The following is a 109,106-nucleotide window of genomic DNA, read 5'->3' as shown; positions in this document are numbered from 1 at the left end:
GGTGGGGGGGGTGCGCCGGGGGGGGGGGGGCCCGCCCGGGGGGGGGGGGGGCGTCCTGGGGGTGCCCGGGGGGGGGCGCCTTGGTGCCTGGGGGGGGGGGGGGGGGGGGGGGGGGGGGCCCCCCCCCCCCCCCCGCCGATGGTCAGTGCTCGCGGGTCAGGGTGAGCAGGCCGCCGGTCGGCACGGTCACCGGGTTCACCCCGGCGACGAGGTCGAGCACGGTCTCGGACAGGATCTCACCACGGCAGTCCTGTACGAGGGCGAGGGCCCGTTCCGGCCGGGTGGCCGTCAGGAGCACCAGGGGGTCGTCGTCCGCGTTGGCGACGAGCAGGGTCCCCGGGCCGTCCGTGCCGTCCCGGTCCGGGAGGGCGACGGGGAGCGGCGCGTATCGGGCGACCACCGTGGTGCGGTCGTCGCCGGCGCGGACCTGGGGGTAGCCGAGGTCCGGGCGGGAGGGTTCCAGGGAGCCGAGCTGGAGGACGCCGGCGTGGCGGCGGAAGACGTCGAGCCAGAAGCGCAGGGTGGCGAGCTGGTCGGGCGTCTGCGTGGTGAGGTCGACGGAGATCTGCGGCACCGAGAACAGGGCGTTGAGGAGGTGGACGGCCACGGCCTCGGGTGTCTCGGCGGAGTTCCACATGATCATGTCGGCGTGGACGGCGAGCGGTCCCGCGGTGAGCCGGCAGTCGATGACGCGCTGGCGGTTCTCGGCGGGGCTGAGCGGGCAGTCGACGGTGCGGACCATGGTGGCGTACGGCCAGAGGCCGGGGCTGACGTACGGCTGGCGGTGCTCGACGATCACGTCGGGCCGGGTGCGGCGCAGCCGGGCGTCGAGGTCGGCGAGCAGTCGGCGTACGCCTTCGTGGACGGTGTCGTGGTCCGCTCCGGCGGGCGGGGGCGGCGGGTCGGCGAAGGCGAAGAGGTCGATGAAGTCGAGCTTCACGCCGTCCATGTCCCACTCCTCGACGGCGCGGGAGATCTTCTCGATCAGGTAGGCGCGGACCTCGGGGTGGCGGGGGTCGAGCACGGCGGCGTCGAGCTGCGGCACCTCGCGCAGGATGACTCCCTTGAAGCGGTCCCAGGCGTCGTTGTGCCGGCCGATGAACGGCACCGCGTACCAGAGGAGGTAGGCGAGGCCGAGCCGGTGGACCTCGGCGACGTGGGCGGCGAGGTCCGGGAAGGCCGTCGTGTTGGGCTCCCAGTCGCCGCAGTGGCCGTAGCCGCGGGCGCGGTCGGCGGTCTGCCAGCCGTCGTCGACGATGATGCTCTCGATGCCGAGGTCGGCGGAGAGGGCGGCCTGGCGTTCGACGACGGCGGCGTCGACGTTCTGGTGGAGGCTGTACCAGGTGGAGTACGCGGGCATCCGGGCGGCGGGAGGGACGCCGGGGTGGTCCACGCCCTCGGCCCACCAGTCGGCGACCGCTTGCAGGGTGGCCGCGAAGTGCCGGCCGCCGATGTCGATGCGCAGCCTCAACGGCGGACCGTCCGGGGTGAGTTCCTGCTCGACGGTGAAGGCGAACTCGCCGCTCTCCTCGACCACACCGGCGCCGACGCGCACGGGCGCGGCGGTCTCTGCGGCGGCGGCGGTGCACAGGGCGCGGTCGCCGGTGCCGACCAGGCTCGCGACGGGGGCGCCGAGGGCGAGCGAGACGGTCCGGGGGGCGATCCAGGACTGCGGCAGCCAGCGGGAGGCGTGGGAGTCCGGGGTCCAGTAGGCGGTGGCCCCGACGCAGGGGACGCGCCATTCGGCGCGGAGGGTGACGGCCTCCGTCGCCGTGACCTCGATCAGGGCCACGCCGTGGTCGACCAGGGTGACGGCGGACTCCCACGCGTCGCCGCCGAGGCCGGTGAGGTGGACGGTGAGCGGGGCACCGGTGGAGTGGCGCAGCCCGGTGGCGAGCTGCCGGTGGACGACGGTGCCGGGGACGTCGTCGGCCGCCGCGTCGGGGCGCCAGGCGGGGACGGGCGGCCGCGGAGCGGCGTCGCCCTCGGCGTCCTCGGGAGCGGCGTTCGGTGGTGCGGTGGTCACGGCGGTCACTCCTTGGTGGCACCGGCCAGCAGGCCGGAGATGAACTGGCGTTGCAGGACGAGGAAGAGGGCCATCACGGGGATGGCGGCTATGGCGCCGGCGAGCAGGACCTGCGCGTAGTTGGTCGTGGACAGCCCCTGGAGGGTGGCCATGGCCACGGGCAGCGTGTACATCTCGGGGCTGCGGAGCGCGATCAGCGGCCAGACGAACTGGTTCCAGCCGCCGAGGAAGACGAACAGCGCGAGCGCCGCGATGATCGGCCGGTTGACGGGGATGACGATGCGCCACAGCACCCGCAGTTCGCCGGCGCCGTCGACGCGGGCGGCGTCGAGGAGTTCGTCGGGCATGGACCGCAGCGCCTGCCGCATCAGGAAGATGCCGAACGGCGTGACCAGGCCGGGCAGGATGACGGACTCGTAGGAGTCGATCAGGCCCAGGTCCATCATCATCTGGAAGATCGGGATGAGCATCACCGTGTCGGGGATGACGAGGGTGCTGAGCAGCAGGACGAAGAAGACGTTGCGTCCGCGGAAGTCGAACTTGGCGAAGGCGTAGCCGGCGAGGACGGAGACGACGACCGCGCCGACGGTCTGGAGGCCTGCCACCAGGACGGTGTTGAAGAGGACGCGGGTCAGACCGATGGACTCCTGGAGGCCCTGGAGGTTCTCCATGAGGTGGCCGCCTGGCAGCAGCTTCGGCGGCCAGGAGAAGACGTCCCTGTCGTCCTGGGTGGCGGCCATGGCGAGCCAGTAGAAGGGGCCGACGCAGAGCCCGAAGGCACCGGCGAGCAGCAGGGTGAGCAGGGGGCCGCGGGACTTCATCGGCGCTCTCCCATCAGGCGGACCTGGAGGATGCCGAGGACGGACACGATCAGCGCGAGCGCGTAGGCGAGGGCCGAGGCGTAGCCGAAGTCGAAGTACTTGAAGCCGTTGTTGTAGAGGTACATGGTGACCGTCAGGGTGGCGTTGTCGGGGCCGCCGCCGGTGAGGACGTACGGCTCGTCGAAGAGTTGCAGCGTGCCGATGGTGGAGAGCACCACCGTGAGGAGCAGGATCGGCCGCAGCTGGGGCAGGGTGATGGAGAAGAAGCGGCGGACCGGTCCGGCGCCGTCGACCATCGCGGCTTCGTACAGTTCCTTGGGGATGCCCTGGAGACCGGCGAGGTACATCACCGCGTTGTAGCCGGTGTAGTGCCAGGTGATGACGAGGACGACACCGACGCGGGCCCAGAAGGGGCTGCCGAGCCAGTTCACCGGGTCGACGCCGAAGAAGGAGAGGACCCAGTTCAGGAGTCCGGCGTCGCGGTTGAGGATCACGGAGAACATGACGCCGGCGGCGACCAGGCCCGTCAGCGACGGGACGAAGACGCCGAGCCGCCAGAGCGGGCGCAGCCAGACCTTGGTGGAGTTGAGGCCGAGGGCGACGAGCAGGGCGAGGCCGAGCATCAGCGGCACCTGGACGACCAGGATCAGGGCGGTGTTCCTGAGCGCGGTCCAGAACAGCGGATCGTCGATGAGGCGCCGGTAGTTGGCGAGTCCGGTGAACTGCCGGGCGTCGCCGTTTCCGGTGGTGAGGCTGATCCAGAACGAGGCGGCGATCGGGTACGCCTTGAAGATCGCGAAGCCCAGCACGGCGGGCATGATCAGCAGGTACGGGACGGAGTCGCGTGTCAGCAGCCGGCGTCGGCCTGGGCGGGCCCGGCCGGGGCGCGGGGTGGCGCGGCGGCCGGGAGGGGCGCCGGCGCCACCACGGGTGGTGGCGTCGACGGTCCCGGTGGCGCGAGCGGGTTCGGGAGGTGCGAGGGACATGGTCAGGCTGCCTGCTGCCGGCCGGTCTGCTGGGCGAGCTGCGCGGCGGCCGCCTTGAGGGCGCCGGCCGGGTCGGCGCCCTTGAGCAGCACCTGGCTCTGGGCGTCGCTGGCGAGCTTGAGGGCCCGGCTGTAGTCGCTGGTGAAGTTGGTCGCCTCGGAGCCGGAGGAGAGCGAGTCGACGAGGGACTTCAGCACGCGCTGGCCGCCGTAGAAGGGGTGGGGCGCGCTGAACATCGGGTCCGCGTAGGCCGCCTTGAGGGCGGGGAAGACACTGCCGGAGGAGTACATGCGGTTGATCTCGGCGGGCTTGGTCAGCGCGTGCTCGATGAAGCGCCAGGCGGCCTTGCGGCGCTTGCTGGTGGCGGAGACCGCCAGGTAGGTGGAGTTGACGATGACGCTGCGTCCTCCGCCGGGGACGGCGGCCGGCGGCTGCATGACGCGCCACTTGCCGCTCTGGGCGGGGAACTTCTCCGCCATGTATCCCACGGCCCAGGCGGCCTCGGGCGCGGTGGCGAGCTTCCCCTGGCTGATCAGCCGCTTCCAGGTGCCCTGGCCCGCGGTGTCGGCGAGCAGGCCGCCGTCGTTGAGCCGCTTGATGACGGTGAGGGCCTTGACCGCGGCCGGGGAGGCGAGGGTGACCTTGCCTTCCTGGTCGAAGTAGAAGGCGCCCTGGAGCTGCATCAGGTTCTGGAAGAAGTCCATGTCCTGGGTGGTGCCGGGCTTGTCGAGCCCGATCAGCTGGGCGCCGGTGGCGGCGCGGATCTTCGGTCCGGCGGCGATCAGGTCGTCCCAGCTGGTGAGGGAGGCGGGGTCGACGTCGGCCTTCTCGAAGAAGTCGTGGCGGTAGAACAGCCCGAGGGGGTTGACCTCCCAGGGCAGGGCGTGGACGGCTCTGTCCTTGCCTATGACGGTCGGCCACAGGCCTTCGACGAAGGCGTCCTTGTGCTTGTCGGCGCCGAGCCGGGACAGGTCGGCGATGCCCTCCGGGAACTTCGCCAGGTAGCCGGGCAGGTAGTCGACGCCGATGTGGAGGACGTCGGCGAGGCCCTTGCCGCCCGAGGCGAGGCCGACGGTGATCTTGTCCCAGATGGCCGGTTCGCCGACGTCCTGGATCTCCACCGTGATGCCCGGGTTGTCCCGCTCGAAGGAGGGGACGACTCCGCGCAGGGCTTCCGCCGCGGAGGTCCAGCTCCAGACGGTGATCTTCCCGCTGTCGCCGTCGGCGCCTGCGGTGTCGGTGCCCGATCCGCCGCCGCAGGCGGTCAGGCCCAGTCCGGCGGCGGAGGCGGTGGCGAGGTGAAGCATCTGGCGGCGGCTCAGCTGGTGGGACATGTCGACTCCTGGGTGAGGGTTTCGGTGTGCGTGCGGGGCGTGGTGTGCGCGCCGGGGGCGGGGTCGGTCCGGGGCGTGGTGTCGGTGTGCGTGCCGGGCCGTCCGGTCAGCGCGTGCAGCGCGTCGGCGAACTGGTCCACCGCGACGGCCGGGGTGGAGACATGGGGAGAGAGGCGGATCCACTCGTCGCGGCGCGTGGTGATCACACCGGCCGCTTCGAGAGTGCGGTGGACGGTCACGGGGTCGTGACCCGGGAGACGGAACGTGCCGATTCCGGCGCGTTCCCGGTGGCCGAGCCCGTCCAGCAGGACCTCGGCGCCTGCCTGCCGGGCCCGGTCGAGGAGCTCGGCGAGGGTGGCCCGGATCCGGGCGCCCGTGGCGGCCGGGCCGCCCTCCGCGAGCAGCTCGTCGACGGCCGCGCCGATGGCGGCGGCGGCCGGGAAGTCCGGGTTGGTGGCGAGGTGGGCCGCGGCCCCGGGCAGCGGGGGCGCGGGGTGCCGCGCCGCGAAGGGTTCCGAGACACCGGCCCAGCCGCCGAGCCCGGGGCCGACGCGCTCGGCGCACCGGTCGCGGATCAGCAGCAGCGCGGCACCCCAGCCTGCCCTTAGCCACTTCTGGCCGCCGCTGACGAGGACGTCGGCGGCGTCCGCTTCGAGCGGGACGGCGCCGAGTCCCTGGATGGCGTCGACGATCAGGAGACGGTCCGGGCCGAGGACTTCCTTGAGGGCGGCGAGCGGTGCGACGTGCCCGGTGAGGGAGTCGACGGCGCTCACCGTGAGTGCGGTGACGTCGGGGGTGAGGTTCCGCCGCAGCAGGTCGGGGGTGATGTGGCGCTGCCCGTCCGGGTCGACGAGGCGGACGTCCGGGCCGCCTCGGCCGGCGAACCGGAGCCACGGGTAGACGTTGGCGGGGAACTCGCCGCGGGGCACCAGGACGGTGCCGTGCCCCTGGAGGCCGGCGGCCACGGTGAACAGGCCGTTGCTGGTGGACGGGGAGAGGGCGATCTCATGGGGGTGGGCGTCGAGGAGCCGGGCCGCCGAGGTCCGAGCGGCGTCGCTGAGGGCGAACAGCCGGTCGAGGTCGGCGGGGTCCGAGCGGGTGGCCAGGTCGGTCGCGGCGACGAGTGCCGCGGCCGCCCGGCGGGAGAGCGGGCCGACCCTGGCGTGATCGAGGTAGCCCGCCATCGGACCACGGGTGGGGGCCGGTCCGGAAGCCGCGGGTGTGGCGGCCTCGGGTGCCCGCAGACGAATTTGATCGTTCAAAATCTGTTCCTCAAGACGCCGTATGCATGATCTTCCTGGAATTTGAAGGTTCACATTAGAGAGCCGAGGGCGCCTCGGCAAGAGGTGGGACGAGGTCGACCGCCGCCCTTCGGGGGAACCCGCCGCGGGGCGTCGCGCGGCGCCGAGGGATGCCCCGGGGTTCGGGCTATCCATGGCCACAGGCGACGGTCGCCCGTGACCGTCACTGTCCGGGAAACCGGAAAGGTGGAGAACCAGTGGCTGTCCAGCCCATCCCCGAGGGATACCCGCGCGTCACGCCGTACCTCTGCGTCGACGGAGCCGCGGCCGCGATCGACTTCTACGTGTCCGTGCTCGGCGCCGTCGAGCGCATGCGCATGCCGGCGCCCGGAGGCTCGATCGGCCACGCCGAGCTGTCCCTCGGCAACTCGGTCATCATGCTCGCGGACGAGTTCCCCGACATGGGGTTCCGCTCGCCCAAGGCGGTCGGCGGCACACCCGTCACCCTGCACGTCTACGTGGAGGACGTCGACGCGGTCTTCGCCAAGGCCCTCGCCCAGGGCGCCAAGGAACTCTCGCCGGTCAAGGACGAGTTCTACGGTGACCGCACGGGGCAGCTCGAAGACCCCTTCGGTCACCGCTGGAACCTCGCCACGCACGTGGAGGACGTTCCCGCGGAGGAGATGGAGCAGCGGGCGAAGAAGGCCATGCAGTCCATGCAGCCCCCGTCCGACGCCGCCTGAACGACCGCCCGAGGCGGGGGCGGCTCAGCGCCCCCGCCCCACCGGGAACACCCCTCGCCCGACATGTCCCCGGCCGACGCAGGGTCCCCTGCCGGGCCGGTCCGGGGCTCTGCCATCCTGTCCGGCGTGACGCTCGTGCCGCCCGACCCGGAACCCATCACCCCGGACCCGCCCCACGCCCCGCCGAGTCCCCTCCTGACCCAGTCCTGGCTCGACCTGGCCTTCCTCCACTGGGCCGTCGACCCCGACGTGGTCGCCCCGCTGCTTCCGGCCGGAACCGTTCCGGACACCCTGAACGGCGTGACGTACGTCGGGCTCGTCGCCTTCCGGATGCACCGGGTCGGATGGTTCCGCCTGCCCGGCGTCCCCTACCTGGGCAGCTTTCCCGAGACCAACGTCCGTCTCTACTCGGTGGACGCGCGGGGCCGCCGCGCTGTGGTGTTCCGTTCGCTCGACGCCTCGCGACTCGTTCCCGTCGCCTTCGGGAGGGCCCTGTTCCGGCTGCCGTACGTCTGGTCGAGGATGGCCGTCCGCCATGACGGCGCCACCGTCACGTACACCAGCAGTCGGCGTCTGCCCGGGCCGCGCGGCGCGCGCAGCCGGATCGTGCTGCGGGTCGGGGAGCGCGTCGAGGCCCCCACGGAGCTCGAACACTTCCTGACGGCCCGCTGGGGCATGCACACCGCCTTCTACGGACGGTCGCTCTACCTCCCGAACGCGCACCCGCGCTGGCCGCTCCACCGGGCGGAACTCCTCGTGTGCGAGGAGGACTTGGTGGCAGCGGCCGGTCTGCCCCGGCCGGTCGGCGCGCCCGTGAGCGTGCTGTACTCGCCCGGCGTCCCCGTGGAGTTCGGCCGCCCGGCCCGACGCCCCGGCGGCATCCCCACGCCCTGAGCGGAGCCGGACGGGTGGCCACGGGACCTCCCCGGCCGGCCGGCGAAGCGGCGGCGGGCGGATGCGGACCTACCCGCCCGGTGTGCCCGCCCCTGCCGGCTCGCCGGCAGAAAAGCTCCTGAGGATCAGGCCGGACGGCGTCCTGCCACAGCCAGGAGACTCGGGAGCACGAATCCTGGTGCGTCGTCCTGTGTGACGGGTCGACCCGTGCGGCTCGGTCGACGGGGCGCCGGCACCGTGCCTGTCGTGCTGCACGGTGCCGGTTCGGAGGCGGCGCGTCGCGTCGCGGGGGGGGTGGGTCAGGAGATTTCGGGGAGCAGGCCCGTGACCGGGGCCGCCTGGTCGGTGAGCTGGTGGATCTGGCCCAGCTCGTTCAGGCCGTTGAGGCCGCCCAGCTGGCCGGCGATGCCGGGGAACCGGCCGCGGGACTCCTCGGGGATGCCGGTCGTCGCGACGGCGTCGAGCTCGCTGATCGGATTGATGGGCGGGCCGAGCGGGCTGGTGGGGGCGACGGCCTGCGCCGCCGAGGCGCCGAGGCACGAGAAGGCGGCGGCGACGGCCAGGACCGAGGAAATGCGTCGTGTTGAGGTCATACCCCTCACAACGGATCGCCGTGCCGACGGACACGGCCGCGCCCCGCTCCCACCGTCCGAACGGGGGGCACCTCCTCGGCTCCGTCGGCGTCGGACGGTCAGGCGCCGGCCAGCTCGGCGTTGGCGCGCTCCGTGACCAGTGTCAGCACGCGGCCCGCGACCGCGAGGTCCTCGGCCGGAATGCCGGCGTAGAGCCGGGCGGCGATCTCGGCGGACTCGGCGGAGGTGGTCTCGTCCAGGTCGCGTCCGGCCGCCGTGAGCCTCAGCCGGGACGCGTCCGCCGGGTCCTCTTCCAGCAGCTCGCCAGCCGTCAGCTCGTCGACGGTCCCGCGTACGACCCGCTCGTCGGTCTTCAGCGAGCCGTTGACGTCGGCGACGAGCGCGTCACGGGCGATGGACCCGCCCGCGGCCGCGACGGCCCGGAGCGTCACGCTCTGGTGGTACGTGATGCCGTGGCGGGTCAGCGCGACCTCCAGGACGGCTCGTGCGGCGAAGAAGGCCAGGGCGACGGTCCGGCCGTTGGCCGTGGGTGTGGGGGCGGTGGGTGTGGTGGTCATGACTGCTCCTCGTCGTTCTCGGTGTGCGGTTCAAGAGGTACGTCGAGCAGGGTCGCCAGCTCGCGGGTGAACTGCCGTGCGCGCGGGCCGTCCTGTCCCCCGAGCGGCTCCAGCAACTGGTCGAGGAGGCCCTGGACCACCTTGACGGCGCGGCGCGTGACGTCGCGCCCCTCCTCGGTGAGCGACAGCTGCACGGCGCGCGGGTCGTCCGGGTCCCGGGTGCGGGCGACGAGTCCTGCGGCCTCCAGGGCGCGGGCGAGCTTGGACACGTACAGGGCCTCGAGGCCCGTGTGGTCGGCGAGGCGGCGCTGGCTGGGCCGGAGCCCGGAGCGCGCCATGCCGTACAGCGAGGCCATCAGCGCGTACTGCGCATGGGTCAGGCCCAGCGGCGCGACCGCCCGGTCGACGGCGACCCGCCACTTCATCGACAGGCGCCAGACCAGGAATCCCGCTGTGGCGCCCTCAGTTGCTCTGCTCACGCGACATACAATACATAGCTACTATGTACATGGCTACTATTTTCGGCGGACATCCGCAGCGGTACGGAAGAGGGGGTGGAGGCGGCAGGAGGGAGTACGCACTCCTTGCCACTTACAACTTATAGCGCACAGGGGGGCTTGCGGCAAGGCCCCGGTGATACCGCAGAATCCTCGACATGACCCCCCTGATCACCAGCGCGTTCGACCTTCCCGACCGACTCTCCCCCAAGGCCGACCCGGCGCTGATCGCCGGTGACGAGAAGCACTTCGCGGACATCGCGGAAAGCCTCGACCAGGTGATCGCCGAACTGTCCGACCGGCTCGACGCCGAGCTCAAGGCCCCCGGCGGCGTCGGCCGTGAGGCGATGGAGCGGGACATGGAGGTCCACCGACTGACCGCCCGCCTGCGCGCGCTGCGCCGCTTCGGCCTGGACCTGTGCCTCGGGCACATGGTCGCCGCGGACGGTTCCGAGCCCCTGTACGTCGGGCGGCTCGGTCTCACCGACAGTTCGGGGCGCCGCCTCCTCATCGACTGGCGCTCCCCCGCGGCCGAGCCGTTCTTCGGCGCGACCCACGGCAACCCGATGGGTCTCGCGAGCCGCCGCAGGTACCGCTGGACCGGCGGCCGGATCGGCGACTACTGGGACGAGGTGTTCACCCAGGACGCGTTCGTCGGGCACGCCGCCCTCGACGACCAGTCGGCCTTCATCGCGAGCCTCGGCAACAACCGCTCGGCCCGGATGCGTGACGTCCTCGGCACCATCCAGTCCGACCAGGACGCCATCATCCGCGCGGGATCCCGCGGCGCTCTCGTCGTCGACGGCGGTCCCGGTACGGGCAAGACCGTCGTCGCGCTCCACCGCTCCGCCTATCTCCTCTACTCCGACCCCCGTCTCGGTCACCGTCGGGGCGGTGTGCTCTTCGTCGGCCCCCACGACCCGTATCTGGCGTACGTCGCCGATGTCCTCCCCAGCCTCGGCGAGGAGGGCGTGCGGACGTGCACCCTGCGGGACCTCGTCCCCGAGGGGGCGTCGGCGCCGGGCGAGGCCGACGCGGAGGTCGCCCGCCTGAAGTCGTCCGCGGACATGGTGAAGGCGATCGAGAAGGCCGTCCGGTTCTACGAAGATCCGCCGAGCGAGGGGATCCCGGTCGCCACGCCGTGGGCGGAGATGTGGCTGAGCGCGGACGAATGGGTCGAGGCGTTCCGGGCGCCGGGGCCCAGCACTCCGCACAACGAGGCACGGGACCTGATCTGGGAGGAGCTGGCCACGATCCTGTGGGACAAGTTCGACGCGGACGGGCACGCGGGCGGCGACGGGGACGGTGACGTCGTGTCGCCCGAGCAGTTCCGCAGGGCGCTGCTGCACGACAAGGAGCTGGTCGGCACGCTGCATCGCGCGTGGCCGCTCCTCGAACCCGCCGACGTCGTCGGCGACCTGTGGACGGTCCCCGCCTACCTGCGGATGTGTGCTCCCTGGCTCGACCGCGACGAGGTCCGGACGTTGCGGCGCGCGGACCCGCACGCCTGGACGGTGTCGGACCTGCCGCTCCTGGACGCGGCGCGGCAGCGGCTCGGCGACCCGAAGGCGTCCGTGCGCAAGCGCCGGCACGACGCCACCGTCGCCGCCGAGCGCGAGCGCATGGCCGGCGTCATCAGCGACATCGTCGACGCCGATGCCGACGGCGAGGGTGCGGTGACCATGCTGCGCGGCCGTGACCTCCAGGACAGCCTGATCGACGAGACCGCGCTGCCCGGTACCGACGTGGACCCGCTGGCCGGGCCGTTCGCGCACGTCGTCGTGGACGAGGCGCAGGAGCTGACCGACGCGGAGTGGCAGATGCTGCTGCTCCGCTGCCCGTCGCGGAGCTTCACCATCGTCGGTGACCGCGCGCAGGCCAGGCACGGGTTCACCGAGTCGTGGCGGGAGCGGCTGGAGCGGGTCGGGATCGACCGCATCGACGTGGCCTCGCTCAGCGTCAACTACCGGACGCCGGAGGAGGTCATGACGGAGGCCGAGCCGGTGATCCGGGCCGCGCTTCCCGATGCCAACGTGCCGAGCTCGATCCGCAGCAGCGGCATCCCGGTCGTCCACGGGTCCGTCGAGGAGCTCGACTCGGTGCTCGACACCTGGCTCGCCGAGAACGCCGACGGGATCGCCTGCGTCATCGGTGACCCCACGTTCCCGGCGACGGCCCGCGTCCGGTCGCTGACCCCGCAGTTGTCGAAGGGCCTGGAGTTCGACCTGGTCGTCCTCGTCGATCCGGAGACGTACGGCGCGGGCGTCGAGGGAGCCGTCGACCGCTATGTCGCCATGACACGGGCGACGCGGCAGCTCGTGATCCTCACGAGCTCCTGAGGTCGGCGGTCGGCAGGCGGAGGGTGAAGCGCGCGCCGCCGCCGGGGGCCTGACCGGCGGTCAGGTCCCCGCCGTGGCGGCGGGCCACGTCGCGGGCGATGGCGAGGCCGAGGCCCGCCCCGCCGTCGTCCCGGCTCCTGGCGTCGTCGAGGCGGACGAAACGCTCGAAGACACGGTCGCGTTCGGCCCCGGGGACGCCGGGGCCGTCGTCGTCCACGCGCAGCAGGACGCCGCCGCCCGTCACACCGACCGTGGCGGTGATCCGGGTGGCCGCGTGCCGCTGGGCGTTGTCGAGGAGGTTGCCGATCACCCGGGCGAGCTGCTGCCGGGAGCCGGAGACCCGGCCGCGAAGGGCTTCGTGACCTCGGTCGAGCTGACCGACGAGGACGACGCTCCCGCCACGAGCTGGGACGTGAGTGTCCACCCGACCGGTGGGGCGGAAGACGACTGGAACGTCGACGTGAAGACCGGCGCACTCGTGGCGGAGCACGACGACAGCGACGACGACTGATCACTTCGCCGGGGCACAGCGACCGCCCCGCCTCCACGGGCGCCGGTGCGACAGGGGCCTCGTCGAGCTCCGAAGCCCGCTCGTCGACTGGCCGCTCACCCACACGGCGGACGGCGGATCAGGGCGTTGACCTGGGGACTCCGTCATATAGCAAGACGAGTGGTTTAGCTCCCCGTCCGTGTGAACGCGCTGGCCCATGGGACGCCCGTACGTCGAGTGTGTGCGCGATGAACACTCACGACACGCACACTCCAGACATCGACGCTCCCTCACGACGCTCCGTCGTCACGGCCACGGGTGCCTCCGCGCTCGCCGCCGGGCTCGCCGCCGCGTCCGCCGGGACCGCGACCGCCCTGAGTCCGGCCACCCTTCCGTCGACGGTGCCTTCCGTCGTACCGCCCGGCACCGACCCCGGGGCATACGCCACGGTCGCCCGTGCCATCGCCGTCTACGACGAGCACGACGAGTCGCTCGTCCCGGCCTACCTGCGGATCGTCGAGAACGGCCTGCCCGCCCGCCGGGCGAAGGCCACGAAGCGGGTCCTGGTCGTCGGCGCCGGGCCGGCCGGACTCCTCGCCGCCGACCTGCTCAACCGGGCCGGCCACGACGTCCTCGTGATCGAGGCCAACGGCAACCGCGTCGGCGGCCGCATCAAGACGTTCCGCAAGGGCGGCCACGAGAACGGGGAGCAGCCCTTCGCCGACCCCCTGCAGTACGCCGAGGCCGGGGCGATGCGGCTGCCCGAGAGCCACCCGCTCCTCATGGCGCTGATCGAGAAGTTCGACCTCCCCCGCCAGGAGTTCTACCTGGTGGACGTGGAGGTAGGGAATCCGGCGAAGCAGGCCAACCGCACCTGGATCCACGTCAACGGCGTCCACATGCGCCGGGCCGACTACGAGAAGGACCCGGCGAGGATCAACGACACCTTCGGCGTCACGGGCGCCCACCGGACGAAGACCGCCGCCGCCATCCTCGCGGACGCCCTCGAACCCGCGCGGCGGCTCGTCCGGGACAAGGAGGGGACGGCCCTCGTCGAGGGCTGGGTCGAGATCCTCCGGGCGTACGGCCACTGGTCCATGTACCGGTACCTCACCGAGGTCGCCGGACTCGACACCCGCACCATCGACCTCATCGGCACCATCCAGAACCTGACCTCGCGGCTGCACCTCTCCTTCATGCACAGCTTCCTGTCCGCCGCGCTGATCGACCCGAGGACGAAGTTCTGGGAGATCAAGGGCGGCACCGCGCTGTTCGCCGACGCGCTGTACGCGCCGGTGAAGGGAAAGGTGCGGCTCGACAGGCGCGCCGTAAGGATCGAGCGGCGCGGCGGCAAGGTCCGGGTGCACACCGTCTCCGAGGACCAGCAGACCGGCGGGGAGGGCGTCACGGAGGTCTTCGAGGCCGACGAGGCGATCGTCACCGTCCCCTTCTCCGGCCTGCGGCACGTGACCTTCGATCCTCCGCTGGCGTACGGCAAGCGCCGGGCGATCACGGAGCTGCACTACGACGCGGCGACCAAGGTGCTGCTCGAGTTCTCCCGGCGGTGGTGGGAGTTCACCGAGGCGCAGTGGAAAGACGCGCTCGACTCCATCGAGGACGGGCTGTACGAGCGGTACCGGGCGGGCGGGGTCGCGCACGGGGACTTCCTCGGCGCGCACCGGTCCGTGAAGGACCTGGGGGTGACGGTCCCCGACGCCCTCAAGGAGTACTTCTCCGTCTTCCGGCCGGTCGCGGGCGGCGAACCGGAGGCGTCCCATGTGCGGGGCGGCGGCTCGGTCAGCGACAACGCCAACCGCTTCATGTACTTCGAGCACGCGGCGCCCATGGAGGGCAGCGACGGAGGCATCATGCTCGCCTCCTACAGCTGGGCCGACGACGCCCTGAAGTGGGACGCGTTCGCCGACGAGGAGCGGTACCTGCGGGCCCTCGCCGGCGTGCAGGCCGTCTTCGGCCGCCGCTGCGAGGTCTTCTTCACCAACAAGTGCAGGACCCAGTCGTGGATGCGTGACCACTACGCGTACGGGGAGGCCTCGGTGCTCTTCCCCGGGCAGCACACCGAGCTGTTCCCGGACGTCCCCACGTCCGAAGGGCCGCTCCACTTCGCGGGGTGCCACACGTCGATCAAGCCCGCGTGGATCGAGGGCGCCCTGGAGTCCGCCGTCCGTACGGCCTTGAAGGTGCACACGGGCTGACGAGCCGGTCCCGGGGTGAGGGTCACCGGTCCGGTGGCCCTCACCCCGGGGTGAGTTCGCCGCTGAGCTTTTCGTGGAGGGCGGCGCTGGGCGCGTTGAGGCCGATGATCTCCACGGTCTTGCCGCGCTGGGCGTACCGGGTCTCGATGGCGTCGAGGGCGGCGACGGAGGAGGCGTCCCAGATGTGGGTGGCGGACAGGTCGATGACGACCTTGTCGGGGTCGGTGGCGTACGCGAAGCGGCCGACGAGGTCGTTGGAGGAGGCGAAGAACAGTTCGCCGGTGACGCGGTAGACGACCGTGGTGTCGTCGGGGTCGGTGACGGCCGTGACGTCGGCGAGGTGGGCGACGCGTCGGGCGAAGATCACCATGGCGGTGATCGAGCCGCCGACGACGCCCACGGCGAGGTTGTGCGTGGCCACCACGCAGACGACGGTGATCACCATGACGGCGATCTCCCCGGCGGGCATCCGCCGCAGCGTCTTCGGCGCGACGGAGTGCCAGTCGAAGGTGGCGAAGCAGACCATGACCATGACGGCGACGAGGGCGGCCATGGGGATGTCGGAGACGACCGGGCCGAAGACGATGCACAGCACCATCAGGAACGCGCCGGACAGGAACGTCGAGAGGCGGGTGCGGGCGCCGGAGACCTTGACGTTGATCATCGTCTGGCCGATCATCGCGCAGCCGCCCATGCCGCCGAAGAAGCCGGTCACGATGTTGGCGATCCCCTGGCCGATCGATTCGCGGGTCTTGCTGGAGCGGGTGTCGGTGATCTCGTCGACCAGCTTGGCCGTCATCAGCGATTCCATCAGGCCGACCAGCGCCATCGCGAGCGCGTACGGGGCGATCAGCGTGAGCGTGTCGAGCGTGTACGGCACGTCGGGCAGGCCGGGGGCGGGCAGCGCGGACGGCAGGGCGCCCTTGTCCCCGACCGTCGGGACCGCGATTCCGGCGGCGACGGTGATGACGGTCAGGATGACGATCGAGACGAGCGGGGCCGGGACGACCGTGGTGACCCGGGGGAAGAACACCATGAGCGCGAGCCCGGCGACGACCAGCGGATAGACGGCCCAGGGCACGTCCCTCAGTTCCTTGATCTGGGCCATGAAGACCAGGATCGCGAGGGAGTTGACGAAACCGACCATCACCGAGCGCGGGACGAACCGCAGGAGCTTCGCCACCCCGAGCGCCCCGAGGGCGATCTGGAAGACACCGGCGAGGATGACGGCGGCGATCAGGTAGCCGAGCCCGTGCTCGCGGTTCAGGGGCGCGATGACGAGGGCGACGGCCCCGGTCGCGGCGGAGATCATGGCCCGCCGGCCGCCGACGACGGAGATCACCACGGCCATCGTGAAGGAGGCGAACAGTCCGATCGCCGGGTCCACGCCCGCGATGATCGAGAACGAGATCGCCTCGGGGATCAGCGCGAGCGCGACGACCAGGCCACCGAGCACCTCGGTGCGCCAGACCCTCGGATCGCGCAGCCAGTCCGGCTTCAGGCCGCGCAGGCGGGCGACCGGGGACACGAGGGAAACGGAGGAGGACAAGGGAAGCGGAACCTGTCGTGCTCGGGCGCACCCGCCGGCGGCGGGCGGGGCGGGTGGGAGAGAGGACGGAACGGGCAACTCTACCGTGAGGGCAGGACGGGCCTCGTTGGTGAGTCCGCCTCCCCCGTGCCCTCTTGTCCACCGACCGGTGGACAAGAGGTTCAACCGGCCGAGCCTGTCGGCGAGGCGGCGCCGGCGGCGAGGCTGGGACGCATGACGAACCCCACCGTACGCATGGCCCGGTACAGCGCCCGGCACCCCTGGCGCGCGCTGATCGGCTGGATCCTCTTCGTGGCCCTCTGCCTCGGCGCGGGCCTGGCCCTCGGGGCCAACCCCGCAACCACCGAGGACTTCCGCATCGGCGAGGCCGGCCGCGCCGAGGCCCTCGCCGCCGAGGGCGGTCTTCAGCAGAAGCCGTTGGAGCGGGTCATCGTCCAGGCCGCGCCGGGCACCGGCCCCCTCGACCGGGCGGAGGCCGACGCCGCCGCGCGCGAGGTCGTCGCCCGGATGCGGCAGCTGCCCGAGGTGCTGTCCGTCGCCGACCCGGTCGCGGACGCCCGGCACACCGCGCTGCGCGTCGACGTCACCATGAACGGCGCCGAGTTCGAGGGGAAGCAGCATGTCGACGCGCTGCTCGCGCAGACGGCCGAGGTCCAGGCCGCGCACCCGCGGCTGATCGTCGAGGAGGTCGGCAGCCCCTCGATCGGCAAGGGGGTCGACAAGCTCCGCGGCGACGACCTCGCCCGTACCGAGGTCATCGCGCTGCCCGTCACCCTGATCACCCTGCTGATCGTCTTCGGCTCGATCGTCATGGCCGTCGTACCGCTGCTGCTCGCGCTGTCCTCGATCGTGGCCGCCGTCGGCCTGTCGATGGTCGCCTCGCACGTCTTCCCCGACGCCGGGGTCGGCACCAACGTCATCCTGCTGATCGGCCTGGCCGTCGGCGTCGACTACACGCTCTTCTACCTGAAGCGGGAGCGCGAGGAGCGGGCCCGGGCCGTCGGCGGGCGTCTCACCACCCAGGCCGTCGTGGAGGTCGCCGCGGCGACCTCGGGCCGGGCCGTGGTCGTCTCCGGACTGGCGGTCGCGGTCTCCAGCGCCACTCTCTACCTCGCGGACGACGTCATCTTCTCGTCCATCGCCACCGGGGCCGTCGTCGTCACCCTGGTCGCCGTCCTGAGTTCGCTGACCGTGCTGCCCGCGCTCCTCGCCCTGCTCGGCGAGCGCGCCGAGCGCCGCGGGGCCCGTAAGGCGGCGAAGGCCGCGGCCCGCGTCGCCGCCGGCAGGCCCGTACGGCGCCGTGCCCTCCGCACCCCCGGTTCCGCCCGCACCGGCGGCGGCCGGATCACCGCCGCGGTCCTCCGCCCCGTCGCCCGGCACCCCGCCGCGACACTCGCCGTCTCCTCCCTCGCCCTCGTCGCGCTCGCCCTGCCCGTCCTGAACATCACCATCACGGAGATGTCCCGCGAGACGCACTCTCGCGCCATCCCCGCCATGCGGACCTACGACCGGCTGCTGACCGCCTATCCCGAGCTCAGGTCGATGCACCAGGTCGTCGTACGGGCGGACGCGGAACGGGCCGGGGACGTCGCCGGCGCCCTGCGGGAACTCGCCGGCCGCGCCGCAGCCGAGGACCCCGCGATCGGCGGCACGCCCGTGGTGCGTACCTCCGCCGACCGCCGCGTCACCCTCCTGGAGATGCCGGTCCACCGCTCCGTGAACAGTCCGGAGGCACACGCGTCGCTCGACCGGCTCCGCGGCGGCCTCGTGCCGGAGACCGTCGGCGCGCTGCCCGGCGCCGAGGTGGCCGTCACCGGCGAGGTCGCGCGCTACGCCGACTATCCCGCCCATCAGAAGCGCAAGCTGCCGCTCATCGTGGGGGCGCTGCTGCTCGTCACCTTCGCGATGACCGTGTGGGCGTTCCGGTCGGTGGTCCTCGGCCTCGTCGGCGTCGTCCTCAACCTGCTCTCCGCGTTCGCCTCGCTGGGTGTGCTCGTGCTGGTCTTCCAGAACGAATGGGCCGAGGGGCTCCTCGACTTCACGTCCACGGGCTCGATCGGCTCCCGGGTCCCGCTCTTCCTCTTCGTGATCCTCTTCGGTCTCTCCATGGACTACCAGGTGTTCGTGATCAGCCGGATCCGCGAGGCCCGCCTCAAGGGCGTCCCCACCCGGCAGGCCGTCCTCGACGGCGTGTCCTCTTCCGCCGGGGTGGTCACCAGCGCGGCCGTGGTGATGGTGACGGTCTTCGCCAGCTTCGCCGCGCTGCACCTCATCGAGATGAAGCAGATCGGGTTCAGTCTGGCGGTCGCCGTCCTCCTCGACGCCTTCGTGATCCGCATCCTGGTCCTGCCCTCCCTGATGCTGCTGCTCGGCGAGGCCAACTGGTGGCCCGCGCGCGGAACGCGGCCTACGGGGAGCCCCGGACGGACGGAGCGTCAGACGGTGTCCGTAGGCTGATCGGATGACCGAACGGATGGCCGACCCGACGACTCGACGGACGGCCGAGCGGCCCGCGCTCACCGCCCTCCGGCGCTGGTACACCGCCGCCTGGCTGCTCCTGGGTCTGATCCCCTCGGTCATCGCCGTCGGCAACGACTCGGGGCCCGGCAAGTGGGCCTCCCTGGCCCTGGTCGGCCTGGCCCTCGCCTACACGGCCGTGCACCGCGCCCGGGACCACGCGCCGGTCTCTCTCGGAGTCCTGGCCGCCGGTCTGGGTGTGATGGCGGCCCTCCCGGGCGGCGGCGCGGCGCTGCTGATCGTCGCACTCCCCCAGTTCTGGTTCCAGACCCTGGGGCGGCGGGCCGCCGTCCTGTTCAGCGGCGGCGCGGCTTCGGCCACCGCCGCGGGGAGCCTGCTGCGCGACTCGCCGGGGAACGCGGTCGCGGCCCTGACCGGCTACGGGATCTCGGTCCTGGCGGGCATCCTGCTCCACCGTCTGATCGCGGACAGCGAAGCCCGCGCCACCGCACTGGCCGCCGAACTGTCCCTGACCCAGGAACAGTTGGCGGACGCCCATCGCCGCCAGGGGGCGGCCGACGAGAGGGAGCGCATGGCCCGCGAGATCCACGACACCCTCGCCCAGGGGTTCGCCTCCGTCATCGTGCTCGCCGAGGCGGCCCGGGCCGGCCTCGGCGGTGATCCGGAGCGCACCGCGCAGCAGCTCCGCTCGATCGAGCGGACCGCCCGCGAGAACTTCGCCGAGGCCCGGGTCCTGGTGGGCGCGGCCCCGCACAGCGGGCTGACCCCCGGCTCGGTGGTGCCGACGCTGCGCCGCACCCTGGAGCGCTTCGCCCAGGACACCGGGGTCACGGTGGAGGCGGAGCTCCCCGAGGACGTCGACTGCGACCAGCAGACGCGGATCGCGCTGCTGCGCTGCACCCAGGAGTCCCTGGCGAACGTGCGTAAGCACGCCGACGCGAGCACCGTCGGTGTGGTCCTCGCCCAGTACCCGCACGCCATCGAGCTGGAGATCACGGACGACGGGCGGGGCTTCGTGGTCGAGGAGTCGCGCGGCTTCGGTCTGGACGGCATGCGCAAGCGGCTCGCCGAACTCGACGGCGAACTGACGGTGACGAGCTCGGTCGGGGACGGCACCCGCGTCCTCGCGACCTTCCACACGAACGGACAGTCCTGACATGCCCGCAGTACCCGAACCGCTGACGCCCCCGAACCCGAACCCGGCCCCGGCCCCGGCCCCGATCCGGGTCGTGGTCGTCGACGACCACACCGTGATGCGCGCGGGAGTGGTCTCGCTCCTGGCGCCCGCCCCGGACATCGCCGTCGTCGGCGAGGCGGGCGACGGCCGCGCGGGCGTCGAGCTCGTCGAGCGGCTGACCCCCGACGTGGCCCTGGTCGACCTGCGCATGCCGGTGCTAGACGGCGTCGCGGCGACCGCCGCCATCACCGCCGGCCCGGCCCCGACCCGGGTGCTCATCCTGACCACGTACGACACCGACGTCGAGATCGAGCGGGCGGTGGAGGCCGGTGCCATCGGCTATCTGCTGAAGGACACCACCGGCGAGCAGCTGGCCGAGGCCGTCCGCGGCGCGGCCCGCGGGGAGACCGTCCTCGCCCCGCGCGTCGCGGAACGGCTGGTCGCCCGGATGCGCCGCCCCGCCCCGGTCGTCCTGACCGCGCGGGAGCGGGACGTGCTGGGGGCGGTGGCCGACGGTCTGTCCAACATCGAGATCGGCAAGCGCCTGGTCATCGCCGAGGCGACGGTCAAGACCCATCTCCTCCGCGTCTTCGCGAAGCTGGACGTCAGCGACCGTACGCGCGCGGTGGTCGTGGCCCTGGACCAGGGCCTCCTCCCGGACCGCGAGCCGCCCCGCTAGCCGGGCCCCGGGAGGGGACACGCGCTTCCTCCGCCTCGCGTCCCCGTCGACGGGCGGCTCAGGGCTGCCGTCGGACGAGCAGCAGGGCGACGTCGTCGGTGCGGTGCGCGGCGTCCGTGACATGGCGGATCAGCTCGTCGGCGAGGGCCTCCAGGTCCCGGTTCCGGCACCGGGAGAGACGGTCGGCGAGCTCCCTCGTGGCGGTGCCGATGTCGGCGCCGGGTGTCTCGACCAGCCCGTCGGTGAAGAGGGCGAGGACGGAGCCGGCTCCCAGGGCGCCTCCGCCGTGGTGTACCCGACGTCCGCCGCGATCCCGAGGAGGAGTCCCGGCGGGACCCCGACCGGGCCCGTACGACCGTCGGGGCGGCGCAGGAGGGGCGGGGGGTGGCCCGCGGTCGCCAGCCGCAGCCGGTGGCGGGCGAGGTCGAGCTCGACGATCAGGCAGCTGGTGAAGCGGTCCGGGTCGAGGTCGATCAGGAGCCGGTTGGTACGGGCGAGGATGTCGCCCGGGGACACGCCCTCGGTGGCGTGGGCGTGGACGGCGATGCGCACCTGTCCCATGAGGGCCGCCGCGTTCGTGTCGTGCCCCTGCACGTCGCCGATGACGGCGATGACCCTGTCGGGAGCGGCGTGGATGAGGTCGTAGAAGTCCCCGCCGACGTCCATGCCGTGGCCCGCGGGCAGATAGCGGGCGGCGACGGCCACCCCCGGGAGCGGGGTCAGGCCGTGCGGGAGCAGGCTCGTCTGGAGGCTGCGCGCGAGGGAGTGCTGAGCGTCGTAGAGGCGGGCCCTGGCAAAGGCCTGGGCGATCAGTCCCGCCAGCGAGGTGAGCAGCGCGCGCTCGGCCGCGGGGAAGGGGCGCGGCTGGTCGTACGAGAGGATCAGCGAGCCGACGGGCCGGCCGGAGGCGATCAGGGGCAGGAACGCCCAGGCGTGGCGGCCCTCGTAGCGCGGGGCGTGCGGGTGGGCGCGGTGGAGGTCGTCGGACGTGGGGAAGAAGACGGGCACGCCGGTGGTGAGTACCTGGGCGTCGGCGACCTCGGCCGTCAGGGGCGTGCCGTCGAAGCGGTCGATGAATTCCTGGTCGTAGCCGCGGTGGCCGATGATGCGCAGTCGCCCCTCGTCCGCGCTCATCAGCACGAGGCCGTGCGGGCCGAAGGCGGGCACGATCTGGTCGGCGACGAGTTCGACGACTTCGTGGACGCCGGCCGCTTCGGCGAGGGTCGCCGCGAGATGCATGAGGTGGTAGACCGCGGAGGCGCCCACGGATTCGACGTACGGCGCGCCGTATGTCGGTGCGGGGCCCGGCGCGACGGCGCCGGCGGCCGCCTCCCCGTCCGTGGCGTCGGGTCCGGGCGACGGGGTGATGTGGACGCTGATCCCGGTGGCGTCCGGGTAGAGCTCGAAGAGGAGCCATACCCCCGGTCGTCGCCGGACGGTGAACGACACCGGCCGGCGGGTGACCACCGCCGCGCGGTAGCGGTCCTCGAAGACGGGGTCGTTCAGCCAGAGGAGAACCTCCCACGGCCTCCTGCCGAGCAGCGCGACCGCTCCGGCGTCGACCAGCTCGACGGCGGCGGTGTTCATGAAGGTGATGCGTCCGTCGAAGTCCAGGGCGCAGCAGCCCACGGGCAGGCGCTCGGTGAAGTCGACGGCGGCCGCGGCCAGGGCGGGGTCGGCCTCGGAGGGGCGCGTCGGGTGCACGACGCGCGGCTCCTCGGGGTAGGACCGCGGTTCCTGTCCGGCCGCTCGCCGCAGGAGCCGTGCCGCCCGGCGGCAGGAGAGGTCGAGCGTCTCGCGCTCGCGCTCGTCGAGCTGAGGCGGATGCCAGACCGGCCACAGGAGGACGACGCCGCCGTGCACGGTCGTGGCGTCGGCGATGGGGGCGGCCGCCAGCAGGAAGTCGTACGGCAGCACGATCCCCAGGCGCGGATAGCGGCGGGCGATCTCCTCCCGGCCGCCCAGCCACACGAGCGTGCGGTGGCGCATGGCGTCGGCCACCGGGATCGGGGCGTCGGCCGGGATGCGGACCCACGGGGCGGCGATCTCCCGGGACACCCCCGACACCAGGGCGAGGCGCAGGTTCCGGTCCCCCGGCACCCGCACGTACACGAGCCCTATCGACGCCTCGGTGTCGCGCATGACATCGGCGAGGACGGCGTCCAGCAGTCCCTCGGCGAAGACGTCCTGGGCGTCCGCTTCCGTGGGCTCTCCCACGTCACCCATGTTCGGACCATACGTCCGCCGGGTCCCGCCCGCGCGGCAAGCCCTTCCGGCGGGTCAGCTGTCGAAGCCGAGGCCGAAGCGGTCCAGGGTGCGCAGCCAGAGGTTGCGACGGCCACCGTCGAGGTCCGCGCGGGCCAGGGACCATTTGGTGATGCCGATGCCCACCGAGCGGACCGGCTCGGGCGGGAACGGCAGCGGCTTGCGGCGCACCAGTTCCAGTGACGTGCGTGCGGTGCGGGCGTCGTCGAGCAGGTCGAGCATGACCTCCGCGCCGAAGCGGGTCGCGCCGACGCCGAGTCCGGTGAAGCCGGCGGCGTAGGCGACCTTGCCCCGGTGGCTGGTGTCGAAGAAGACGCAGAAGCGGGTGCTCATGTCGATGGCTCCGCCCCAGGCGTGGCTGAAGCGCACCCCGGCCAGCTGGGGGAAGGCCGTGGAGAAGTGGCGGGCGAGGGTCGCGAAGGTCTCGGGTCGCTGGTCGTACTCGGGGCGTACGCGTCCGTTGTAGTGGTAGACGGCGTCGTAGCCGCCCCACAGGATCCGGTTGTCGGCGGAGAGCCGGACGTAGTGGAACTGGTTGTTCATGTCCGCGAAGCCCTGCCGGTTCCGCCAGCCCACGGAGGCGAGCTGTGCCTCGCTGAGCGGCTCCGTCATGAGCGCGTAGTCGTAGACGGGGACGGTGTACGGGCGGTGGCGGCGCAGCAGGGAGGGGTACGCGTTCGTGGCGAGGGCCACCTTGTGGGCGGTGATCCGCCCGTAGGGCGTGCGGACGGCCATCGTGTGCCCCTGCTCGTCGAGCGACAGGGCGGGGGTGTGCTCGTGGACGCGGACGCCGAGCGTGAGGCAGGCCTGCCGGAGGCCCCAGGCGAGGCGGGCCGGGTTGACCATGGCCACGTCGTCCTTGTTCCACAGGCCGGCGAGGAAGGTCGGGGAGTCGATCTCGGCGCGTACGGATTCGGCGTCGAGGAAGTCGGCCTTGCCGCCGTGGCGGGCCACGGTCTCGACCTCCTCCTGGAGCTCCGCGACCTGGTGGGCCTCCGTGGCGACGGTGAGGATGCCCGTGCGCTCCCAGTCGCAGTCGATGCCGTGGCGTACGAGGGTGTCCTCCATGGCCTGGAGGTTCTCGCGGCCGAGGCGCTCCAGGAGCCCGATCTCGTCGGGCCAGCGGGAGAGGCCGTTGTGCAGGCCGTGGGTGAGGCTGGCCTCGACGAATCCGCCGTTGCGGCCGGAGGCGGCGCCGCCGGCCTCGTCGGCCTCGACGAGGACCACGTCGAGCGAGGGGTCGCGCTCCTTGGCGACGAGGGCGGTCCAGAGGCCGGTGTAACCGCCGCCGACCACGAGGAGGTCACAGGTGGTGGCGCCGACGAGGGCGGGCGCGGGCTGCGGCTTCTCGGGGCTGTCGAGCCAGAACGGGGTCGGGTCGACGTCCCGGAGCGAGGCGAGGGGGTCCATGACGGCGGGGCTCCTTGAGATCGCGGAGGTGAGGTGCGGGCCTCCGAAGTGCCGCCATGAGACCTCTCCGGACAGATCAAGGTCAATGGTGTTGACATAAGCCGTCCGCACCTCGGCGCGCTCTTCGATTCCGCTGGTCCGGCCGGGCAGCACGGTGAGGGCGGCCGCGTGACGCGGCCGCACTCGGCGGGTCGGGCGACGGGCCGTCAGTTGTCGCCGAAGCCGACGTAGTTCTCCGCGAGCGAGGCCGACGCCGCCCCCGAGTTCGCGAGGTAGCGCAGATGGGAGAGGCGCAGCCCGCGGTCGAAGGCGGTGTCGTCCGGGCTGCTGTGGAGGAGGGTCGTCATCGTGTACGAGAAGTGCTCGGCGCGCCAGACGCGGCGCAGCGCGGTCTCCGAGTAGGCGTCGAGCAGCGACTCGTCCCGCTCGGCGTGGTGGCGGGTGAGGGCCTGGGCGAGCAGGGTGACGTCGGCGACGGCGAGGTTGAGGCCCTTGGCGCCGGTGGGCGGCACGATGTGGGCCGCGTCCCCGGCGAGGAAGAGGCGTCCGTGGCGGAGGGGCTCGGCGACGAAGCTGCGCATCGGGGTGATGCTCTTCTCGGTGATGGGCCCGCGCTTCAGTTCCCAGTCGCCGTCGACGGCGAAGCGGGCCTCCAGCTCGTCCCAGATCCGCTCGTCGGACCAGTTGTCCGTGGAGTCGTCCGGGTCGACCTGGAGGTAGAGCCGGCTGACCTCGGGCGAGCGCATGCTGTGCAGGGCGAAGCCGCGCTCGTGGTGGGCGTAGATCAGCTCGTCGCAGGAGGGCGCGACGTCGGCGAGGATGCCGAGCCACGAGAAGGGGTAGGTGCGCTCGGTGACGGTGAGGACGTCCTCGGGCAGGGAGCGCCGACCGATGCCGTGGAAACCGTCGCAGGCGACGACGAACTCGCAGTCGAGGGTGTGCTCGGCGCCCTCGTGGCGGTAGCGGACGGTGGGATGGTCGGTCTCGATGCCGTCGACGGACAGGGCCTCGGCCTCGAAGAGGATCGTGCCCCCGGCCTCCCGGCGCAGGGCGATGAGGTCCTTGACCACCTCGGTCTGGGCGTAGACCATGACCGACCGTCCGCCGGTGAGGGACGGGAAGTCGATGCGGTGGGAGCGCCGGTCGAAGCGGAGTTCGATGCCGTGGTGCTCCAGGCCCTGCCGGTCCATGCGGGCGCCTGCGCCGGAGAGGCGCAGCACGTCGACCGTGTCCTGTTCGAGGATGCCGGCGCGCTGGCGCCGCTCGACGTACGCCTGGTCGCGGAGTTCGAGGACGACGTTGTCGATGCCCTGCCGGTGGAGCAGGTGCGAGAGGAGGAGACCGGCCGGTCCGGCTCCGATGATGCCGACGGTGGTGCGGGGCATGGGTGGTCTCCGTGAGGGTGATGAGGGAGCGGGAAGAGGGGGCGCCGTGCCGGTCAGGTCAGAGGGAGAGCGGGGTGCCGTCCTCGGTGAGGACGCGCTGTGCGGTGGCGAAGGCGGAGTTGGCCGCGGGCACCCCGCAGTAGACGGCGGAGTGCAGCAGCACTTCCTTGATGTCCTCGGGGGTGAGTCCGTTGCGGATCGCGGCGCGGACGTGCATCGCCAGCTCCTCCTGGTGCCCGTGGGCGATCAGGGCGGTGAGGGTGAGGCAGCTGCGGGTGCGCCGGTCGAGGCCGGGACGGGTCCAGATCTCGCCCCAGGCGCAGCGGGTGATGTAGTCCTGGAAGTCGGCGGTGAAGTCGGTGGTGCGGGCGGCGGCCCGGTCCACATGGGCGTCGCCCAGTACGGCCCGGCGGACCGCCATGCCCTCGGCGTATCGGCTGTCCTCGGAGTCGGGGGTGCCGAAGTGGCCGAGGAGCGCGGAGAGGACCGCTTCGGGTCGTTCGGCGGGCGCGAGGTGGGCGGCGCCGGCGAGTTCGAGCAGGCTCGCGTCGGGGATGCCGTCGGCGAGTTCGCGGGCGTGCGCGGGGGGTGTGGCCGGGTCGGCGCGCCCGGCGAGAACGAGGGTGGGTGCGGTGACGCGGGGCAGCTCGGCGCGGAGGTCGTACGTGGCGAGGGCGTCGCAGCAGGCCGCGTAGCCCTCGGCGTCGGCGGCGCACAGGTCGTCCACGAGGCGGTCGGCGATGTGCGTGCCCGCGAAGTCGGGGGTGAACCAGCGGCCGGGGGTGCCCGGCGCCACGGCGTCGGTCCCCTTCTCGCGTACGAGGGCGGCCCGTTCGTGCCAGCCGGCGGGCTCGCCGAAGCGGGCCGAGGAGCAGACGAGGGCGAGGCGGGTGATCCGCTCCGGGTGGTGGGCGGCGAGGTGGGCGCCGATGGCGCCGCCGAGGGAGATGCCGGCGTAGGCGAACCGCTCCGCGCCGAGGTGGTCGGCGAGGGACAGGACGAGGGCCGCAAGGTCGGCCATGCCGGTGGCGCCGGGGGCGGTGTCGCCCAGCGTCCCCGTGGGGGTGTCGCCGTGGCCGGGCAGGTCGAAGCGGATCACCCGGTGGCGGCGGGCCAGGGCGGGGACCTGGGCGTCCCAGACGGCGAGCGAGGTGCCGAGGGACGGGCCGAGGATCAGGACGGGCGCGTGGGCGGGACCGTCGATCCGGTGGTGGAGAACGCTGGTCACGGGTGGCCTTCCGGGTCGGCGGAGGGCTGCCTCCGCAGGGCGTGGTCGACGAGCAGGGGCGCGGCGCCGGTGGCGCCGGCCGGGTCCGCGAGGGCGCGGAGCTGCTCGGAGGTGATCCGGCCGTTCAGCTCGGGCGCGTCGACGAGCAGCTCCGCGAGCTCCCGGTCCTCCTCCGCCGCCCGCCGGGAGAGCCGGTCGAGGAGGGTCCGGGCGTCGGCCCGGCCGAGGACGTCCGCCAGGGTGGCAGCGAGGCGTTCGCTCGTCACGAGACCGCGGGTGCGGTGCAGGTTCGCCAGCATCCGGTCGGGACGGACGTGGAGTCCTTCGGCGAGTTCGGCGGTGTGGTGGGCGGCGGAGCCCGCAAGCCGGAGCAGTTCCCGCAGCGGCTGCCACTCGGCGTGCCAGGCGCCGGCGGGCCGCTCGTCCTCCGCGGTCAGCGAGCCGAGGAGGACGGCGGCGAGGGCGGGGGCCTGGCGGGCGGCCGAAGCGACGAGGGTGGCGCGGACGGGGTTGCTCTTGTGCGGCATGGCGGAGGATCCGCCGCCGCCGCCCTCGGCGAGTTCGGCGGTCTCGGTGCGGGCGAGCAGGAGGACGTCCGCGGCGGGCTTGCCGAGGGCGGCGCCGGTGAACGCGAGCGCCGTCGCGAGGTCGGCGATCGGGGTGCGCAGGGTGTGCCAGGGCAGGACGGGTGCGGCAAGCCCGAGTTCGGCCGCGTACCGCTCGGTGAGCTCCGGGCCGCTGCCGGGCGCGCCCGCCAGGTACTCGAAGGCGGCGAGGGTGCCTGCCGCGCCGCCCAGTTGGGCGGGGAGCCGCAGGGCGGCGAGCCGGTCCGCCGCGTCGAGGGCGAGGTGGCGCCAGCCGGCCGCCTTGAGTCCGAAGGTGGTGGGTACGGCGTGCTGGCCGAGGGTGCGGCCGGCCATGGGGGTGTCCCGGTGGGTGGCGGCGAGCCGCCCGAACGCCGCGGCGGCGCGGTGCAGTTCGGCGGTGATCAGGGGGACGGTACGGGCCGCGACGAGCATCGCGGCGGTGTCGAGGACGTCCTGGCTGGTCGCGCCCCGGTGGACGTACGGCGCGGCGTCCGCGGGCACGGCGGCCGTGAGCGCGGCGACGAGCGGGATGACCGGGTTGCCGCCGGCGCGGGCGCGCAGGGCGAGGTCGCGCGCGTCGAAGCGGTCGGCACGGGCCGCCGCCGTCACCGCCTCGGCCGCCGGGCCGGGGGTGTGGCCGAGGGCGGCCTGGGCCCGGGTCAGGGCGGCCTCGGCGTCGAGCATCGCTTGGAGGAAGGCGCGGTCGCCGGTGGCGCGCTCGGCCGCGGTGCCCGCGCTGACGGGGGTGAGGAGCCCGACGTCGTACGCCGTGCTCTCCGTGGTCTCGTCAGGGTCAGCGGAAGTCAAGGAACACCGTCTCCTCGGGCCCCTGGAGGCGGATGTCGAAGCGGTGGACGCCCGGCCTCTCCTCGGCGGTGAGGAGGGTCGCGCGCCGCTCGGGCGCGAGGCCCGCGAGCAGTGGGTCGGCGTCGGTGGCCGGGCCCGGCAGGTAGATCCGGGTGTACAGGTGGTGGAGCAGGCCGCGGGCGAAGACGCAGACGGAGAGGTACGGGACGCCGCCCGGCGGGAGGGTCCTGACGGCCCAGTGGCCGTCGGCGTCCGTGGCGATCCGGCCGAAGCCGGTGAACGTGACGCCGTCCCGGCCCGCGTACCCGCCGGTGACGGGGTCGCGCCGCAGGGAGCCGGGGGCGCCGGAGCGGTCGCCGTCGGGACCGGGCTGCCAGATCTCCACGATCGCGTCGGGGACCGGGGCGCCGCGGCCGTCGTACACGTACCCGTGGACGGCGAGGCTGTCGGGATGTCCGGCGGGCGCGATGTCGGGTCCGCCGGGGAAGGGCAGGGCGTAGCCGTAGAAGGGCCCCACGGTCTGCGAGGGCGTGGGGAGGTAGGTCAGGGGGTCGCGGCTCATCGGCCTTCCTCGATCCAGGTCGCGGTGGGGCCGTCGAGAACGATGTCCCAGCGGTAGCCGAGCGACCGCTCGGGGGTGGACAGGTCGTGGTCGTAGGCGGCGACCAGCCGCTCGCGGGCCGCGTCGTCGGTGACGGACTGGAGGATCGGGTCGTACGGGAAGAGCGGGTCGCCGGGGAAGTACATCTGGGTGACGAGCCGTTGGGTGAACGCGGTGCCGAAGAGCGAGAAGTGGAGGTGCGCGGGGCGCCAGGCGTTGTCGTGGTTGCGCCAGGGGTAGGCCCCCGGCTTGACGGTCGTGAACGCGTACGCGCCCTGGTCGTCCGTCAGGCATCGCCCGAAGCCGGTGAAGTTCGGGTCGAGCGGCGCCGGGTGCTGGTCGCGGAGGTGGGCGTACCGGCCGGCGGCGTTGGCCTGCCACAGCTCGACGAGCTGGCCGCGTACGGGCCGTCCGGCGCGGTCGAGGACGCGGCCGGTGACGGTGATCCGCTCGCCGAGCGGCTCCCCCGCGTGGGCCAGGGTCAGGTCGGCGTCGGTCTCGGTGACGTCGGTGACGCCGAAGACCGGTCCGGAGAGTTCGACCGCCTCGGGGTCGTGGACCGTGACGGGCGGGTGGAGGGGGTGGCGCAGCGCGCTGCTGCGGTAGGGGGCGTAGTCCCGGGCGGGATGGTGGCGCACCTCGCCGGCGGCGAGGTAGTCCTTCCGCTCGCCCTCGATCTCGCGCGAGATGTCCTGCTGCGTCAGTGCCATGACGTCCTGTCACCTTTCCAGTACGAGGGCGAGTCCCTGGCCGACGCCGATGCAGAGCGTGGCGAGGCCGGTGCCGGAGCCGAGGGCGGCGAGCTGGTGGGCCACGGTTCCGGCGAGCCGGGAGCCGGAGGAGCCGAGGGGGTGTCCGAGCGCGATGGCTCCGCCGTGGGGGTTGACGACGGCGGGGTCGAGGTCGGGCCATTCGGCGAGGCAGCCGAGGGCCTGGGCGGCGAAGGCCTCGTTGAGCTCCAGGGTGGCGAGGTCGGCGAAGGTGCGGCCGGCGCGGGCGAGCGCGCGCTGGGCGGCTTCGACGGGGCCGAGGCCGAAGTACTGCGGTTCGATGCCGGTGACGGCCGAGGCGGTGATCCGGGCGAGGGGTTCGCGGCCGGTGGCGCGCAGCCCCGCCTCGTCGGTGATCAGGAGGGCGGAGGCGCCGTCGTTGAGCGGGGAGGCGTTGCCGGCGGTGACGGTGCCGTCCTCGCGGAAGACGGGCTTGAGGCGGGCGAGGGCGGCGAGGGAGGTGTCCGCGCGGACGGACTCGTCGCGGTCGAGGAGGACCTCGCCGATGCCGGTGCCTTCGACGGGGACGACCTCGGCGTCGAAGGCGCCGGTCGACCAGGCCTCGGCGGCCTTGGCGTGGCTGGCGAGGGCGTAGGCGTCCTGCTCCTGGCGGCCGATGGCGTGCTTCTCCGCGACGAGTTCGGCGCCCTCGCCGAGGGACACGGTCCATTCGGCGGGCATGCGCGGGTTGACCATGCGCCAGCCGAGGGTGGTGGAGTGGAGCTCCTGGTGGCCGGCGGGGTAGGCGCGGTCGGGCTTGGGCAGCACCCAGGGTGCGCGGCTCATCGACTCGACGCCGCCGGCGAGGACGACCGAGGCGTCGCCGACGGCGACGGCGCGGTAGGCCTGGATCACGGCCTCCATGCCGGAGCCGCAGAGGCGGTTCACGGTGACGCCGGGGACGGTGACGGGCATTCCGGCGAGCAGCGCGGCCATGCGGGCGACGTCCCGGTTCTCCTCGCCGGCGCCGTTGGCGTTGCCGAGGATGACGTCGTCGATCCGGGCGGGGTCGAGCGCGGGCGTACGGTCGAGCAGGGCGCGCAGGACGTGGGCGGCGAGGTCGTCGGGGCGGACGCCCGCGAGCGCGCCGCCGTAGCGACCGACCGGGGTCCGTACGGCGTCGACGATGTAGACGTCCTTGGTCACGGGGTCTCCTCCGTGTGTGCGGCGACGGACAGGGGTACGGACACGGGCGCCGCGGTGCGGCGCGTGATCTCGTCCACGCTCACGCCGGGCGCGGTCTCCACGAGGACGAGTCCGTCCGCGGTGACGTCGAGGACGCCGAGGTCGGTGATGATCCGGTGGACGCAGGCGCGGCCGGTGAGGGGCAGCGTGCAGGTGTCGACGATCTTCGGTGAGCCGTCCTTGGCGGTGTGCTCGGTGAGGACGACGACCCGCCGGACGCCGTGGACGAGGTCCATCGCGCCGCCCATGCCCTTGACCATCCGGCCGGGGACGGCCCAGTTCGCGAGGTCGCCGCCGGCCGAGACCTGCATGGCGCCGAGGATCGCGGTGTCGATGTGGCCGCCGCGGATCATGCCGAAGGAGAGCGAGGAGTCGAAGAAGGAGGAGCCCGGCAGGACGGTGACGGTCTCCTTGCCCGCGTTGATCAGGTCGGGGTCGACCTCGTCGACCCCGTCGTCGTAGGGATACGGTCCGACGCCGAGGAGGCCGTTCTCCGACTGGAGGACGACGTCGACGCCCTCGGGGAGGAAGCCCGGGACCCGGGTCGGCAGTCCGATCCCGAGATTGACGTACGAGCCGTCGGTCAGTTCGCGGGCGGCGCGGGCCGCCATCTCGTCCCTGGTCCAGCTCATCGCGTGCGTACCGTCCTTCGCTCGATGCCCTTGGCGGCGGCCTCTTCGGGGGTCAGTGCGACGACCCGCTGCACGAACACGCCGGGCAGGTGGATCGCGTCGGGGTCCAGCTCGCCCGGCTCCACGAGCTCTTCGACCTCGGCGACGGTGATCCGGCCGGCCATGGCGGCGAGCGGGTTGAAGTTGCGGGCGGAGCGGCGGAAGACGAGGTTGCCGTGGCGGTCGCCGCGGGCGGCGCGGACCAGGGCGAAGTCGGTGGTGATGCCGTGTTCGAGGACGTGGGGGCGGCCGTCGTAGTCGCGGACCTCCTTGGGAGGGGAGGCGACCGCGACGCTGCCGTCGGGCGCGTACCGCCAGGGCAGTCCGCCGTCGGCGGCCTGGGTGCCGACGCCGGCGGGCGTGAAGAAGGCGGGGATGCCGCAGCCGCCGGCCCGGAGGCGCTCGGCGAGGGTGCCCTGCGGGGTGAGCTCCAGCTCCAGTTCGCCGCCGAGGTAGCGGCGGGCGAACTCCTTGTTGTCGCCGATGTAGGAGCCCGTCACGCGGACGATGCGGCCGTCGGCGAGCAGGATGCCGAGGCCGCCGCCGTCGACGCCGCAGTTGTTCGACACGACGCTGAGCCGACCGGAACCCCGCGCGTGCAGGGCCCGGATCAGTACGTCCGGCACCCCGCTCAGCCCGAAGCCGCCGACGGCGAGCGAGGCGCCGTCTCCGATGTCCGCCACCGCGTCGGCGGCGGATGTCACCACTTTGTCCATGTAACGACCCGTTTCACTGAGGATTGACGGCGCACGCGTTCGCCTGGTGAACTTATGTTCATCAACGAACGCGGGGTGAGTGTCCGCCCACGCTTCGGGCCGTGTCAACGGCGACGGGTACGGTTTTCGCATCGTGACCGGCCCGCGACCACGGCCAGCGGACCGGCCGTGACCGGCCCGCGACACGGCCCGCGACACGGCCCGCGACCAGCAGGAGGAGACCAGACGATGGCGCAGCGCACGGAGCCGGACGAGCCCCCGGAGGAGCTCGTCGGGCCGCTGGAGCGTGGACTCGCCGTGCTGCGCGCGGTGGCCGCCGGACCGGGGACCCGCCATCGCCCCGGCGATCTCGCCCGCACCACGGGGCTCGCCCGGTCGACCGTCGACCGGGTCGCCACGACACTCCTGCGCCTCGGCTACGTACGCGCCGAGGAACGCGACCTGCTGCTCGCGCCGCGCGCGGCGGACCTGGGCAACGCCTATCTGTCCTCGACCGGGCTGCCCGAGGCCGTCGGGCCGCACGCCGTCGCCCTCGCCGACGAGCTCGACGAGTCCGTGTCCGTGGCGGTCCCCGACGGGGACGGGGTGCGCTTCGTGGCGCAGGCCGCGCGTCGGCGCGCCATGGCGATCTCGTTCCGCGCGGGGGACGTCCTGCCGGCCGAACGCTGCGCGCCCGGAGCGCTGTTCGCCGCCGACTGGGCGGACGCGGAGTGGGAGGCGTGGCGCGCGCGGCACCTGAAGGACCCGCTGGACGCCGCCTTCCCGGCGGTGCCACCCCGCACTCCCTCGGCGCCGTCGCCGGACTCCGTGGAGGCCGGCTTCCGCGCCCGGGCCGACCGGAGCCGTACGGACGGCTGGGCGGCCGACGACCAGCTCATCGAGACCGGGCTGATCGCCGTCGCCCTGCCCGTGCGCGACGCGACCGGCGCCGTCGTCTGCGCGGTCAGCGTCGTCAGCCACACGAGCCGGCACGACGTCGACTCCCTCGCCGGCATCGCCCTGCCGCCGCTGCGCACGGCCGTCGCGGCCATGGAGGCGGGCCTCGCGGCGGCCCCCGCGGCGGAGCGCGACGCGCCGCCCGCCGGTCCGGGTGCGGCGGCGCTCAAGGAGGAGCTGGGGGCGGGGTTCCTGCAGTCGCTCGCGCGCGGTCTGGACGTCCTGTGCGCGTTCGGCGCGGTCCGTGGCCCGGCCAGGCTGTCCGAGCTGGCCCGTCTGACAGGCCTCCCCCGCGCCACCGCCCGGCGGTCGCTGATCACCCTGCGCCATCTGGGATACGTACGGGAGGACGAGGACGGCTTCCGGCTGCTCCCCCGTGTCCTGGAGCTCGGCCACGCCCGCGTCTCGGGCCTCACGCTCGTCGAGATCGCCACGCCGCACCTCGCCGAACTGGTGGTCCGGGTCCACGAGTCGGCGTCCGTCGCCGTGCTCGACGGGACGGACATCCGCTACGTCGCCCGCGTCGCGAGCTCCCGGATCATGCACATCGACATCAGGGTGGGCACCCGCCTGCCCGCCTACGCCACCTCGATGGGCCGGGTCCTGCTCGGCGCCCTGCCCCAGGAGGAACGCGCGACGCTCCTCGCGGGTGTCACGCCCGAGGCGCTCACGCCCCACACGGTGACGACGCCCGAGGCGCTCGCCGAGGCGGTGGCCGAGACCGCGCGGCGCGGCTACGGATGGGTGGAGCAGGAGCTGGAGGAGGGGCTGCGCTCGCTCGCGGCGCCGGTGACGGACGGCAGGGGCCGGGTGGTCGCCGCCGTCAACGTGGCTCTGCACGCGGGCCGCCGCTCCGCGGAGGAGAGCCTCGCCGCGCTTCTCCCCCACCTTCGCGGCACGGCCGCCGCGATCAGCGCCGACCTCGCCGCGGTGAGCCGGTGGTCCCCCGTACGTGTCTCCTGAAGGGCCGTGGTCGGTCGCCGGCCGCCAGGCGGACGGCGAAGGCGCCGATGACCGTGCCGGTGATGGGCGGAGGCAACCACGGGCGCGGGCCACGCGTCCTCTCGTACGGAGGGCGTCGGCCCGTACGACGTCCGCCGCCCACCGCCACAGGGATCAGGGAACAGGACACGCGATGAGCGACAAGGCCCGCATACTCTTCGACGCGCTCGATCTCGACCACGACGGCTCTCTCACCCTGGCCGAGGTCGTCGGCGCCCTCCGGTCCAAGGGACCGACGCTCGTCGCGCAGGGGGTCGTCCCCGTCTGGGGTGTGGGGGGCGACGCGGAGTCGGCGGCCCTGTTCGACGCCGCCGACCAGAACGGCGACAAGGTCCTGACCTTCGAGGAGTTCGCCGCCGTGGTCGACCGGCGTTTCGGCTGGTGACGCCCCGGCCCGGGGGGAGGCGGGTGGCCGCCGCGTAGAGTGTGCCCGGGCGCGCTGTGATCACGAGGAGAACGATGACCGCGGTGAGCCTTGAGCACACGCATGTCCCCGCCGACTCCGGCGAGGTGACCCTGCTGATAGCCCGCAGGGTCGAGCCCGGTCACGAGGCCGCTTTCGAGCGCTGGGCGAAGGGCATTCTGGAGAGCGCCGCGCGCTTCCCCGGCCACCTCGGATACGGGTTCTTCCGCTCCTCGGGCGGGGACGCCCCCTGGTTCCTGGTCCACCGCTTCCGTGACGCGGCCGCGTGTCAGGCCTGGCAGGAGTCCCCGGAGCGGGCCGCGTGGTTCGCCGACTGCCGGGGCCACCACCACACCGAGGTCGCGCGACGCCAGCTCACGGGCATGGAGACGTGGTTCGCCAAGCCGGGCTCGACGCGACCGGCGCCGCCCCGGTGGAAGATGGCGATCAGCGCGACGCTGGCCATCTACCCCATCTCCCTCCTGGGCGGCTACTTCCTGACGCCCCGCCTGACCTCGCTGCCCGTCGTGCTCAGCAGCGCGGTCATCGCGTGCGTCTTCAACGTCCTGATGACCTATGTGGCGATGCCCACGGTCAGCCGGCTGCTCCGGGGCTGGCTCAGTCCTCGATCGTGATCTCCCGCTTGAGGATCTTGCCGGTGGGGCCCTTGGGCAGACCCGGCACCAGCTGGACGATCCGCGGGTACTTGTACGGGGCCACGCGGGCCTTCACGAACTCGCGCAGTTCGTCCGCCGAGGCCTCGGCACCCGGCCTCAGGGTGACGACGGCCGCGATCTCCTCGCCGTGCACCGCGTGCGGGACGCCCACCACGGCGGCCTCGGCCACGGCCGGGTGCTCGTAGAGGACCTCCTCGATCTCGCGCGGGTAGACGTTGTACCCGCCGCGGATCACCAGGTCCTTCTTGCGGTCCACGATGAAGTAGAAGCCGTCCTCGTCACGGCGCGCGAGGTCGCCGGTGCGGAACCAGCCGTCGGTGAAGGCGGCCGCGTCGGCCTCGGGCCGGTTCCAGTACCCGGCCATGACGTTCGGGCCCTGCACGGCGATCTCGCCGACGTCGCCGTCCGGGACGTCCTTGCCCTCGTCGTCGACGAGCCGGACGTGCACGCCGTCGATGGGGGTGCCGATCGATCCGGGCTTGCGGGGGCCGTCGAGGGCCCCGAAGGTGACCACCGGGGAGGTCTCGGACAGGCCGTAGCCCTCGACGACCGGGCAGCCGAAGACGGCCTCGAAGCGGTGCAGCACCTCCACGGGCATGGCCGCGCCGCCGGTCACGCACAGCCGCAGATCGCCGCCGCCGTCCGTGAGGCCGGTCGAGCCGGCCGCGTCGGCGGCGGCGAGCAGGCCCAGGAACATGGTGGGCACGCCCTCCATCACCGTGACCCGGTCCCGGGAGAGGATGTCCAGCGCCTTCGCGGCGTCGAAGCGCGGCAGCAGGGTGATGCGGGCGCCGGTGAGGACCGCCGCGTTCAGCCCGCAGGTCTGGCCGAACACATGGAAGAACGGCAGGCCGCCGAAGACCGTGTCCGAGGCCGAGATGCCCAGGACGCGGGCCACGGCCGAGGCGTTGGACCCGAGGTTCCCGTGGGTGAGCCGGGCCCCCTTGGGGCGGCCGGTGGTGCCCGAGGTGTAGAGCAGTACGGCGAGGTCGTCGACGTCCCGGTCCACGACCCCTTCGCGCGGCTCGACGGCGGCCAGCGCGGGGCCGAAGCCCGGGTCCGTCACGTCGGCGCACTCGATGCCGAGCTCCGCCGCCGCGGTTCCGGCCTCGCCCATCGCCGCGCCCCAGGCGAGGATCAGCCGGGCTCCACAGTCACCGGCGGCGTAGGCGATCTCGCCGGACTTGAGCAGCGGGTTCATCGGCACGGCGACCGCGCCGGCGCGCAGTACGCCGTAGTAGGCGACGGCGAAGTGCGGGATGTTGGGCAGCAGGATCGCGACCCGGTCGCCCGGTCCGACTCCCTTGGCCTCCAGCCAGCCGGCGACACGGGCGCTGCGGTCGTCCAGCGACCGGTAGTCGAGCGCCTGGTCGTCCAGCTGGATCGCGACGCCGTCCGGCTGCGCCGCTGCGGTACGGGCCAGGTTGAGAGCCAGATTGGTCATCTTCGACCTCTTTCTGATCATTCGCGCTTAGTTCGTGCTTCGTTTCGTACTTCACACGGGAGCCGGACGCTCAGCGGCCAGGTTACCGGCCGGTTTTTTCACCCGCTTGCCGGTCCTCAGCTTGCCGCTAATGTCGATATATAGGCCATAAGTGCATCCTCTGTTCCCGCGCTCACGAGGTGAGGGGAAGGAGGCGTACGAGAGGAGCCTTCGATGACCCGAACATTGCGGAGTGCGATAGCCCTGGCGAGCGCCGCGGCGCTCGCCCTGGGAGCGGCGTCCGTGAGCGGAGCGGCCCAGCCGGGTGCGGGGTCCGCAGCGCAGGGCGAGGTGCGGATCGGCCTCCTGCTGCCGGAGAGCAAGACCACGCGGTACGAGAAGTTCGACCGGCCCTACATCGAGGCCAAGATCAAGGAGCTGGCACCGAACGCGCAGATCGACTACTACAACGCCGCGGAGAGCGCCACGACCCAGCAACAGCAGGTCAACACGGCACTCGCCAAGGGCGACAAGGTCCTCATCCTGGACGCCGTGGACGCCAAGTCGATCCAGTCCTCCGTGCAGAAGGCCCGGGACGCGGGCGTCAAGGTCGTCGCGTACGACCGCCTGGCACAGGGGCCCGTCGACGCCTACGTCTCGTACGACAACCGCAAGGTGGGCGAGCTCCAGGGCCAGGCGCTCCTCGACGCGCTCGGCGACAAGGCCGAAGGCGGCCAGATCGTGATGCACAACGGGTCGCCGACCGACCCGAACGCGGCCGAGTTCAAGGCCGGCGCGCACTCCGTCCTGGACGGCAAGGTGAAGATCGGCAAGGAGTACGACACACCGAACTGGGACCCGAACAACGCCAACCAGCAGATGTCCGGTGCCATCAGCTCCCTCGGCAAGGACAACATCGTCGGCGTGTACTCGGCCAACGACGGACTGGCCGCGGGCATCGCCACCGCCCTCAAGGCGGCGGGCATGAACGTGCCGCTGACCGGCCAGGACGCCCAGCTCGACGCGATCCAGCGGATCCTCCTCGGCACCCAGACGATCACGGTCGAGAAGCCGTACAAGCCGGAGGCCGACATCGCCGCCACGATGGCCGTCAACCTCGCCGAGGGCAAGGAGCTCCCGGCCGACCTGACGCCCACCACCGTCACCAGCGGCAGTGGCGAGAAGGTCCCGGCGAACCTGCTGACACCGGTCGTCGTCGACAAGAGCAACATCAAGGACACCGTCGTCAAGGACGGGCTGTACACGGTCGCGGAGATCTGCACCCCGGCCTATGCCGCGGCCTGCGAGGAAGCCGGTCTCCAGTAGCGCCTCCGCAGCCGCGAGGCGTTTCATCCCGGTGGGGCGGAGCGGCCCGTGCGAGCGGGCGAGCGGAGGAGGCGGTTCCATTGCCGGAGTCAGCCGTGCTCACACTGCGGGGCATCTCCAAACGGTTCGGCGCGGTCCAGGCCCTGAAGGGGTTCGATCTGGAGGTCCACCCCGGCGAGGTCGTCGCCCTCGTCGGCGACAACGGCGCCGGCAAGTCCACCGCCGTCAAGGCGATCGCCGGGGTGAACCCGCCCGACGAGGGCGTCATCGAGTGGGAGGGCCGCCCGGTCTCCATCAGCCGGCCCCATGACGCCCAGAACCTCGGCATCGCCACCGTCTACCAGGACCTGGCGCTGTGCGACAACCTCGACGTGGTCGCCAACCTCTTCCTCGGCCGCGAGCTGCGCCACTTCGGCGTGCTCGACGAGGTCCGCATGGACCAGCGCGCGCGGGAGCTGCTCGACACCCTGTCGATCCGCATCCCGAGCGTCCGGATCCCCGTGGCCTCCCTCTCCGGCGGTCAGCGCCAGACGGTGGCGATCGCCCGCTCGCTGATCGGCGAACCGAAGGTCGTCATCCTGGACGAGCCCACGGCCGCCCTGGGCGTGGAGCAGACCGCCGAGGTGCTCGACCTGGTCGAGCGGCTCCGCGAGCGCGGCCTCGGCACCATCCTGATCAGCCACAACATGGTCGACGTGATGGCGGTCGCCGACCGGATCGCCGTAATGCGGCTCGGCCGGAACAACGGCTTCTTCGACAAGCGCTCCACGACCACCGAGGAGATCATCTCCGCGATCACCGGGGCCAGCGACAGCGCCGTCACCCGCCGCCAGGCGCGCAAGCGGGAGGAGGAGCGATGAGCCGCGACAGAGACCGCGACCGCGCCGACAGCTCCGGGGGGCCGGGCTCCAGGGGACCCGACGACGCCGCCTCCCAGGAGCCGGCGCAGGGTGCCGTACCGGCCGTGGACACGCGTCTTCTCGTCCGTGAGGAGGGCGTCAAGGGGTACCTCGGGGAGTTCCGCCGCAAGCTCCGCAGCGGTGAGCTGGGGTCCCTGCCCGTCATTCTGGCCGTGATCATCATCTGGACGGTCTTCGGAACTCTCGACAGCACGTTCCTGTCGGCCCAGAACCTCTCCGACCTCAGCCAGCAGATCGTCGGCACCGGCATGATCGCCGTCGGCATCGTCTTCGTGCTGCTGCTCGGCGAGATCGACCTCTCCGTCGGCTCGGTCAGCGGCCTGTGCGCCGCGATCTTCGCCGTGCTCAACGTCCTGAACGGGATGAACGAGTGGCTCGCGCTGCTGATCGCCATCGTGGGCGGCGCGGCCGTCGGGCTCATCCAGGGGTTCTTCTTCGCCGAGGTCGGCGTCCCGGCCTTCGTCGTCACCCTGGCCGGCAACCTCGCCTGGAACGGGCTGATGCTCCAGGTGCTCGGCACCAGCGGCACGGTCAACATCCCCAGCGAGAGCGTCGTCTCCAAGCTCTACTCGACGATCTACCACAGCCCGGCCGCCGCCTACGTGACCGCGGCGGTGGGCGTCGGGTTGTTCCTGGCGGCCCAGCTCCTGGACGCGCGGCGCCGGCGGACGGCGCGGGTGCCGTCCCGACCGATCGCCGAGATCGTCCTGCGTACGGTCGTGCTCGCCGCGATCGCCTTCGTCACCGCGTACATCCTCAACCAGTACCAGGGGCTCCCGCTGGCGCTCCTGATCTTCCTGATCCTGCTCGTGGTCCTGGACTTCGTGCTGCGCCGCACCACCTACGGCCGCCGGATCTTCGCGGTGGGCGGCAACATCGAGGGCGCGCGCCGGGCGGGCATCAGTGTGCCGTTCGTCCGGATGAGCGTCTTCTCGATCGCCGGGACGATGGCGGCGGTGGGCGGCATCTTCCTCGCGGGGCAGATCCAGTCCGCGAGCCAGACCTCCGGCGGCGGCAACCTGCTGATGAACGTCATCGCCGCGGCGGTCATCGGCGGCACGAGCCTGTTCGGCGGGCGCGGCACGGTCTGGTCCGCGCTGCTCGGCGCGCTGGTGATCGGGTCCATCCAGTCGGGGATGAACATCATGGGTGTCAGCAACGCGGTCCAGTTCATGATCACGGGTTCGGTGCTGCTGGCCGCCGTGGTCGTCGACTCCCTGTCCCGCAGGAGCCAGAAGGCCGCGGGCCGGGCCTGATCCCGATCCCCCGGAGGACCAGCCCATGGGCACCGATACGAGCAAGGGCCGGGACGACGGCCGGAGCGAGACCGAGATGGAGCGCGCCGACCGGCGCTGGCAGGAGGTCATCCAGGAGATCCGTGTCGTGCAGACCGGTGTGCAGATCCTGCTCGGCTTCCTCCTTACCGTGGTCTTCACCTCGCACTTCCAGGGTCTCGAACAGACCGACAAGACGATCTACATCGTCACGGTCGTCCTCGGGTCCCTGGCGACCGGCGCGCTCATCGGGCCCGTGGCCCTGCACCGGATCGTGGCCGGGCGGCAGATCAAACCCCGGGCCGTCGTCTGGGCCGCCCGCCTCACCTTCACGGGCATCGTGCTCCTGCTCGCGACCCTGACGTCGGCTCTCCTCCTGGTCCTGCGCGTGGCCACCGGGAACGACTCGTACGTGCCGTGGATCGTCGCCGGGGTCCTCGCCTGGTACCTGCTCTGCTGGTTCGCCCTGCCCTTGTGGGTGCGCTTCCGCTACACCAGCGGGGAGTGAGAGCCCCTGTCCCGCCGTCAGGGCCCGCCCGACTCCGACGTGCCGGGGCCGATCCGCAGCTCGAAGTCGCCGTCGTACCGCGCGTGGCCCGCGATGACGGCGACCTCGATGACCTCCTGTCCCACCTCGCCCCGGACGATCAGCGGGTCCTTGCGCAGGTCCCGCATGAGCGCCACGCACATGCCGATCATGACGAGCACGAAGGGCGCCGCCACCAGGATGGTGAGGTTCTGGAGCCCCGCGAGCGCGTCGCCCTGGCCGTCGCCGATGAGGAGCATGATGGCCGCGACCGCTCCGGTCAGCACGCCCCAGAACACCACCACGGGACGGGTGGGTTCGAAGGAGCCGCGCTGGGAGAGCGTGCCCATGACGAGGGAGGCGGCGTCCGCGCCCGACACGAAGAAGATGCCGACCAGGATCATCACGAGCAGGCTCATGACGCCCGTGAGGGGGAACTCCTGGAGCACGCCGAAGAGTTGCCCCTCGGGGGTGGTCTCCCCCGTCAGTTCGCCCTGTTCGCTGAGCTTCATCGCCGTACCGCCGAAGACGGCGAACCAGACGAGGCTGACGGTGCTGGGCACCAGGATGACGCCGCCGACGAACTGGCGGATGGTCCGGCCCCGGCTGATGCGGGCGATGAACATGCCGACGAAGGGCGTCCAGGAGATCCACCACGCCCAGTAGAAGACGGTCCAGCCGCCGAGCCAGTCGTGGATGTTCGCGCCGCTGGTCGCCTCGGTGCGGCCGGCGAGCTGCGGCAGCTGGTCGATGTAGGCGGCGAGCGAGGTGGGCAGCAGGTCGAGCACGATGATCGTGGGGCCCGCCACGAAGACGAAGACGGCGAGCACCACCGCGAGCACCATGTTGGTGTTGGACAGCCACTGGATGCCCTTCTCCACCCCGGAGACGGCGGAGAAGACGAAGGCCACGGTGAGGACGGCGATGATGCCGACGAGCAGCCCGGTGCCGGTCTTCTCCATCCAGCCCAGTTCCTCGATGCCGCTGCCGATCTGGAGCGCGCCGAGGCCGAGCGAGGCGGCGGAGCCGAAGAGGGTGGCGAAGATGGCCAGGATGTCGATGACGCGGCCGGGACCGCCGTACGCCCGCCGTTCGCCCATGAGCGGGACGAAGACGGCGCTGATGGTCTGGCGGCGCCTGCGGCGGAAGGTGGAGTAGGCGATGGCGAGTCCGACGACGGCGTAGATCGCCCACGGGTGGAGCGTCCAGTGGAAGAGCGTGGTGGCCATGGCCGTCTGCATCCGCTCGGCCGAGTCGACGGGGTGGGTGCCGGGCGGCGGGGTGCCGTAGTGGGCGAGGGGTTCGCTCACGCCGTAGAACATCAGGCCGATGCCCATGCCCGCGCTGAACATCATGGCGATCCACGACACGGTCCGGAACTCGGGCCCCTCGCTCTCCTGGCCGAGGGTGATCCGGCCGTAGCGGCTGATGGCGAGCCACAGCGCGAAGACGACGAAGCCCGAAGCGGCCAGCATGAACGCCCAGCCGCCGTCGCGGATCAGTCCGTCGAGGAGCTTGCTGGAGACGCTCTCCAGACTGTCCGTGGCCGTCGCTCCCCAGACGACGAACGCCAGGGTGAGCACCGCGGTGACACCGAACACGATCCGGTCGGTACGGGCTTTGTGGTGGTGGTCGGAACGGCCGGGGAGGTCCGCCGTCACCGCCAGCCCTTCCCGGCCGCCCCGTTCGGCGCCTGTCCGACGGCCGTCCGGCCTCTCGTCTTCCTGTGGCACAGAGGTCACCTTTCACTGCATTACGGAAAAACGTGACGATGTATCCGTAAGGCAGTACCACAGGCGAGGCCGGACTCGGCGGACCAACAGGCGTTCACGGCCCGCGCGATGGCCGGGTGACACGGTCGCCGGGTCGCGTGGAGGCCGCCTCGTCAGGTGACGGCGTCGCTCTCCAGGATGCCCTTGAGGGTGAGCTCGTCCCTCGGCATCTCCTTGCGCACGTGCGGGCGGACGACGAGCGGGACGATGGCCTTGCCGATGCCGTGGCCCTCGAAGTCGAGGGAGAGCGTCAGGCGTGACCGTTCGCCGTCGTCCAGCGGTTCGATGGTGCCCTGGACGTCACCGCGTACGGGACCGTCGATGCCGTGCACGTGCCAGTGCCTCGGCGGGTCCAACTCGATGACCTGCATGGTCGTGGTGAACTCCCGACGCCCGATCCGCCGCGTGACGGCGACCTTCGAGCCGACCGCGAGCGGGGCGTCGCCCAGCCTCCGGACCGAGACCGCGCTCTCCTGCCATTCGGGCAGATGGGTCGGGTCGGTCACGTAGGAGAAGACGTCCGCGGGACTGCGGGAGATGTCAATGGTTTCCGTGATGGCAGGCATGGTGCCCTCTTCGTCCGGCGGGAGACCGCGCCCGGACCCGAGCCCCGGCGTGGGCTCATTGTCGCTTCCTACGAAAATGGTCCCACGGGCGGCGGCGCCCCGCCAGCGACGCACGCGGGGGGGCGAGCCGAGGCCCTCCTCACAGCGTGCCCCCCGCCGCTGTGTGACCGGCGTTACGGACCATGATCGGCGCGGTTGACACAGGCGTAACGGGCATTCCGTACGGTCAGGGCTCGAACGGTTCCACAGAGAGGCGCCCCGGTGACCCCACACGACACGCAGGACCCACGGGACGACGCCGCCGCCGCTCAGGTGCGGACCGTCTGCTCGTACTGCGGTGTGGGCTGCGGCATGCTCCTCGACATCGGTCCGGGGCCCGACGGCCGCCGTACGGTCCTCAAGGCGACGGGCGACAAGGACCACCCCGCCAACCGCGGGCGCCTCTGCACCAAGGGCGCCACCACCGCCGACATGCTCGCCGCGCCCGGACGCCTGACCACCGCCCTCGTCCGGGACGACCGCGCCGCCGCGCCCGTCCCCACGGACACCGGCCGGGCCATCGCCGAGACCGCCCGCCGGCTGCGGGCCGTCGTCGACGAGCACGGCCCCGACGCCTTCGCGCTCTACGTCTCGGGCCAGCTGAGCCTGGAGGCGCAGTACCTCGCCAACAAGCTCGCCAAGGGCTTCATCGGCACGAACCGGATCGAGTCGAACTCCCGGCTGTGCATGGCGAGCGCCGGCACCGGCTACAAGCTCTCCCTCGGCGCCGACGGCCCGCCCGGCTCCTACGACGACTTCGAGAAGGCCGACGTCTTCCTCGTCATCGGCTCCAACATGGCCGACTGCCACCCCATCCTCTTCCTCCGCATGATGGACCGGGTCAAGGCCGGCGCGAAGCTGATCGTCGTCGACCCCCGGCGGACGGCCACCGCCGACAAGGCCGACCTCTTCCTCCAGATCAGGCCGGGCACGGACCTCGCGCTCCTCAACGGCCTGCTGCACCTGCTGCACGAGCACGGCCACACCGACCCCGAGTTCATCGCCGCGCACACCGAGGGCTGGGAGGCGATGCCGCCGTTCCTCGCCGACTACCCGCCCGCGACCGTCGCCGCGCTCACCGGCATACCCGAGCAGGACATCCGCACCGCCGCCGAGTGGATCGGCCTGGCGCGGGAATGGACCAGCTGCTGGACCATGGGCCTCAACCAGTCCACCCACGGCACCTGGAACACCAACGCCCTGATCAACCTGCACCTGGCCACCGGCGCGATCTGCCGCCCCGGCTCCGGCCCCTTCTCCCTCACCGGCCAGCCCAACGCCATGGGCGGCCGCGAGATGGGCTACATGGGCCCCGGCCTCCCCGGGCAGCGCTCGGTGCTCGTCCCCGAGGACCGGGCCTTCACCGAGGAGCTCTGGGAGCTCCCGCCGGGCACGCTCCGCGAGGACGGCTCCGGCACCGGCACGATCGACCTCTTCCGGCGCATGGCCGAGGGCGAGATCAAGGCGTGCTGGATCATCTGCACCAACCCGGTCGCCTCCGTCGCCAACCGCGCCACCGTCGTCGCGGGGCTGCGGGCCGCCGAACTCGTCATCACCCAGGACGCGTTCGCCGCGACCGAGACCAACGCCTACGCCGACGTGGTCCTGCCCGCCGCGCTGTGGACCGAGTCCGAGGGCGTACTGATCAACAGCGAGCGGACGCTCACCCTCGCCCGACCGGCGGCCGACCCGCCCGGCGAGGCCCTCGCCGACTGGCGGATCATCGCCCGTGTCGCCCAGGCCATGGGGTACGAGAAGGCGTTCGCGTACGAGAGCGCCGAGGAGATCTTCGAGGAGATCAGGCGCGCCACGAACCCGAAGACCGGCTACGACGTGAGCGGGGCGACGTACGAACGACTGCGCGCGACCCCCGTCCAGTGGCCGGCCTCGCCCGGAGGTCCGGAGCGCAACCCGATCCGCTACGTGGACGGCGACGGCGCGGGTCCCGTCTTCCCGACGGCGAGCGGCCGGGCGGTCTTCCACGCCCGCCCGCACATCGACGCCGCCGAGATGCCCGACGACGAGCATCCGTTCGTCCTCAACACCGGCCGTCTCCAGCACCAGTGGCACACCCTCACCAAGACCGGAAAGGTCGCCAAGCTCAACAAGCTCAACCCGGCGCCCTTCGTCGAGGTGCACCCCGAGGACGCCCGGCGGCTCGGCATCGCGGAGGGCGACGCCGTTCGGATCGCCTCGCGGCGCGGGAAGGTCGTGCTCCCCGCGGTGATCACCGACCGGGTCAGGCCGGGCTGCTGCTTCGCGCCGTTCCACTGGAACGACCTGTTCGGTGAGGACCTGTGCGTCAACGCCGTCACCAGCGACGCCGTCGATCCCCTCTCCTTCCAGCCCGAGCTGAAGGTCTGCGCGGTGGCGCTGACGAAGACGTCTGCGGCGACGGTGACGGCTCCGGGGCAGCCGTCGACCGCCGTGGCCCCGCGCGTGGTGATCCCGAGCGGGGTCGTTCCGTCCGGGCCGGCCGCCGCCTTCGGCCTCGCGCCGGCCCCGCCGCCCGTCCTCAGCGCCGAGGAACGGCAGTACCTCGTCGGCTTCCTCGCGGGCCTGGAATCGGGCGCGCCCGGCATGCCGGTCCTGCCGCCCGGGGCGCCCTTCCGCGACGAGCACGCCCGCTGGGTGAACGGCGTGCTCGCCGGCCTGTACTCCCGTACGCCGGAAGGCTCGGGGCCGCCGCGGGAGTCCCGGGCGGGCGAGGGCGCGGCCGGCCGCGAGGTCGTCGTGCTGTGGGCCTCGCAGACCGGCAACGCCGAGGAGTTCGCGGCCGCCACCGCCGAACGGCTCCTCGCGGCGGGGCACCGGCCCGCCCTCACCGGCATGGACACGACCGACCTCAAGGCCCTCCCGCCCACCGCCGATCTGCTGCTGATCACCAGCACGTTCGGGGACGGGGACGCGCCCGACAACGGCTCCGGCTTCTGGGACGAGCTCACCGCGCCCGACACCCCGCGGCTCGACGGGCGGCGCTATGCCGTCCTGGCACTCGGGGATTCCTCGTACGGCGACTTCTGCGGGCACGGGCGGCGCCTGGACCACCGGCTGGACGAGCTCGGGGCCGTACGTCTGGCACCCCGTACCGACTGCGAGCCCGACTTCCAGACCTCCGCCCACGCCTGGCTCGACCAGGTCCTCGCCGGCCTGTCCGACGGCCGGCAGGCACCCCTGACGGCCGATGCCGCACCACCCGCACCGCCCGCACCGGCTCCTGCGCCCGCGCGCCGGCCCGGCCCCGCCACCACGCCCGCGCGGCTCGTCGGCAACCGGCTCCTCTCCCTGCCCGGGGCGGGGAAGGAGGTGCGGCGGTTCACCTTCGACACGCGCGACGGCGGGGCTCCGCTCGGCTACGAGACCGGCGACGCGCTGGGCGTCCAGCCCGTCAACTGCCCCGGCCTCGTGGCCGAATGGCTGGCCGCCACCGGCCTCGACGGGGACGCCCCCGTGGAACTCCCCGGGGCCGGTCACGTCCCCTTCGGCGAGGCCCTGCACCGCCACCTCGACATCACCCGTACCCCGTCCGCGTTCCTCGGCTTCGTCACGGAACGGACCGGTGACCGGGAGCTGAAGAGGCTCCTCCGCCCCGACAACAAGGACGGGCTCGCCCGGTGGTCCTGGGGCCGTCAGGCCGTCGACGTCATCGCCGAGCACCCCGTCCGCGCCACCGCGCAGGAGTGGGCCGACGTACTGGGCCGGCTCAGGCCCCGGCTGTACTCGATCTCCTCCAGCCCGCTCACCGACCCCCACCAGGTCTCCCTGACGGTCTCCGTCGTCCGCTACGAGAGCCTGCGCGGCCGCCCCCGCAAGGGCGTCTGCTCGCCGTTCCTCGCCGACGCCGAACCCGGCGCCCCCGTCCCGGTCTTCGTCCAGCGCGCGCCGCACTTCCGGCCCCCCGCCGACCCCACGACCCCGATGGTGATGGTCGGCCCCGGCACGGGAGTGGCGCCTTTCGTCGGCTTCCTCGACGAGCGCCGCGCGCTCGGGCACCGCGCACCGAACTGGCTCTTCTTCGGCGAGCAGCACCGCGCCACCGACTTCTACTACGAGGACGAGCTCACCGCCCTCCTCGCCGACGGCACCCTGGACCGGCTCGACACGGCCTTCTCCCGCGACCAGCGCGCAAAGGTCTACGTCCAGGACCGGATGCGGGAGCACGGCCCGCAGCTGTGGTCCTGGCTCCAGTCCGGCGCGCACTTCTACGTCTGCGGCGACGCCGCCAGGATGGCGAAGGACGTCGACCGGGCGCTGCGGGACATCGCCGTCGCGCACGGCGGCCACGACGAGGAGTCGGCGGCCGTGTACGTGAAGCAGCTCGCCGCCGACAAGCGCTACGTCCGGGACGTGTACTGAGCGCTACGTCCCGGACGTGTGCTGAGCGCTACCTCCGGGGCGTGTGCTGACGGTGCGGGTGAGCTGTCGGTGCGGGTGAGCTGACGGTGCGGGTGAGCTGACGGTGCGGGGCGGGTAGGGACGGCGGCGGCCGACCGGGAGGGCCGTCAGGGCCGATCGGCCTCCGCCACCTCCGCGCGGGTGCGCGCCCCGTTGGCCGTGAGCCAGGCGACGACCTCCGCGCCGTGCTCGGCCTCTCCGGCACGGGCGATGTCGAGCGGGGTGAGGCCGCCCCAGCCGATCCGGTCGAGGGGCGCTCCGGCGGCGCGGAGCAGGACGGCGGTGGAGAGCCGTCCGCCCTGGCAGGCGCCCCAGAACGCCTCGGCGATCTCTTCCGGGGACAGCGGCGGTGCGACGCGGAGACGGGCCTCGACCAGCTCGTCGAGCCCGAGCGTCGCGGCGTCCTGGAAGGTGGGCCGGGCGCCCAGTTCGAGCAGGCGGCGGGCCGCGCGCCACTGCCCGAAGGCGCGGGCGTCGGCCAGCGGCGTCCCGCCCGCGATGACGGCTCCGTCGGCCTCGATGTCGGCACCCGCGGCGACGAGGGCGTCGATCATCGGGACGTCGTCGTTGCTCGCCGCCCAGTGGAGGGGCGTCTCGCGGTGCGCCCCGGTGAAGCGGGCGTCCGGGTCGGCACCGGCCGCGACCAGGACGGCGACGGTCTCGGGTCCGCGGGGCACGTGGCCGGGCCAGTCGGTGGCCAGGTGCAGCAGGCTCCGCCCGCCGGGGCCGTGTCCTTCCCGGTCCTCGACGACCCGGGCGACGGCGAGGCCGGGATCGCCGGCGAGCAGGCGGCGCAGCGCGTCGAGGTCGCCCGAGCGGATCGCGTCGGTGACGGCGACGGCCACGGGGTCCCGGGAGCGCAGCGAGCGCGGAGTCGGCATACGGACATGGTGCCGCACGGATCCGGGCGATTCCCGCCGTGCGCGGAGCCTTGTCAGCCCCGCGGCCCGACCCTATCCTCGCCGACAGAAAGCGCTTTCCACGTTTCCGCGGGAGCCCGGCATGCGGGGCCGGCTCCCGTACCCCGACGACGAACAAGGAAGGCGACGATCATGAGACGACCAGTCGCACGACGACTCCAGGCGGCGCTGGCCGCGTTGGCCCTCGCGGCCGCGACAGGGGCCGTCCTCTCGGCACCCGCGGCATCGGCGGCGACCGGTGGCGCCACCGGCTACGCGACGCAGAACGGCGGGACCACCGGCGGCGCCGGCGGGCAGACCGTGCGGGCCACCACGGGGACCGCGATCCACGCGGCCCTCTGCGGCCGGGCCACCAGCAGCACACCGATCACCATCGAGGTCGAGGGAACCATCAACCACGCCAACACCAGCCAGGTGTCGGACGGCAGTTGCAGCACCGCCGCCGGGGTGATCGAGCTCAAGCAGATCAGCAACGTCACCCTCGTCGGCGTCGGCTCCGGAGCCGTCTTCGACCAGCTGGGCATCCACATCCGCGCGGCGAGCAACATCGTCATCCAGAACGTGACCGTACGGAACGTCAAGAAGTCCGGCTCGCCCACGTCCAACGGCGGTGACGCCATCGGCATGGAGAGCGACGTCCGCAACGTCTGGGTGGACCACGTCACCCTGGAGGCCTCGGGCGGCGAGTCGGAGGGCTTCGACGGCCTCTTCGACATGAAGGACAACACCCAGTACGTGACGCTGTCCTACAGCGTCCTGCGCAACTCCGGCCGGGGTGGCCTCGTCGGGTCCAGCGAGAGCGACCTCTCGAACAGCTTCATCACCTACCACCACAACCTGTACGAGAACATCGACTCCCGCGCGCCCCTCCTGCGCGGCGGTACGGCCCACATCTACAACAACCACTACGTGAGCCTCAACGAGTCCGGCATCAACTCCCGGGCCGGGGCCCGCGCCAAGGTCGACCACAACTACTTCGAGGACTCCAAGGACGTCCTCGGCACCTTCTACACCGACGCGGCCGGGTACTGGCAGGTCAGCGGCAACATCTTCGACAACGTGACCTGGTCGAGCCCCGGAGCCGAGAACAACCCGGCGGGACCGGACCCGCAGTCCAACACCACGGTGGCCATCCCGTACGCCTACACGCTCGACGCGGCGAACTGCGTACCGAGCGTCGTGAGCCGGACGGCGGGCGCCGGCAAGGGCCTCCAGGTGTCGGACGGCGCATGCTCGCCCCAGACGCCGACACCGACCACTCCGGCGCCGACGACTCCCACCCCCACGACCCCCACCCCCACTCCGACTCCCACTCCGACGTCGTCCCAGCCGAGCGGGACGAACCTCAGCATCGGGGCCGGGTCCGACGGGACGAGCAAGGCCGACGGGACGAGCTACGGGAACGTGCGGGACGGTGACCTGAACACCTACTGGTCGCCGGCCGGTGCGACCGGTTCCGTGTCGATCAAGTGGGGTTCCCCCACCGCCGTGTCCAAGGCCGTCATCAAGGAGGCGGCCGGCTCCACGGGCCGGATCGGATCCTGGCGGGTCCTCAACGCCGACACCGGGGCCGTCCTGACCTCCGGCAGCGGCGCGGGGGTCATCACCTTCGCCCGGACCACCCTGAGCAAGGTGACCTTCGAGATCACCGGCTCGTCGGCGACACCTCGGGTCGCCGAGTTCGAGACGTACGCCGGATAGCGGCGCCGCCTCACCTCCACACCGCCTTACCGCCCGCCGGGCCCGGATTCCCCGGGCCCGGCGGGTCGCGTGTCGTCCCGGCTCAGCTCACGAACTCCCGGTCGCCGTAGCGCACCTGGGCCTCGTTCCAGTCGGCGCCGAGCGCGGCCGTGAACTTCCGGGCCAGTGGCAGGTCGGCGACCGGGGCGATGAGGATCAGCCGGCCGTCGAGGGTGACCGAGCCGCCGCCGAGCTTCTCGCGGGCCTCGGCGTCCGCGAGCAGCGCCGCGCGCAGATCGCCCGGGGTGACCCCCGGGACCTCGATCTCGACGGCGTCGGTCTCCGGCGACGTCCGTGGCAGGCAGCGGAAGGTGAGCACGGCCTCCTGGTCGTACTGCTTGGCGATGACGCCCGCGATGTGGTGCAGCCCGTCGCGCCCGACCCTGTTCACGTCGAACTCGCGCGACCGCTCGTACGTGGCCTGCTTCAGGTCGGTGGACCAGAAGACGCCGTCCAGGAGCTCCGAGGCGCCGGGCCGGGCACCATGGGCCCTGATGACGGCCCGTACCTCGTGGCCGAACCGCGTCAGCCGGGTATCGAGCCGGGGGTCCTCGGGATCCGTGATGATCGCGGTGTTGTCGGTGGCGAAGAGCTCCGCGGTGGTGCGGCAGCGTTCCTCGCCGGGGCTCGCGTACGTGCTCGGTGTGCCCGCGATCCCCAGCATCAGGGCGGCGACGGCGGTGGTCAGGACGCGGTGCTTCCGCGGGGCGGTGGTGTGGTTCATGGCGTGATCAACGAGGCGGGGAGGCGGGCGTTGCGTGATCCGCGCCCGGGGCCCATCGGGCCGGGTGGAGCTGCGCGGGCCCTGGACGAGGAGTCCGCGAGGCGTCGAATTCCTCGTCGGCGGAGACGGAGGCGAGGCTCTCGGCGGCCTGGAGGATCGCGGGGTGCACGTCGGGCCGTTCAACGGATGGGCCGTATCCGCTCGACCCGGAGCGTCGGCCGGGGATCGGATCGTGACGCATTGTCGCCAAAAGGGCACGTTCCGCTGCCGGACGGTGCATGGTGGACGGGTCGCCCGAGGGCCGAGTGGGTGCCCGTACGAAAGGAGCGTGCCGTGCTGTCCGACTTCTTCGACCGCCTGCTGCGCCGGGAAGTGCGTTCCGGCTCCGGAGGCGGTACGCACGCGCCGCCGCGCGCCGCCGGGACCCTCGTGCTCGACGCGGACTTCTCCTCCGCCGAGCAGTGGACGGCGGGCCGTTCCTGGGCCTATCCCGACGGCGGCCCGACCAATCCGGGGGACGACAAGCTCGACCACCTGACGGCGGACCCCGCCTACAGCCGTACGGGACTGTTCCGGGCGACCCGCCGCGCGGACGGCGACTGGGACACCGGACTCCTCACGACCGAGGGCAGCCCGGAGGGCTTTCTGGTGCGGGCGGAAGACGTCCTGGAGGCCCGGGTGCGGCTGCCCGAGGAGACGGGCGCCTGGCCGGCGATCTGGACCTGGCTCGACGGCGGGCAGGAGGTCGACGTCTTCGAGTACCACCCTGACAACCCGGACCTGCTGGAGCTGTCGAACCGCGTCCGGGGGCGCCACCACTACTTCCGGGACCCCGCCGTCCGGCCGGGGGCGTGGGTCGACCTCAGGGTCGAGTTCGGCGCCCGTTCCGTGGTGTGGTGGGTCAACGGCGCGCGGGTCTTCAGTGACGGGCGCGGGGTGGGACGCTCCTGGCGGGCCCACCTCATCGTGAACCTCTCGGTCTGCGCCGGGCGCTACCACCCGGCGCCGGACGCCGCCGCCTCGGCGATGTCCTACGAGGTGGCGGCGCTGCGCGTGTACCGGGGGTGAGGGAGCACGAGGGGTGCGCGGCGACACGAGGGGGCCAAGCTCCTCCGTCGAGCTCCTCCGGCCAAGCCCCTCCGGTCGAGGGCTGACCGGTTTGGGAAGACAATGGGGGACATGGCACAGAACGCACCTCCACGACACGGCCCCTCGAAGCTGACCGTCAAGGGCCGGGACATGCGGCTCCGCACCATCGGATTCCTCGTGCTCGCGGGTCTCGCGATCTGGTTCATCGCGGCCAACACCGGGTCGGTCAGCATCCGGCTGTGGATCCCCACCGTCACCCTGCCCCTCTGGGTGGTGCTCACGGTCACGCTTCTCGTGGGCATGGTCCTCGGACTCTTCATCGCCCGACGGCGAGCCAGGCGCTGACCGCCTCGCCCGGCTCGCCGTACCGCCACGGTTCCTTGAGCCGCTCCCCTCAGCCGCGAGCCAGCAGGTCGCGCAGGCCGACGGCGAGGCGTTCGTACTCCTCGGGCCGGTTGTAGATCTGCCCCGAGATGCGGATTCCGCCGCCACCGGGCCAGTTCCAGACGAGGACGCGGCAGCCGAGCCGGGCGGCGATCTCCTCGCGCAGCGCGACCGCCTCCGGCGGCGTGCGGGCGAGGCCGCCGGGCAGGCGCAGCGACCGCATCGCCAGACCCTCGCCGTACGGAAGCGGTGTCATGCCCGGGATCTCGTCGAGCAACTCCGCTCCGTAGCCCACCAGTTCCGCGTTGTGGGCACGCACCCGGTCGCCGCCGAGCCCGGCGACGAGGTCGAGTCCCTCGGGCGCGGCGAGCCAGCCGGTGTAGTCGACGGTGGCGCGGAACTCCACCGCGCGGGGGAAACCGCGGTCGTCCTCCCACGAGGGGACGGGCGCGGCGACCCGGGCCCGATGGGCGGGGGCCACCGCGAGGACGCCGCTGCCCGCCGGCGCGTACGCCCACTTGTGCAGGTTCCCGAACCAGAAGTCGGGTTCGCCCGCGAGCGGTTCGGCGAGCATGCCCGGGGCGTGGGCGCCGTCGACCACGGTGGTGATCCCGCGCTCGCGGAGTCCGGCGAGCAGTCGGGGGGTGGCGAGCGGCCGGGCGGTGGGCGAGCTGATCTGGTCGATCAGGACCGCCCGCGTACGAGGAGTGAGCGCGGCGAGCACCGCCTCGCGCACCGCGTCCTCGTCCGGGAGGCCGGGGTCGAGGGCGACGGTGACCGTCCGGGCGCGGCGGGCGGCCGCCGCGACGACCGTGCCGTAGCCGTGGTCGGTGACCAGGATCTCGTCGTCGGCGTCCAGGCGCAGGGCGTCGAGGGCGAGGTTGGCGGCCTCGGTGGCGTTGGCGACGAACGCGATCCCCTCGGGGTCGGCGCCCAGGTGGGCCGCGACGCGCCCCCGGGCCACGGCGAGACGGTCGGGGACGCCGAGGAAGAAGGCGTCGGGGTCGGCCATGGCCTCCTCGGACAGGCGCCGTTGGGCCTCGGCGACCGGGACGGGTACCGCGCCGAAGGAGCCGTGGTTGAGGTGGGCGACCGCCGGGTCGAGCCGGAACAGCCCCGCCCCGCCCGGGAATTCCCCTCCCGGGCCACCCCGAACGCCCCGGACGCCCTGTCCCGCCCCTCCCGGCGGTACGGCGGACGCGGTCATCGGACCTCGACGGTGACGGTCCGGCCGGGGGCCACGCGCGTGCGGACGACGGTGTAGGTCGCCCCGTCCACGACCTCGGTGCGGGCCGCCGTGACCACCCCGTCGACGGCGACGGCGGCGTGGGCGCCGGGGAAGCGGGCCACCCAGGTGTACGGGGCGCTGCCCGAGGCGTGGGTGAGGGTCGAGCGGCGGTCCGTGTCGTGGCGCAGGGTGAAGGCGGAGTCGCCGACGCGCAGGTCCTCGATGCTCAGCCACTCCATGCCGGCGGGCAGCCGCGACTGGGTGGCGAGGGTGCGGGCGGGGGCGTTCGGGGTGACGCCCATCAGGCCCTGGACGGTCTGGCCGACGAGGGTGAAGGAGACCTCGGGATAGTCACCGTTGGTGCCCTGACGGGAGTTGACGTGCTGGACGTCCTTCTGGGCGTAGATGTGGCGCATCCACTTCCAGGCGGTGTCGGCACGGTTGTTGGTGAGGAAGGTGTCGGGGAGGTAGGTCAGGGCCTCGATGTTGTGGGGGCGTCCGTCGCCTTCGGCCTGCTCGTCGATGTAGTCGAGGTAGGCCTCGCGCCGGTCCCCGGGGGCGACGATCTGCTTCATCGGCATGAACCAGCTGTTCTCCTTGCCCCAGCCGGTCAGGGCGCGCCCGTCGGTGGTGTAGCCGCGCACCATGTCGGCGCCCGAACCAGTGCCGCTCCAGGTGGAGTTGAAGTACGCCTTGAGTTCGCGGGCCCGGCGCTCGAAGAGGGCCGCGAGCTGGTGCTCGCCCTTGGCGCGGGCGAGGGAGGCCATCGCGCGGTAGGCCTGGTACTGCGAGCCGATGGCGTCGCCGGCCTCGGCGAGCGGTTCGTCGCTCTGCTCGTTGTAGCTCGCGACGCCTTGGAAGATGCCCTTGCCGGTGCCCTCGGCCACGCTCACCCGGCCGTTGTCCTTCTTCCCGTCGTGAAGGGTGACGAACTCCTCGGTGGCGTGGCGGTAGAACTCCCACAGGGCGGGGTCGTCGAGGTAGGCGGGGTCGCCGCTCCAGCGGTACGCCTCCTCGGCCTTCTGGACCAGTTCGAAGGGGGCGGGCACCTCCCGGACGAAGAGGCTCGGGCCGCGGTAGTCGATGGAGAGGTAGGAGCGGTTGTCGAAGTTGAGGGCCCACACCGGGTAGTAGGCGTGCTCGGCGGTCGCGGAGGCGGCGAAGGCGCGCAGCATCTCCTTGTTCTCGGTGTGCAGGCCGAGCACTCCGGCGCCGGAGAGCTGGTGGGCCATGTCGCGGGAGTAGTAACCGCTGCGGTTGGCGTAACCCGCCCAGTAGGAGGGGGCGTAGACGCCGGTGCCGGTGCCGCCGGTCTGGCGCTCGTCCGCGTCGAGGGGGCCCTGGGTGCCGGGCAGGTGCACCCAGCTGTTGGCCTTGCCCTTGGCCCAGTCGAACATCTCGACGATCTCGGGGTCGCTGGAGGAGACGCGGGGGTCGGCGGGGGCGGCCGGGGAGACCATCACGTCGTCGACGTTGACCCAGCCCTCCCCCGACTCGAAGGCGATCTCCAGCCGATCCCCGGGGGTGAGGGCGATCCTGCCGAGGGTGTGGCGGCGGTAGTTGGCGGCGGCGGGCAGGGTCCGCTCGGCGACGGTGGCGCCGTTGGTCCGGAGGACGTACCGGCCGCCGGGGCCTCCGGTGGCGATCCACGCGGAGACGAGGTAGCCGCCGTGGCCGGTGGCCGTCACGGTCTGGGAGACCTTCATGCCGGTGCCGGCGTCGAGGTAGGCCAGCCGCTTCCCGGCGTGCGGGTAGTTGCTCGCGACGCCGGTTCCGGAGGTGAACTCCCAGCCGCCACCGCCTTGTTCGAAGCCGGGATCGGCCACGGTCAGCACGGCGGGGGCGGGGGCGGGGCCGGACGGGGAGGCCACCGCCGGGGATCCGCCCGCGGCGAGCGAGGCGAGCAGGGCGACGGCGGACAGCAACGACAAGCGGGAACGCGTCATGAGGGGTCTCTCCCGGATCGGGGCGGGTCAGGTCGGGGCTGGGCGCGCGGCACGCTAGCAACAGCAGCTGAAGGATTGCAATGGTTCTGTCAAAGCCCGAACGTCGACCAAACTGAAAGTTTTCACTGAAGTATTGCAAGTCGAGAGATCACCCTTGTAATGTCCGGCCCCGTCAAGTTCCGCGACGGTGCGAGCGAGGGGATCCGGCATGACGGACCAGCAGAGTGGAAGACAGCCGGGGCGCCGGCAGGTACTGCGCGGCGGCAGCGCCCTGGCGGCGGCCGGGCTCGGCGGACTCGGCCTCACCGGCCTGACGACGCTCACCGGCTGCTCGGGCAGCGGCGACACCGGCGCGGGCGGTTCGGGCGCCGCCGGGGACCCCCGCAAGGGAAAGATCACGGTCTGGTCCTGGCAGGGCCCGGCGGCACAGCTCAAGGCGCTGATACCGGAGTTCAACAAGACGTACCCGGACATCCAGGTGACCGTCGAGGACATCGGCAACCCCGCGATCTGGGACAAGATCACGGCCGGTCTCGCCGCCGGCGGCCAGGGCCTCGCCGACGTCCTGCACATCGGCGTCGACTACCTGCCGGGCTACGTCGAGCGCTTCCCCGGCGGCCTCGCCGACCTCGCCCCGCTGGGCGCCACCGCCCACAAGGACGCCTTCGCCTCCGGTCTTTGGCAGACCGTCTCCCCCGACGGCAAGCACGTCAACGCCCTTCCCTGGGAGGCCAATTCGGCGGGGTTCTACTACCGGGCCGACCTTTTCGAGAAGGCCGGGGTCGACGTCGGCGCGCTCCAGACCTGGGACGAGACGATCGAGGCCGGCAAGCAGCTCAAGGCGCGCACGGGCGTCCATCTCCTCGGCATCGACAAGCCGGCCTCGCAGCCCGACGCCGCCAACTTCTTCCAGATGCTGCTCCAGCTCCAGGGCGCCTTCTACTTCGACCTGGAAGGCCGCATCACCCTGGACTCCCCGGAGGCCGTCCGGGCGATGACGCTCATCAAGACCATGAACGACGCCGGGCTCGTCAGCAATCTGGCCGGCGGCTGGAACGCCCTGATGAGCTCCCTGAAGCGGGGCACCGCCGCCGTACTGCCCTGGCCCACCTGGTTCGGCGGGATCATCGAGGAGCAGGTGCCCGGCGAGGCGGGCAAGTGGAAGGTCCGGCTTCCCCCGGCCGTCCGCCGCGGCGGCCCCACCGCGGCCACCGTGAACTCCACCCACCTCGCGGTCGCCGGCAGCAGCGAGCACCAGGCGGCGGCCTGGTCCTTCGTCGAGTTCGCGCTGACCCGCCCCGCCTCCCAGGTGCGGATCTACCGGGGCAAGGGCATCGCGCCCGCGCTCCTCAAGGCCTACGACGACTCCGTCTTCCACGAGCCTTCCGCCTTCTTCAGCGGGCAGCGCAAGGGCGAGATCTTCCTCGGCGCCCTCAAGGCGCCCGGCTCCGCCGTGAACTACACGGCCGACTACGCCCGCGCCCTGAAGCTCGTCACCGACGCCCAGTCGAAGGTGCTGCTCAAGGGCGCCGACCCGGCGAAGGTGCTCGGCGAGGCGGCGAGCGAGCTGGCCCGCCAGACCGGCAGGAAGAACGTGCGATGACACCGAGCACGCCCGCGGCCGTCGCGCCCCGCCCCGCCGCGCGTCGGCGCGGGCGGTGGGGCACGGCCGCCCCGTACCTCTTCGTCCTGCCCGCGGTGCTGCTCTTCGCCGCGTTCAAGCTCTACCCCATCGGCTGGTCGTTCCTCCTCAGCCTGCACCGCACGGTGGGCGGCACCGAGACGTTCGTCGGTGCCGACAACTACGCACGTCTCGCCGACGACCCGCTGTTCTGGACCGCGCTGCGCAACACCGGGGTGATCCTCGTCGTCCAGGTACCGCTGATGCTGGCGCTCGCCACCGGGCTCGCGGTCGCCCTCGACTCCACCCTGCTGCGCGGCCGGCCCGTCTTCCGGCTCGGCTTCTTCCTGCCGATGGTCACGGGCCTCGTCGCGTACGGCATCGTCTTCTCCGTCCTCCTCAACGAGGAGTACGGGCTCGTCAACTGGCTGTTCGGCCTCGTCGGCATCGACCCCGTGCCCTGGCTGACCGAAGGGCTGTGGGCCCGTATCTCCCTGGGCCTCGCGCTGACCTGGCACTACACCGGCTACAACGCCGTGATCCTGCTCGCCAGGCTCCAGACCATCCCGGCCGAGCTCTACGACGCGGCCGCCGTCGACGGCGCCGGGGCGCTGAGCGCCTTCCGCCACGTCACGCTGCCCGGGCTGCGGCCCGCGCTGCTCCTCACGACGGTCCTGTCCACCATCGGCACGCTCCAGCTCTTCGACGAGCCGTACGTCCTCACCGGCGGCGGGCCCGACAACGCGACCCTGACCATCGGCGTGTACCTCTACCAGAACGCCTTCAAGTACTTCGACTTCGGTTACGCCTCCGCCGTCGCGTACGCCCTCACCGTCCTCGTCGGAGTCCTCGGCCTGATCCAGTTCCGCCTCCTCGGGGAGAAGTCGTGACCGCCCGCACCCGCCATCCCGGCCGGAGCATCCTGCTCACCTCCGGGCTCGCCATCGTCCTGGCCGCCGTCGCGGTTCCCTTCTACTGGCTGGCCGTCGGCGCCACCCACAGCTCGCAGGAGATCTTCGACAGCCCGCCGCCCCTGCTGCCCGGCGGGCACCTCGGGGAGAACCTCGCCACCCTCCAGGAGACCGCGGACTTCGGCCGGGTCGTGCTCAACTCCCTCGGCATATCGGTCGTCTACACCCTCCTCGCGGGAGTGGTGTGCACCCTCGCCGGATACGGCTTCGCCACGTACCGCTTCCGCGGCCGCGAGGCTCTGTTCGGGCTCCTCATGCTCGGTCTCGTCGTGCCCGCGCAGATCACGCTCGTCCCGCTGTTCAAGATGATGGCCGAGCTGCACTGGCTCAACACCTACCAGGCCGTCATCGCCCCCAATCTGGCCCTGCCCTTCGGCATCTTCCTGATGCGCCAGTCGATGGCCGCGCTGCCGAAGGAGCTGCTCGACTCGGGCCGGATGGACGGCTGCGGGGAGTTCCGGCTGTTCTGCCGCGTCGCCCTTCCCCCGATGCGCCCGGCGCTCGCGGCCCTCGCCCTGTTCCTCTTCCTGTACCAGTGGAACGACTTCATCTGGCCGCTGATCGTCCTGCGCGACGACAGCACGTTCACCATCCCGGTGGCGCTCGCCTCGCTCCAGGGCCTGGACGAGACCGACTACGGCGCCATCCTGACCGGCACCGCCATCGCCGCCGTACCGATGGCCATCGTCTTCCTCGCCCTCCAGCGCCACTTCGTGTCCGGGCTCCTCGCGGGCGCGGTGAAGGAATGAGCACCCCGATGACTCAACAGCAGCAGACCGCACAGACACAGCAGCCTGATCACGCCCCCGCCGTCGTGACCACCGCGCACGCGGCCCCCGCCCCCGTCGAGCCGCTGCTCGACGACGTGTCGATCGCCGTCCTCGCCCCCGGCCACCCCGGCGTCCGCCCCCAATGGGAGCTGGCCTCCCTCCCCGACGGGCTGCGGATGCTGTCCGTCCGGGCCGACGGGGTGCCCGTGGAGATCCGTCTCTCGGTGCCTCTCGGCGACGCCACGGGCTACTGGCATCCCCAGGGCGACTGGCGGCGCACGGTGGTGGCCGACTGGGAGGGACTCAGCCGCGTCTGCCTGGTCGACGGACCCGCCGTCGGCTGTCTGTACGAGCACTCCGGCGCCACCCTCCTCGCCTTCGCCGCCGCCGACCCGGTCCCCGAGGCCACGGTCCGTTTCGGCGTCTCGGAGGAGAACGACACCCACGTCGTCCATCTGACCCTGCCGGCCGCCGCGGAGCCGCACCGTCTGCTGCTCGTCCCGCGCGCGCCCTCCGTCGCCGCCGCCATGCGGCCGTTGCGCACGTGGTTCGCCGCCGCCCACCCGCCGATGCCGGTGCCGGACGCGGCCCGCCTCCCCGTGTACTCCACCTGGTACGCCTTCAACCAGGACGTCACGGCCGAGGCGATCGAGGCGCAGGCGGGTCCGGCCGCCGAGCTGGGCTGCGGGGTGCTCATCCTGGACGACGGCTGGCAGCGGTTCGGCAACGGCCGGGGCTACGCCGGCTGCGGCGACTGGGAGCCGGACCCCGCCAAGTTCCCCGACCTCGGTGGCCATGTGGCCCGGGTGCGCGACCGGGGGCTGCGCTATCTGCTCTGGGTGGCGCCGCTGCTGATCGGCCCCGAGGCCGACTGCCACGACCGCTGGGCGTCCTCGGCGCCCGCCCGGGCCACCGTGCCGGGCGCCTTCGTGCTCGACCCGCGCCTCCCCGACGTCCGGCGGCATGTCGTCGACCTGTGCGTCTCGCTCGTGCGCGACCACGGCATCGACGGTCTCAAGCTGGACTTCCTCGACCAGGCGGCGGTCTACGCGGGCGACGGCGGCGCGGACGTCGGCCGGGCGATGACGGAGCTGCTCACGGAGGTGCGCCGGGCCCTGGAGTCCGTGCGGCCCGAGCTGCTGCTCGAACTGCGCCAGCCGTACGTCGGCCCCGGAATGGCGCCGTTCGGGAACATGCTGCGCTCCAACGACTGCCCGGCGGACGCGACCGCCAACCGGGTGCGGACGCTCGACACCGGGCTGCTCGCGGTGGGCGGGGCCGTCCACTCCGACATGGTGATGTGGTCCCGCTCCGCGCCGGTCGAGGCGGTGGCCCGCCAGCTGATCGGGGCGCTGCACGCGGTCCCGCAGATCTCCGTACGCCTGGACGAGGTGCCGCCGGAACACCTGGCGACCGTCCGGTTCTGGCTCGGGCGCTGGCACCTGCACCGGGAGCTGCTGCTCGACGGGGAGGTGGAGCCCGGACGGCCGGACGAGCTGTACCCGCTGGTGGTGGCGGCGCGTGGCGACGAGTGCCTGGTGAGCGTGCACGGCGACCGGGTGGTGGACCTCGACTTCGCCGCGTACCGCCGCTTCCACCTGGTCAACGGCTCGGACCGGGACCGCCTGATGGTGGAGGTCACCGGGGGCGGCGGCCGGGTGGTTGCCCGGGTCCACGGGCCGGACGGCCGTATGATGAATGATCCGCTGTCGCTCCTGTCGGACGGGCCCCGCTCCCTGGCCGTCCCGCGGGGCGGTCTGGTTTCGCTCGTACTCACGGAAGGACCGCGATGAAGGTCGGCATCACCGACGTCGCAGCCCACGCACAGGTCAGCGAGGCCACCGTCAGCCGGGTGATCAACCGACGGCAGGGCGTGTCGAAGAAGACCCGCGAGGCGGTCGAGCAGGCGATGGCCGAGCTCGGCTACGAGCGGGCCACGCAGGGACAACTGGTCGCGGTGGTGACGGAGTTCGTCTCCAACCCGTTCTTCGCCGACGTCGCCGAGCGGATCGAGTCGGCGCTCGCCCCGCACGGTCTCAAGACGGTGCTGTGCCCCGTCTTCCCCGGCGGGGTCCAGGAGTTGGACTTCCTCACCTCCCTCGTCGACAAGGGCGTCGCGGCCGTCGTCTTCCTCTCCGCGTCCAACACGGTGGAGGGCGCGGACACCGACGGGTACGAGCTGCTGCGGCAGCGCCGCGTCCCGTACGTCGGGATCAACGGCGAGTTCGCGGACGGCGTGCCGGCCCCGGTCTTCTCCACCGACGACGCGCTCGCCGCCGAACTGGCCGTGGACCACCTCCACCGCCTCGGCCACCGGCGCATCGGCATGGCATCGGGCCCGGCGGGGAACCGGCCCGCCGACCGGCGGGTGCGGGGCTTCGTCGAGGCCATGGGCCGGCGCGGCATCGACGGCGCGGAGGGCTGGGTCGTCCGCCAGTCCTACAGCGTGGAGGGCGGGCAGGCCGCGGCCTCGGCCCTCGTCGGCCTGGGCGCCACCGGGATCGTCGCGGCCAGCGACTTCATGGCCCTGGGCGCCGTGCGCGGGATCCGCCGCCAGGGTCTGTCCGTGCCGGGGGACGTCTCGGTGGTGGGTTACGACGGGTCGACGGTCACCGAGTTCACCGACCCGGCCCTGACCACGGTCCGCCAGCCCGCCGACCGTCTCGCCCTGGAGGTGGGCCGCAGCGTCCTGGCCCTGGTCAGCAACCGGGAGGTGCCGACGGGCGAGCTCCTCTTCGACCCGGAGCTCGTCATCCGCGCCTCGACGGGCCCCGCGGCCCCGTAGGGGCGGCGGGCGCCGAACGGAAAGGGACTCGGCCAGTGACGGAGACCGGCAAGGCCGGAGCGGCCTCGCTCAGCGCGCGGGCGCGTGAGGCCGTGTTGCAGCGCATCGTCGACCGGCGGTACGCGCAGGGCGCGCGGCTCGTCGAGCGGGAGGTCGCCGAGGAGCTCGGCATGTCCCGCGTCCCCGTGCGCGAGGCGCTGCGCGCGCTCGTCGCCGAGGGCCTCCTCGAACTGCTCCCGCACAGCGGGGTGCGGGTGCGGCGCCTCGAACGCGTCGACGTGGACCACCTGTACGAGGTCTGGGAGCCGCTCGCGGTCCAGGCGTCGCGGCTCGCGGCGCGCGCCCTGGCCGCGGGCCCCACCGAGGGCCGCACCGCGGGGCTCGCCGCGCTGGAGGCGACGCTCCGGCAGGCCGAGTCGGCGGCGGCGGCCGGCGAGGGGACGCGCGAGGTGGCCGCCCACACGGCGTTCCACGAGGGCATCGTGGAACTGGCGGGCAATCCGCTGCTCGCCCGCACCATGGAGCAGCTGAGCTGGCAGTTGAGGCTGTTGTTCGGACTGCGCGAGGAGCCCGCGCACATGCGGGCCCAGCACGCCGAGATGTTCCGGCACATCGCCGCCGGGGACGCGGAGGCCGCGGCGGCGAGCACGCTGCTGCACGTACGGGACAGCAGGGCCGTCGCGGCGCGCTCCCTCTTCGGCGACGCCTGAGAGTATTTGTATACCAGAACGGATTCGACGCCACCCCTCCGACGTGCGCGAACATCGCGACGTGCGGATTTCGTCGACTGTCGATCACGCCCTTGTCCGGCGCCATTCGCTTGGTATACAAAAACGAGGAGCCCACCGGCCCACTCCCCAAGGAGCTCCCATGCCCGTCGAAGGCACCCCGTCACCCTCCTCGTCCGCCCCCGGCGCCCTCTCCCGCCGCACGATGCTCGCCGGTGCCGCCGCCCTGGCCGGTACGACGGCCGCGATGGCCACCACCACGACCTCCGCCCACGCCGCGGCCCCGTCGCACTCCGAGGCCGCCGTGTCAGGCGCCGCGGGCCGCCGCGCCAAGGCGGTGGTCTTCCGCGACGTCCGCCCGTTCGGTGCGGCGAAGGCCACTGACCTCGTGGTCGTCGACGGCCGCGTCACGAACGGCCCGGCGCCGCGCGGCGCGAAGGTCGTCGAGGGCGGCGGCCGGATCGCGCTGCCCTCGCTCGTGGACGCGCACATCCACCCCGACAAGACGACCTGGGGCGGCTCCTGGGTGTCGCGGCGCCCCGCGAGCGGCATCGCCGACTACGTCGCCCAGGACGTCGAACTGTTCCGCGCCCAGCGCCGCCCCGTCGCGGAACGCGCGTACGGGCTGATGTCCCACGCCGTCACCCGGGGCACACGGGCGATGCGCGCCCACGCCGATGTCGCCCCGGCCTACGGCCTGGCCGGAGTGGAGGGCGTGGCGGAGGCCCGCGAGCGGCTCCGGCACGCGCTCGACGTCCAGATCGTGGCCTTCCCGCAGCACGGCGTCATCCGTACGCCCGGCACGGCGGCGCTGCTTGAGCGGGCGGCGCGCGAGGGCACGATCGACATGATCGGCGGCATCGACCCGATCGGGTTCGACCAGGCCCTCGACGCACAGCTCGACGTCGTCTTCGGCATCGCGGACCGCCATGGCGTCGGCGTGGACATCCACCTCCACGACCAGGGCGAGAAGGGCGTCAAGGCGATGCGCGGCATCATCGACCGCACGCGGGCCCTGTCGCTCGCCGGCAAGGTCACCGTCAGCCACGTCTTCTGCCTGCCGGGCCTGTCGGACCGCGAACTCGGCTCCCTCGCCACCGACCTGGGCGACCAGGACATCGCCCTCACCACGGTGGCGCCCTCCGACTCGCTGGTGCTGCCGATCACCCGGCTGCGCGAGCACGGGGTACGGGTCGGGCTCGGCTCCGACGGCGTGCGCGACTCGTGGAGCCCGTTCGGCAACGCGGACATGCTGCACCGCGCGCAGCTCCTGGGGTGGGTGCGGGACGTACGCCTCGACGAGGAGCTGGAAGACTGCTACCGCGTCGCGGCCCACGGCGGCGCGGACGTCATGGGCCTCGCGCACGCCGACCTCACGCCCGGCGCCCCGGCCGACTTCGTCCTCGTACGGGGCGAATGCCTGCCGCAGGTCGTCGTGGACATGCCCCAGCGGGACATGGTCGTGCACGGCGGCGCCGTGGTGGCCCGCAACGGCGAGTTCCTCGACTGACCCCGGGTGGCGGTCCGCCCTCTCCCGTTCCGCCCCTCCGGTCCGCCCCTCCGGTCCGCCCTCCCCGTGCCGCTCCTCCGGTCCGCTTCGGATCAGCCGTTGGGCCAGGTCGCGGCGACCAGCTTCGCCCGGATCACCTGCCACTGCGCGGCCATGTCGTGCACCAGGTACAGGTCCCTGCCGCGGGTCCACGGCTGCCCGGACTCGGCGTCGTAGACGTGCGGCATGGCGAAGCCCCGGGGGGCGTACGCGGTCATGCCGCGGTCCCGGGTGGTCTGGACGCACCGCTTGTGGTGGTCGCGGAAGCCGACGACGCAGGCGGTGCCGATGCCACCGGGCAGCTCGCGGCGTGCTGCGGCGACCTGGGCGGCCACGCCGTCCGTGCTCAGATAGGTGATCGTGCCGTCCGGCGCGATCACCGGCTCGATCGCCACGACGTCGGTCATGCCGTGGTCGGCCTCCAGGAAGCGGGCGATCTCCCACTGGGCGTAGACGGGGACGTCGCGCGCGGCGCGGATCCGGGCGACCGTCGAGGCCAGCTCCTCGTTCACGGGCCCCGGCTCGGGCAGCGTCTTCGCGGGGTCCCCGCCTCCGGCGGCCGGCCGGTTGCCGAACCCGTACGCGACGACGAAGTCCACGGCGGCCAGCGGCGCCGTCTCCGGCTCCCAGTCGAAGCCCACGTCGAGGAGGTGCGGCACGAGCTCCTTCGCCACCGCCCTGTCCCCCAGCTCACGGGAGAGCACGGGAAGCATGTGGCGCGCGAGCCCCGCCGCCCCCGTCGGCACGGCCCCGGCGGCCGGAGCCGCCTGGGCCGGGGTGGCGGCCAGTACGGGCGGTGCGGCGAGAGCGGCGGTCAGCGCGGCGGCGAATCGGCGGCGGTGCACGTCAGGTACAGCCCTTCGGGAACGGCCGACCGGGCGCCGGCACGCCTCGCATGCTCGTTACACCGAACAACCGCCCCGTGAATCCGCGATGGCCACCACCTTGCGCCCACAGGTCGGCCTGCTCGTCGAGGAAGACCGGACATTCGTCTTGGGAGCGCTCTCAACACCTGAGCGGTACAGATATCCTGGTCGGCGTCGGACCGCAGCTCAGCAGACGCAGACGAGGAGCGACCGCCTTGCCCGATCAGACCACGGGGTCCCGCCCCACGCTGGAAGCCGTCGCCGCACGCGCCGGTGTGTCCCGCGCCACGGCTTCCCGTGTCGTCAACGGGGGTGCGGGCGTCCGCGCTCCGCTGGTCGACAAGGTGAACAAGGCGGTCGAGGAGCTCGGCTACATCCCGAACCACGCGGCGCGCACCCTGGTCACCCGGCGCAACGGCGCGGTGGCCGTGATCATCGAGGAGCCGGAGTTCCGGATCTTCTCCGATCCGTTCTTCGAGCAGCAGGTGCGCGGTATCAGCCGGGAGTTGACGGCGTACGACTCCCAGCTGGTGCTGCTGTGGGTGGAAGGTCCGGGCGACCACGAACGGATCGCGCGCTATCTGGGCGGCGGGCACGTCGACGGGGCGCTCGCGTTCTCCCTGCACAGCGACGACGCGCTGCCCGCCCTCATCGACCGGGCCCGGATCCCGGTGGTGTTCGGCGGGCGCCCCGCCCCCGGCACCGACCCGGCCGTGCCGTTCGTCGACTGCGACAACCGCGGCGGCGCCCGGGAGGCCGTGGGGCATCTCGTCGGCCTCGGCCGACGGGCCGTCGCCCACATCGCGGGGCCCCGGGACCAGACGTCCGCGGTCGACCGGCTCCACGGCTACCACGACGTCCTTCCCGACGCCGATCCGGACCTCCTGTGCCAGGGCTCCTTCACCGAGGAGAGCGGCGCCCGCGCGATGGCCGAACTCCTCGACCGGCGGCCGGACGTCGACGGTGTCTTCGTCGCGAACGACCTGATGGCTACGGGTGCGCTCCGTACCCTGCGGGAGCGCGGGATGCGGGTCCCCGAGGACGTGGCGGTCGTCGGCTTCGACGACATGGCCTCGGTGGTCGACCGGGCCACGCCGGCCCTGACGACGGTCCGTCAGGACATCGAGGGCATGGGCCGGTTGATGGTCAAGCTGCTGATGCGACTGCTCGACGGACCCGGCGGCGCGGTTCCCGGCTCCGTGATCACCCCGACGTCGCTGGTGCTCCGCGACTCGGCCTGAGGGAACGCGCGGAGCGGCGGGCCCGGAGGTGTCCCCGGGCCCGCCGCTCCTGTGGGGTGTCGGGTCAGTCGTACGGGATGACGACCACGGACCGGTCCGTGCCGGTCTGGACGCGCGCGTCCCCGTTCCCGATCGCGCTCCACACCTCAAGGCGGACGGTCCCGCCGTTCAGGTTGCCGAGCGCCCCGGTGGCGGACTTGAGGCCGCGGGACTGGGCGTACTCCTCCCAGCCCGTGACCGGGTCGGTCGCGAAGTAGTGGTACGTCTCCGTCCGTTCGAAGGTGCCGTCGCCGGTGAGGTCGTAGCTGATGCGGGCCTGCTGGCCCAGGCCGACGGCCGTACCGGCGTCGAGCTGGAGGCGGAAGGAGGTGGAACCGCCCGCCCTGAGTGTGCCGTTGACGCCCTTCGCCTCGTAGACGACCGGACGGTTCGGGGTCCCGTCGTGGTTGCCGCCCTGCGCCGAGAGGACGGTGTCGCTGCCCGCCGTGGCACCGGTGGCCGTGGTGAGGGTGCCGCCGGTGCGGAGCTGGAAGGTGTTCCCGGTGCCGGGTTCGGGGTCGGGATCCGTACCGCCGCCCGTGCCGTTGCCCGTGGCGGTGGAACGCGCGGGAACCGTCAGGGACTTGCCGTCGGAGAAGGTGACCGTGCGGGCGGTCGATCCGTGGTTGTGGGCCACGTACGTCCGCGTCGTGCCCTTGGTGAAGACGGCCGAGGTGGGGAGCGACCCGGTGACGGAGGCGTCGGGGGCGCCGAGCGTGCCGAGGGTGGTGAGCCAGTGGTAGGTGTGGGCCTTGGACTCCCCCGCCTCCGGGGTGTATCCGGCATGGCCCGCGTCCCACTTCGCCTTCGCGGCGGCCGGGTCGGCGAAGGACTGGAACTCCCAGAGGATGTCGCGCCATTCGACGGCGGGTCCGCCGTTCTCGCGCTCCAGCTCGGCGATGTTGCGCCGGATGGCGTCCTTGTGTCCGCCCAGGTGGAGTGAACCACCGGTCACGGGGAGGACGTTGATGCCGTGGATCTCCTCGGGGTTGGCGGTCCACCAAGTGGCGTAGGCGGCGCCGCTGCCCCACACCATGCCGGCCGTGTCGTGCTGGAAGCCGGCGGGGAAGACCTGCTGGTCGGCGTCGAACCAGTACTGGGCGATGGCCTCGCCCTCCGTGGTGAGGAGGTACGTGCCGAGGTCGCGCAGCCGGGTGTCACCGGTGGCCGCGCCCCACAGGACGAGCGCCGCGCTGAGGTTGGTCGACTCGGAGGAGGACTCCTGGTTGTTTCCGGCGGCGAATCCCTGGTGGCCGCTGGCCCAGCTGTGTCCGGCGTAGACGTCGAAGCCGCGCAGGAAGGGGTAGGCGCCGTCGGTGCGGCTGGGGTTGGCGGTGTCGCGGACCAGGGTCTTCACCATGGAGCCCCAGGCGGAGTCGGCGGCCCAGGCCGGGTCGTACTGGGCGACGATCGCGGCCGCGTAGACGTAGTAGCCGTAGTGGAAGTGGTGGTCGTTGAGTTCGGTGTCGCTGCCGTAGGAGGCCGGATAGCCCGTGAGGGTCTTCCACGCCTGGTCGTAGGAGAACTCGCTCGCCCCGCCGGCCGTGAACCAGTCCTGGAGGCGACCCTTCATGAGCCCGAGGAGCTTGTCGCGGATCGCGCCCTCGCCGATCTGGTCGGCGAGCGGCACCAGTTGGGCGAGCTTGCCGAGGGCCTTGCCCGTCCAGTACGTGTCGACGGCGCCGGAGAAGGGGTCGGAGGAGTTCGCGACCTCGTTCAGGTAGCCGCGCAGCCGGGCCGTGTCCACGCCCGCGCCGCCCGGGAGGCCGGGCAGGGTGGCGGCCGCCTTCTGGGTGGTGGTGAAGGAGGCCGACTCCCGGACCTTCATGGTGCCGCGGGGCGAGACGTACGTGTACGGGGTGAGCGGGTCGGTGGTGTGCAGCCACTGGTGCCGGTAGAGCGCCTGGAGGGTGCCGCGCTCGGCGCCCTCCTTCGCCTCGGTGGTGAGGCCGTAGGTGGCCCGGACCGTGCCCGCGTCGTAGCTCCAGTTCACCGTGGATCCGGTGACGAAGCTGTACGCGTACTTCCGGTAGGTCGCGAGCGCGTCGGTGGAGGGCAACACCGCGACGGAGAAGTAGTCCTTGCCGCCGAGGCCGGCCGTCACGGTGGAGCCCGAGACGGTCCAGTCGGTGCCGCCGGGCGCGAAGAGGGCGTAGTGGTGGCCCGCGACGGTGATGCCGAGGACGTTGCCCTGGTCGGCGAAGACGGTGGGCGCGGTGGCGGTGGTGATCCGGGCGTCGCCGCCCGTGCCCTTGGCGTACACGAAGGGCATGCCGTGGCCGATGGTGGTGCGCAGGGTGCGCGCGCCGTCGGACCAGTAGGGGGTGACGGTCCAGTCGGACCAGGCGTCGACCTTCGTGTCGGGCGAGTTGAGCCCGGTGAGGCCGAGGGTCAGGTCGCGCTTGTGGGCGTACTCGTACTGGCGGCCGTCGCCCACGACGGCGGCGCTGGTCGGGTAGCCGATGTCCAGGCCGCCGGCGGTGGCCTGGTAGGTGAGCGGATGGCCGTACATGGGGGTGGAGTACGGGTTGTCCCCGTAGCGCTGGAAGGCCAGGGAGGACCACCAGTCATTGGTGGGCACCGGCTTGCCCTGGGCGGCGGCGGTGACCTTGGGGGTGACCGGCGCGCCGGTGTTGGTGGTGGGGCCGGAGGTGCCGGCGGGGCGGGTGTCGGAGTAGCTGCCGGCGCCCACGGGGACGGTGGCGGCGGCCGCGGGGGCGGCGGCGGGGCCGAGTCCCAGGGCGGCGAGGGCGGAGACCAGGGCCAGTACGGCGACCGGCCGGGTGCGAGGGGAGGGACGGCTGCGGGGAGTGAGCCTGGTGCGGGGGGCTGGCATGAACGGCACCTCATGTCGTCACGACGGATCGAGCACGGACAGCCTTCGAGAGCGCTCTCAAGCGCACCGAATGGCCGAAAACGTAAAACTCTCGAAACCTGGGTGTCAAGAGAGGGGACACGGACGGCAGTTGGGCCCGAGTCCAAGCCGTTACGCCTTCAAGTCTTGACGGGACACCCGGAGCGCAGGCACGCTCCAACCGCATTCTTGAGAGCGCTCTCAACCAGTTCTCTCGCTCGCCCCGGAGCCAAGGGAGGCCCCCCATGCCCATCGACCGAGCCGCCAGATCCACCACCGTCGCCGTCCGCCTCGGCGCGGTCGCCCTCAGCGGGGCGCTGCTGGCCGCCTGCGGAGGTTCGTCGGACGGGGCGGCCACGGACGGCGCGGGCGGAGAGGTCACGATCACCGTCGACCTCTTCGGCTCCTTCGGCTACAAGGAAGCCGGGCTCTACGCCGAGTACGAGAAGCTCCACCCCGGCATCACCGTCAAGCAGACGGACACGGAGGACGAGGCCGACTACTGGAAGTCCCTCCAGACCCGGCTCGCCGGCGGCGGCGGTCTCGCGGACGTCCAGGGCATCGAGGTGGGCCGGATCGCCTCCGTCACGCAGCAGCAGGCCGACAAGTTCGAGGACCTGAAGAAGTACGGGGCGGACGGCCTCATGGCGCAGTTCGCCGAGGCGAAGTGGGCAGCGGCCACCGGGAAGAACGGCGAGGTCCTCGGACTCGGCACGGACGTCGGCCCCGAGGCGATGTGCTACCGCAAGGACCTCTTCGCGAAGGCCGGGCTGCCCACCGACCGCGAGGCGCTCGCCAAGCGGTGGTCCACCTGGGACGGCTACCTGGAGCTCGGGAAGCAGTACAAGGCGAAGGCCCCCGGCAAGAGCGCCTGGCTCGACAGCGTCGGCAGCCTCTACTCGATCATGATCGGCCAGGAGGAGGAGCGGTACTACGACGCCTCCGGGAAGCTGATCTGGGAGGACAACCCCGCCCTGCGCGCCGCCTGGGACCACTCCGTCCAGGCGGCCGAGGACGGGCTGAGCGCCGAACTCGACCAGTGGTCCCCGCAGTGGAACCAGGCCTTCGCCGCCGGTTCCTTCGCCACGATCCCCTGCCCCGCCTGGATGCTCGGCTACATCAAGGGCCAGGCCGGCGAGAGCGGCAAGGGCAAGTGGGACGTCGCGGCGCTCCCCGGCGGCGCGGGCAACTGGGGCGGCTCCTACCTCGCCGTACCGAAGGCGGCGCGGCACAAGAAGGAGGCGTACGAGCTGATCAAGTGGCTCACCGCGCCCGAGCAGCAGACCAGGCTCTTCGAGAAGCAGGGCAACTTCCCCTCCTCCACCGGCGCGATCGAGAAGGTCGCCGCCGCCACGGACCCGTACTTCTCGAACGCGCCGATCGGCAGGATCTTCGGTGACGCGGCGAAGGCGGCCCCCGTCCAGGTCCTCGGCGTGCACGACCAGAACATCGCCCAGCAGATCACCAACGCGCTGAGCGAGGTCGAGCGCAAGGGCACCGCGCCCGGGAAGGCGTGGGAGAACGCGCGGAAGGGTGTCGCGAACACCCTCGGCTGATCCCGGTGCCGGACGGGCGGCCCGCTCCCCCGCGTCCGCCCGTCCGGCACCGCCCCGCCCCGCCGCACACCCGTCCGGCACCGCCCCGCCGCACACCCGTCTCGACTCCTCCCGAAGGGCCGCACCGTGACCCTCACCGCACCCGTGGCACCACCGAAGTCCGTCCCCGCGCCCCGGCGGGAGCCGTCCGTCCGGCGGGCCTGGCGGAAGGCCTCGCCGTACGCCTACATCGCCCCGTTCTTCACCCTGTTCGCCGCCTTCGGCGTCTTCCCGCTGGTCTACACGGCCTACGTCTCGCTGTACCGGGTCGAGCTCCAGACACCCGGCGACATGGAGTGGCGGGGGCTCGGCAACTACACCGCGCTGCTCGGCGACGAGTTCTTCTGGACCGCGCTGCGCAACACCTTCACCATCGGCGTGCTCTCCACCGTGCCGCAGCTGGTCATGGCCCTCGGGCTCGCGCATCTCCTCAACTACCGGATGCGCGGCCGTACTTTTCTGCGGACCGCGATCCTGCTGCCGTACGCGACCTCGGTCGCCGCCGCCACCCTCGTCTTCGCCCAGCTCTTCGGGCGCGACTTCGGCCTGATCAACTACCTCCTCGGTGTCGTCGGAATCGCTCCCGTCGACTGGCAGACCGGCACGGTCGCCTCACAGATCGCCGTCTCGACCGTCGTCGTCTGGCGCTGGACCGGCTACAACGCGCTCATCTACCTGGCCGGCATGCAGTCGATCCCCGACGAGCTGTACGAGGCGGCCGCGATGGACGGCGCCTCGCGCTGGCGCCAGTTCCTCCACGTCACGCTGCCCGGGCTGCGGCCCACCATCGTCTTCACCGTCGTCGTCTCCACCATCGGCGCGACCCAGCTGTTCGGGGAGCCCCTGCTGCTCGAAGGATCGATCTCGGGCGGAATCTCGCACCAGTACCAGACGCTCGGTCTCTACATGTACGAGCAGGGCTGGGGCTTCTTCCACCTGGGCCGGGCCGCCGCCATCGCCTGGGTGATGTTCCTGCTCATCGTGGTGCTCGTCGGGGTCAACGCCCTGTTAGCGCGCCGCCGTTCCCGCAAGGAGGCCGGCCGATGACCGCGCCGACCACGACCGAGGTCCCGCCGCTTCCGGCGCGGCGCGACGCCCCGGCCCCGGCACCCCGGCCCCGGCGCGGCCTGCTCCGGGGCACCGGCCCCTCCCGGGCGGGCCGCACCCTGCACGCGGGGCCCGTCGCCTACGCGATCCTGATCGTCGCCGTCCTGTTCTCGGCCTTCCCGTTCTACTGGACCCTCGTCGCGGCGAGCCGTTCCAACGCCGACCTGGCGCAGGTCCCGCCGGCCCTGGTGCCCGGTCCGCACCTGATCCGCAACTTCGAGGCCGTGCTCGAAGAGGCGGACATCGGGAAGGCGTTGCTGAACTCCCTCATCGTCTCCGGTTCGATCACCCTCGGCACCGTGCTCTGCTGCACCCTCGCCGGCTTCGCCTTCGCCAAGCTCCGGTTCCGCGGCCGGGGTGCCCTGCTCGCGCTCACTGTGGGCACCATGATGATCCCGCCCCAGCTCGGCGTGATCCCGCTGTTCATGATGATCGCCGAGCTCGGGTGGGTGAACCAGCTCCAGTCGGTGATCCTGCCGGGACTCGTCTCCGCTTTCGGCGTGTTCTTCATGCGGCAGTACCTCGTCCAGACACTGCCGGACGAGCTGATCGAGGCGGCCCGGGTGGACGGCGCGTCCACCGCCCGGATCTTCTGGTCGATCGTGGTGCCGATCGCCCGGCCCGGCATGGCGGTGCTCGGGCTGCTGACCTTCATGGCCGCGTGGAACGACTTCTTCTGGCCGATCGTCGCCCTCACCTCCTCCGAGCCGACCGTCCAGGTCGCCCTGCGCCAGCTCGGCGGCGGCTACGTCCACGACCAGTCCGTGATCATGGCGGGCACGCTGCTCGGCACCCTGCCGGTGCTGCTGGTCTTCGGCCTGCTCGGCCGGCAGATCGTCGGCGGCATCATGCAGGGCGCGGTCAAGGGCTGATCCCGCCCCGATTCGACACTTCTCGCCAACAGACCTCTCACGACCGGGAGTTCCCACCTCATGACCGCGCTCGACGCTCGCCCCGACAGCCCTGCCACTCTCCGGTTCCCGCAGGGTTTCCGCTGGGGCACCGCCACGGCGGCGTACCAGATCGAGGGTGCCGCAGCCGAGGACGGCCGCACGCCGTCCGTCTGGGACACCTTCAGCCGCACCCCCGACAAGGTGCGCAACGGCGACACCGGTGACATCGCCGCCGACCACTACCACCGGCTCGACGAGGACATCGCCCTGATGCGGCGGCTCGGCGTCACCGACTACCGCTTCTCCGTCGCCTGGCCCCGGGTGGTGCCCACCGGTCGCGGGCCGGTCAACACCAAGGGTCTCGACTTCTACCGGCGGCTCGTCGACGGTCTCCTGGAGGCGGGCATCCGGCCCGTGGCGACGCTCTACCACTGGGACCTGCCCCAGGAGCTGGAGGACGGCGGCGGCTGGCCGGCCCGGGAGACCGCGTACCGCTTCGCGGAGTACGCGGGCGTCATGGCGGAGGCGCTCGGCGACCGGGTGGCGACCTGGACGACGCTCAACGAGCCCTGGTGCGCCGCCTTCCTCGGCTACGGCAACGGCGTGCACGCCCCGGGGCGTACCGACGCCCTCGCCTCGCTACGCGCCGCTCACCACCTCAACCTGGCCCACGGTCTGGCGGCGCGGGTGCTGCGCGGGGCGCTGCCCGCCTCGGCGGAGGTGTCGCTGACGCTCAACCTGCACGCGGTGCGGGCCCGTTCGGAGTCGCCCGAGGACAGGGACGCGGCCCGCCGGATCGACGCCGTCGGCAACCGGATCTTCCTCGACCCGGTCTTCCACGGCCGGCTCCCCGAGGACCTGGTCCGCGACACGGCGGGGATCACGGACTGGTCCTTCGTCGAGGACGGGGACCTGGCGACGGCGGCCGCGCCGATCGACTCGCTGGGCATCAACTACTACTCCCCCGCGGTCGTCGCGGCGGGCAGCTCCGAATCCCCCTCGCCGTGGGCGGGCGCCGAGCGGCACGTACGGTTCGAGCCGGCTCCCGGGCCGCGCACGGCCATGGACTGGCCGGTGGACGCGGACGGGCTGTACGAGCTCCTCGTCCGGCTGCGGGACGAACTGCCGGGCGTCCCCCTGGTGGTGACGGAGAACGGCGCGGCGTACGACGACTACGCCGACCCGTCGGGGAACGTGAAGGACCCCGAGCGGGTGGCCTATCTGCACGCGCACCTGGCGGCATTGCACCGCGCCCTCGCGGACGGGGCGGACGTGCGGGGCTACTTCCTGTGGTCGCTCCTCGACAACTTCGAGTGGGCGTACGGCTACAGCAAGCGGTTCGGCATCGTGCACGTGGACTTCGCCACGCAGCGCCGGACGCTCAAGGACAGCGCACGGTGGTACGCGGACGTGATCGCCCGGGGCGGCCTCGGCGGCTGATGACCCCGAGGGGGGTGCCGTGGCCCCTCGGGGCCGCGGCACCCCCCGGTCACCGGCCCGTGTGGGTCAGTGGGTCACTTGCGCTGCCACAGGGCCGGGACGTTCGGCGGTTCCCAGCCCGTCTGGGCCTGGTGGCCCTGGAGGCAGCGGTAGGTCGCGCCGCCGTACGTGACCGTGTCGCCGGCAGCGTAGACCTTGCCCGCCGCCCAGGTGCCGCCCGGCTGCGGTTCGCCGGGCCCGGGGCCCGGGTCGGTTCCGGTGGTCTTGAGGGTCAGACCGTAGTTCTGCAGCAGCGGGTTCAGCGGCTGGAAGAAGGTCGTGCCGCCGCTGGAGCAGTTGCCCGAGCCGCCCGAGGTGACGCCCTGGGCCTGGCTGCCGGAGATGTACGAGCCTCCGGAGTCGCCGGGCTCGGCGCAGACCGTCGTGCGGGTCACGCCGGAGATGGTGCCCTCCGGGTAGGTGACGCTGGTGTTGTGCTGCTGGATCGTGCCGCAGTGCCAGCCGGTGGTCGAGCCGGAGCGGCAGACGGACGCGCCGACGGGCTGGAGGACCGACCCGGTCACCTGGACGTTCGCGCCGCCGGATCCCTTGACGTACGGGGTGGCGGTCCAGTTGGTGTTGGCGGCCACCCAGGCCATGTCGTTGCCGGGGAAGACCGAGCCCTGGAAGCTGCCCTGGGCCACCTGGTTGAAGCCGCTGGTGGTGGTGCCCGCGCGGCCGCAGTGTCCGGCCGTGGCGAATCCCTGGGTCGTGCCGCGGGTCACCGCGAAACCGACGGAGCAGCGGCCGCCGCCCCCCATGTAGTACGCGTCGCCGCCCCGGATGTCGTACAGCGGGCGGGGCGCCCGGTCGGTCCTCACGACCCGGACGAGGTCGCGCGGCACACCGGTGGCCTGGACGAGCCGCGCCCCGGCGCCGGCCCGCGTCTCCTCGACGACGAGGACATTGGCGCGCACGTCGACGTAGCGGACGGGTGCCTCGGCCGTGGCGGCCCGGTCCAGGGCCCGCTTGGCCCGCTCCAGCGCGGTCAGGCTGTGCGGGACGAGCCGGGCGTTCGCGCCCGTGGCGCGTATCGCGGCGGCGTCGGCGGCGCGGGTGGTGGCCACGGTCAGGGTGCCGGACTCCGCCCCGTCCACCCAAGCCCCGGCGAAGGCGCCGCCGAGGCCCTGGCGGAGCCGGGCGGCGGTGGCGCCGGCCTCGGCCTCGTTGGCCAGCCGGGTCAGGGCCTGGGGGCGGGTGAGCCCCAGGTCGCGCTCCATGGCGGAGAGGAGTTCGGGCTGGGCGGCGTGGGCGGCGAGGGTCCGGGCGGCGGTCTTCGCGGCCGGGTTTCCGTCCGGGGCCGCGGTGGCGGTCCCGGCCTGGAGGCCGGCCAGCGCCATCCCGGCGGCGACCAGCGCGGTACAGGCCGCGCGGGCGTGTCGTCGGAGCATGGGGTGTCTCCTCGGTTCTCGGTGGGGGATCTGCCGAAACCGTAGGGATCCCGAAGGGGGCGGCGGGAGTTGTCAGTCGGCCCCTGCCACGGCGTTATGCCCCGGGGCACCGAGGGCCTGTCTCTCGGATCACGCCGGGCTCGCGGGGCCAGGCACGCACGCTCGCCGGCCCGCGCTGTGGGCGAGTGCCTCCGCGTGGGCGGCCCGGGTGTGGTGGAGGACGGTCGCGGCCCGACCGGCCGCGCGCGCCTCGGGGTGCCAGCCGAGGAGGTGCCGCCAGACGAGCGGTGCGCCGGACAGGGGGCGGGTCACGATGCCCGGCGTCGCGGGGAAGGTTGCCCGGCAGAGGCCGACGGCCCGCCCCACCTGCACCAGGTGCACGCAGGAGGCGGTGTCCGTCTCGTACACGCAGGCCGGGGTGAAGCCCGCGCGTACACAGGCGGCGGCGAAGCAGTCGCCGAAGCAGCCGTCGCCGGGGACGTCGGTCCAGGCCTCCACCGCCAGTTCGGCCAGGTCGAGTTCGGTACGGGACGCCAGCGGGTGGTCGGCGGCCAGCATCACGTACACCGGGTCGCGGGCCACCTCCGTCCAGGCGAGCCGTCCCGCCTCGGGCGGCGCGCTCTCGCCGCAGACGCCGACCAGGGCGAAGTCCAGCCGGCCGGCGGTGACCCCGCGGGCGATCTCCCGCTCCGACCAGGAGGTGTACGTGGTCACCGGCGAGCCGGGCTCGGTGCGGGCGAGCCGGTCGACGAGGCCGCCGAGGAGCGGGCCGTGAGTACCGCCGAGCCGATAGCCGCCCGCGCCCTCGCGGGCGAACCGCACCGCCTCCTCCTGCAACTCGCACACGGCGGGCAGGACGACCCGGGCGCGGTCGAGGACCAGGTCCCCGAGCGCCGTGGTCCGCACCCCCTCCCGGCCCCGCTCGAACAGCGCGCCGCCCAGGGCTCGTTCGATCCGCTTGAGCTGGGCACTGAGCGCGGGCTGCGCGAGACCGAGCGCGGTGGCGGCACGCGTGAGACTGCCCGCGTCCGCGATGGCCCTGATCGCCTTGAGGTGCCTCAACTCCAAGTCCATACCGAGAGCTTGACGCCCCACCCCCGATAGGTCCAGACCAGCGACGGACGCGGGCGCCTCAGGACGGTTCGGTGAGCAACGCCGCCAGGTGGTCGGCGAACGCGACGAGCCGGTCGAGCCCGGAGCCGCCGCGGGCGCGCCGGAATCCGTGCCGACGTCCCCAGAACGCCGCCTGGACCGCGTGGAGTTGCGCCCAACGCCGGACGCGTTCGCGGTCGAGCTCGGCCGCGTCGACGAAGACGTCCAGTGCGTGCTCGACGGCCGCGCGCAGGTCGTCGGCCTCCAGGAACGCGAGCGCGCGGGACTTGAGCAGGGTGCCGCCATCGTAGGCGGGGTCGCCCACGTACCCCTTGGGGTCGACGGCCAGCCACGGTTCGCGGTCGGCGCGCAGGATGTTGCCGGGGTGGAGGTCGCCGTGGATGAGGATGTCCGGCTGTACCGCGCCGAGTTCACGGACGGTCGCCACGGCGGCCTCCACGACGGCGGGCGGCAGGGCCTCCACCGTACGCGGCGCCGGACATCGTCCCATCAGGACCTTGCCAATCGTTCATGTTCATGAACAGCAATCACATACACATCTATTGACGCGTCCACAGCAGACCTCTAGCGTCCCACGGAAAGCGCTTTCTGACCCGTGCTTCCCGCCCCCTCACAAGCCCCTCACACTGGAGAGCAACGATGCGAACGGGACCCGTCATCGCGTGCGTCAGCCTGCTGGCCGGCACGCTCGTCGCCCTGTCCGGCACGACGGCGCAGGCCGCGACCACCACCTATGAGGCCGAGGCCTCGCCCGCGGTCTGCACCGGCACCATCGACTCCGACTGGGCCGGTTTCACCGGCACCGGATTCTGCAACGGCACCAACGCGGCCGGCGCCTACGCGCAGTTCACCGTGAACGCACCGACCGCGGGCACCGCCACGCTCACCGTCCGCTTCGCCAACGGCACCACCACCGCACGCCCCGCGGCCCTCACCGTGAACGGATCGGCGGTCTCGTCGTCCTCGTACGAGGCGACGGGCGCGTGGACGACCTGGGCGACGAAGACGTTCACCGTGCCGGTCGGCGCGGGAGCCAACACCGTCCGGTTCAACCCCACCAGCGCCGCCGGGCTGCCCAACATCGACCGGATCGACGTCGAGACGGCCGGCACCACCACCCCGCCATCGGGCAGCGCGCTCTACGTGGCACCGAACGGCACGGACGGCGCCGCCGGCACCGCCTCGGCCCCGACCACGCTGGGCTCGGCGATCGCGCGCGTCACGGCCGGCGGGACGATCTACCTCCGCGGCGGCACGTACAACCACTCCCAGACGGTCACCATCCCCGCCGGCAACAACGGCACGGCCGCCGCCCGCACGAAGCTCTCCGCCTACCCCGGCGAGCGGCCGGTGCTGAACTTCTCGGCCATGACCGAGGACCCGGCGAACCGCGGGCTCGCCGTGAACGGTTCCTACTGGCACGTCAGCGGCATCGTCGTCGAACGGGCCGGGGACAACGGCATCTTCGTCGGCGGCAGCCACAACGTCATCGAGCGGACCGTGACGCGCTTCAACCGCGACTCGGGGCTCCAGCTCTCCCGGATCGCGTCCACCACGCCGCAGAGCCAGTGGCCGTCGAACAACCTCGTGCTGAGCGCGGAGTCGCACGACAACGCCGACTCCGACGGCGAGGACGCCGACGGTTTCGCGGCGAAGCTCACGGTCGGCCCCGGGAACGTCTTCCGCTACGCCGTCGCCCACCACAACATCGACGACGGCTGGGACCTCTACACCAAGACCGACACCGGACCCATCGGAACGGTCACCATCGAGGACTCCCTCGCCTACGAGAACGGCACCCTCTCCGACGGCACGCAGAACGCCAGCGGCGACCGCAACGGCTACAAGCTGGGCGGTGAGGACATCGCCGTCGATCACGTCGTCCGGCGGAGCATCGCCTACCGCAACGGCAAGCACGGCTTCACGTACAACAGCAACCCGGGCACCATGGCGGTGTCGAACAACCTCAGCGTGGACAACGCCCAGCGCAACTACTCGTTCGACGCGGGCACTTCGGTCTTCCGGAACAACACCTCGTGCCGCAGCGGCAGCGGCACGAACGACCGGACCATCGGAAACGCCGACGGCTCCAACCAGTTCTGGTCCGGTACGAACGGCTCCCGGTGCTCTGCCTACTCCGGCGCCCTGAGCTGGTCGTACGCCACGGACGGCCGTCTCGCGGTGACCCTCGGCGGCAAGGCGGTCACCCTGTAGCCGACCGCGGTATCCGGCCGTCCCGCCAGGGCCCCCGCTCCCGTACGCCGTTCACAGAGCGGACGCACGAATGTCGTACGGGAGCGGGAATTCCCTTGTGGGACAGGCCTGTTGGCCCTCACATGACCCTCGGAGTAGTCCTCAGCACGACCACCCGCCAGCTCCCGATCGACGAAACGGTGCTCCTCGCGCGGGAGGCCCGCGACGCCGGACTGCACTCGGCGTGGTTCGGCCAGTCCTTCGCGTACGACTCCCCCACGCTCGCCGCGATCGTCGGGCGCGAGGTGCCCGGACTCCACGTCGGGACCGCCGCGATCCCCGTCTTCGGCCGCCACCCGCTGATCGTCTCCAGTCAGGCCCAGACCGCGCAGGCGGCCACCGGCGGGCGCTACCACCTCGGGCTCGCCCTCGGCACCAAGCACCTGACGGAGGAGGGGTTCGGCATTCCGTACGAGCGGCCCGTCCGGCTCCTCCGGGAATTCCTCACCGCCCTGCGAGGCCTGGTCGAGACGGGCTCCGCGGACTTCCACGGCGAGCTGCTCACGGCCACGACTCCGTGGCCGGCGGCCGTGCCCGGGGCCGAGCCGCCGGTACCGCTCCTCGTCGCCGCCATGGGTCCGCAGGCCCTGCGGGTCAGCGGCGAAGTCGCCGACGGCATCCTGCCGTTCCTGGCCGGGCCGCCCGCGCTCGGCGAGGACATCGTCCCCGCCGTCACCGCCGCCGCCGCGGCCGCGGGCAGGCCGGCGCCCCGGGTCGTGGCCATCGTCCCCGGTGTGGTCACCGCCGACGTCGAGGCCGTACGGGAGGAGGCGGCCGAAGCTGGGGTCCGAGTAGGAACGGAACAGAAAACCGGTGCAGCCGTCAAATCTTTTGACGGGCCGTGAGGTGGGCTTCGGCTTCTGCGCTCACGACGCCGCCTCTGCCTCCTGCTCGGCTTCCGCGAGTGCCCGGTACACCGAGGCGACCGAGGGGTGCTGGTCCTTGTTCTTGCCGGTCTTGATGGTGAGCTTCTTGGCGATCTCGGGGACGGGGATGCCCTTGTCCTTGAGCGCTTGGGCGAAGGTGAGCATGTCGTCGTCGATGACCTTGGGCCGTCCGCCGTGGTTGCCCTTCGACGCGGCGGACACCTGGCCTTCGAGGGTCTTCTCCCGGATGTAGTTGCGCTCGATCTGCGCGGCGGCCGCGAGGACGGCGAAGAACATGGCGCCCATGCCGTTGGGGTCGTGGATGCCGGTGAGCGGGCCGGTGAGGAGTTCGAGCTGGACGCCGGCCGCCTGGAGCTGGCCGGAGAGCGTCATCAGCTCGGCGGCATTCCGCGCAAGTCGCTTGAGCTCGTGGACGGTGAGGATGACCTCCTGGTCGGGGGCGGCCTCCTTGATGTCGTACGCCAGCTTCAGCGCCTTCTCCAGCTCCGGCCGCGTCTTGATCCTCGTGCTGATCTTCTCGGAGTAGACGCTCTTGCAGTCGGCGCGGGCGAGCGCGTCGAGCTGGGACTGCAGTTCCTGCGTCGCGGTCGAACAGCGGGCGTACCCGATCCTGATGGGTCTGGCCGGCGGAGCGGCGGGCATCTCCTCGACCGGCGGCCCCGGCTTCCACGTTCGTCCCGGGCCGCGGTCTTCGGGCACCAGGACTTCGAGTTCCTCGCGGAGTGCGGGCACGAGGATGAAGCGGGCGGTGTGGTACTTCGTGGTGGTCCTGCTGCCGCGGGTGCGGCACGGACTCCCGCCGGGCACCTCGCACTTGGGGCAGTCATGGCGTTCTACCGCATTTACGGCTTGATCGGGCGTCAGCTGCATGAGATCAGGCTCTCAGAAGTGCTTCGCAGAACGCCCGGGTATTGACAGACGTTTTGCGAACGGCGACCTGCGGAAACGTGGTCACTCCGGGGGCGTTCTCAGAACTCTCGCATCTGGTCATTTATGAGAGTGACGCTGCGTCGCATCTGTGACACTGCGGTGCGTGGAACTTGGTGGCAGCTTCGAGAGGGCCGGTCGGGACGGCATCCTCCCGTCGCCTGACTCGGGTGGGCGTGTCCGACCCTCGGTGGTGATCGAGGTGGACGCGCACCGGTTCACGTGTCTGATGCCGTGGCGTGCGGCGGCCGCATCCACTGCGGTTCGCTGCGAGGTGTCACTCGTTGTCACAGTTCGTATAGGGCTCCACGCGGCCGACGCTCTCCTTGAGGACGAGGTCGAGCAGTCCGGGGAACCGCTGGTCCAGGTCTTCCTTGCGCAGCGTGTTGATGCGGCGGGTGCCGACGTCGTGCTGCCGGATGAGGCCGGCCTCGCGCAGGACGCGGAAGTGGCGGGTGAGCACGGAGGCGGCGACCTCCCGGTTGAAGCCACTGCAGGCCAGGCCGGGCGAAGCGGCGAGTGTGACGACGATCGTGAGCCGGGTCTCGTCGGTCAGCGCGCTCATGATTTTGAAGAGGTCGAAGTCGTCCACGTCGGGGTGGATGAGCGGGGATGAGGTGCGGCTGGCCATACGGGAAGGGTAACCCCGACCTCATGTTCGCGTTCATGCGTACATCGGGATACAGTGAAGAGGTCGCGATGACTTTCCTCCGGCAATCCACCGCTTCACGTAGGGACACCCATGTCTGTCAACACTTCTGAGATTTCGACCGTTCCGTCGCTTTTCTCCCCCGTGACACTCGGCAAGATCGAGCTCGCCAACCGCGTCGTCATGGCACCGCTGACCCGGGTCCGCGCCGGTTCCTCCGGCATCCCCGGGGACCTGATGGTCGAGTACTACCGGCAGCGGGCGAGCGTCGGAATGATCATCACCGAGGGCACCTACCCCGACCACGCGTCGCAGGGGTATGTCGGCGAGCCGGGCATCGCCACCGACGAGCAGGCGGCCGGCTGGCAGCGGGTGTTCGAGGCGGTGCACGCCGAGGGCGGCCGCATAGTCCTGCAGATCATGCACGCCGGCCGCGGCACCCACCCCGACATCAACGGCGACCGCCGCATCCTCGCCCCCAGCGCGATCGCCATCGACAATAAGACGTTCACCGAGAAGGGCGAGCAGCCCTACCCCGTACCGGAAGCGATGACCACCGCAGAGATCCGGGCAGCCCTGGAGGACTTCGTCGCCGCGGCACGCCGGGCCATCGAGGCGGGAGCGGACGGCGTGGAAATCCACGGTGCCAACGGCTACCTGCTCCAGGAGTTCCTCTCCCCGGCGGCCAACCAGCGCACCGATGGATACGGCGGCTCGCCGCAGAACCGCGCCCGCTTCGTCGTCGAGGTCGTCACGGCGGTCGCCCAGGCCGTCGGTGCCGAGCGAGTCGGGCTGCGGATCTCGCCGGAGGTCGACCTCGGGGACGTCTTCGAGACCGACCGGGGCGACGTCCTGGCCACCTACGGCACCCTGGTGGACCAGCTGCGCCCGCTGGGCCTGGCCTACCTCTCCGTACTGCACGCCGAGCCGGGCGGCGACCTTGTACAGGAGCTGCGGCGGCGCTTCGACGGCAAGCTGATCGTCAACAACGGCTTCCTCGGGCAGACCACCCGCGAGGACGCGATGCAGCACATCGAGGCCGGTCACGCCGACGCCGTGGTCGTGGGCCGGGCCCTCATCTCCAACCCCGACCTGATCGAGCGCTGGCAGGGTGGCCACCCGGAGAACGAGCCGCGGCCGGAACTGTTCTACGGGCCGGGCGCCGAGGGCTACACCGACTATCCCTTCCTCGAAGCGGCTTGAGGCCCACGGTCGCGCCTGTCCATGCGACAGCCCCATTCACACATGGACAGGCGCCCGACCGGCGACACTGTGCCCGCCCCTTTGAGCCTGCGGTCACACCGGCGGTCACCGGCTCGAGGACCGTCGGGTCCGTCAGGGTGTTGACGGTCCGCAGGTTCCTGGCCCGCTGAGCCGCGCCCGCCCCGCCTATCACATGGGGTGACGCTCTGGGATGGAATCGGGGATCACCTCACGCACCGTCAGCACGCCTGGCGCCGTCGCGCGCGAATCACGCCGACGGATCAAGGAGCGGGCCGGTGCCCACCAACTTTCTGAGCGACGAACAACGCAGACGCTTCGGTCGCTTTACCGAGGACCCGGACGAGGGACAGCTCGCCGGGTCCTTTCTGCTGGATCAAACCGCCCGGCGCCGGGCGATGGCCGCCCGCGGTGCGCGGAACCGGATCGGCTGGGCCGTCCAGCTCGGCACCATCCGCTACCTGGGCACCTTCCTGGAGAACCCCGAACAGGTGCCCGTCGTGGTGGCCGGCTATGTCGCCGAGCAGCTAGGCCTGGACCCTGGGGAGCTCGCCGGGTACGGCACCGGCGAGGCCCGCTGGGACCACCAGGACCAGATCCGCAAGGAGTACGAGTACACGAAGTTCGAGTTCGACCAGTGGTTCACGCTCGCCCGCTGGATGTACCAGCGCGCCTGGATCGGCAACGAACGCCCCACCCTGCTGTTCGACCTCGCGACCAAACGCCTGGTGGACAAGAAGGTGGTGCTGCCCGGGGTCACCGTCCTGGAACGCCTGGTCTCCGGAACCCGCGAGCGAGCCGAGAAGCGCCTGTGGGCCACTCTCGCCGCAGCCCCGACCACTGAGCAGGCCGCCCGGCTGCAGCAGCTGGTCGTCGTGCCTGCGGGCAAGCGCCTGTCCGAGCTGGACCGGCTGCGCCGCTCGCGACATCTCCGCGAGCGGGGTCGGCAAGGCCCTTGAGCGCTACGAATCCTTGCGCGCCTTCGGCGGCCATGCGTGGAACCTGGATGCGATACCGCCGGGACGGCTGCAGGCCCTGGTGCGGTTCGCCAAGGCCGCCCGCGCCCAGGCCGTCTCCGACCTCGCCGGTGACCGACGCCTGGCCACCCTGGTGGCGTTCGCCGCGGTCATGCCGCAGCTCGCCGCCGATGAGGCGATCGAGGTCTTCGACCTGGTGATGGGCGACATCATCCGCAGCTCCGCCACCAAGATGACCAAGCAGAGGCTGCGGACGCTGAAGGACCTGGACGCCGCGGCGATCGAGCTGCGCAAAGCGTGGCTCGCCATCTGCACCACGGCCGCCGACCCCGAGGGCGACGTACGCGCGATGCTCGACGCGATGGACGTCGGCCCCGTCCACGCCGCGGCCGACACCGTCAAGGTCCTGGCCCAGCAGCCCGACGACGGTGCTGAGCAGATGCTCGCCGCCCGCTACAACACGATCGCCCGCTTCCTGCCCGGCCTGCTCAAGACGTTCACGTTCGAGGCGGGCGAGCCGGTGCTGGACGCGATCGGCTTCGTGAAGTCTCTCAAGGGCCGGCGCCGCCCCATCCAGGCTTGGGAGGTCCCCGCCAAGGTCCTCACCTCGGCCTGGCGGCGCCTGGTCTTCCCGCCCCCGCCGATGCCCGTGGGCAGCGTCGAGAAGCGCGCCCTGGTCGTCGCCTCCGCCGAGGCCCTGCGCTCGGCGCTGCACCGGCACGAGGTGTTCGTGCCGGGCCTGCGCAAGTGGGGCGACCCCAACGCCCGCCTGCTGAGAGATGCGGCGTGGGAGGCGGCCCGCGCCCGGGTCTGCGAGGAACTCGACCTCGACCCCAAGCCCGACAAGATCCTCAAAACCTGGACCGACCGGCTCGACAAGGCCCACCGGGAGTTCGCCGACGGTCTGGCCGCCAATCCCAACGTGCGCATCGAGCAGCAAGGAGGCCGCGACCGCATCATCCTCACCGGCCTGGACCGCCTGGACGAACCGGCCTCTCTGATCGACCTGAACAAGGAGATCGAGGCGCGGATGCCCGCCGTCGACCTGCCCGAGGTCGTGCTGGAGGTCAACTCCTGGGTTCCCTACCTGTCCGACTTCACCCATGTCTCCGAGTCCAACTCGCGTATGGACGACCTGGAGCTCTCCGTGGCCGCGGTCCTGACCAGCGAGGCCACCAACGTCGGTATCGAGCCGATCGTCCACGACGGCGTCGACGCCCTCAAGCGCGACCGGCTGTTCTGGGTCGAGCAGAACTACGTACGCGCGCATACCCTCTCGATGGCCAACGCCCGTCTGGTCGACTACCACACGCGTCTGCCGCTGGTGCAGGCGTGGGGCAGCGGGGAGCTGGCCTCCGCCGACGGGCTGCGCTTCGTCACCCCGATCCGCACCCTCAACTCCGGGCCGAACCCGAAGTACTTCGGCACCCGCCGACGCGGTGTGACGTTCTACAACTTCCTCTCGGACCAGTTCAGCGGCCTGCACGGAATCCTGATCCCCGGCACCCAGCGCGACTCCTTCTACATCGTCGACGGCCTCCTGGAGCAGGAGACCGCTCTGCGGCCGGTCGAGATCACCTCCGACACGCACGGCGCCACCGAGATCGTCTTCGGCCTCTTTCGCCTCATGGGCTACCAGTTTTCCCCGCGCCTCGCGGACGTCGGCAGCGCCACCCTCTACCGCGTCGCCCCGGACGCCGACTACGGGCCGCTCAACCCGGTCACCCGCGACAAGATAAATGTCAAGCAGATCACCACCCACTGGGACGAGCTGCTCCGCCTCGCGGGCTCCATGCACTCCGGCACCGTCAAAGCCTCCGAGGTCCTGCGCGTCCTCCCACCCGGCGGCAAGCCCACCCCCACCGGCAAGGCCGTGATGGAACTCGGCCGGCTGGACCGCAGCGCGTACCTGTCCACGTACTTCACCGACGAACTGCTGCGGCGCCGGGTCAACACCCAGCTCAACCGGCAGGAATCCCGCCACGAACTCGCCCGGAAGATCTACCACGGGCAGAAGGGCGAGCTTAGGCAGTCCTACCGAGAGGGCCAGGAAGACCAGCTCGGGGCACTGGGCCTGATGCTCAACATCGTTGTCCTGTGGAACACGGTGTACTTCCAGAAGATCATTATCGAGATGAGGGCCGAGGGCATCCACGTCCGCGACGAGGACATCGCCCGCCTCTCACCGCTGAAGTTCGCTCACATCAACTTCCACGGCCGCTACAGCTTCGCCCTGCCAGCCGAGATCCAGGGCGGACAGCTCCGCTCCACCGCCAAGCCCGAGAAGACCACCACGGTCTAGGACGGCTCCCCGGCCGGCTCGTCCTCGTCCGCGGCCTGGGCGAGCCGGTAGCGGACCTTCTCGTGCGAGAGGCCCACCTGACCGCCGATCTGCCGCAGTCCCCAGCCCTCCGCCTTCGCCGCGGCCATGCCCTCATCCAGGGCAGCGTCCGTCACCTCGTCCAGCACGGCCCGCAGCTGCACAAGCAGTCGCAGCCGGATGGCCGGGGCCAGTTCATCCAGCCCGGCACAGAACCGCGCCACGTCCGCCTTCAGGAAACCGATCGTCGGGTCGTCACTCATGGGCGCACCCTGACAGCCCACCTCACGAACCGTCAAAAGATTTGACGGCTACACCGGTTTTCTGTTCCGTTCCTACTCGGACCCCAAGCTCTCTCGCTCTTCGACCGGATCCCCTCCTACCAGCGTGTCATCGGACGCTCCGGCGGCATGCGGGCCGCCGACCTGGCGGTGATCGGCGACGAGGAGACCGTCGCCGCCGAGGTGCGGCGCTACCGCGAGGCGGGGGCGACGGAGGTGGTGTTCACGGCGACCCACCTGGGCGGCGACGCCGACCGCGTCCGTACGTGGAAACTGCTCGGCGAGCTGTCGAGGGGACACGACAGGCGTGGGTCCGGCATCAGGGCGTCCGGCACCGGGCGGTCCGGCGCCGGGGGGTCCGGTACCGGGGGGTCCGGTACCGGGCGGTCCGGCACGAGGCGGTGAAGCTCCCCGGCCTCACCCCCTCGTGCGTCCCTTCCCTCCGTCAGGAGGCGTTCGGGCCCACGTCCGCGGTCGTCAGGGGGCGGCGGACCGGGGCCAGGGTCGTGTACTCGTCCGCGCCGATGTCCCGGGCGGCACCGCGGGCGTGACCGTCGAGGTCCTCGGCCACGGTCACACCCGTCAGCGTCGCCGCCCCGATCGCCGGGCTGCCCGCCGCGAGGCGGAACACGCCGTCGGCCCCCTGCTGGAGGCGGGGGTCGACGCGGACGTAGCCCGCGGCGGGCAGGTTGCCGTCGGCCGCGGCGCCCCACAGGATGTTGCTCTGCCAGGTGAAACGGGTGGTCGCGCCCATCGCGACGAGGCTGCCGACGTCCCCGGCCAGCAGGTTGTCGGCGATCACCACGTCCTGGGGCGCGTGGTCCCGGGTCTCGCCCGAGAGCGTGCTCTTGTTGCCGCGCAGGGTGTTGTGCGCGATCACCGCACGGTCGCAGGCGTCGTTGCCGCGCCGCTCCTCGATGGTCTCGCCCTCGTGGTGGTCGCGGGTGGAGCCGCTGCCGATGACGAGGGCCCGGCCCGAGAGGCCCGCGAGGTAGTTGTTGACGATGAGGTGGTCGTTGCCGTAGACGCGCACGCCGTCGGTGCCGTCGAGGATGTGGTTGCCCTCCACCGTGGAGCCGTTGCCGTGGCGCAGCACGATGCCGCCGCGGCTGTCGCGGATCGTGTTGTACCGGATCGTGTTGCCGGAGGACTTCACGGAGACGGCCTCGGGGTCGCCGTCGCACCGCTCGAAGAGGTTGTACTCCACCTTCGCGTCCGCGCCGGCCAGCGCGCGGCCGCTGACGCCGAGGCGGATCGGCTCCCCGCCGTTGGCGCCGGTGTAGCTGTGGTCGGAGAAGTGGTTCCTGAAGAGCTGGAGGCGCTGGGCCATGGCGGTCGTGCCGGGGCCGTCGACCACGACGAAGATCCCCTCGGTGGTCTTGTCGTGGAAGTGGTTCCGGTCGATCTTGGCGTCGTCGCCGCGGACGACGACCCAGTCGAGTCCGCTGATGTCGGCGAACCGGAAGTCGTTGCGGGTCAGCCGGATGCGCGGGCTGCTCGCCGGGATCTCCAGGGTGGTGCTCTGCCGCAGGGCGAAGCCGCTGATGACGATGTTGCTGGAGTCGGCAAAAACGAAACTGCGCTCGCCCTGGAGCACGGCGCCGCCGCGGGACTCGGAGACGATGGTGATCGGTGCGCTGGTCGTGCCGTTCCTCCCCGAGACGGTGATCGCGCCACCGGACGGGACGGTGTACGTGCCGGCGGCGACGACGATCCGGTCCCCCGCGACCGCGCGGTCTATCGCGCTCTGGAGATCCTTCAGGTTCGTGACCCGGGTCTCCGTGGCCGCCGAGGCGCCCGTCGCGAGAAGCGTTTCGAGCGGTACGGCGGCGACCGCCGCGCCCAGCAAGCCGCCCTTGAGAAACGTACGACGCTGCATGATGCCTCCTGTGATGTCCCCGTTGGCGCCCGGACGGTACGGCAACTCCCCCAGCTTCGGGCCGGGCGCTGGCGTTCCGCTTACGCGCCGCTAACGGCGGCCGTTCGGGTGGACCTCGCCGGGCGAGGACGGGCGGCGGACCGTTCCCCGTCAGGGCCGGTTCACGATGGCCCCGGCGGAGCGCCCCGGTCTCCGTGCCCGCTCGACCAGGTGAAGGGGGAGAGATGGCCGGCCGACGCAGGGCGATCGCCCGACTGCTGACGATGTGCCTGGTGGTGGGTGCGGCCGGTGCCTGGACTCCGGCGGTGCGCGGTGCGCTCCCCGCCGACCAGACGACGATCTCCCACGACGACCTGCGGACCGGCTGGGACCGGGACGAGCCCGGTCTCGCGCCCGACCAGGTGTCGAGCTCGGACTTCGGCCTCCAGTTCTCGACCACCGTCGACGGACAGGTGTACGCGCAGCCGCTGGTCGTGGGGCGCACGCTCGTCGCGGCCACCGAGAACAACAAGGTGTACGGGATCGACGCGGCCACCGGGGGGATCGGCTGGACCAAGGACCTCGGCGCCCCCTGGCCGGCCTCGGCGATCAGCTGCGGGGACCTGGTGCCGAACATCGGGGTGACCGCCACCCCGGTCTACGACCCGGCGAGCAACGCCGTGTACCTGACTTCCAAGGTGAACGACGGGCCCGACGTCCAGCACCCCAACTGGTACGTGCACGCGCTGGACCCGGTGACCGGCGCCGAGCGCGCGGGCTGGCCCGTGAAGGTGGCGGGTGCGCCGGTGAACGACCCGGGGCGGGCGTTCAACCCGTACACGGCGGGGCAGCGGCCCGGGCTGCTCCTCATGGGCGGCTCCGTCTACGCGTCCTTCGCCTCGCACTGCGACCGGGGGCCGTACGTCGGGTACGTGATGGGCGTCAACACCTCGACGCGCCGGACGACGCTCTGGGCCACCGAGGACTCCTCCGCCAACGGCATGGCCGGGATCTGGATGAGCGGTGGCGGTCTCGTCTCCGACGGCCCGGGCCGGATCCTCTTCTCGACGGGCAACGGGGTCTCGCCCGCGCCGGGCCCCGGCAGCCTGCCGCCGGGTCAGCTCGCGGAGTCCGTGGTCCGGCTCGGGGTGAACAGCGACGGCACGATGTCGGCGCAGGACTTCTTCAGTCCCTCGAACGCCTCCCAGCTCGACCTGAACGACACCGACCTGGGCTCGGGCGGACCGGTGGCCCTGCCGGGCCCGGTGTTCGGCACCAGCCGCCATCCGCGGCTGCTCGTCCAGATCGGCAAGGACGGGCGGCTGTTCCTGCTCGACCGGGACGACCTCGGCGGCCGGAGCCAGGGTCCTGGCGGCACCGACAAGGTGCTCGGCGCCTTCGGTCCGTACGAGGGTGTCTGGGGGCATCCCGCGGTGTACGGCGGGCAGGGCGGTTACGTCTACACGATCGGCAGCGGCGGCCCGCTGCGGGCCTTCGCGTACGGGCTCACCGGCTCGGGTCTCCCGGGCCTGACGAACACGGGCAGCAGCGCGCAGCGCTTCGGCTACACCTCGGGCTCTCCGGTGGTGACCTCGACGGGGACGAATCCGGGGTCGGCGCTCGTGTGGGCGGTCGCGTCGGACGGGGCGAGCGGCGCCAACGGGCAGCTGCGGGCGTACGACGCGGTGCCCGTGAACGGGGCGCTGCGGCTGCGCTGGTCGGCGCCTATCGGGGTGGCGTCGAAGTTCGCCGTGCCCGCGACCGACGGCGGGCGGATCTATGTGGGCACGCGGGACGGGCACGTGCTGGCGTTCGGGCGCCCGGCGAACACCGCCCTGACGGGTGAGCCGGTGGACGCGGGCGAGGTGGCGGTCGGCTCGGCGGGGAGCGTCACGGCCACGGTCACGGCGACCCGGGACGTGACGCTCACCGGGGTGAGCACGCCGGCGGGCGGCCCGTTCTCCGCGACCTCGGCCGGGCTGCCGCGCACGCTGCGGGCGGGCGAGACCCACACCGCGCGGGTGACGTTCTCCCCCACGACGCCCGGCCCGGACACCTCGGCGCTGACCTTCGCCACCGACCTCGGCGACAGCGCGCTCGGGCTCACGGGATACGGCACCCGGCCCGGGCTCCTCGCCTCGCCGGGCGCGCTCGACTTCGGCACGGTGCCGACCACGTCGAGCAAGTCGCTCGGCGTGACGTTCACGAACACGGGCACGGCCGACGAGACGATCTCCGCGGTCTCCGTCCCGGGCGCTCCTTTCGGCGCGGCGGACCCGCCGTCCGTCGGCACGGTCGTGAAGCCCCGGCAGTCCGTCACCGTGCAGGTGACGTACGCCCCGACCGCCGCCGGTGAGCACACGGGAACGCTCGCCGTCGGCGGCGCGAACGGCATGGCGTCCGTGTCCGTGACCGGTACGGCGGTGACCGGGCGTGCGGAGCTCACGGTCACGCCCACCTCGACGGCCTTCGGTGAGGTGAAGGTCGGTCAGTCGGTCACCAGGACCTTCGACATCAGCAACACCGGCAACATCCCGCTCACCATCACCAAGGCGAAACCGCCCGCGGCGCCCTTCCACGTCACGAACCCGATCAGCGAGGGCCAGGTCCTCGGCCCCGAGGACGTGGTCCACCAGGCCGTGACCTTCTCGCCCACCTCGATCGGGGCGGTGACGGCCGCGTACGAGCTGACCTCGGACGACGGGCGGGGCCCGCGCAACGAGACGCTGACCGGTACCGGGGTGGCGGGCACCGGGGTCACCGTGCCCTCGCCGGGCGCGGGCGGCTGGCGGCTCAACGGCGCTGCCGGGATCTCCGGCAACGACCTCCAGCTCACGCAGGCGAGCGCGTCCCAGCGGGGTTCGGCGGTGTGGCCGGTCCCCGTGCTCACCGACGGTCTCAAGGCCTCGTTCACCACGGTGATCGGCGGCGGCACCGGGGCCGACGGCCTCACCTTCGCCCTCCTCGACCCGGCCAGGACGACGCCGACCGCGCTCGGCGGCGTGGGCGGCGGCCTCGGTTACGCCGGGCTCCCGGGGGTGGCCGTCGCCTTCGACACGTACCGCAACCCCGGGGATCCGTCGGCCAACTTCGTCGGTGTCGCGACCGGCGGCAGCGGCTCGGCCCTCACGTACGCGGCGACGACGTCGAGCGTCCCGAACCTGCGCGCGGGCACCCACACGGTCACCGTCGCGGTGACCGGCAAGACGGTCACGGTCTCCGTCGACGGAACGCAGCGGCTGCGGACGACGGTGGCCTCGCTGCCCCCGGCGGCCCTGCTCGCCTTCACGGGCGGGACGGGCGGCCTGACCGACATCCACGCCGTGCGCGGCGCGGCGATCACCTCCCCGTCGTACGCGCTGCCGCCGCCCGGGCCCAACGGCTGGACGTACAACGGCGCCGCCGCCCTGTCCGGCACGAGCCTCGTCCTCAACCCCGCCCAGGCGTACGTCAAGGGCTCGGCGATCCAGGCCACGGCGGTGCCGTCGGCCCGGCTGCGGGCCCGGTTCACCGCGACGCTCTCGGGCGGCACCGGCGCCGACGGGCTCGCCCTGCTGCTCCTCGACGCGACCCGGACCACGCCGAAGGCGCTGGGCTTCGGAGGCGGCGGACTCGGCTACAGCGGGCTGCCCGGGGTGGCGGTCGCCCTGGACACCTACCGCAACCCGGGCGAGCCGTCGTCGAACTTCGTCGGCGTGGCCACGAGCGGCTCGGCGTCCACCCTGCGGTACGCCGCGACCTCGACCGCCGTCCCCGCGCTGCGTACGGGCAGTCACGTGGTCGACGTGAACGTGACCGCGGCCGGGCGTCTCCTCGTCCTCGTCGACGGGGTGCAGGTCATCGACGTGGCGGTGTCGCTACCGAAGAACGTCCTGGTCGGATTCGGCGGCGCCACCGGCGGCCTGACGGACCGCCATGTGGTCTCGGGGGTCCGCGTCGGCTACTGAGCAGGGGTGCCGGGGCGCCGCCGGAACCGGTGACCGGCGACCTGCCCCGGCAGCTGTCCGCATGCCGGACGGGCGCGGTAATCTGCTCGCCTTTCGGAGCAGGTACCCGATCACTTCCCTGAGGCGAGCGATACACATGACCGAACTGAGCCGGATATTCGTGGCCGAGTGCCTGAGCGGGGACGGCGCCCTCGGCGAGGCCGTCGCCCGGGCCGCGTTCCCCCCGGGCTTCGAGAAGGCCTGGCGGTCGTACCTGCTGCCCCGGCCCTGGTTCGTGGACGCCGCGGAGACGGAGGCCTTCGCGCGGGACCTGGGTGGCCTCTTCGACCTTCTGGTGTCGCTGCCGCGGCGGCTCTTCGACGGTGACATGGCGCGGTACGGGGCGGCCATCGGGATCGACCCCCGGCTCGTGTCGCTGCTCCGCCGGGGCGGCTCCGGGGCTCCCGACAGGCTGGGCCGCGCCGACGCGTACCACGACGGCACCTCGTACAAGCTCCTGGAGTTCAACCTCGGCAGTGAGGTGGGCGGGCTCGAACTGGCCGTGTTCAACCAAGGGCTGCTCGGCGTACCGGAGTTCGACGCTTTCGCGCGGAAGCACGGTCTCGGACACGTCGACATCGGTGCCCGGATGGCGGCGGTGCTGCGCGAGCGGGCGAAGCCCGCGCTGTCGGGCGGCGGGGAGCCGGTCGTCGGGCTCATCGAGGGCCGCGGCGGCGTCGCCGCGTACGGACGGATGATGGTCGCCACGCAGGAGGCGATGGCCGCGCACGGTCTCGACCTGCGGATCGGCGAGGTCGGGGACGTACGCACCCGGGGCGACGGCAAGTTGACCCTGGACGGGACTCCGCTCGACCTGGTCGTGCGGAACTTCGCGGCCGGTCAGCTGTTGGAGGACCCGGCGGGCCCGGAGGTGGCGGAGCCGTTCTTCCGCGCCCACGAGGCGGGCAGGACCGTGCTGTTCACCACCCTGGAGAGCGGCTTCTACGGGAACAAGAGCGCGCTCTCGCTGCTCACCGACCCGCGCTGGAGCACCGCCTTCGACGCGGACGAGCGGGCTCTGGTGGAGCGGCTGCTGCCGTGGAGCCGCACGGTGACTGGCGCGGGTCCCGCCGGGGTCTCGGAGATCGTGGACCTCTGCCGGGAGCGGCGGGCGGAGCTCATCCTCAAGCCGGGAGCCGGATACGGCGGTCTGGACACGTTCGTCGGCTGGGAGAGCACCGACGCGGAGTGGCGGGCGGCGCTGTCCGTCGCGGTCGAGCACGGCGGTTACGTGGCCCAGGAGCGGGTCGTCCCGCGTGCCGAGCCCGTCTACGACCCGGCGACGGGGGCCGTCGAGGACTGGATCGCGGTCCTGGGGGTCTTCCTCACCGACGACGGGTACGCCGGGACGCACGCGCGGGCGAACCGGGCCGACGGCGGCGCGATCGTCGGGCTGAGCAGCAATCCGGGCACCCGCATGGTCGGCGTGTTCTCCCACCCCTGACGGGCGCCCGGAGCTCTCAGCGCGTGCCGTCCTTCTTCCAGGGGCCGATGCCGAGCTTCCCCGTCGTGCCGAGGTCGAGTTCGGGCGTGACCATGACCGGGGCGGCGCCGGGCCTGGCCCACACGCGGGCGTAGGGGGCGTTGACGGGCTCGCCGGCCTCGACGGTGTTGCGCCAGACCAGGCCGGCGTGCGCGCGCTCGCCGGGCGCCAGCACGAGCGGCCGCGCGGGCCCCTCCATTCCGGTCCCGCCGGCGATCCGCTCGCCGCCCTGGAGGAGTTCCACGCCGTCGACGGGTGCGCGGTCCTCGTCGGCGAGCCCGATCCGGGGGTAGCCGTTCAGCGCGTAGGGCGCGGTCCCGCAGTTCTCCAGGTGGAGGCCGACGACCCGGAGCCCCATGGCGGCGTCGCCGTCGTCGGCGTACACGCGCACGCCCGAGGGCGGGCAGGGGCCCGACTCGGAGGGTGCTTCGGCGGTCGGGACGCTCCGGACCGTGAGGACCTTGAACCGTCCGCCGGCGGCCGCGTCCGGGGGGACGTCCGCGGCGGTGACGGTGCGTCGGACGGTCTTGCCGGGGGCGACGGCCGGGACGGTCTCCTTGACGGTCGTCATCGCCTGGCCGCTCTCCGTCAGGAACGAGAAGGCGATCGTGTACGTGAAGGGTTCGGTCTCGGCGCTGGTGACCGTGTACTCGGCGCAGGGCAGGGCCTGTCCGGCGGTGGCGCCGGGGACGGCAGTGGAGCCGGGGACAGCGGTGGCGCCGGGAACGGCGGACTCGCCCGTGCCCGTGATGGTGACCCCGTCCTCGGGCGGGCCGTCGCCCGGCCGGGCCGCGCAGCCCGCCGCCGTGGCGGACGGCGCCGATGACCCGGCGCCCGCCCGCTCCGTACCGCAGGCCGTGAGCAGCAGCAGACCGGCGAGGGCGGCGGGGAACGCGGCACTACGCACGCGGGATCTCCTGGGGGTGGAGCGCCGCCACCGCGCTGAGCATCAGCTCCAGGGCGAAGGGGTATCCGCTGTCCCGCATGTCGGCGGCGAGCAGCGGGTAGGTCGCGGCGATGTTCGGATGGGTGTCGGACGACAGTCTGCCGTACACCGACTGCCAGACCTCCTGGTCCCCCTCCCGTGCGGCGGTCGGCAGGGCCGCCGCGGCGGCGTCCTGGGCGGCGAAGGCGAGGGCCTGGTCGACGAAGGCGTGGTAGATCCGCACCGCGAGGGGGTCGGGGAAGCCACCGGAGCGGAGGATGCCGAGGATCCGCTCGACGGCCCGGGTCTCGTGGGAGCGACCGGTCGTGCGGTACGCGCCGAGGACCGCGGCCTGCGGATGGGAGAGGTAGCAGGCGTGGATGCGCAGGCCCATCGAGCGGAGGTCCTGCCGCCAGTCGCCCGTCGCCGTCCAGCCGTCCTGTGCCCGGCCGATGAGCTCGTCGGCGATCGCGAGGAGGAGCGCGTCGGTGTTGCGGAAGTAGCGGTAGAGCGCGCTGGGGTCGGCGCCGAGCGCGGCGCCCAGCCTCCGTACCGACAGGGCTTCGGCGCCGTGCTGGGCGACGAGGCGGAGCGCCGTCTCGACGATCAGCTGCTCCGAGAGGACGGCGCCCCGCTTGGTGGGGCGGCGACGCTGCCGGCTGCCTTCGGGGACCACGCGTTCGGACATGGCCGGGACCTTACGTCAACACCATTGACGTGTAAACGGCCTTGCCGCTTCCATAGCGCCCAACCACCTGCCGCCTCATGTTCTGGAGCATTCGCATGGCCAAGGCCGATCTGGTCTTCACCCGCGGTCCCGTCTTCACGGTGGACCCGGCCCGTACCCGGGCGACCTCGCTCGCCGTCATCGGCGAGCGGATCGCCGCCGTCGGCCACGACGAGGTGCGCGAGCTGATCGGCCCGGACACCGAGGTCGTCGACCTGACGGGGAAGCTGCTGGTCCCGGGCTTCCAGGACGCGCACGTCCACGCGGTGTTCGCCGGGGCGGAGCTGGCCCAGTGCGACCTGTCGGGGACCGTCAGCGTCGACGAGTACCTGCGCCTGGTCCGTGCCTACGCGGACGCGAACCCGGACCGTGAGTGGATCTCCGGCGGCGGCTGGTCGATGGAGAGCTTCGAAGGCGGTCTGCCGACCCGGCAGCTGCTCGACTCGGTCGTCCCGGACCGGCCGGTCCTGCTGTCGAACCGTGACCACCACGGCGCCTGGGCGAACACGCGGGCGCTGGAGCTGGCGGGGATCACCGCCGAGACGCCCGACCCCGTCGACGGCCGCATCGAGCGGGAGGCGGACGGCACCCCCAGCGGCATGCTCCAGGAGGGCGCGGCCGGCCTCGTCGGCCACCTGGTGCCGCCGATGTCGTACGCGGACCGCCTCGCCGGCCTGTACCGCGCCCAGTCGCTGCTGCACTCCCTCGGTGTCACCGGCTGGCAGGACGCCATGCTCGGCGAGTTCCACGGGCAGCCCGACCCCTCCGACGCCTACCTGACCGCCGCGCTCGACGGCACGCTGACCGCCCGCGTGACCGGCGCGCTCTGGTGGGACCGCGAGCGCGGCGCCGAGCAGATCCCCGAGCTGGTGGCCCGGCGCGCGAAGCTGGACGCCGGCCGGTTCCGTGCGACGTCCGTCAAGATCATGCAGGACGGTGTCGCGGAGAACTTCACCGCCGCGATGACCACCCCGTACCTGGACGGCTGCGGCTGTGCCACCGCCAACTCCGGGCTGAGCTTCGTCGACCCCGACGCGCTGCGCGGCTACGTGACCGAGCTCGACGCCCTCGGCTTCCAGGTCCACTTCCACGCCCTGGGCGACCGGGCCGTCCGGGAGGCCCTCGACGCGATCGAGGCCGCCATGGAGGCCAACGGGCGCCGCGGCAACCGTCACCACCTCGCCCACCTCCAGGTCGTCCACCCCGACGACCTGACCCGCTTCGCCGCGCTCGGCGCCATCGCCAACATCCAGCCGCTGTGGGCGGCCCACGAGCCGCAGATGGACGAGCTGACGATTCCGTTCCTCGGCGCGGAGCGTGCCGCCTGGCAGTACCCCTTCGGCAGTCTGGTCCGCGCCGGGGCCACGCTCGCCGCCGGCAGCGACTGGCCCGTCAGCAGCCCCGACCCGATCGCGGGCATCCACGTGGCCGTGAACCGCCGGGACCCGGAGTCCGCCGACGCGCCGGTGTTCTACCCCGAGCAGCGGCTGGACCTCCCGACCGCGCTGGCCGCCTACACCGCCGGCACCGCCCATGTGAACGGTCACGACGACGCGGGCAGCCTGCGCGCCGGGAACCTCGCCGACCTCGTGGTCCTGGACCGCGACATCCTCACGGCACCGCCGGAGGAGATCGGCCGGGCCCGGGTGGAGCGGACCTACGTCGGCGGCAAGCTCGTCCACGCGAGCTGAGACGGCCGGGACTGGTCGTGCTGCCGCACCGAGGACGCGCGGACGTCGAGGCGGGTCGGGACGAGTGTCCCGGCCGGTTCCCGGTCACCGTGCTCCAGGACCCTCACCAGGTGTTCGATGCCCGCCTCCGCGATCGCCTCGGGCCGCAGGCTCAGGGTGGTCACGGGCGGCTCGGTGTGCTCGGCCGTGACGTCCTCGCTCACACAGACGAGGAGCAGATCGCCGGGTACGTCGTAGCCGTGGCGACGCGCCGCCTCCAGGACGAGGGGCGGGCTCGCCTCGGCCACGACGAGGAGGGCGTCCGGCCGGTCACCACCGTCAGACGGGTCACCACCGCCCGGCCTGTCACCACCGTCAGACCGGTCACCACCGCCCGGCCTGTCACCACCGTCAGACCGGTCACCACCGCCCGGCCTGTCACCACCGTCAGACCGGTCACCACCGCCCGGCCTGTCACCGCCATCCGGCCGGTCGTCGTCCTCGCCCGCCGGGCCTCCCGCCAGGGCGGTCTCGACGGCGTGGACCACCGGTCCGTTGCCGGGCTCTCCGACCCGTACGACCCGCTCCGGCAGGCCGTGCTCCGCGCACCACTCCCGGTGGGCGGCGAAGACCTCGGCGTGGAAGCGGGTGGTGCTGTCGGGTACGACGAGGACCGGCCTCCGGGCGCCCTGCTCCAGGAAGTGGTCCAGGGCGGTGCGGACGGCGGCGCTCGTGTCGACGTCCACCCAGTACGCCCCGGGCCGCCCCTCCACGGAGCGGTCGCTGAAGACGGGGATCCCGGCGGCGAGCACGTCGTCGACGATCCGGTCGTCGGCATCGGGATCGGTCACGACCACGGCGTCGAGCGGCAGGTCGGCCCACTCGTTCTGCAGGGATCCGGTGGGCAGCAGGACCATGGCGTAGCCGCGTCGCAGCGCGGTCGCCGCCGTGGCCCCGGTCAGCCGGGCGAAGTACGGCGACTCCAGGAACACCGAGGTGACGTCGGCCGTCTCGCCGACCATGAATCCGATCAACTTGGCTCGTCCCGCGCGTAGTTGGCGCGCGGTGACATTGGGCCGATAACCCATTCTGCGCGCGGTCTCGCGGGCTTTCTCCCGTACGGCGGGTGAGAGCCTTCCGGTGTCGTTGAGAGCCGCCGAGACGGTCGTCTTGGACAGGCCCGCCTCGCGGGCGACGTCGACGAGGCGGACGCGCGGGGTGGGTGAAGAGGGCTGCCCGCCGTGCCGTGATCCAGAGGTCATGGAGCGATGGTGCCACCCTCCTGACCTTTGCAAAACCGTTCCCGCAGGACCTTGTGCGGGAACGTTCCCGCATTAATACTCGCTCCATCCCCCCAGCGCCCGTCACTACACCCGTAAAGGGGTGGGTCTGCATGCGCATGTCGAGAACCATCGCGCTCCTCACCTGTACCGCCGCCCTCGCCGCCACGACCGCCGCCTGCTCCGGCGCCACCAAGCCCGGTGCCGCCCCCGGCGGCGGGCCCGGCTACGAGGTCACCCCGATGTCGCCCCCCGCGAAGGGCACCCTGGACTCGTTCACCTGGTCCCTGTACGCCGAGCCGTACACGCTCGACTACGCCCTGGCGTACGACTACCCGCCGAACACCGTGCTCGCCAACGTCTGCGAGCAGCTCTTCCGCGTCACGCCCGACATGAAGATCGAGCCCGGTCTCGCGGTCAAGTACGAGCAGCCCGATCCGCGCACGCTGGTCTACACCCTCCGCTCCGGGGTGAAGTTCCACGACGGCACGACCATGACCGCCGACGACGTCGTGGCCTCCCTCAAGCGCCAGATGGACCCGGCGACCGGATCGCCGTGGGGTTCGGCCTTCAAGAACGTCGACACCATCGAGAAGACCGGCCCGCTGGAGGTGACCCTCCGCCTCGGCAAGGCCGACGTCCTGCTGCACGAGCTGATGGCCGCCTCCCCCGGCACCATCGAGAGCGCCGCCTACCTGGCCAAGGCCGGCAAGGACTACGGCACGCCCAAGGGCGGCGTGAACTGCACCGGCCCCTTCTCCCTCGAATCCTGGGACGCGGGCTCGGGCATCACCCTGAAGAAGAACGCCGCCTACTGGGACCCGAAGCTCGCGCCCAAGTCGGAGTCCGTCGAGTTCACGTTCATCGAGGACCCGGCGGCCCGCACCAGCGCCTTGCTCTCCGGCACCGCCGACGGCGGCTACATGGTGCCCACGTCCTCGATCCAGCAGCTGCGCACCAGCGGCAAGGGCACGCTCCTCTTCGGCCCCAACACCGCCGCCGCCGACCTCGCCGTCCTCGACCTGCACGGCCCGCTCGGCAACCTCAAGGTCCGCCAGGCCCTCTCCATGGCGCTCGACCGGAAGAACATCGTCAAGGCCGCGGCCGGCGGCGTCGGCGTCCCCGCGAAGGCGCCCGCCGCGCGCGGCGCCTGGTCGCTCGCCCCGGAGAAGACCGCCGAGCTCTACGACACGCTGCCCGAGCCCGTCTACGACGTCGAGGCCGCGAAGAAGCTCGTCCGGGAGGCCGGCGCCTCCGGCCGGACCCTCACCCTGGTCACCAGCACCCTCGCCCCCGAGATCAGCATCGTCGCCACCGCCGTACAGGCCGCCGGGCGGCAGATCGGCCTCGACGTCAAGCTGAAGTCCGTCGCGCCCGAGGCGTACAGCAGCATCTTCGTCGACCCCGACGCGCGCGCCGGCCTCGACCTGGTGATCACCAACGGGTACGACAACACTCCCGACCCGCTGGAGTTCTACCAGTACTTCCGCACCGGGGACTTCGGGAACTACGGCAACTGGTCGAACGCCGAGTACGACGTCGCCTTCGACCGCGCGAACTCGGAGCCCGACCCGGCCAAGCGCGCCGAGAAGACCGCCGAGCTCCAGAAGATCGCCCTGCGCGAGCTGCCGAGCATCCCCGTCTACGAGGCGCCGTACAACGTCTTCCTCGGCAAGCGCATCACCGGTGCCCCCACCGGCATCTCCCAGCTGTACTACCCGTGGGCCGCGACGATCGGGGCCGCGAAGTAATGACCCGATACCTCGTCGGCCGGCTCCTCGGGCTGGTGGCGGTGCTGTTCGTGACCTCGCTCGTGGTCTTCGGCGCCATCCACCTGGCCCCCGGCGACCCGGTGACCTTCCTGCTCCACGGCCGCCCCGCGACGCCCGAGGCCGTGGCGGCCCTGCGCACCCAGTACCACCTGGACGACCCGCTGGCCGTCCAGTACGCGAAGTGGCTCGGCGGCGTCCTCACGGGCGACTTCGGCACCTCCGCCCAGTTCCACCAGGACGTCACCGACCTCATCGCCTCCCGGCTGCCCGGCACGGCGCTGCTCGTCGCGTACGCGGCGCTGCTCGTCACGCTGATCGGCGTGGGGTCCGGGATCCTCGCCGCGCTGCGCCCCGGCCCGCTGGACCGGACGGTGCTCATCGGCACCGGTGTCGCCACCGCGACCCCGTCCTTCGTGAGCGCCATCGTGCTCGTGTCGCTCTTCTCCGTGCAGCTGGGCTGGTTCCCCGGCCCCGGCGGCACGCCGGTGGGCTTCTCGCAGCAGCTCTACCACCTGACGCTGCCGGCCTTCGCCCTGGCGATGACCTTCGCCGGGCTGCTCGCCCGGGTCACCCGCTCGGCGATGCTCGACGAGCTCGGCCGGGAGCACGTCGAGGTCTCCCGGGCACGCGGCGTCGCGGGCCGGACCGTGGTCCGGCGGCACGTCCTGCGCAACGCCCTCGGCCCGGTCGTCACGGTCGGCGGCACGATGCTCGCCGGCCTCCTCATCAGCACCTCGATCGTCGAGACCGCCTTCGACGTGCCCGGGCTCGGCTCCCTGCTCGTGTCGTCGGTGACGGCCCAGGACTTCGCGGTCGTGCAAGCGATCACGCTGCTCAGCGTCGCCGCCTTCGTCCTCGTGAACCTCGTCGTCGACCTGCTCGCGCCCCTCATCGACCCCCGGCTGTCGCTCCACGGGGAAGGCTCCTCATGACCACCACCACCTCCGCGGTGCCGTACCGCAGGCCCGGCCTGCGCCGGCTGCGCGCCCTCGGCCAGGGCCCCCTCTTCACCGTCTCGGTCGCGGTGCTCGTCGCCCTCGTCCTGGTCGCCCTCCTCGCGCCCGTCCTCGCCCCGTACGACCCCGAGGCCGTCGACCTCACGGCGAGCCTCGTCGGGACCGGCGCCGACCACCTCCTCGGCACCGACCAGTCCGGGCGGGACATCCTGTCCCGGCTGCTCCACGGCGCCCGCACCGGGCTCCTCGGACCGCTGCTCGTCGTCGCCGTCTCCACCCTCCTCGGCACCCTGATCGGCGTCGTGGCGGCCTGGCGGGGCGGCTGGGCGGACACGCTCCTGTCCCGCTCGATGGACATGGTCTTCGCGATCCCCGGACTGCTCCTCGCGATCCTCCTCGTGACCGTCGTCGGCTCCGGGATGACCGCGCCGGTGATCGCCATGGCCGTGGCGTACACCCCGTACGTGGGCCGTCTGGTGCGCGGCATCGCGCGCCAGGAGAAGGCCCGCCCGTACATCGAGGCGTACCGGGTGCAGGGCTGGTCCGGCTGGACCGTCTGCCTGCGCCACCTGCTGCCGAACATCGCCCCGACGGTGTTCGCCCAGTCCGCGATGAACTTCGGGTACGCCCTCATGGACCTGGCCGCGCTCTCCTACCTCGGCTTCGGCGTGCAGCCGCCGACCGCCGACTGGGGCGCCATGATCAACGAAGGTCAGTCGGCCGTCCAGCAGGGGGCGATGCTGCCCGCCCTCGCGCCCTCCGCGTGCATCGTGCTCGCCGTGGTGGCGTTCGGCATCGTCGGCGAGGGACTCGCCGACCGGATCGCGAAGCGTGAGCGGTGAACGGCATGAAGGAACACAGCGGCACCACGCCGGTCCTGGAGATCGACGGGCTCGACGTCCGGCTCCCCGAGGGGCGCGCCGGACGGCCGATCCTGGACGGCGTCAGCCTGCGGGTCGAGGCCGGGGAGAGCGTCGGTCTGGTCGGCGAGTCCGGCTCCGGCAAGTCGGTGGCCTGCCGCAGCGTCCTCGGGCTGCTGCCCGGGGGCGCGCGCACCACCGGCCAGGTCCGGGTCGCGGGCCGGGACGTGCTCGCCATGAACCGCACGGAGCTGGCCGCGCTGCGGGCCCGGCAGGTCTCCATGGTCTTCCAGGACCCGCGGGCCTCCGTGAACCCGCTCCGCCGCGTCGGCGACTTCCTCACCGAGGGACTGCGCGCGGCCGGCACCCCGCCCGCCGCGGCGACCGCGCGGGCCCTGGAGCTGCTCGAAGCGGTCGGCATCCGCGACCCGAAGGGCGCCCTGCGCCGCCGGCCGCACGAGTTCTCCGGCGGCATGCTCCAGCGCGTGGTCATCGCCGCGGCGCTCGCCTCCGAGCCCGCGCTGCTCGTCGCCGACGAGCCGACCACCGCCCTGGACGTCACGACCCAGGCCGAGATCATCCGGATCCTGACCCGCCTGCGGGCCGAGCGCGGCACGGGCATGCTCTTCGTCACCCACGACCTCGAACTGGCCGCCGCCGTCTGCGACCGCGTGTACGTGATGTACGCGGGCCGGATCGTGGAGACGCGGGGCACCGACGAGCTGTTCGACCGGCCCCGCCACCCGTACACGGCGGGTCTGCTCGGCTGCACGCCGAGCATCGAACCGGGCGCCCCCGCGCCCCGGCCCATCCCGGGGCGGCCCGTCTCCCTGGCCGAGACGCCGCCGGGCTGCGCCTTCGCCCCGCGCTGCGCCCACGCCGTGCCGCGCTGCTCCCAGGAGAAGCCGGTCCTCGCCCGGTACGGCGACGGACTCGCCGCCTGCCACCGCGCCGACGAAGGGATCATGCTGTGACCGTGTCGACAAAGGACGGCCCGGTCGTCGAGACCGGCCTGGTCGTCGACGGCCTGCGGAAGGTGTACGGGGACCACACCGCCGTCGACGACGTGTCCTTCGCCCTGGCGCCCGGGTCCTCCCTCGCGATCGTCGGCGAGTCCGGCAGTGGCAAGACCACCACCGTCCGGATGCTCGTCGGTCTGGAGCGCCCGGACGGCGGCACCGTCCGCCTGGACGGCCGGGACCGTTCCGCGCGGCCCCGGGGCCGGGCGGAACGGCTCGCCAGGGCCCGTGAGATCCAGATGGTCTTCCAGGACCCGTACCTGTCGCTCGACCCCCGGATCTCCGTCGCCGGCTGCCTGGACGAGGTCCTCCGCCTCCACACGGGTCTCGACGGAACCGCCCGCGCCGCCCGGGTCTCCGAGCTCCTGGACCAGGTCGGTCTCGGCACGCGCGAGGCCTCGGCGCTGCCCCGCGGACTCTCCGGCGGGCAGCGGCAGCGCGTGGCGATCGCCCGCGCCCTCGCCGTGGAACCCCGGGTCCTCGTCCTCGACGAGGCCGTCGCCGCGCTCGACGTGTCGATCCAGGCGCAGATCCTCGAACTCCTCGGCACGATCCGCCGCGACTCGGGCATCGGCTATCTGTTCGTCACCCACGACCTGGCCGTGGTCCGGCACATCGCGGACGAGGTGATGGTCCTCAAGTCCGGCCAGGTCGTGGAGGCCGGCTCGACCTCGCGCGTCCTGGAGACCCCGCGGCACCCGTACACCCGGCTGCTCCTGGACTCGGTGCCCCGGCGCGGCGGATTCGCGACGGCCCGCTGAGGGCCGCCGGGTCCGGGCGGGGGGCCGGGTCCGGGCGGGGGGGCCGGGTCCTGGCAGGGGTCAGTCCCGCAGCCGCCGGAGGACGGAGCGCATCGCCCGTTCCACGGCGGCGCGGGAGGCGTCGGTCGGGTCGACCAGTTCGAAGCTGTGGCGGCCCAGCGGCACGTCGACGAGTTCGACCTCCACCCCGTTCTTCGCGGCGGCGTCCAGGAAGTCCTGGACCGTCGCCGCGAAGGCGGGGTGTTCGCGTCCGGCCCGGGTGAGGACGACCGGCGGCCCGGCCCGCTCCGGACCGAGTGCGTCGACCGGACGGAAGCGGGACTCCACCGCACCCCAGCCGGGCAGCGGCGCGAGGGCGGGGTAGTTCGCCGCGACGCACCGCAGCCACGGCGGGGGCGCGGCGAGCCAGTCCGCGGCGAGCAGCCCGCCGGTGGAGAAGAACCAGAGGGCGACGCGGTCCGCGTCCACGCGCGGATCGGCGCGGACGAGTTCGACGGCCTCGACGAGGTCCTCGGCGGCCCGCGGATAGTCGGCGAGGCCGTGCAGCCGGTGGTCCAGGGTCACACCGACGACGCCGAGGCTCGCCGCGTAGCGGCCGTATCCGAGGAAGAACGGCGTGTCGCGCGGGGTGGGCCGCTGGTCGGGGGCGATCGGTCCGCCGTGGACGAAGACCACGGCCGGCCGGGGACGGTCGCCGTCCTCGCGGGCCGCCGGCAGGTGGAGGTCGATCCGTCCCCGCCGCTCGCGCGGCGCCTCGGGGACGTCCAGGAGGAACGGCAGGAGGTGCGTGGGCCGTTCGGGTGCGTGGGCGCGCTCGGGATCCCGCGCGGGGACGTGCACCCGATGGCCCTCGCCGGCCGCCGCGCCGAGCAGCGTCTCCGCGAGCTGTCCGGGAACGGAGAGCATCGGCCAGTGCCCGGTGGCCAGTTCGAGGAATCGGATCCCGGCGTCGGCGAGCGCCCGGAACTGCGGCGGGCCCGATTCCACCAGCATCTCGACGAGGTCGATGCTCGACCCGTTGGCGGTGCACAGGACACCGGTGACCGGCAGGGCGGAGGCCGCGCCGGTCAGGCGCAGGGGCTGGGTGAGCGTGCCCGGCGGCTGCGGCGCGGCGAGCCGCTCCAGGCGGTTCAGCGCTTCGGCGGGGACGCCCTCGGTACTGCCCCAGCTCGGCCAGGTGTCGCGCGTCGGCGGCGGTACGGGCCCGCCGTCCCCGGCCGCCCCGGTCGGGTCCGCCAGCCGCGCCCGGACGTCCGGGTCGGGCACGGAGCGCACGGCCGCCTCCCGGTCCTGCGGGAGAGGCGTGTCGAGGGCGACGATCCGGGCGACGCGCTCCGGCCGCCGGTCGGCTGCGCCGAGGACGGGGTGGAGGCCGTAGCCGTGCCCCACGAGGACGACGTCGGGATCCGCGATCCCGTCGACGAGCCGCACCAGGTCCTCGACGTGCGTCGCCAGATCGGTGCCGGGCCCGGCCTCGGCGCGCCGGTCGCCCATCCCGGTGAGCGTCACCGGGTACGCCTCCGCGCCCGCCGTGCGGAGCCGTACGGCCGTCTCCTCCCACACCCAGCCCCCGGTGAAGGGGCCCGGCACCAGCACGAACGCGGTCATGATCGTCTCCTCGCGACTCCTGGGCGATGCGTCGCGGCCACGCTAGGAACTCCCCCTGGGGGAGATTCAAGGGCCGCCCGGGAGCGCACGGACGTAGGGTTCCCCTCGTGTCGTGCGACGGGATGTGGAGCATCGGGGAACTCGCCGAGCGGGCGGGGGCCACCGTGAAGACCGTGCGTTACTACTCCGACCGGGGTCTGCTCCCCGAGGCGGGGCGCAGCTCGGGCGGGCATCGGCGGTACGGTCCCGAGGCGTTGGACCGGCTGCGGCTCATCCGTTCGCTGCGCGCGCTCGACCTGCCGGTGCCCGAGGTGGAGCGGGTCCTCGCTCGGGACGAGGCCCTGGAGGACGTCGTCTCGGGGCAGTTGCGCGAGGTGACCTCCCAACTGGCCGCGCTGCGCTGGCGCGAGGCGTCCCTGCGGCTGCTCAAGGACTGCCCGTCCGGGGAACGCGCCGAGCGGTTGCGGCTGGTCGGTGCCGTGGCCGTGCCGCCCGACACGACGGCCCTCGCCCGGTTCTGGCGGCGGACACTGCCGGTACGGCTGCCGTCCCGTACGGTGTCGATGGTCCTCGACTCGGTGGTGCCGCGGCCTCCGCGGGAACCGAGCCCCGCGCAGGTACTGGCCTTCGCCAGGCTGCACGAACTGGTCACCGATCCGCGCCTCGACCGGCCGGAGTTCCGTCCGGCGCCGCCGCTGCCGGACGGGGAGTACCGGCCGGAGGTGCTGTACGAGGGTCTGGCCGAGGCGTACGCGCTGGCCGCTTCCACGACGGCCGTACACGGCGGGGCTCTCGACTGCTTCGTCTCCGCCTACGCCCGTGCGAGCGGCGCATCGGACACCCCCGCGTTCCGCCGCCGCCTCGTCGGCCTGCTCGCGCGGAACGACGGCCCCGTGATCCACCGGTACTGGAAGCTCGCCACCGGCCTCTTCGCCCCGGGCGAGCCGGTCCTCGGCGCCCTCCACCATCACCTCTCCGTCGCCCTGCACACGCAGGTCGCGGCCCGGGCCGCCTGACGATCCCCATCCGGAGTGTGGGCACCCGGCCGTCCACCAGCTGGGCGGCCAGGTGGCGGATCTCGCCCCCCCGTCTCCGCAGGTCAGAGGCGTACGGAAGGACCGCTGGTTCCCCTGGCCCTGCTGCTGCCGCTGGCCACCGCCTGCGGCGGCTCCGCCGGCGCAGGCGGCGGGGGCGACGCGAAGACGGTCACCGTGACCGTCGGGTACCAGTCGAAGACCATCAACACCGTCACCGCCGGCACGCTGCTGCGCTCCCTCGGCTACTTCGAGGAGGAGCTCGCGGCCCGCGGGAAGCGGGACGGCGTCGCCTACCGGGTGGTGTGGCAGGACTACGCGACCGGGGCACCGATCACCGCGCAGATGACCGCCGGGAAGATCGACATCGGGTCGATGGGCGACTTCCCGCTGCTGATCAACGCGGCGCGCGGCGTCCAGCTCAAGGAGCGGACCTGGCTGGTCTCGGTGACCGGCTACAACCAGCGTGGCGGGCTCAACACCGTGGTGACGGCGCCGGGTTCGCCGCTCCGCTCCCTCGCCGACCTGCGCGGGAGGAAGGTGTCCACCAGCGTCGGTTCGGCGGCCGACGGCTTCGCTCGTCCGCGCGCTCCGACGGGCGGGGATCGACCCGGACAAGGGTGTGGAGAAGCGGCCCGTGGTCTCGCCGCCGTGCGCGCACCGGCCCCGAAGCCGCTCGACCCGCTCCTCGACGACCCCGACCCGCTGGTCAGGGGGGCCGCGCTGGCCGCCCTCGCGGGTACGGGCTGCCCGCCGGAGTACGCGGCGGCCGCGGTGGCGGCGCTGGCGGATGCCGCCTGGCAGGTCCGGGCCGGTGCGGCGACCGCGCTGCGCGCCGCACCGTCCGCGCCGGCGGTTCCCGCGCTCGCCGGAGCCCTTGGCGACGCGAACGCGGACGTCCGCAAGGCCGCCGTCCTCTCGCTGCTCCCGCACGGCGCCGAGCCGGCGGCCCGCGCCGCCCTCGCCGGGGCGGCCGACGACCCCGACGCCGACGTCCGCGCCTATGCCTCCCGTGTGCCGCGCGGTACGCCCTGATCCACCGCGGTGTGGAGGTGCTGGGCGCGGGGCCTGCCCGGCGGGTCCGCGGGGAGGATGCCGGTGAGTGGGAAGCCGCAGCCGAGGGCCGTCCGGCAGGAGCCTTCGTTGCCGACGGCGTGGACGAGTTCCAGGGGCCGTCCGGCGAACGGGCCACCGTCGCGGGCCGCCCATCGGGAGACGAGGGTCAGGGCCCGGGAGGCGATCCGGCGCCCGCGCGCCTCGGCGGCGGTCCAGTAGCCGACCCGCACGGGCGCCGCGCCGGTGGCCGTGTCCGCGCCTGTGCCGGTGGTGAGGGCGATGTGCCCGAGCGGTGCGGACGGCCCGGCCGGTCCGGTCGCGACGACGGCGAACGCCGCCCGGGTCCCCGCCTCCCAGCCCCGGCGCTGGGCGTCCACCCAGGCCCGGGCCTCGTCGACGGTGTCCAGGTGGGTGACGAGCCAGGAGCGGAGCTGCGCGTCCGCGTGGTGGCGTACGAGCACGTGGGCGTCCTCGTACGTCCACGGGCGCAGCAGCAGGGCCGCGGCGCCGTGGGCGGGGGCTTCCCTCAGGGTGACCGGTCGTTCGACGCGCCGCGTGCTCATGATCGGACGATATCCGGCCGGTCGGCGCACCCGCGTGTGTGGTGATCGGCGGCACATGGGTGAACGCGCGCATGCGGACCGGTCGGGCGGGGAAGGGGCGCGGGGCGGCGTCGGGCGACCCGCTGTGAACGGTGGACCGAGGAGATGGTGAGAGTGGCGGTGAGCGCGGAGGCAGTGGGCGCGCCGTGCTGGCTGAATCTGGCCGCGCGCGATCTCGACGCGGCGGAGCGTTTCTACGGGGCGGTGCTCGGCTGGACGTTCCGCCGGGGCGCTCTCGGCGACGCCTACGCGGTGGGCGAGCGGGACGGGGTGCCGGTGGCCGGGATCGCGGCGGTGGCCTCCGAGATGGCGGTGCCGGTGGCCTGGACCGCGTTCTTCGCCGTGGACGACGCCGACGCGGCGGTGGCCCGGATCCGGGAGCGCGGCGGCACGGTCGGCGTGGGTCCGGTCGCCTTCCCGCCCCGGGGGCGCGCGGCGCTCGCCACGGACCAGGAGGGCGCCCAGTTCGCCGTCTGGGAGGGGCGGCTGATCACGCGCTGGCGCGTGGGCGAGCAGACGGCGCCGGCCTGGCTTGAGCTGCACACGCGGGACGCGTTCGACGCGGCCGTCTTCTACGGCGGGGTGCTCGGCTGGGCGGACGGGAGCCCGTCCGGCGTGGAGGTCTCGTACGAGGAGGAGCAGGTGGTGCTGCGGTGGCATGGCGAGGCCGTCGCCCGCCTGAACAGCGGCCCGGTCGAGTCCGGCTCACCCCGGCCGCAGCTGCGCCCCCGCTGGCTCGTACGGTTCCGGGTGCCGGATCTGGAGGCGGCGACGGCCGCGGTCGTGAAGCACGGCGGTTCGGTGGTGCCGGGCGGCGAGTGGGGCGGGGTGCGCGCCCCCCTCGGCGCCGACCGGCATCGTACGGTCGTACGCGACCCGGACGGCGCGCTGTTCACGCTGGACACGGGGGCGAACTGACCGGCTCCAAAGGGGACTGCGCGTCGGAGCAGGCCGACGGATGCCACGGCCGGACTACCCGCGGCGCCCCCGGTGCGATGGCGTTGGCCCGGATGCCTAGCGTAGGGCGGCGCGCGGAGCGCCCTCGGACCCCGCGTCGGTCCCGGCGTGGGATTCGGTGCCGGTTTCGGTGCCGGGCGTGCCGTGCGTGCCGGTCGCCGGGGTCTTGGCCGGGATGAGCGCGGCGACGACCGCGGCGACGAGACCGACCCCGGCGCCGATCATCATGGCGGCGCGGAAGCCGCCCTCGGAGGGCAGGACGTGGCCGCCGAGCGTGGTGGTCATCTGGGCGAGGACGACACCGATGACGGCCGCCGATACGGAAGTGCCGATGGACCGCATCAGGGTGTTGAAGCTGTTGGCCGACGCCGTCTCCTCCTGCGGCACCGCGCCCATGATGAGCGCCGGCATCGCCCCGTAGGCGAGTCCCACCCCCGTGTTGCAGATGAGCGTCACGACGAGCAGGCCCCAGGTGGAGCCCATCAGCGCGAGGGAGGAGGCGT

Annotated in this window: 85 protein-coding genes and 6 pseudogenes (1 of these 91 only partly in view); 49 read left to right on the top strand and 42 right to left on the bottom strand. The window is 72.7% G+C overall.

Going from position 1 to position 109,106, the window contains the following annotated elements; translation table 11 throughout:
- Positions 1–142: 142 nt before the first annotated feature.
- From ACFWWU_RS19280 to ACFWWU_RS19260, 5 genes are read right to left on the bottom strand one after another with little or no spacing between them, the layout of a single operon-like run.
- On the bottom strand, positions 143–2,026 hold the full coding sequence (locus ACFWWU_RS19280; RefSeq protein ID WP_384146706.1) for a glycoside hydrolase family 36 protein: 1,884 nt from the start codon (positions 2,024–2,026) through the stop codon (positions 143–145).
- A gap of 5 nt (positions 2,027–2,031) precedes the next feature.
- Positions 2,032–2,847 (bottom strand): carbohydrate ABC transporter permease, encoded by an 816-nt coding sequence (locus ACFWWU_RS19275; protein ID WP_384146703.1) that lies wholly within the window; start codon positions 2,845–2,847, stop codon positions 2,032–2,034.
- Positions 2,844–3,833, bottom strand: coding sequence for a carbohydrate ABC transporter permease (locus ACFWWU_RS19270; RefSeq protein ID WP_384146700.1), 990 nt, complete (start codon positions 3,831–3,833; stop codon positions 2,844–2,846). The genes ACFWWU_RS19275 and ACFWWU_RS19270 overlap by 4 nt, the downstream gene beginning before the upstream one ends.
- Positions 3,834–3,835: 2 nt before the next feature.
- Positions 3,836–5,167: an ABC transporter substrate-binding protein gene (locus tag ACFWWU_RS19265; protein WP_384146696.1), complete on the bottom strand. Its 1,332-nt coding sequence runs from the start codon at positions 5,165–5,167 to the stop codon at positions 3,836–3,838.
- Complete coding sequence (locus ACFWWU_RS19260) at positions 5,152–6,351, bottom strand: aminotransferase class V-fold PLP-dependent enzyme (protein ID WP_384146694.1); 1,200 nt, start codon at positions 6,349–6,351, stop codon at positions 5,152–5,154. The genes ACFWWU_RS19265 and ACFWWU_RS19260 overlap by 16 nt, the downstream gene beginning before the upstream one ends.
- Positions 6,352–6,665: 314 nt before the next feature.
- On the opposite strand from ACFWWU_RS19260, the gene ACFWWU_RS19255 reads away from it, so the two are divergent.
- Together ACFWWU_RS19255 and ACFWWU_RS19250 are read left to right on the top strand one after the other, a co-directional pair.
- Positions 6,666–7,151, top strand: a complete 486-nt coding sequence (locus ACFWWU_RS19255) for a VOC family protein (RefSeq protein ID WP_384146691.1) — start codon at positions 6,666–6,668, stop codon at positions 7,149–7,151.
- 135 nt (positions 7,152–7,286) lie between these two features.
- Entirely contained in the window at positions 7,287–8,045 is a 759-nt protein-coding gene (locus ACFWWU_RS19250; protein WP_384146746.1) for a YqjF family protein, read from the top strand.
- Positions 8,046–8,344: 299 nt separating this feature from the next.
- On the opposite strand, the gene ACFWWU_RS19245 is transcribed toward ACFWWU_RS19250, so the two are convergent.
- The 3 genes from ACFWWU_RS19245 to ACFWWU_RS19235 form a co-directional block, all read right to left on the bottom strand.
- Positions 8,345–8,638 carry a hypothetical protein gene (locus ACFWWU_RS19245; protein ID WP_384146688.1) on the bottom strand — a complete coding sequence of 98 codons (294 nt, stop codon included), beginning with the start codon at positions 8,636–8,638 and terminating at the stop codon, positions 8,345–8,347.
- Positions 8,639–8,736: 98 nt separating this feature from the next.
- A complete protein-coding gene (locus ACFWWU_RS19240; RefSeq protein WP_384146685.1) occupies positions 8,737–9,195 on the bottom strand; it encodes a MarR family transcriptional regulator in 459 nt (152 codons plus the stop codon).
- Positions 9,192–9,674 (bottom strand): MarR family winged helix-turn-helix transcriptional regulator, encoded by a 483-nt coding sequence (locus tag ACFWWU_RS19235; RefSeq protein ID WP_384146682.1) that lies wholly within the window; start codon positions 9,672–9,674, stop codon positions 9,192–9,194. Before ACFWWU_RS19235 ends, ACFWWU_RS19240 begins: the two co-directional genes overlap by 4 nt.
- Positions 9,675–9,850: 176 nt before the next feature.
- Here ACFWWU_RS19235 and helR point away from each other — a divergent pair, with 176 nt between their 5' ends.
- Positions 9,851–12,031: an RNA polymerase recycling motor ATPase HelR gene (helR, locus tag ACFWWU_RS19230; RefSeq protein WP_384146679.1), complete on the top strand. Its 2,181-nt coding sequence runs from the start codon at positions 9,851–9,853 to the stop codon at positions 12,029–12,031.
- On the opposite strand, the pseudogene ACFWWU_RS19225 reads toward helR, so the two are convergent.
- Positions 12,018–12,371 (bottom strand): annotated as a pseudogene (locus ACFWWU_RS19225) (sensor histidine kinase); the annotation flags it as partial. The gene helR and the pseudogene ACFWWU_RS19225 sit on opposite strands and share 14 nt — an antisense overlap.
- 18 nt (positions 12,372–12,389) lie before the next feature.
- On the opposite strand from ACFWWU_RS19225, the gene ACFWWU_RS19220 reads away from it, so the two are divergent.
- Together ACFWWU_RS19220 and ACFWWU_RS19215 are read left to right on the top strand one after the other, a co-directional pair.
- Positions 12,390–12,542, top strand: coding sequence for a hypothetical protein (locus tag ACFWWU_RS19220; protein ID WP_384146749.1), 153 nt, complete (start codon positions 12,390–12,392; stop codon positions 12,540–12,542).
- Positions 12,543–12,769: 227 nt separating this feature from the next.
- Positions 12,770–14,734 (top strand): FAD-dependent oxidoreductase, encoded by a 1,965-nt coding sequence (locus ACFWWU_RS19215; protein ID WP_384146676.1) that lies wholly within the window; start codon positions 12,770–12,772, stop codon positions 14,732–14,734.
- Between the two features lie 40 nt (positions 14,735–14,774).
- Here ACFWWU_RS19215 and ACFWWU_RS19210 read toward each other — a convergent pair whose 3' ends face one another.
- The gene (locus ACFWWU_RS19210) at positions 14,775–16,262 is read right to left on the bottom strand and encodes a SulP family inorganic anion transporter (protein ID WP_384146743.1); all 1,488 of its coding nucleotides are present in this window, start codon (positions 16,260–16,262) and stop codon (positions 14,775–14,777) included.
- Positions 16,263–16,496: 234 nt separating this feature from the next.
- Here ACFWWU_RS19210 and ACFWWU_RS19205 point away from each other — a divergent pair, with 234 nt between their 5' ends.
- From ACFWWU_RS19205 to ACFWWU_RS19195, 3 genes are read left to right on the top strand one after another with little or no spacing between them, the layout of a single operon-like run.
- Positions 16,497–18,740, top strand: coding sequence for an MMPL family transporter (locus ACFWWU_RS19205; protein ID WP_384146672.1), 2,244 nt, complete (start codon positions 16,497–16,499; stop codon positions 18,738–18,740).
- A 4-nt stretch (positions 18,741–18,744) separates the two neighbouring features.
- A complete protein-coding gene (locus ACFWWU_RS19200; RefSeq protein WP_384146669.1) occupies positions 18,745–19,917 on the top strand; it encodes a sensor histidine kinase in 1,173 nt (390 codons plus the stop codon).
- A gap of 1 nt (position 19,918) precedes the next feature.
- The gene (locus ACFWWU_RS19195; protein ID WP_384146666.1) at positions 19,919–20,617 is read left to right on the top strand and encodes a response regulator; all 699 of its coding nucleotides are present in this window, start codon (positions 19,919–19,921) and stop codon (positions 20,615–20,617) included.
- A 58-nt stretch (positions 20,618–20,675) separates the two neighbouring features.
- Here ACFWWU_RS19195 and ACFWWU_RS19190 read toward each other — a convergent pair.
- The 10 genes and pseudogenes from ACFWWU_RS19190 to ACFWWU_RS19145 form a co-directional block, all read right to left on the bottom strand.
- Positions 20,676–22,204 (bottom strand): annotated as a pseudogene (locus ACFWWU_RS19190) (PP2C family protein-serine/threonine phosphatase).
- A 693-nt stretch (positions 22,205–22,897) separates the two neighbouring features.
- Positions 22,898–24,292, bottom strand: a complete 1,395-nt coding sequence (locus ACFWWU_RS19185) for an NAD(P)/FAD-dependent oxidoreductase (protein ID WP_384146663.1) — start codon at positions 24,290–24,292, stop codon at positions 22,898–22,900.
- 206 nt (positions 24,293–24,498) lie between these two features.
- Positions 24,499–25,677 (bottom strand): 4-hydroxybenzoate 3-monooxygenase, encoded by a 1,179-nt coding sequence (locus tag ACFWWU_RS19180; RefSeq protein ID WP_384146660.1) that lies wholly within the window; start codon positions 25,675–25,677, stop codon positions 24,499–24,501.
- A gap of 58 nt (positions 25,678–25,735) precedes the next feature.
- On the bottom strand, positions 25,736–26,905 hold the full coding sequence (gene pcaD, locus ACFWWU_RS19175) for a 3-oxoadipate enol-lactonase (RefSeq protein WP_384146657.1): 1,170 nt from the start codon (positions 26,903–26,905) through the stop codon (positions 25,736–25,738).
- Positions 26,902–28,299, bottom strand: a complete 1,398-nt coding sequence (pcaB, locus tag ACFWWU_RS19170) for a 3-carboxy-cis,cis-muconate cycloisomerase (RefSeq protein ID WP_384146654.1) — start codon at positions 28,297–28,299, stop codon at positions 26,902–26,904. The genes pcaD and pcaB overlap by 4 nt, the downstream gene beginning before the upstream one ends.
- Complete coding sequence (pcaG, locus tag ACFWWU_RS19165; RefSeq protein ID WP_384146651.1) at positions 28,286–28,861, bottom strand: protocatechuate 3,4-dioxygenase subunit alpha; 576 nt, start codon at positions 28,859–28,861, stop codon at positions 28,286–28,288. The genes pcaB and pcaG overlap by 14 nt, the downstream gene beginning before the upstream one ends.
- A complete protein-coding gene (gene pcaH, locus ACFWWU_RS19160; protein WP_384146648.1) occupies positions 28,858–29,610 on the bottom strand; it encodes a protocatechuate 3,4-dioxygenase subunit beta in 753 nt (250 codons plus the stop codon). Before pcaH ends, pcaG begins: the two co-directional genes overlap by 4 nt.
- A gap of 9 nt (positions 29,611–29,619) precedes the next feature.
- Positions 29,620–30,816, bottom strand: coding sequence for a thiolase family protein (locus ACFWWU_RS19155; RefSeq protein WP_384146645.1), 1,197 nt, complete (start codon positions 30,814–30,816; stop codon positions 29,620–29,622).
- Positions 30,813–31,487 carry a 3-oxoacid CoA-transferase subunit B gene (locus tag ACFWWU_RS19150; protein WP_384146642.1) on the bottom strand — a complete coding sequence of 225 codons (675 nt, stop codon included), beginning with the start codon at positions 31,485–31,487 and terminating at the stop codon, positions 30,813–30,815. Before ACFWWU_RS19150 ends, ACFWWU_RS19155 begins: the two co-directional genes overlap by 4 nt.
- Positions 31,484–32,242, bottom strand: a complete 759-nt coding sequence (locus tag ACFWWU_RS19145; RefSeq protein ID WP_384146639.1) for a CoA transferase subunit A — start codon at positions 32,240–32,242, stop codon at positions 31,484–31,486. The genes ACFWWU_RS19150 and ACFWWU_RS19145 overlap by 4 nt, the downstream gene beginning before the upstream one ends.
- 228 nt (positions 32,243–32,470) lie before the next feature.
- Between ACFWWU_RS19145 and ACFWWU_RS19140 the strand changes: the two genes are divergently transcribed.
- From ACFWWU_RS19140 to ACFWWU_RS19130, 3 genes are all read left to right on the top strand, one after another.
- Positions 32,471–34,141 carry an IclR family transcriptional regulator C-terminal domain-containing protein gene (locus ACFWWU_RS19140; protein WP_384146636.1) on the top strand — a complete coding sequence of 557 codons (1,671 nt, stop codon included), beginning with the start codon at positions 32,471–32,473 and terminating at the stop codon, positions 34,139–34,141.
- Positions 34,142–34,313: 172 nt separating this feature from the next.
- Positions 34,314–34,565: an EF-hand domain-containing protein gene (locus ACFWWU_RS19135; RefSeq protein WP_384146633.1), complete on the top strand. Its 252-nt coding sequence runs from the start codon at positions 34,314–34,316 to the stop codon at positions 34,563–34,565.
- Between the two features lie 74 nt (positions 34,566–34,639).
- A complete protein-coding gene (locus ACFWWU_RS19130; protein WP_384146630.1) occupies positions 34,640–35,218 on the top strand; it encodes an antibiotic biosynthesis monooxygenase in 579 nt (192 codons plus the stop codon).
- Here ACFWWU_RS19130 and ACFWWU_RS19125 read toward each other — a convergent pair.
- Complete coding sequence (locus ACFWWU_RS19125) at positions 35,202–36,704, bottom strand: long-chain fatty acid--CoA ligase (RefSeq protein ID WP_384146627.1); 1,503 nt, start codon at positions 36,702–36,704, stop codon at positions 35,202–35,204. The two genes, ACFWWU_RS19130 and ACFWWU_RS19125, sit on opposite strands and share 17 nt — an antisense overlap.
- Before the next feature lie 213 nt (positions 36,705–36,917).
- Here ACFWWU_RS19125 and ACFWWU_RS19120 point away from each other — a divergent pair, with 213 nt between their 5' ends.
- From ACFWWU_RS19120 to ACFWWU_RS19105, 4 genes are all read left to right on the top strand, one after another.
- Positions 36,918–38,009: a sugar ABC transporter substrate-binding protein gene (locus tag ACFWWU_RS19120; RefSeq protein ID WP_384146624.1), complete on the top strand. Its 1,092-nt coding sequence runs from the start codon at positions 36,918–36,920 to the stop codon at positions 38,007–38,009.
- Between the two features lie 95 nt (positions 38,010–38,104).
- Positions 38,105–38,869, top strand: a complete 765-nt coding sequence (locus tag ACFWWU_RS19115) for an ATP-binding cassette domain-containing protein (RefSeq protein WP_384146621.1) — start codon at positions 38,105–38,107, stop codon at positions 38,867–38,869.
- The gene (locus ACFWWU_RS19110) at positions 38,866–40,185 is read left to right on the top strand and encodes a sugar ABC transporter permease (RefSeq protein WP_384146618.1); all 1,320 of its coding nucleotides are present in this window, start codon (positions 38,866–38,868) and stop codon (positions 40,183–40,185) included. The genes ACFWWU_RS19115 and ACFWWU_RS19110 overlap by 4 nt, the downstream gene beginning before the upstream one ends.
- Before the next feature lie 25 nt (positions 40,186–40,210).
- Positions 40,211–40,711, top strand: coding sequence for a DUF6328 family protein (locus tag ACFWWU_RS19105; RefSeq protein WP_384146615.1), 501 nt, complete (start codon positions 40,211–40,213; stop codon positions 40,709–40,711).
- A gap of 17 nt (positions 40,712–40,728) precedes the next feature.
- Here the strand turns inward: ACFWWU_RS19105 and ACFWWU_RS19100 are convergent, their stop codons facing one another.
- Positions 40,729–42,462: a BCCT family transporter gene (locus ACFWWU_RS19100; protein ID WP_384146612.1), complete on the bottom strand. Its 1,734-nt coding sequence runs from the start codon at positions 42,460–42,462 to the stop codon at positions 40,729–40,731.
- A 152-nt stretch (positions 42,463–42,614) separates the two neighbouring features.
- On the bottom strand, positions 42,615–43,067 hold the full coding sequence (locus tag ACFWWU_RS19095) for an SRPBCC family protein (RefSeq protein ID WP_384146609.1): 453 nt from the start codon (positions 43,065–43,067) through the stop codon (positions 42,615–42,617).
- A gap of 351 nt (positions 43,068–43,418) precedes the next feature.
- Between ACFWWU_RS19095 and ACFWWU_RS19090 the strand changes: the two genes are divergently transcribed.
- The gene (locus ACFWWU_RS19090) at positions 43,419–47,462 is read left to right on the top strand and encodes a molybdopterin-dependent oxidoreductase (RefSeq protein ID WP_384146740.1); all 4,044 of its coding nucleotides are present in this window, start codon (positions 43,419–43,421) and stop codon (positions 47,460–47,462) included.
- 146 nt (positions 47,463–47,608) lie between these two features.
- On the opposite strand, the gene ACFWWU_RS19085 is transcribed toward ACFWWU_RS19090, so the two are convergent.
- Positions 47,609–48,382: an ankyrin repeat domain-containing protein gene (locus ACFWWU_RS19085; RefSeq protein WP_384146606.1), complete on the bottom strand. Its 774-nt coding sequence runs from the start codon at positions 48,380–48,382 to the stop codon at positions 47,609–47,611.
- Positions 48,383–48,553: 171 nt separating this feature from the next.
- Between ACFWWU_RS19085 and ACFWWU_RS19080 the strand changes: the two genes are divergently transcribed.
- Positions 48,554–50,122, top strand: coding sequence for a polysaccharide lyase family 1 protein (locus tag ACFWWU_RS19080; RefSeq protein ID WP_384146603.1), 1,569 nt, complete (start codon positions 48,554–48,556; stop codon positions 50,120–50,122).
- Between the two features lie 82 nt (positions 50,123–50,204).
- On the opposite strand, the gene ACFWWU_RS19075 is transcribed toward ACFWWU_RS19080, so the two are convergent.
- Positions 50,205–50,885 carry a hypothetical protein gene (locus ACFWWU_RS19075; protein WP_384146600.1) on the bottom strand — a complete coding sequence of 227 codons (681 nt, stop codon included), beginning with the start codon at positions 50,883–50,885 and terminating at the stop codon, positions 50,205–50,207.
- 372 nt (positions 50,886–51,257) lie between these two features.
- Here ACFWWU_RS19075 and ACFWWU_RS19070 point away from each other — a divergent pair, with 372 nt between their 5' ends.
- Positions 51,258–51,953, top strand: coding sequence for a beta-glucanase (locus ACFWWU_RS19070; protein WP_384146737.1), 696 nt, complete (start codon positions 51,258–51,260; stop codon positions 51,951–51,953).
- A 111-nt stretch (positions 51,954–52,064) separates the two neighbouring features.
- The gene (locus tag ACFWWU_RS19065) at positions 52,065–52,319 is read left to right on the top strand and encodes a LapA family protein (protein ID WP_384146597.1); all 255 of its coding nucleotides are present in this window, start codon (positions 52,065–52,067) and stop codon (positions 52,317–52,319) included.
- A gap of 49 nt (positions 52,320–52,368) precedes the next feature.
- On the opposite strand, the gene ACFWWU_RS19060 is transcribed toward ACFWWU_RS19065, so the two are convergent.
- Complete coding sequence (locus ACFWWU_RS19060; protein ID WP_384146594.1) at positions 52,369–53,565, bottom strand: aminotransferase class V-fold PLP-dependent enzyme; 1,197 nt, start codon at positions 53,563–53,565, stop codon at positions 52,369–52,371.
- Complete coding sequence (locus tag ACFWWU_RS19055) at positions 53,562–55,532, bottom strand: hypothetical protein (RefSeq protein WP_384146591.1); 1,971 nt, start codon at positions 55,530–55,532, stop codon at positions 53,562–53,564. The genes ACFWWU_RS19060 and ACFWWU_RS19055 overlap by 4 nt, the downstream gene beginning before the upstream one ends.
- A gap of 208 nt (positions 55,533–55,740) precedes the next feature.
- Here ACFWWU_RS19055 and ACFWWU_RS19050 point away from each other — a divergent pair, with 208 nt between their 5' ends.
- The 7 genes from ACFWWU_RS19050 to ACFWWU_RS19020 all read left to right on the top strand — a co-directional run bounded on the left by ACFWWU_RS19050 (position 55,741) and on the right by ACFWWU_RS19020 (position 63,917).
- Entirely contained in the window at positions 55,741–57,135 is a 1,395-nt protein-coding gene (locus tag ACFWWU_RS19050) for an ABC transporter substrate-binding protein (protein ID WP_384146588.1), read from the top strand.
- Positions 57,132–58,043 (top strand): carbohydrate ABC transporter permease, encoded by a 912-nt coding sequence (locus ACFWWU_RS19045; RefSeq protein ID WP_384146585.1) that lies wholly within the window; start codon positions 57,132–57,134, stop codon positions 58,041–58,043. Before ACFWWU_RS19050 ends, ACFWWU_RS19045 begins: the two co-directional genes overlap by 4 nt.
- Positions 58,040–58,873, top strand: a complete 834-nt coding sequence (locus ACFWWU_RS19040) for a carbohydrate ABC transporter permease (RefSeq protein ID WP_384146582.1) — start codon at positions 58,040–58,042, stop codon at positions 58,871–58,873. Before ACFWWU_RS19045 ends, ACFWWU_RS19040 begins: the two co-directional genes overlap by 4 nt.
- An 8-nt stretch (positions 58,874–58,881) precedes the next feature.
- A complete protein-coding gene (locus tag ACFWWU_RS19035) occupies positions 58,882–60,687 on the top strand; it encodes a glycoside hydrolase family 36 protein (protein WP_384146579.1) in 1,806 nt (601 codons plus the stop codon).
- Positions 60,684–61,679, top strand: a complete 996-nt coding sequence (locus ACFWWU_RS19030) for a LacI family DNA-binding transcriptional regulator (RefSeq protein WP_384146576.1) — start codon at positions 60,684–60,686, stop codon at positions 61,677–61,679. The genes ACFWWU_RS19035 and ACFWWU_RS19030 overlap by 4 nt, the downstream gene beginning before the upstream one ends.
- A gap of 35 nt (positions 61,680–61,714) precedes the next feature.
- Positions 61,715–62,389, top strand: a complete 675-nt coding sequence (locus ACFWWU_RS19025) for a GntR family transcriptional regulator (protein ID WP_384146573.1) — start codon at positions 61,715–61,717, stop codon at positions 62,387–62,389.
- Positions 62,390–62,549: 160 nt separating this feature from the next.
- Positions 62,550–63,917 (top strand): amidohydrolase family protein, encoded by a 1,368-nt coding sequence (locus tag ACFWWU_RS19020; RefSeq protein WP_384146570.1) that lies wholly within the window; start codon positions 62,550–62,552, stop codon positions 63,915–63,917.
- Positions 63,918–64,009: 92 nt separating this feature from the next.
- Here ACFWWU_RS19020 and ACFWWU_RS19015 read toward each other — a convergent pair whose 3' ends face one another.
- Positions 64,010–64,801: a hypothetical protein gene (locus ACFWWU_RS19015; protein ID WP_384146567.1), complete on the bottom strand. Its 792-nt coding sequence runs from the start codon at positions 64,799–64,801 to the stop codon at positions 64,010–64,012.
- A 236-nt stretch (positions 64,802–65,037) separates the two neighbouring features.
- Here ACFWWU_RS19015 and ACFWWU_RS19010 point away from each other — a divergent pair, with 236 nt between their 5' ends.
- Positions 65,038–66,063, top strand: coding sequence for a LacI family DNA-binding transcriptional regulator (locus tag ACFWWU_RS19010; protein ID WP_384146564.1), 1,026 nt, complete (start codon positions 65,038–65,040; stop codon positions 66,061–66,063).
- Between the two features lie 64 nt (positions 66,064–66,127).
- Here the strand turns inward: ACFWWU_RS19010 and ACFWWU_RS19005 are convergent, their stop codons facing one another.
- Positions 66,128–68,938 carry a glycosyl hydrolase gene (locus tag ACFWWU_RS19005; RefSeq protein WP_384146561.1) on the bottom strand — a complete coding sequence of 937 codons (2,811 nt, stop codon included), beginning with the start codon at positions 68,936–68,938 and terminating at the stop codon, positions 66,128–66,130.
- Between the two features lie 263 nt (positions 68,939–69,201).
- Between ACFWWU_RS19005 and ACFWWU_RS19000 the strand changes: the two genes are divergently transcribed.
- The 4 genes from ACFWWU_RS19000 to ACFWWU_RS18985 all read left to right on the top strand — a co-directional run bounded on the left by ACFWWU_RS19000 (position 69,202) and on the right by ACFWWU_RS18985 (position 73,991).
- Positions 69,202–70,512, top strand: a complete 1,311-nt coding sequence (locus tag ACFWWU_RS19000) for an extracellular solute-binding protein (protein WP_384146558.1) — start codon at positions 69,202–69,204, stop codon at positions 70,510–70,512.
- Between the two features lie 126 nt (positions 70,513–70,638).
- A complete protein-coding gene (locus ACFWWU_RS18995) occupies positions 70,639–71,598 on the top strand; it encodes a carbohydrate ABC transporter permease (RefSeq protein ID WP_384146555.1) in 960 nt (319 codons plus the stop codon).
- Entirely contained in the window at positions 71,595–72,530 is a 936-nt protein-coding gene (locus ACFWWU_RS18990) for a carbohydrate ABC transporter permease (RefSeq protein WP_384146551.1), read from the top strand. The genes ACFWWU_RS18995 and ACFWWU_RS18990 overlap by 4 nt, the downstream gene beginning before the upstream one ends.
- 60 nt (positions 72,531–72,590) lie before the next feature.
- Entirely contained in the window at positions 72,591–73,991 is a 1,401-nt protein-coding gene (locus ACFWWU_RS18985) for a GH1 family beta-glucosidase (RefSeq protein WP_384146548.1), read from the top strand.
- A gap of 74 nt (positions 73,992–74,065) precedes the next feature.
- On the opposite strand, the gene ACFWWU_RS18980 is transcribed toward ACFWWU_RS18985, so the two are convergent.
- The 3 genes and pseudogenes from ACFWWU_RS18980 to ACFWWU_RS18970 form a co-directional block, all read right to left on the bottom strand.
- The gene (locus ACFWWU_RS18980) at positions 74,066–75,421 is read right to left on the bottom strand and encodes a carbohydrate-binding protein (RefSeq protein ID WP_384146545.1); all 1,356 of its coding nucleotides are present in this window, start codon (positions 75,419–75,421) and stop codon (positions 74,066–74,068) included.
- Between the two features lie 129 nt (positions 75,422–75,550).
- Positions 75,551–76,495 (bottom strand): LysR substrate-binding domain-containing protein, encoded by a 945-nt coding sequence (locus tag ACFWWU_RS18975; protein WP_384146542.1) that lies wholly within the window; start codon positions 76,493–76,495, stop codon positions 75,551–75,553.
- 58 nt (positions 76,496–76,553) lie between these two features.
- Positions 76,554–76,988 (bottom strand): annotated as a pseudogene (locus ACFWWU_RS18970) (aminoglycoside phosphotransferase family protein); the annotation flags it as partial.
- Between the two features lie 185 nt (positions 76,989–77,173).
- Between ACFWWU_RS18970 and ACFWWU_RS18965 the strand changes: the two are divergent.
- Complete coding sequence (locus ACFWWU_RS18965; RefSeq protein WP_384146539.1) at positions 77,174–78,748, top strand: carbohydrate-binding protein; 1,575 nt, start codon at positions 77,174–77,176, stop codon at positions 78,746–78,748.
- Between the two features lie 122 nt (positions 78,749–78,870).
- Positions 78,871–79,566: pseudogene (locus ACFWWU_RS18960) on the top strand (TIGR03564 family F420-dependent LLM class oxidoreductase); the annotation flags it as partial.
- Positions 79,567–79,653: 87 nt separating this feature from the next.
- On the opposite strand, the gene ACFWWU_RS18955 reads toward ACFWWU_RS18960, so the two are convergent.
- Both ACFWWU_RS18955 and ACFWWU_RS18950 read right to left on the bottom strand, forming a co-directional pair.
- Positions 79,654–80,544, bottom strand: coding sequence for a recombinase family protein (locus tag ACFWWU_RS18955; RefSeq protein ID WP_384146536.1), 891 nt, complete (start codon positions 80,542–80,544; stop codon positions 79,654–79,656).
- Positions 80,545–80,878: 334 nt separating this feature from the next.
- Entirely contained in the window at positions 80,879–81,232 is a 354-nt protein-coding gene (locus ACFWWU_RS18950) for an ArsR/SmtB family transcription factor (RefSeq protein WP_384146533.1), read from the bottom strand.
- Between the two features lie 111 nt (positions 81,233–81,343).
- On the opposite strand from ACFWWU_RS18950, the gene ACFWWU_RS18945 reads away from it, so the two are divergent.
- From ACFWWU_RS18945 to ACFWWU_RS18935, 3 genes are all read left to right on the top strand, one after another.
- Positions 81,344–82,453 carry an alkene reductase gene (locus ACFWWU_RS18945; protein WP_384146530.1) on the top strand — a complete coding sequence of 370 codons (1,110 nt, stop codon included), beginning with the start codon at positions 81,344–81,346 and terminating at the stop codon, positions 82,451–82,453.
- Positions 82,454–82,749: 296 nt separating this feature from the next.
- Positions 82,750–83,430: a DUF4158 domain-containing protein gene (locus ACFWWU_RS18940; RefSeq protein WP_384146527.1), complete on the top strand. Its 681-nt coding sequence runs from the start codon at positions 82,750–82,752 to the stop codon at positions 83,428–83,430.
- A gap of 13 nt (positions 83,431–83,443) precedes the next feature.
- On the top strand, positions 83,444–85,750 hold the full coding sequence (locus ACFWWU_RS18935; protein ID WP_384146524.1) for a Tn3 family transposase: 2,307 nt from the start codon (positions 83,444–83,446) through the stop codon (positions 85,748–85,750).
- On the opposite strand, the gene ACFWWU_RS18930 is transcribed toward ACFWWU_RS18935, so the two are convergent.
- A complete protein-coding gene (locus ACFWWU_RS18930) occupies positions 85,747–86,031 on the bottom strand; it encodes a hypothetical protein (protein ID WP_384146522.1) in 285 nt (94 codons plus the stop codon). The two genes, ACFWWU_RS18935 and ACFWWU_RS18930, sit on opposite strands and share 4 nt — an antisense overlap.
- A gap of 105 nt (positions 86,032–86,136) precedes the next feature.
- On the opposite strand from ACFWWU_RS18930, the pseudogene ACFWWU_RS18925 reads away from it, so the two are divergent.
- Positions 86,137–86,343 (top strand): annotated as a pseudogene (locus ACFWWU_RS18925) (LLM class F420-dependent oxidoreductase); the annotation flags it as partial.
- A 151-nt stretch (positions 86,344–86,494) separates the two neighbouring features.
- Here ACFWWU_RS18925 and ACFWWU_RS18920 read toward each other — a convergent pair.
- Positions 86,495–87,928: a chondroitinase-B domain-containing protein gene (locus tag ACFWWU_RS18920; RefSeq protein ID WP_384146519.1), complete on the bottom strand. Its 1,434-nt coding sequence runs from the start codon at positions 87,926–87,928 to the stop codon at positions 86,495–86,497.
- Between the two features lie 224 nt (positions 87,929–88,152).
- On the opposite strand from ACFWWU_RS18920, the gene ACFWWU_RS18915 reads away from it, so the two are divergent.
- Together ACFWWU_RS18915 and ACFWWU_RS18910 are read left to right on the top strand one after the other, a co-directional pair.
- Positions 88,153–91,854: a choice-of-anchor D domain-containing protein gene (locus tag ACFWWU_RS18915; protein ID WP_384146516.1), complete on the top strand. Its 3,702-nt coding sequence runs from the start codon at positions 88,153–88,155 to the stop codon at positions 91,852–91,854.
- 136 nt (positions 91,855–91,990) lie between these two features.
- A complete protein-coding gene (locus ACFWWU_RS18910) occupies positions 91,991–93,337 on the top strand; it encodes a hypothetical protein (RefSeq protein ID WP_384146513.1) in 1,347 nt (448 codons plus the stop codon).
- A 16-nt stretch (positions 93,338–93,353) separates the two neighbouring features.
- Here ACFWWU_RS18910 and ACFWWU_RS18905 read toward each other — a convergent pair whose 3' ends face one another.
- Positions 93,354–94,283: a DUF4232 domain-containing protein gene (locus tag ACFWWU_RS18905; RefSeq protein WP_384146510.1), complete on the bottom strand. Its 930-nt coding sequence runs from the start codon at positions 94,281–94,283 to the stop codon at positions 93,354–93,356.
- Positions 94,276–94,989, bottom strand: a complete 714-nt coding sequence (locus ACFWWU_RS18900) for a TetR/AcrR family transcriptional regulator (RefSeq protein WP_384146507.1) — start codon at positions 94,987–94,989, stop codon at positions 94,276–94,278. Before ACFWWU_RS18900 ends, ACFWWU_RS18905 begins: the two co-directional genes overlap by 8 nt.
- A gap of 95 nt (positions 94,990–95,084) precedes the next feature.
- Here ACFWWU_RS18900 and ACFWWU_RS18895 point away from each other — a divergent pair, with 95 nt between their 5' ends.
- Positions 95,085–96,719 carry an amidohydrolase gene (locus tag ACFWWU_RS18895; protein WP_384146504.1) on the top strand — a complete coding sequence of 545 codons (1,635 nt, stop codon included), beginning with the start codon at positions 95,085–95,087 and terminating at the stop codon, positions 96,717–96,719.
- Here ACFWWU_RS18895 and ACFWWU_RS18890 read toward each other — a convergent pair.
- A complete protein-coding gene (locus tag ACFWWU_RS18890) occupies positions 96,686–97,960 on the bottom strand; it encodes a LacI family DNA-binding transcriptional regulator (RefSeq protein ID WP_384146501.1) in 1,275 nt (424 codons plus the stop codon). The genes ACFWWU_RS18895 and ACFWWU_RS18890 overlap by 34 nt on opposite strands.
- 131 nt (positions 97,961–98,091) lie before the next feature.
- Here ACFWWU_RS18890 and ACFWWU_RS18885 point away from each other — a divergent pair, with 131 nt between their 5' ends.
- Genes ACFWWU_RS18885 through ACFWWU_RS18865 form a run of 5 tightly spaced genes read left to right on the top strand, consistent with a single transcriptional unit; the run spans position 98,092 to position 103,346 of the window.
- A complete protein-coding gene (locus ACFWWU_RS18885) occupies positions 98,092–99,729 on the top strand; it encodes an ABC transporter substrate-binding protein (protein WP_384146497.1) in 1,638 nt (545 codons plus the stop codon).
- Positions 99,729–100,682, top strand: coding sequence for an ABC transporter permease (locus ACFWWU_RS18880; RefSeq protein WP_384146494.1), 954 nt, complete (start codon positions 99,729–99,731; stop codon positions 100,680–100,682). Before ACFWWU_RS18885 ends, ACFWWU_RS18880 begins: the two co-directional genes overlap by 1 nt.
- Complete coding sequence (locus tag ACFWWU_RS18875) at positions 100,679–101,548, top strand: ABC transporter permease (protein WP_384146491.1); 870 nt, start codon at positions 100,679–100,681, stop codon at positions 101,546–101,548. The genes ACFWWU_RS18880 and ACFWWU_RS18875 overlap by 4 nt, the downstream gene beginning before the upstream one ends.
- A gap of 5 nt (positions 101,549–101,553) precedes the next feature.
- Positions 101,554–102,540, top strand: a complete 987-nt coding sequence (locus ACFWWU_RS18870) for an ABC transporter ATP-binding protein (protein ID WP_384146488.1) — start codon at positions 101,554–101,556, stop codon at positions 102,538–102,540.
- Positions 102,537–103,346: an ABC transporter ATP-binding protein gene (locus ACFWWU_RS18865; RefSeq protein WP_384146485.1), complete on the top strand. Its 810-nt coding sequence runs from the start codon at positions 102,537–102,539 to the stop codon at positions 103,344–103,346. Before ACFWWU_RS18870 ends, ACFWWU_RS18865 begins: the two co-directional genes overlap by 4 nt.
- Positions 103,347–103,406: 60 nt before the next feature.
- Here the strand turns inward: ACFWWU_RS18865 and ACFWWU_RS18860 are convergent, their stop codons facing one another.
- Positions 103,407–104,954 carry an alpha/beta fold hydrolase gene (locus ACFWWU_RS18860; RefSeq protein WP_384146482.1) on the bottom strand — a complete coding sequence of 516 codons (1,548 nt, stop codon included), beginning with the start codon at positions 104,952–104,954 and terminating at the stop codon, positions 103,407–103,409.
- A gap of 107 nt (positions 104,955–105,061) precedes the next feature.
- Between ACFWWU_RS18860 and ACFWWU_RS18855 the strand changes: the two genes are divergently transcribed.
- From ACFWWU_RS18855 to ACFWWU_RS18845, 3 genes and pseudogenes are all read left to right on the top strand, one after another.
- The gene (locus ACFWWU_RS18855; protein ID WP_384146479.1) at positions 105,062–105,970 is read left to right on the top strand and encodes a MerR family transcriptional regulator; all 909 of its coding nucleotides are present in this window, start codon (positions 105,062–105,064) and stop codon (positions 105,968–105,970) included.
- A gap of 105 nt (positions 105,971–106,075) precedes the next feature.
- Positions 106,076–106,619, top strand: a pseudogene (locus ACFWWU_RS18850) (ABC transporter substrate-binding protein); the annotation flags it as partial.
- Between the two features lie 20 nt (positions 106,620–106,639).
- Positions 106,640–107,023 (top strand): HEAT repeat domain-containing protein, encoded by a 384-nt coding sequence (locus tag ACFWWU_RS18845; protein WP_384146476.1) that lies wholly within the window; start codon positions 106,640–106,642, stop codon positions 107,021–107,023.
- Here the strand turns inward: ACFWWU_RS18845 and ACFWWU_RS18840 are convergent.
- Positions 106,990–107,607, bottom strand: a complete 618-nt coding sequence (locus tag ACFWWU_RS18840; RefSeq protein WP_384146473.1) for a GNAT family N-acetyltransferase — start codon at positions 107,605–107,607, stop codon at positions 106,990–106,992. The two genes, ACFWWU_RS18845 and ACFWWU_RS18840, sit on opposite strands and share 34 nt — an antisense overlap.
- 144 nt (positions 107,608–107,751) lie before the next feature.
- Here ACFWWU_RS18840 and ACFWWU_RS18835 point away from each other — a divergent pair, with 144 nt between their 5' ends.
- A complete protein-coding gene (locus ACFWWU_RS18835; RefSeq protein WP_384146470.1) occupies positions 107,752–108,564 on the top strand; it encodes a VOC family protein in 813 nt (270 codons plus the stop codon).
- A 96-nt stretch (positions 108,565–108,660) separates the two neighbouring features.
- Here ACFWWU_RS18835 and ACFWWU_RS18830 read toward each other — a convergent pair whose 3' ends face one another.
- Positions 108,661–109,106 carry the 3' end of an MFS transporter gene (locus ACFWWU_RS18830; protein ID WP_384146468.1) on the bottom strand. 1,048 nt of this gene lie beyond the right edge of the window, so 446 of the gene's 1,494 nt are visible here — the last part of the coding sequence; the start codon falls outside the window, past its right edge; it ends in the stop codon at positions 108,661–108,663.

Source organism: Streptomyces sp. NPDC058650 (genome assembly GCF_042717315.1).
Classification (GTDB): Bacteria; Actinomycetota; Actinomycetes; order Streptomycetales; family Streptomycetaceae; genus Streptomyces.
Note: the sequence above shows the minus strand (reverse complement) of the source record. Positions and strands in the feature narration are given on the sequence as shown.

Coding starts and splice junctions, on each gene's coding strand:
- ACFWWU_RS19275 (WP_384146703.1), bottom strand. CDS start 2,847: ATGAAGTCCCGCGGCCCCCTGCTCACCCTGCTGCTCGCCGGTGCCTTC.
- ACFWWU_RS19270 (WP_384146700.1), bottom strand. CDS start 3,833: ATGTCCCTCGCACCTCCCGAACCCGCTCGCGCCACCGGGACCGTCGAC.
- ACFWWU_RS19265 (WP_384146696.1), bottom strand. CDS start 5,167: ATGTCCCACCAGCTGAGCCGCCGCCAGATGCTTCACCTCGCCACCGCC.
- ACFWWU_RS19260 (WP_384146694.1), bottom strand. CDS start 6,351: ATGGCGGGCTACCTCGATCACGCCAGGGTCGGCCCGCTCTCCCGCCGG.
- ACFWWU_RS19245 (WP_384146688.1), bottom strand. CDS start 8,638: ATGACCTCAACACGACGCATTTCCTCGGTCCTGGCCGTCGCCGCCGCC.
- ACFWWU_RS19240 (WP_384146685.1), bottom strand. CDS start 9,195: ATGACCACCACACCCACCGCCCCCACACCCACGGCCAACGGCCGGACC.
- helR (WP_384146679.1), top strand. CDS start 9,851: ATGACCCCCCTGATCACCAGCGCGTTCGACCTTCCCGACCGACTCTCC.
- ACFWWU_RS19215 (WP_384146676.1), top strand. CDS start 12,770: ATGAACACTCACGACACGCACACTCCAGACATCGACGCTCCCTCACGA.
- ACFWWU_RS19205 (WP_384146672.1), top strand. CDS start 16,497: ATGACGAACCCCACCGTACGCATGGCCCGGTACAGCGCCCGGCACCCC.
- ACFWWU_RS19200 (WP_384146669.1), top strand. CDS start 18,745: ATGACCGAACGGATGGCCGACCCGACGACTCGACGGACGGCCGAGCGG.
- ACFWWU_RS19195 (WP_384146666.1), top strand. CDS start 19,919: ATGCCCGCAGTACCCGAACCGCTGACGCCCCCGAACCCGAACCCGGCC.
- ACFWWU_RS19185 (WP_384146663.1), bottom strand. CDS start 24,292: ATGGACCCCCTCGCCTCGCTCCGGGACGTCGACCCGACCCCGTTCTGG.
- ACFWWU_RS19180 (WP_384146660.1), bottom strand. CDS start 25,677: ATGCCCCGCACCACCGTCGGCATCATCGGAGCCGGACCGGCCGGTCTC.
- pcaG (WP_384146651.1), bottom strand. CDS start 28,861: ATGAGCCGCGACCCCCTGACCTACCTCCCCACGCCCTCGCAGACCGTG.
- pcaH (WP_384146648.1), bottom strand. CDS start 29,610: ATGGCACTGACGCAGCAGGACATCTCGCGCGAGATCGAGGGCGAGCGG.
- ACFWWU_RS19150 (WP_384146642.1), bottom strand. CDS start 31,487: ATGAGCTGGACCAGGGACGAGATGGCGGCCCGCGCCGCCCGCGAACTG.
- ACFWWU_RS19145 (WP_384146639.1), bottom strand. CDS start 32,242: ATGGACAAAGTGGTGACATCCGCCGCCGACGCGGTGGCGGACATCGGA.
- ACFWWU_RS19140 (WP_384146636.1), top strand. CDS start 32,471: ATGGCGCAGCGCACGGAGCCGGACGAGCCCCCGGAGGAGCTCGTCGGG.
- ACFWWU_RS19135 (WP_384146633.1), top strand. CDS start 34,314: ATGAGCGACAAGGCCCGCATACTCTTCGACGCGCTCGATCTCGACCAC.
- ACFWWU_RS19130 (WP_384146630.1), top strand. CDS start 34,640: ATGACCGCGGTGAGCCTTGAGCACACGCATGTCCCCGCCGACTCCGGC.
- ACFWWU_RS19125 (WP_384146627.1), bottom strand. CDS start 36,704: ATGACCAATCTGGCTCTCAACCTGGCCCGTACCGCAGCGGCGCAGCCG.
- ACFWWU_RS19120 (WP_384146624.1), top strand. CDS start 36,918: ATGACCCGAACATTGCGGAGTGCGATAGCCCTGGCGAGCGCCGCGGCG.
- ACFWWU_RS19110 (WP_384146618.1), top strand. CDS start 38,866: ATGAGCCGCGACAGAGACCGCGACCGCGCCGACAGCTCCGGGGGGCCG.
- ACFWWU_RS19105 (WP_384146615.1), top strand. CDS start 40,211: ATGGGCACCGATACGAGCAAGGGCCGGGACGACGGCCGGAGCGAGACC.
- ACFWWU_RS19095 (WP_384146609.1), bottom strand. CDS start 43,067: ATGCCTGCCATCACGGAAACCATTGACATCTCCCGCAGTCCCGCGGAC.
- ACFWWU_RS19090 (WP_384146740.1), top strand. CDS start 43,419: ATGCTCCTCGACATCGGTCCGGGGCCCGACGGCCGCCGTACGGTCCTC.
- ACFWWU_RS19085 (WP_384146606.1), bottom strand. CDS start 48,382: ATGCCGACTCCGCGCTCGCTGCGCTCCCGGGACCCCGTGGCCGTCGCC.
- ACFWWU_RS19080 (WP_384146603.1), top strand. CDS start 48,554: ATGAGACGACCAGTCGCACGACGACTCCAGGCGGCGCTGGCCGCGTTG.
- ACFWWU_RS19075 (WP_384146600.1), bottom strand. CDS start 50,885: ATGAACCACACCACCGCCCCGCGGAAGCACCGCGTCCTGACCACCGCC.
- ACFWWU_RS19065 (WP_384146597.1), top strand. CDS start 52,065: ATGGCACAGAACGCACCTCCACGACACGGCCCCTCGAAGCTGACCGTC.
- ACFWWU_RS19060 (WP_384146594.1), bottom strand. CDS start 53,565: ATGACCGCGTCCGCCGTACCGCCGGGAGGGGCGGGACAGGGCGTCCGG.
- ACFWWU_RS19055 (WP_384146591.1), bottom strand. CDS start 55,532: ATGACGCGTTCCCGCTTGTCGTTGCTGTCCGCCGTCGCCCTGCTCGCC.
- ACFWWU_RS19050 (WP_384146588.1), top strand. CDS start 55,741: ATGACGGACCAGCAGAGTGGAAGACAGCCGGGGCGCCGGCAGGTACTG.
- ACFWWU_RS19045 (WP_384146585.1), top strand. CDS start 57,132: ATGACACCGAGCACGCCCGCGGCCGTCGCGCCCCGCCCCGCCGCGCGT.
- ACFWWU_RS19035 (WP_384146579.1), top strand. CDS start 58,882: ATGACTCAACAGCAGCAGACCGCACAGACACAGCAGCCTGATCACGCC.
- ACFWWU_RS19030 (WP_384146576.1), top strand. CDS start 60,684: ATGAAGGTCGGCATCACCGACGTCGCAGCCCACGCACAGGTCAGCGAG.
- ACFWWU_RS19020 (WP_384146570.1), top strand. CDS start 62,550: ATGCCCGTCGAAGGCACCCCGTCACCCTCCTCGTCCGCCCCCGGCGCC.
- ACFWWU_RS19005 (WP_384146561.1), bottom strand. CDS start 68,938: ATGCCAGCCCCCCGCACCAGGCTCACTCCCCGCAGCCGTCCCTCCCCT.
- ACFWWU_RS19000 (WP_384146558.1), top strand. CDS start 69,202: ATGCCCATCGACCGAGCCGCCAGATCCACCACCGTCGCCGTCCGCCTC.
- ACFWWU_RS18990 (WP_384146551.1), top strand. CDS start 71,595: ATGACCGCGCCGACCACGACCGAGGTCCCGCCGCTTCCGGCGCGGCGC.
- ACFWWU_RS18985 (WP_384146548.1), top strand. CDS start 72,591: ATGACCGCGCTCGACGCTCGCCCCGACAGCCCTGCCACTCTCCGGTTC.
- ACFWWU_RS18980 (WP_384146545.1), bottom strand. CDS start 75,421: ATGCTCCGACGACACGCCCGCGCGGCCTGTACCGCGCTGGTCGCCGCC.
- ACFWWU_RS18975 (WP_384146542.1), bottom strand. CDS start 76,495: ATGGACTTGGAGTTGAGGCACCTCAAGGCGATCAGGGCCATCGCGGAC.
- ACFWWU_RS18965 (WP_384146539.1), top strand. CDS start 77,174: ATGCGAACGGGACCCGTCATCGCGTGCGTCAGCCTGCTGGCCGGCACG.
- ACFWWU_RS18955 (WP_384146536.1), bottom strand. CDS start 80,544: ATGCAGCTGACGCCCGATCAAGCCGTAAATGCGGTAGAACGCCATGAC.
- ACFWWU_RS18950 (WP_384146533.1), bottom strand. CDS start 81,232: ATGGCCAGCCGCACCTCATCCCCGCTCATCCACCCCGACGTGGACGAC.
- ACFWWU_RS18945 (WP_384146530.1), top strand. CDS start 81,344: ATGTCTGTCAACACTTCTGAGATTTCGACCGTTCCGTCGCTTTTCTCC.
- ACFWWU_RS18930 (WP_384146522.1), bottom strand. CDS start 86,031: ATGAGTGACGACCCGACGATCGGTTTCCTGAAGGCGGACGTGGCGCGG.
- ACFWWU_RS18920 (WP_384146519.1), bottom strand. CDS start 87,928: ATGCAGCGTCGTACGTTTCTCAAGGGCGGCTTGCTGGGCGCGGCGGTC.
- ACFWWU_RS18915 (WP_384146516.1), top strand. CDS start 88,153: ATGGCCGGCCGACGCAGGGCGATCGCCCGACTGCTGACGATGTGCCTG.
- ACFWWU_RS18910 (WP_384146513.1), top strand. CDS start 91,991: ATGACCGAACTGAGCCGGATATTCGTGGCCGAGTGCCTGAGCGGGGAC.
- ACFWWU_RS18900 (WP_384146507.1), bottom strand. CDS start 94,989: ATGTCCGAACGCGTGGTCCCCGAAGGCAGCCGGCAGCGTCGCCGCCCC.
- ACFWWU_RS18895 (WP_384146504.1), top strand. CDS start 95,085: ATGGCCAAGGCCGATCTGGTCTTCACCCGCGGTCCCGTCTTCACGGTG.
- ACFWWU_RS18890 (WP_384146501.1), bottom strand. CDS start 97,960: ATGACCTCTGGATCACGGCACGGCGGGCAGCCCTCTTCACCCACCCCG.
- ACFWWU_RS18885 (WP_384146497.1), top strand. CDS start 98,092: ATGCGCATGTCGAGAACCATCGCGCTCCTCACCTGTACCGCCGCCCTC.
- ACFWWU_RS18880 (WP_384146494.1), top strand. CDS start 99,729: ATGACCCGATACCTCGTCGGCCGGCTCCTCGGGCTGGTGGCGGTGCTG.
- ACFWWU_RS18875 (WP_384146491.1), top strand. CDS start 100,679: ATGACCACCACCACCTCCGCGGTGCCGTACCGCAGGCCCGGCCTGCGC.
- ACFWWU_RS18870 (WP_384146488.1), top strand. CDS start 101,554: ATGAAGGAACACAGCGGCACCACGCCGGTCCTGGAGATCGACGGGCTC.
- ACFWWU_RS18860 (WP_384146482.1), bottom strand. CDS start 104,954: ATGACCGCGTTCGTGCTGGTGCCGGGCCCCTTCACCGGGGGCTGGGTG.
- ACFWWU_RS18840 (WP_384146473.1), bottom strand. CDS start 107,607: ATGAGCACGCGGCGCGTCGAACGACCGGTCACCCTGAGGGAAGCCCCC.
- ACFWWU_RS18835 (WP_384146470.1), top strand. CDS start 107,752: ATGGTGAGAGTGGCGGTGAGCGCGGAGGCAGTGGGCGCGCCGTGCTGG.